Genomic DNA, 115,343 nt, shown 5'->3' with positions numbered 1-115,343 from the left:
TATTACCAATCGTATAGATAAAGGTAATACCTAGTCCAATACTTAAAATAAGACCTAATAAGGCACCGCCTACTACACTAGACGTTCCTTTAACATCCTTAACTTTACGTGTCATCGTTGTTAAGGTCATGATAATTAATAAGACCTCGATACCTTCACGTAGGAAAATAATCATTACATCTACAAATGAATACTCACCTTGTCCGACCGTATCTTTGATTTCTGAATTTAATTCTTGTAACCCTTTTTTCACACGGTCTTTATTAGATTGATCTAAAATACTTTGGTAGTAAGGAATTTTATCTTCTATTTTAGTATATAAACTACTATTTTTAGTTTGAATTTTACCTTCGACATATGGCCAGATTTTAACAAATTGCGATAATGATGCATCTGCTTTATCTAAATCATTGTCATTGATACCAGCAATCGCTTTATCTAATTCTTCATTGAGTTGAGTAACTTTATACTTATCTGAGTCTGAATCAGATTGCTTTTGATCAACGGTATCAATACTGTTCTTAAACGTTGACCATGCTGATTTAACTTTGTCAGTATCTAGTGGCTCTTTTTGAATGGCAACTCTTAATTGCATTAAATTAACTTCAATTTGGCCATATTTACCATCATCATAATTTCGAATGACTGTTTCATTACTTGTCCATATCGAATTTAAATCATTATTTAATGATTGTAATTCTGTATGATTTTTATCTTACATGGCTTTTTTCATTGGTGCGTCTTTAGCATCAACTGCTTGTTGTAACTCTTTAATCTTTCCTGAAGCGTCTTTAGAAGATTGTTGGTTTTCATAAGCAATAAGCGCTTTAGTCAGTTCACCAAGTTTGTCCGCTTTAGCATCGTCTGATGAAGCATGTTCTACTTCTTTCAACTTGCTATTAACTTGTTTGCCTTCTTTGCTATCATTATTAATCTTTAACGCTTTAATTTCTTTTTTAACGTCTTTTAATGCTTTAGCTTTATCAGATTGGCTTTTATCTTTATCTGCAATTGTCGATTTCGCATCAGTAATCGCAACATATGTTTCGCTCATTGAGGCTGATTCGGCGTGTGCAGGTGTAAATCTAAAAATAGATAGCCCAATCATTAATATCACTACTATTTTAATTAAATAGTGTTTCACCTAGGTAGCCTCCCTTTTGTACGCCTGGCAATACGATAAATGTAGCAGTACCTCTATGCGTAATATATTCATTCAATTTGTCTTTATGACCTAGATGATTCTGTATATCAATAAATTGTTGTGGTGATTTTTGGAAACTAATAAATAATAATCCTGTTTCTAAATTGCCAGTTTTTTCGTTAGTACCTGCAGTATAATTATACGCACGTCTTTTAATTGAAGTTTTCGCTTCTCTTGCCAATCGTGCATGGGCGTCTTCTGGAATGACATATTCTCCTCTACTATCTTTAGCTTTTAAATCCAACTCATCAAATTCTTTTTTACCTGTTAACGGTGCACCTGAACTTCTTTTTCTACCGAAAGTAGCTTCTTGTTCTTCTAATGCAGTACGATATCATGTTTCGATGTGAATTTGAATACGTCGAATGATACAATATGTGCCATTTTTAGCCCAACCGTTATTAATAAAGACATAATCTTTGTATTCATTCGTTTTACGCGGATTAACTGTACCATCCTTAAACGCCATTAGATTTCTTGGTGTTTCTTTACCTTTGACTGATACAAATCCGTTTTGTGACCATTTTACTTTGACTAAATCTCTAAACGGACGAATTAAGTTATGTACAGCATGAAATGTTACTTGCTCATCATTAGAACAAGCTTGAATCATGATGTCACCATCACTATAGTCTTCGTCTATTTGATCATTTGGAAAATGTGGTAAATCTTTATAGTCTTTTCGGATTTTGTCGGAAAGGCCTAACTTTTTCATAAATGATTTACTCACACCAAATGTGAGTGTTAATTTACTAGCGCCTAAACCGATAGCTTCGCCAGTATCAACGGGTGGTAACAAAGGATTCTTACTATCCTTTTCTACCGCATCGCCGTCAGTCATATTTGCTGCCATTTTAGTCCATTGCTTAAACATATCCTTAATGGCACTTTTATCTTTAGATTTAAGTTCTAACGATACGACATTACATGTTTTCTGTGTTGGTGTTGTAATGCCTGCTTGTACTTTGCCATAAAATTCATATGCATCTTTTTCTTCATCTTCTGGCGTATCAAACATTGACTTAAATGAAAATACACTACCTGCTCCACTTGCACCAATGACTACGCCAGCTCCACCAATACCCATCATTTTTAAAAATGAGCGTCTTGAAACAGAAGACGATGATTGATTATCTACTTTACTCATTCTGTAACCACAGCCATCTTACTTAGTGGTTCTCCTAAAGAATTCACTGCATCTGAAAGTGCTTTTCTATCTTTCTTAGTTACATCATTATAAGATTTGTATCCGTCTCCGTCTTTATATTTATCAAGTAATTCATTCACATTATCAAAGTTCTTTTGAATATCAGCACTTAATTTTTTATCTTTTTTCTCTAATGTTGGTTTGAATAATTCATAAATCTTTTGTGCACCTTCGATATTAGCTTTGAAGTCATATAAATCTGTGTGAGAATAAATTTCTTCTTCACCAGTAATTTTAGACGTTGATACTTCGTTTAATAAATCTACTGACCCCTGTAACATTAACTTAGGTGTAATATCTAAAGTTTCAGCCTTAGCATGTAGCTCTTTAGCATCTTTTAATAATTGTTGAGCATCTTTCTTTGTTGTATCGTCTATAGTGTTATCCTGAAATAATTGTTTCTCTATTTTGTGATAACCTGACCATTCTTTTTCTTTCTTTTCTTCTTTCATATCTGCCAAACGTGCATCAATTTTTGGATCTAAATCACCAAATGCTTCTGCAACAGGTTCTGAACGTTCGTAGTACATACGTACTTTAGGATACAATTCTTTTGCTTTATCCATATCATTATTGTCGATTGCATCGACAAACTGTTGAGTCCCTTTTAAGAATTCATCTAATTGTTTATCAGTATATTTTTCATATTTTTTAGTAGCTTCTTTTAATTCAGCTTTGTTTTCACTATTATTACTACTCTTATTAGCATTATCTTTACCGCCATCACTATTGTTACCACATGCTGCTAAAAGTAATGACGACGTTAATAAAATTACTGGTAATTTCTTCATTCCTACACCTCTTCAAAATTTTTCACGTTGATTTGTCGCGCTATATATACAGAATATTTTTATCTATGTAATATCAATTGATAATCATTATCAAAATAATTATATGTGTCCATTTTAAATGTGTCAACAACAATTCTTTTCAATTTTTATGAGACAGATTTTTTAACATTTTAATTTCTAAAACTTTATGCAATTTCACTTCGTTTTATATTAAAATAACCATGGCATTATTTTGCTAAATATAAATAAGGAAAGTAGAAATCATTTTAATAAGTAAATGAACAAATTATAATGAAGGTCAATAATATTGAAGGAGTGAACATGTTTTGGCAGAAGAATTTAAAGCTTATGTCGTAGATAGAGATACTGAAGGAAAGGTCTCTGCAGATTTTAAGCAACTTACAATAAATGATTTACCTGAAGGTGATGTCCTTATTAAAGTACATTACTCAAGTATTAACTATAAAGATGCATTAGCTACACAAGATCGTAATGCAATTGTTAAACAATATCCTATGGTACCAGGAATAGATTTATCAGGTGAAATTGTAGAATCTAATGCACCAGGTCACTATGTAGGAGATAAAGTCATTGTAACAAGCTATGATTTGGGCGTGAGTCAATTTGGTGGTTTCAGTGAATATGCTCGTGTGAATAGCGAATGGATTATCGATCTACCCGAAGATTTAACTTTAGAAGAAGCTATGATTTATGGTACTGCTGGTTACACAGCTGGTTTAGCTATTGAGCGATTAGAAACAGAAGGATTAACAATAGAAAAGGATAATGTATTAGTTAGAGGCGCTTCTGGTGGCGTTGGTATGCTATCAGTCCTTATGTTAGATAAATTAGGTTATGACGTTGTTGCTAGTACTGGGCGTAAAGATGCAACTGACAAATTGAAAACATTAGGCGCTAAGGATGTTATTGATCGCTTACCTGAATATGATGGTAAAGCATTAGGTTCAAGAACTTGGCAGGCTGCTATAGATCCAGTTGGCGGCGAAAGTTTAGCTAATATCGTCAATAAGCTTGATAATAATGGCAGTATAGCCGTTATTGGAATGACTGGTGGCACTCAATTCGAAAGTTCTGTCTTTCCACTTATTTTAAGAGGAATCAGTATATTAGGCGTTGATTCTGTCTTCACTCCAATTAAACTACGCAAACTCGTCTGGCGTCGTCTTGCCAAAGATTTAAAACCAAAACAATTACATGATATTAAAGAAGTCATTGCATTTGATGACTTACCAAATGGTATTGATCGTGTAATGAATCATCAGCACATGGGTCGAATCGTTGTCGACTTTGGTGTTAAATAACATAAGAGCTTACAACAAAAAGGCGTCCTCGTTACATTGTCGAGGACTCCTTTTGAATATGTTTAAAATAAAATATACATCCCCATTGAATGTGGCTCTGTAGATTGAAAACCAAATTTTTCATACAATTTATCTGCGGGATAATCAGCCATTAAACTCACATAAGTACCTTTTACCGCATTTTCATGAACGTATTGCATAATGTGTTCCATAATTGTACGACCATATCCTTGTCCTTGATAATCTGGATGAACAGCAATATCGACAATTTGAAGTGCTGTTCCCTCATCTCCAACGATTCTACCCATACCTATTAATGACGACTCATAATATAAAGTGACATTAAAACAAGCATTAGGCAATCCTCTTTTAGCCGCTTCAGTGGACTTTGCACTTAGTCCCGCATCTAATCTTAATTTTAAATAATCTTCTACGGACGGCGCTATATGTTTGATAACTACCATTATGGCTCCTCCAAATTTTTCTTTTTAAAATAAATATTGGTTTATAATTTCTTTATTAGACTCTTTGAAGATATCATTATGACTTGACACATAGCCTTCTGTTGGAGCATCAGGTTGAATATACGTTTTAGCAAGGTTAGCTGCGTTACCTGCATCACTAAAGGCACTCGCAATCAAGTGAACTTTTGCTTCATGATGTACAATATCACCACATGCAAAGATACCTGGAATATTAGTAGTTGTATTTCCAAAACCTTTAACTCGATATTCATCATATAATTCAAATTGTGATGTACAATCCTTTAATAGCGGATTTTCATGATCAAAGCCATGGCTAATGATGACGTCATCAAATGACGCTATAGTCATTTCTCCTGTCTCTATGTTTTCTAATTTAACTTGGTGAATATACGTATCTTCTTCGTTACCTATGAGTTCACTAATTTGTGTATGTGGTATCAATGTTACATTTAAATCTTCTAGAACTTTAGTCATTGCTTCATATCCAGACACTTCTGGTTTTCTAAATATAACTGTCACACTGTTCGCAATTTGAGCAATATCACGCGCCCAATCTAACGCAGTATTGCCGCCACCAGAAATAAGTACATCTTTCCCCTTAAATCTACCAAATGATTGCACGACATAATGCAAGTTCGTCAGTTGATATCTTTCAGCCCCTTTGATATTTAATGGTTTAGGATTTATAATCCCACCACCGATTGCAAAAATAACCGATTTAGAATGGAAGATATGGCCTTTTTCAGTTTCAACTTCAAAGTGTCTTTCATCTATTTTTCTTATATCTATGACACGTTCATTTAAATTCACTTTAGGATTAAAGTGTAACCCTTGTTGAATCATATCTTCAATTACTTGGTAACAAGGTTTAGGTGCTACGCCACCTATATCCCATATAATTTTTTCTGGATAAACTTGCATCTTTCCACCCAATTTATCTTGAACGTCTATGATTCTCACAGACATCCCTCTTAGACCTGAGTAAAAGCTTGCAAATAAACCTGCTGGCCCGCCACCTATAATTGTAACGTCTTCCATTTTGCTTCCCCCTATAATAACACTGTAAAAAACATATATTTATACTTTAACTGAAAATTATTATCATTTAATACTTTTTCATTATACTATACGATATTTGACTTATGAAGCAAATCACTTCACAAAAAACTGCTTGAGACATTGACTATGAAACTGGACAAATAAAGATTCAATTAATGCATCTGTTTTGGGGTTTACTCTAAAACGATTAATAGTTTTATATGAGGGTGTTTAATTTTGTGATAACCAAATCATTCTAATGATATCATTAAGCAAGTTTTCTATTTTTCGACCTTAGAAAATTGGTAGTGTAAGTTGAGTCATGTTATAAACTTTATACATAAGGCACCTCGTTAATTTAGTTTAGTGGCATTTATTAAATTATATTAAAGTTCCTTATTTTCCAAAGTAAAATTACACGTTAATACGGAGTATTGGTGACGAGACTCCTGAGGGAGCAGTGCCAGTCGAAGACCGTGGCTGAGACGGCACCCTAGGAAAGCGAAGTCAGTCAATACGAAGTATTGAATATAACTAAAGCACAAAGATGATTTAAAATTTCAAATCATCTTTGTGCTATTATTTTTGGCATTTATATCTTAGACTCTTCGTTTTAATCTCTTGGTTCTTTGATGATCGCCTGTCTTAATAAGAAAAACAGTATTAATAATGCGGCTAACATAGCCGTATGTCCCATACCTGCAAAACCAGGGAAAGATGCTGGAACAGTTTTACCTATAACTTGATATGTACCTTTGACTGTCATCATACCAATTGTAACTAATAAACCAATATGATAAATCACGAAAAACCAATTAAATAAATAATAGCTACTTAATTTAAAAACTTTTTCTAAAGGTAGTAATAATAAAAACATGAACATACCTAAAATTAATGTATGTGTATGAACTAATGATAATTGTGTATCACCCGTAAAATCGTGCATTTTCGTCAATTCTCTATAATAAAAACCACTAAATAATCCAATAATCATATAAATTAAAAATGAGTATAATAATCTACGCATGATGTTTCCTCCCTCACCTCTATATTATAGAACATATTTATCATTATGAAAGTGACAATACAACAACATCATTACTATTTTAAAAATTGAGTTATATAAAAAGAGACAGAGCCATAACGTTGTATGATGTCGCTATTCAAAATAGCAATGCTTCAAGCGTTATATAACTCTATCTCTAATTCAAATGATTATTTACGTGCTTTCTTAAAAATTGCAATTAGTGAAAGTAAAATTGCGACAATAGATACTATCCATAGTGCAATTGTACTACCACTTGTAGTTGATGATTGATCACTATGTGAGCCATTTGGATTAGCACCTTTTTTCACAGTTGTAATTGGTGCAGGATGTTCACTATCTTCTTTTCCGTTCCATTTTACGACGTCACCGTTATCATACGTTTGAACGGCTTTCCATTTGAAACTACCATCTTTATCAGGATTAGCCGCTACAATTGGAAATTCTATAAATTCATTTGGACCGATACCTTTACCAGTGGCCTTCCATGTTACTTTTGTGATGTTCCCTTTTTTATCTTTTTCGAAAGAATGCCTAAAACCGTCAACTGGTGCTACATTTTCAAGATTCACACCTTTTGGTACTGTTAACTCTACTTTTATTGTGTTGTCATTTTGTTCTACTGGAACACGTACATCATATTTATCATATGATTTGGGCTCGCTCTCATTAGGATTTAATGTGACATGTGCATCGGCAACTTTAAATAGTCCTAATGCAATAAATAAAATAAAACTCATCGATATTAATTTTTTAAACATCATTTTGCTCCTTATCCTGGAATATTAATTTGACTCATCATCACACCTATAAAAATAAGTATGACTCCCATTACCAATTCTGTAATCAATGTTATGCGATTGACTTGTTGACGTTTACCAAGTGATTTTGAAGTTTGATAAAATCCTAATCCCATCATAAGTATCGTACCTATGATTTTAACTAACATTAGTGTAGTCCATGTTTGCATATTTGACCAAATCGCCAAAATATTGGTTTCATCAATTGCCATTAATACACCTGAAACGATAATCATCGTAACCGCAATCACATTTACTTTAAATAGCATTGAGCGAACTGTCTTCACTTGATCTAATGATTTCTTAATCATTGCATACCATACGAGATATACAAGTGCACCGATCCATAGTGTCATGCCTGATATATGTATCGTCCTAATCACAATGGACCAAATCGGAAATGTTTGTGACCACGCATGACCTGACATCGCTATTGTTAAAACCATTACAATTGAAACAAGTACATACCATATGCGATCCATATTTCTAATTACGATTAACGCATATAATAATATCATTGCAATTGAGCTTAAAATAAATGGAAATTGCATCAAAACATCAATATCAAGCGACAAAATATCATCTACTACGTCAGAAGTTAATGTCATCATGTAAAGCAATAATGCCATTACATATGACATCATCAACATCAATGCAATACCAAACTGTTTTGGAAATAGATCAAACGACTTCAATTGCTTTCGTTGGGCTATACGATTCAACCAAAAGAAACCAACTAATATAATCGTAGCGCCTTCCGCAATATATCGCATAACACCAAACCAGAAACTTGGTTCTTCATAAAAGGCATTAGATGTATCTATATCTTTCGCAGTAACTTTACCAACTGAAAATTCAAATTGGTCTCCAACTTCATGTCCATCGGCCGAAATAGCTTGCCATTTAATTGTATGTGTACCTTTGCCGACTTTGTCAGTTGAAAATGCTAACGTTTTAGACCATCCAGACGTCGATGGTTTCACTTTACCTAATTCTTTTCCTTTATCATTGTATAATGTGATATTGGAATACTTAGAGTTAACAGGTTCATTAAACTCTAATTCAATCTCATTAGGCATGTGTTTTACAACGCCATCTTGTTTAGGATTCGTCTTTTCCAAAGTTGCATGAGCTGAAGCTTCATTCATCAGTGATGGCATCAACGAAAGAAAACAAATCATTATTAAAGCAATAACGATTTTTGGGTACCTTTGAATATGTACCATCGAATCCCCCTATCTTTATTACTTCAACTTTCTTTCCACATTACATCATAACGATTACCAGTATCATTCACAATAATATTAAAAATTGTTCACGAATTAGACAAAAAAGGTCGAGACAAAGCGATTAATCATGCTTTGGGGACACCGTTAATCGGTTTCCCAAATCACAATAATTTTATGTCTCAACCTCCAATTGAATGCTAATGATTATTCTTCTAATAATGCTTCTTTATCAACAGTTAGTTTATTTCTTAATAAATAAACGATTAACATTGCTGCTAAAGCACATAATGTCTCAGCAATTAATAATGACCATACTACGCCTGTTAAACCAAACAAACTATTCATAACGAATAAAACTGGAATAATGATTGTGCCTTGTAAAATAGCCATTATCGTTGCACCACGTCCTTGACCAGTTGCTTGTAGCATACCAGTAAATAAGAATCCGATACCATTTAATAGTAATGATGTCATTGTAACTTGTAGCATAAATGTTGCTAAGCTAACAATATGCGGATCTGTACTAAATAACTGAATAATTTGGTGTCCAAAGATGAACACAATTACCATACTTACTGCAAAGATTGCAAAGATAGATATTATAACTGCTTTAATTGTATCTTTCATTCTTGATTGATTAGCAACAAAGTTATAAGCAATTAATGGTACAACCCCTTCACTTAATCCCATAATAATTAATTCTGGGAATTGTACTAATCTAAATTGAATACCATAACTTGCAATCGCATAGTTACCATAATGAGCTAAGAATAAGTTCAATACTAGTCCATGTACTCCCATAAGTACTACCATTAAGAAAGCAGGAATACCTATTTTGAAAATTTCTGCCATCATATCTTTTTTAGGTTTAGCAAATTTAATATTTAATGATAATGAATCAATTTTTTTCACAAAATAAATGATAAAGAAGATCGCAGCCGCTAAGTTTGAAATAGCTGTTCCTAAAGCTGCTCCAACTACATTCAAATCAAATCCAAAAATTAATATTGGATCTAGAATCATATTTAATACAACACTTGCTAACATACCGGCCATAGATACAAATGGTGCGCCTACCGCACGCGCAAATTGTTCTAAAATAAAGAACAAAATAACAAATGGCGCACTTAAGAACATAATTCTTAAATATTCACTTGTGAAATGTATTGTTTCACCATGTGCACCTAATATTTGTGCAATTTGATCTGTAAACGGTATTGTAATTAATGCAATAATTATACCAAATAATAATCCACCATATATTGAGAAACTACTTACGTATTTACTTTTACTATAATCTTTAGCACCCAGTAGTCGTGAAATATATGTTCCACCACCAACTCCAAATAAATTACCAAACCCCATTAAAGCTGCAAAGATTGGCAATGTTAATGAGATAGCTGAAATCATATGACTATCATCTAAAAATCCTATGAAATATACATTTAAAATCCCATAAATAACACTTAATAAAGTCCCTATCATCATTGGCAATGAGAAATGCATCATCGCTTTAAAGATAGGTGCTTTTTCAAAAAAATACAATTGTTCGTCTTTCATTATTCTTACTCCCTTTTTCGTTAGATGGCTAATAGTTAGATATCTAAATATATATCAAAAAATAATGTGGTTATTATTATTAGCAATAACCACGTATTATTCTAAGTTTTTCATCATCTGTTCCAAATTTTCTTTTAATCTTATTTTTTCTTCATCTGAAAAATTTAATAACATTCGTTCTTCAATTTCATCAAACACTTTTGTAAATGATTCAACTAACGACACACCTTCATCTGTTAGTTTTAATATTTTACTACGTGTATCTTGTGGGTTTACTTTACGAAAAACTAATCCCTGTGTCTCCAAATTTTTTAGTATGTTACTAACTGTAGATCCTTTTCTATCAAAAAAATGCATCAAATCTTTTTGAGATATACCCTTATCTTGATGCCGATAAATGTAACCTAATGTATGGCTCTGTTCTTGAGTAATTCCAAAATCATCTAACCTTCGATCTGCATAGTTTTTCATTTGGTGCGCTAAGCTTCTTAATAAAAATTGATACGTTAATTCCATCGCTTCACCTCATTTAGTTAGATATCTAAGTAATATAATAACATGCTTTTTCAAATTTACAACCGATATATTAAAGTTCTAATTTTCTGATTATTAAACAGGTACATAGACCTATAAATAATAAAAAAGCTAACTCAAAAATGAGCTAGCTTTATAAATCTTCATTATTATAATGCAGTATAACCACCATCAACAGTAATGACTGATCCTGTAACGAATGATGATGCATCTGAAGCTAAGTAAAGTGCAGCACCTTGTAATTCTTCAGGAACACCTGGACGATTCATTGGTGTCATGTTCATCCAAGTATCAATCATGTCGCCGCCTTTAGCGAAATAATCTTTTGTTAATTCTGTTTTCATGTATCCTGGTGCAATAGTGTTGACACGGATATTATGTTTAGCCCATTCGTTAGCTAAACTTTTAGTTAACATGATAACAGCTGCTTTTGATGTATTATATGCAGCTTGTGGTTGTGGTGTGTTAACAATAACACCTGACATTGAAGATGTATTTACGATCACACCGCTTTGTTGTTTACGGAATACTTCTCCTACTGCGTTCGTTACTAATACCATACTATTTAAGTTAACATCCATCGTTTTTTTCCAACGTTCATACGGCATATCTTCAAAGTTAACATGCTCATTAATACCTGCATTGTTAAATAAAATATCGATATGACCGAATGTATCCATTGTTTCTTTTACCATAGCGTTAACTTGATCAATATTTGTAACATCTACTTCACATGCAATTGCTTTGTTGCCTGTCTCTTCTTCGAATTCTTTAGCTGTTTGTTGACCAACTTCTAAATTCATATCAGCAATCACAAGATTGGCACCCGCTTCAGCTAATGCTTTCCCCATGGCTTTACCTAAACCAGATGCACCACCTGTTACAATCGCAACTTTATTTTCTAATTTAAATTTATCTAATACTGACATTCAATCCATCTCCTTATGTTTGTATATATGCTCATTTTAAAATAAATCAATCTAAATTCATAGTGCAAACGCTTACTTTTATAGATAAATATTTTTCATATTACACTTATAAGATAAAATTAATTATAGATTTGCACAAATGAACACTCATATATACTCAAAAAATTTCCATAGATACATTACTTTATTTAAAACTTTCCATTTACATAATCTTAATATTCACAAAACAATGACTTAAAAAATAATTACTACCCTTTAACAAGACATAAATATACTTATAGAAAACTTAGTATAGATACGTCGCTTGTAATCTCGCTTTACAAATACATAACATCTAGAAGGATCATATGGTTATTTCAAAAAAACTTGCTTCAGCTACATTAGGTGTTCTTATTATTGTTTTATGTGTTGCAACGTTTTTAGATCAATCGATTTCTAAACATTTAATGGATCAAAACTCGTTATTCGGCACTATTTTCCAAAATTACGGACTCTTCCCACCCACAATTGTACTAATAATATCTATGATTATTTTTAACTATTATGTGTTTAAGACATTTAAGAGTAGATTGGCTCAAACTATCATTTTGATAGTATCTTTTGTTTATACATTAATTAAGACTAATGCATTGGTATCTGAAACTGTACAATACATGATGTCTACATCAGAAAACATTAAAAAGCATAAACCTATGGGCATGGCAAATAACGAAGGAAACACTGGTGAAGCTTTATCTATTGGATTGAGTTTCTTAATTTCATTTATTATCTTAATCGTTATAGCATTCATTTGTTATCAATTTTGGCTAAAACGTATAGATATGTCAGAATTAGAAAGACTATTCAAAGTCTCTATGATTAGCTTTATGATATTACTCATCGGATTAGAACTCGTTGACAATATGAAAGAACTTTGGGGTCGTGTCAGACCATATGAAATTGAAGATAAAGCAGGTCATTTTACCAATTGGCTAACAATTAATGGTAATACAGGGCATAGTTCCTTCCCTTCTGGACATACTGGAAACGGCGCTTTCTTCATGTTCTTTGCATTTTACTTTAAAAAACTATCAACGAGACAGTGGATGTTTATTATAGGATTAATCTATAGTGTATTGATGGCTCTTAGTAGAATAAGAATTGGCGCTCACTTTACGAGTGATGTCACTATGAGCTTAATTATCATGTTTAGTTTAATGTTAATTGCTGATTTCCTTATCAAAAAATTAACAACTCACCACTCAACGCCACACTACGAATAAAAGTTTTATCATACTGATAGTAGCCTGAGACACGTAATTGATGTCTCAGGCTACTATTTTTACTTCCTATAAATCGACTTTGCCATTTCTAAAAATGCATATGCACCTTTGGACAAATGATTGAGTTTATCATATTTATAAGCTAACACAACGTGATTAGCATATTTAGAAGCATCGAGTTTGATAAAATGTCCTTTAAACTGAGACATACTATTTTTAACACTCTCAGGAACATAAGTCATACCTAATCCTTCATTTACTAATCTTAATGCATTATCAACACTCATTGTCTCCATTGCAATTTGTGGCGTGATATCATGATTTTCTAGAATTTGATCTGTAAGATGTCTTAACGCCATATTGGGTTTCAATAATATAAATCGTTCATTTCTTATATCATCATGTATGTCTTCCGCATTTTTTCCTCACTTTGTTGACTTAAGAGTAATGCGTAATCAGGAGGTAATGCTAAATAAATCGCTTCTGAATATAAAACATCATATTTAAAAGTCCCTTGATAAAACGGTAATATCGTTAATGCGATATCTATTTTATTATCTATCAGAAGCTGCTCTATTCGATGAGACGGCTCTTCAATTAACTTTAATTCGATACCGGGATACGCTTTTATAAATTCAGGCAATATATCGTATAACGTATGAGCTGCTAATATGGGATTCACACCTATTACTAATCTTCCCTTTTTTAATTCTGAAATATTCTGTAATTCTTGCTTCATTTCTTTATATGTATAGTTAATTTGGTTCATATAATCTAAATAGCGTTCACCAGCATACGTTAATGTGATAGGGTTACTTTCTCTATTTATGAAAGTAACACCTAATTCAGTTTCTATGTCCTTAATAAACATACTCAAATATGGTTGAGAAATATATAAATGTTTGGCTGCTCGAGATATACTACCAAAACGTCCTACCGCTTCTAAATATTGGACCGAATTTGTGTTAATCATTAACTCACCACTTTCTCCTTATAACTATTTAGTTATGACTTTTATATCTTAATACGTCTTTTACAAATCACGATTTCAGGTAGATAATAATCATTGTCAACAAATCGACAAAAATTAAAACTTAATATAATTAAATAGTTATATCTCATGAAATCTAATTTGTATGGCTTCTATAGAATTGATTTTTCAACAATTAAGTTAGTCGTATCCATTATTATAACTACTTTTACAATTTATTTACTATTAAAACACTATTCGAACCATTTTAGGTCATAATTCAAGCTTAGGAGGAATCATATATGAATAGAAATGTTATCGTAACAGGATCAGGTCAAGGTATTGGCTATGCTATCGCACAAGCGTTTGATCAACAAGGTGATCGTGTATTCATTTTTGATATGAGCAAAGACGCTGCTGAAGCAGCAGCTCAGTCATTAGAGAAAGGTGTTGCATATCAAGTAGATGTTACAGATGAAACGACGGTTAAAAATGCTATCAAAGATGTAACTAATCAATACGGTGCCATCGATGTTTTAGTTAACAATGCTGGCATTCAATATATATCTAAAATTGAAGACTTCCCATTAGACAAATGGAACCAAGTTATTGGTGTTATTCAAACAGGCACATTCTTAATGACTAAACATGTATTACCAAGCATGAAACAACAACAACAAGGCCGTATTATCACTATTTCATCAGCACATGGTGAAATGGCTGATCCATTCAAATCAGCGTATGTAGCATCTAAATTCGCACAAATTGGTTTCACAAAAACAATTGCACTTGAAACAGTCGATGATGGTATTACTGCAAACGCTGTATTACCTGGACCTGTTCGTACAAAATTAATCGAAAACCAACTTGCAAAATTAGCAGAACAAGATGGTACTACTGAACAAGAAGCAATGGAAAAACATATTACAAGTAAATCACCAATGAATCGCTTATTAGAACCTTCTGAAATAGCTGATACTGTTGTTTTCTTAGCATCAGATGGTGCATCTGCGATCACAGGTGAAACAATCAGTGTTTCTGGCGGTTCAAACGCATAATTCATAATTAATATTTAAGAAAGAAGGCATTTTAATATGAGTCAATTACAAGAACAATTAATCGGTACATGGTCATTAGTAAGTTATCAAGATGAAGATGAAAATGGCCAAATTTTCTATCCATTAGGCAAAGATGCAACTGGGTTTATTATGTATAATCCAGATGGTTATATGTCAGCTCAATTGATGCAACAAGGTCGTCCTGCTTATGCATCTGGTGATCTTCACACTGGTACTAAAGATGAAATGGCGAAAGCTGCACATGGCTATTTAGCTTATGCTGGTAAATATGAATTAGATGAAGAAAACCAAACCGTTTATCATACGATGAACGTTAGTATGAATCCAACATGGTTAGGTGATACACAACCACGTATATTCAAACTTGAAGGTCATACACTTAGCATTGAAAATGGAAACAATCCCAATCAAAAACTCGTTTGGCAACGCGTTAATCATTAATTATTCATAACATAAAGAGCAATCCCCGTCAGAAGGGATTGCTCTTTTTTGTATACATCAAAACACTGCCGATAAGTTATGATATCTTATCGACAGTGTATATTAAAAAGCTTGATTTTATGATGGTACTTCAGTACGTTTTGTACTATGTTTTCTAATAGCTGCTGCTAATAAACTAGATACAGCACCAAAAATCATAAATCCAATAAGCATCCACATTGTTGAATTCAACTCAATATGGTGGTTCATATAAATGATTTCTTTTAAGCTTGTAGCATAATGTACGAATGGATTCCAATCTACAATATAACGTTGATAGAACTTAGGTAACATTTGCTTTGGTAACATTACCATTTGCATACTAAAGAACATTGCAATGAAGAAGATTGGCACAGATTTCATACCTAACCAAGTCATTGTTCCTAATATTAAACCAACAAATCCCATAATCGCTAACGCTACAAACGTTGCAACACGGTTTGGATGATCGAAGTCAAATCCTAGTGCGCCTCCCATAAAGTACACATATGCAAAGCTACCAAGAAATGCTGCAATCACTGTAAAGATAATTTGTCCTACAGAAGCTATTAAACGATGTGCAATTTTAATATTACCACTTGTTCTAAATGCGAAGAATAGTAGAACAGAAATAACAATTGATCCCATCCAAATTGGCATAAACATTAAGAATGGTGCGTTACCGCCACCTTGATGGTCTTTTACTTTATTGATTTTTTCATTATCCACTTTAACAGGGTTAGTTACAGAATCAATATCTTTAGCATCAACTTTAACATTTTGTTTTTCTAATGTTTGAAGACTTTGTTTAGTAATTTGTTTGTTAATATTGTCACCCATACCTGACAATACATTTGTAGCCATTTGAGAACCTTGTAAACTTGATCCTTGGCTTACAATTGTTTTTAATTGTGCTTGTTTGACATCAACACTTTGATTACCCATTTTTTTAGCCATCATTTGTGCTTGTTGCGCTGGCACTTCACCAGATTCAACTTTCTCTTTCATTTCAGCTTTTTTGCTGTCCATGACTACTTTTTGAGTTTTACTCATCGCATGTTTAGAAAAATCTTTTTCAAATATAGCAGCGCCATAATATTTTTCATCTTCCATGCCTTGTTTAGCATCTTTTTCGCTATCTACTTTGACCCATTTGATTGCTTTAGAATCACTATCTAATAATTTATCTTCTAGTTTGTCACCAATATTCATCTTTTTACCTTGAATAGAAGTACCTTCATCGTGATTTACAATTGCGATTGGCATATCTTTAGGTTTAGGATTAAACGCTGGATAAAATGCAATTGCAAAAATCATTAATATTAAAATGATTGCGATTGGTGTCAACCATAGTAATTTGCTTTTAAATATATTCATAACTTTTCCTCCCTTGAAGCAATTCAACATTGTGTTGAATATTTATCACTTTTCCAATTATAATGAGTTTAAATAAATAAACAACAATCAATTAATAGAAAAACGTCCGTTATTGAACACAATGATGAATATTGTCTATTAACTAAGGGAGGTTTTACATTTTTGAAAGAAGATAGACGCGTTCGCAAAACTAAATCTGCAATTAAGTATGCTTTCATACAATTATTGAAAGAACGAAGCCTTGAAAATATTACAGTTCAAGATATTGCAGATAAAGCTGACATCAATCGAGGTACTTTTTATTTACATTATGAAGATAAATATTTACTCCTCACTGATATGGAAGATGAGTGTATAGAACAAATTTCTAAATTCACTCAATTCTCAGAGATTCAAGGCGATAATGTAGAAATGATAGCAACATTATTTATTGATAAAGTGTTGCGTAACATTATTCAACATGTGTATGATAATCTAGACTTTTACAATACGATTTTGAGTTTAGAAAGAAAAAGTCGCTTAGAAGAAAAAATAAGCGATTTGATACAATATAATATGAAACATCAAGTCAGTGTCGATAACAAAATTGAAGGCATCCCTGAAATGTATTTTCATAGTTACGTATCTGGTGCTACAATATCTATCATTAGGTATTGGGTATTAGACTCAAACCGTATCTCTGTTGACGAATTAGTGACACACATTTTTAAAATTATTTATTACGGTCCACTAAGGATTATGGCCGAACAGAGATATAACCATATGAATTAAACACATTGCTCGATAAACATAGTGATGCGTTTGAAAAAAAGCTTTGAAAGGACTTTAACAAATGATCACTGCATATAAACATTCAAATCAAATTAATAATGAAATTATTGAAACACCAATAGATCAACAAGCATTATGGATTAATGTTGTTGAACCTGATAGAGAAGAAATCGAATATTTAATGGATCACTATCATTTACCTGAAGATTTTATACGAGATCCATTAGATTCAGAAGAAAGCGCACGTATCGAATATGATGAAGACACTGGATACTCTCTCATTATTATCGATTTACCATTAATCAATTCTACTAATCGTAGTGTTTTATCATTTATTACGATTCCGCTGGGTATCGTCATTGGAAATGGTATTGTTATGACAATTTGTGATGCTGAAAATGAGTTCTTAGAGAATTTTTCAAGACAAGATAATATTAATCTCAAATTTCATAGTCGATTCGCTTTAGAAATATTAACTACTATTGCGAACCATTATAATAGAAACTTAAGATTGCTTAATAAATCAAGAATTCGTATTGAAAGAGAATTAAAGAATAACATTACAAATAAACAACTTTTCAAATTAATGGAAGTTGAAAAAAGTTTAGTCTACTTTTTAGCCGCATTAAAAGGTAACGATACCATTATTAAAAAATTATTCCGTTTGCCTGCTATTAAACGATTTGAAGATGACGAAGAGTTACTGGAAGATTTAATTATTGAAAATAACCAAGCGATAGAAACTACTGAGTTACATCAGCGCATTTTAGAAAGTATTACAACATCCTATGCATCACTATTATCTAATGATATGAACACCATTATGAAAACTTTAACAATGTTTACGGTGTTACTAACCCTTCCAACACTCGTATTTAGTTTCTTTGGTATGAATGTTCCATTACCATTAGATGATCATAGTTATATTTCTTGGATTATCGTTGTTGGTATCTCACTGATACTTGTTGCGATTGTCAGTGTATACTTATGGCGAAAACAGAAGTTATAACCAGTTTTAAATATAAAAAGATGGACAGTACTAGAGTTCAATGTACTCTAACTGTCCATCTTTTTATTTTATTGAACTTCTTTATATTTTTTTCTTTTAGATAAGACAAACGTTACAATCACAGATACTACAAATGCAATGACCATACCGATTAGATAATGTAACCAACCACCATGGTTAGGATTGATTGAAATAAATCCTGGTATACCTGCAGTCCCCAATGCAATAGCTTTGACTTTAAAGAATGAAATATAGGCTGCTCCTAAACCAGAGCCAACGATGGCGCCAATAAATGGATATCGTAGTTTCAAGTTAACACCAAACATGGCTGGCTCTGTGATACCTAAAACTGCTGAAATACCTGCTGCTGAAGCAACACCTTTTAATTTTTTATTATTTTTTATAATAAAGAATGATGCTAAGGCTGCCCCACCTTGTGCCATATTAGACATCGTAGCAATTGGGAATATAAATGAACCGCCCGTTTTAGCTTGATCTGCAATCAGCGTTGTTTCCACTGCAATAAAGCTGTGATGCATACCTGTAATGACAATAGGTGCATATAATAAACCGAAAATTAATCCTCCAATAGCACCACCGAATTCATATAACCAAGTTAATCCATCAGATAACCAATAACCTAGTTGTCTTGTAATTGGGCCAACAAATAAAAATGTTAAAAACGCTGTGATAAAGATAGATAACAATGGTGTTAATAAATTGTCCAATACAGTTGGAACTACTTTACGCAACCACTTTTCAATTGTGGCTAATATATAAGCTGCCACAAGCATAGGCAATACTTGTCCTTGATAACCCACTTGGTTAATATGTAATCCAAATACATCCCAATGTGGAATCGCTTTACCTGCTTCTACTGCTTTTGGAAAATCATAGGCACTCATTAAACTTGGATGTACTAAAATCATACCGAGTGCAGCCCCTAAAAACGGATTGCCCCCAAACCTTTTAGCAGCACTAAAACCAATTAAAATAGGTAACAATGTAAATGGCGCATTCGCAAATATATTAATCATATCTGCTAGTCCTGCGAATTGGCTGTGTACCTCAATTAAAGATTTACCTGCATAAAATAAGTCTTTAGCTGTTAATAGATTGTTTAAACCCATTAATAAACCACCAGCTACGATTGCCGGAATAATTGGTACAAAAATATCAGATAGCATTTTGACAAATCGTTGTAATGGATTCATATTTTTAGTCGATTTGTCTTTCACTTCAGAAGTCGTAGACGCTTCTTTACCAGTGATATGTTCCATTTCGTTAAATACTTTATTAACAGTTCCAGACCCTATAATAATTTGATATTGTCCACCAGTTGAAAATGTTCCTTTAACAACATCCATTTTAGATAAGGCTTCTTCATCAACTTTACTCTCATCATTCAATATTAATCTAAGTCTGGTTGCACAATGGGCCATTGAATCTAAGTTCTCTTCGCCACCAATGGCATTAAGTATCTCTTCTGCAGATTGTTTATAGTTCATTTGTCTAATCCCTCCCATTTTTAGAACCGGTTCCAAAATAACTACTTTAATTGTAACCGGTTCCAATAATTAAATCAACACCACCTTTTTACTTTTTGATTAAATTTAAAAGTATTAGCTTTATCAATGTCATTGAACAGTTATGAATACGGGTATATATGAATACTATACGCATAGGGGGCTACAACTTGAAAGAACGTGGACACATCGAACAATTATGGCGAGAAGAAAAATATCGTGTTTTACTGCATAGTCAAAAACAATATGATGCTATTCGAGAAAAACTAAAATCGCAAGTTTCTTACGAGGAAATTCGTATGATGATTGAACATGCTATCACTATTGAACCCAGTCAAGGAAGTGTCATCAATGCTTATGATCATATGTGGGGATACTTTAAAAAATGGGCTACTGACGAAGAAAAGCAAAGTGCTCAAAAATTAAAGAAACTATTTATTAACCATGACGTATCCATTCATGATTTAATGTCATTTTTAAGTATATTAGCTGATAAATATAACGTGCAGTATATACAACAAAGTACAGTATTAAATGAATAAAAAAGAGGTCGTGACAAAAGCGTTAAGGATTTGTGCAGAACCAAACGATGATAAAGAACTACTTCCTTATTCATAGGTTAGTAGTTCTTACAAACTCAATAGTTGAGTTTGTTCATTTGAATTGTTTTCCAAATTTTGTCGAATCGTGAGTGTTTGCCCAACTTGCATTGTTTGCAGAAATTGGAATACCAATTTCTCTATGTTGGGTCCCTTCTGCCGATAATCCTGCTTTTGGGACGCCGTTAATCGGTTTCCCAGAGCAAAAAGCTTTATATCTCAACCTCTTAATTTTGTGTCAAAAAGGTAGTCACCTTTAATCCACATTAAATGTACATTATGTTAAATTCTAAAGAAAGATTAATTCTAAGATGTATCACAAAATAATAATAAACAATAAATAGAACTTAATGCTATAACATCCAGTGAAAGTTATTGTCATGCTTCATTTAATTTGTTATCACTTCGGGGGGAGTATTTCAAATTAATGATTATAAAAATCGCTACTTAAAAATTGATGCTTCATCATACTTTAATTTTCAGAAGATGTGATTTCTCAGGATGCCACCCTATTTCTATATTGGTCAAAATCAGCTGCATGTTCTAGTTGATATATCTTAAAGATTTCAAACCAATGTCATTATGCCTTTACACATAGAGTTTATGTGTGATGAAGAAATAAGGATTGTATGCGTTAAATCTCGATGTTTATTCTTATTTTAAGTTGATTATTTATTCACTAAATATGGCGTATGTGATTCTGTGTTGTCTCTCTCTTTTGTTGTTATATCTAAGATGTGAATATAACGTACATTTAAAACCACAGATTAACAATCCAAGATTTAAATGTTTTAAATTTCTTTTGGATTGAAATCTATTATTATTATCCACTAAATATTTCATTCTCACTCTATTGAAAATTTCCAAATACTCTTTACTACATTTCTAAATTTCCATTTGTATTGCAAACAACACAAAATTGACTACGTTTTCACAAAAATTGCTATAATAACTTTTATTTTTAACTATTACTATTTGAATGAAAATCTATTATAATAACTATTATTATTCAATCGCATATTAAATGACTTAGACTATGAATATTCTCATATATATTCAATTTGAACAATTTATAAGTGATTATTATATTTTAATACTAAAAAACTAAGAGGAGTCACATCACATAACATGTCATGCCATTTATCCCTATTCACTCAACATCAAACGCAGCCATGTCGTAATATTAATCAAATCATCATATTATTTTCATTAAGTCATGAATTAAGGATTAAAATTAACGGTGAACTTAAAGATTTAGATGCTCATATTGCAATTATTAATCATGGTGATATATATGAAATAAAAAATGCGACACATTTAGTTCAATTAAATATACCTATTTTTTATTTCTACATAGAAGATACGTCGTTTTTTGAATGTTACTTTGATAGACATTTATTGCAATCAAGTGATTACATCAAAACGCTATTACTTCAATTATTACAACAAGATTCAAAAGATCATAAAGACCAACAAGTCTGCTCTAAAATCATACAAACCTTATATAAAGAAGCAGTAATAAAATTAGAAGGCAATTATATACCTAACATTGCAGTAAATTCTCCTTTATTTGCAAATTGTCTTCAATTTCTAGATGAACAATTGACTCAGCCAATTTCTTTAAAGGATGTTGCTCATAATAGTAGTATTTCTGAATCTTATTGTTCTAATTTATTTAATCGATATTTGAATATGAATTTTAAAGACTACTTTACAAGTCTAAAATTATGTCATTCTATTAATCTACTTATGACCTCTCATTTATCAATCAACGCTATATCCGAAACATCTGGTTTTACTAGTCATACCAATTTTACTAATCAATTTAAAAACTATTTACAATTTAGCCCTAAACAATATCGTACTTATATCAATCAAATTGATACTATGCCACATTTAAACATTGTTGATTACGATAATGAGGCATTTTTACCACTCATAGAAAACTTTAATTTTAATGATCAAATAACTACAGAAATTACGAAAATTGACTTAGAACATTTTGATCCTAAAGATCATTCAAAAGCTTCCAAAGCATTTATCCGACTTGATAATTTCAATGAATTATTTCACTTCACCTTCAATGACTATTTCGATATAGACTTTTCATTTTTACCTGAACCGGTCATACTTATCAACGATATAAAGGATTTAACAACGAATCAAATCAATTATCATTTATTATATAGATGCTTTGATAAATTATTCGAACGACATATCGGCTTGGCAATGACCATTAAATCCAAAGAGGATTTTAAGGCAGTTAATCATTTCGTCTTGATGTTTTTACAAGGTCATACAGACTATCAATTAAATAAAAAGACAGTCAAACTGATGCTCATTTTTGATTCAGCAACAATGACCATACATGATATTCATCTATGTCATTTAAAAATTAGAAATAAAAATAGAGATATCAAATATGGTGTGACTATAGATGGATTATTGCATCAAGAACAAACGTTAGATAAAACATATGATATTTTAAGAAGACTCAATTTTGATTATTATTTAATAGATATTGAAAATATAGAAACGACATTATCCTTGATTAACAAAAGGAAAACATATAATCATACAACCACTCATTTTGATAATTATAAGCAATTTATCATGGATTCTGGTATAGACTCCACACGCTTTGTGTATGATTATTTATCATTAAAATGTTTCAAATATACTAACAACGGTACACATCCATTACAACTCGCCGACTTAGTGTGTCATATTATTGCGCTATTACGCTATGGTGGTGGCATTAGTTACCAATTGATTGCAACGGGGTCAATTTATATTTCTCTATTTAATGAATTCGGTAATGCACTTCCCCTCATTCATATTTATAAAATGGCACATGCATTTGTGAATGAACCTATTCAAATTTCTAATAATTACATCATGAGCCGAAAAGATGGTAATTATCATTTTATTTTATTTAATAAAATCAATGATCGATATTTATCTGATACACAACTAGAATTCATATTTAAAAATCATTTAAAAGCAAATTCATTAATTACTATTCAAACGTTGAATAATGAACATGGCACTATTGATAATTTATTACCGAAGAGTAGACAACAACTGTTTCTTGATAAGGAGATGGTTGAACAACTAGAACGTTCGAATCACCCAAAAACTGAATTGTCACTCCTAGAACACGATAATCAAGATATCAAGTTGATTTTAAAACACGATGAAGTGAAGTATGTTTGTATTAAACCTAATTAATGATTTAAATATAGCTAAAGTTTAACAATGGTCATTTAAGGATATAGTTGTCACTAAGGAGATGATTATATTGGATAATCAAAAAGCAACAGAAGCGATTGAAAAAGTATTAGATCATTCTAAAGTCGGTGTATTATCTACTGCTTTTAATAATAAACCTAATAGTAGATATATGGTGTTTTATAATGATGAATTAACGCTTTATACTAAGACAAATATCAACTCAATTAAAGTTGAAGAGATTGAAGATAATCCTTATGCCTATATTTTATTAGGTTATAATGAGACTACTAATCATAGCTTTGTTGAAATTGATGCAACGATTGAAGTTGTTAAAGATCAAAAAGTCATTGATTGGTTATGGGAAACACAGGACAAATCATTCTTTGATTCTAATAAAGACCCTGAATTATGTGTGTTAAAAGTTATTCCTAAGTCTATCAAACTAATGAATGACAAAGATTTAGATACACCTTTCACAATTGAATTATAATGATATAGCGAGTATAGAACACAACTCCAAAATCATAGCACAAAGGCGATTAAAAAATATAAATCATCTTTGTGCTTTTTTATATTTAATATCACATTTACACATGTAATTGAATAAATGCCACTTAACTAAATGATAGAGGAGCTTATGTATAAAAACATTTACGTGACTCAACTTGTACGACCAATGGATCGTCCAATACTAATCCGTAAAATTAATCCTTTCAGATATATTTTTTGTTAATTAATGACAAATGCGTATATTTTATGAATTTTCCAATTAATAATAAACACTTATATTTTGAATTTAATTGCAAATTACTCTAATTTTCTGTATAAATGAAATAGAAAACAACAATACTAAAGGAGAATATATAATGAAGAGTAAAAAAGGACTAGGTTTTGGTCTTATCGCAATTATGCTTATTGTATGTATTGTTTTAGTTGTCGCAATGATGGCTGGCGGCAAAAAAGAAACATACTATGGTGTTATGAAAAATGATACTACAATAGATAAAATGATTAGTGAAAAAGACGAAAAAATTGAAAAGAACATTAAACTTCCATCAGATGCAAAAGTATCTGTTAAAAAAGAAGATTTTGTTATGATTACTAAGAACGAAAAAACTGGCAAAATTGCTAAAGTGAAAAAAGTAGATCATGACGATGTACCACATGGATTAATGACTCAAATCCATGATATGGGACATATGCATATGTAATATAAAAAGGAAGCAAGTCATCAATGGCTTGCTTCCTTTTTATTTGTATATATTGCTCGTATTCACATAATTCCAACCATTAAAAATGGAAGTACTTTTAAGGGTCACAGTAGCTTTCGCTACTGCGTAAGAGGGTGAAGAACAGAAATTTTATATTTCGTCGTTCTTCACCGGCACAAGATGACTAGGTTTGTTACAAGCATCGCGTAGTAACTTACCAGTCATCCACTGCCTCTAACCATTAAAAATGGAAGTGCTTTTAAGGTTCACAGTAGCTTTCGCTACTGCGTAAGAAGTACTAACCATTAAAAATGGAAGTACTTCTTTAAATGCATAAGAGTCCCTAATCGCTAATGCGATTTTCTCCTCTTCGGTTCGCCTTAGCTTGCGCTAATGCATAAGAGCCCCTAATCGCTAAAGCGATAAGGGGCTCTAAAAATGTCAGATTTATTATTTTATAGTGATTTTAAATACTCTTGGCCTTGTTTCTTATCATATAAGTTTTCCCATTTTGCGATAACTACAGTTGATAAAGCGTTACCCATAACGTTAACGACTGTACGTACCATGTCTAATAAACGGTCAACTCCTATAATTAATGCAAGTCCTTGAGCTGGTAATCCCATTGCACCTAATGTTGTTAATAAAACAACGATTGAAGTACCTGGAACTGCTGCCATACCTTTTGATGTAAGCATTAATGTTAACATTAACACAATTTGTTCTGTTAACGTTAAATGCATACCATACATTTGTGCGACGAATAAAGCAGCGATTGATTGGTACAATGCTGAACCGTCTAGGTTAAATGTATATCCAATTGGTATAACAAATGATGTAATTTCTTTTGGTGAACCAAATTTTTCCATCTTTTTCATCATTACTGGTAATACAGCTTCTGAGCTTGATGTTGAGAAAGCTAAAAGAATTTCACTTTTTAGTATTTTCATAATAGAGAAAATACTTATGCCACACATTCTTGCTACAATTCCTAATACTACAACTACAAAGAATACCATCGCGAAGACGACAACTAATACAAGTTTAAGTAGAGGAAGTAAAGCTGATGCACCAAATGTAATAATGGTTGTACAAATAAATGCAAAGACACCTAATGGTGCTAATTTTAAAATTTTGTTAATCATCCAGAATACTGCTTCTAATGTACCACTTAAGAAAGATTTAACAGGTTCTGCTTTTTCACCGATGGCAGCTAAGCCTAAACCGAAGAATACAGCAAAGAAGATAATTGGTAATAATTCTCCTTTAGTTAAAGCTTCAAAAAAGTTTGTAGGTACAATGTTTACAATGGTATCAATAAAATGATTACCGTATGTAGATTGTTCTGCAGCGTGTGCAGATGATTGATATTTAGAAATATCGCCCTTTGGTAGTTTGGATGGATCAAGTCCAGAACCTGGTTTGAACAAGTTACCAAAAATAATCCCAAGACCAATAGCGATTGTTGTTATAATCTCAAAGTAAAGTATTGTTTTCCATCCATAGCGACCTACAGTTTTCGACTCCCCTACGTTCGAAATAGATAACGCTAAAGAACAGAACACAACTGGAATAACGATCATTTTAATTAAGTTTAAAAAGACGTCTCCAAATGGCTTTATGTAGTTAGCCGCTTCTTCATTTCCATATAATATAAGTCCAACGACAACACCTAGAACCAACGCAATTAATACTTGCACTGGAAGACTAATTTTTCTCTTGAATAGAGCCATATTGCAAACTCCCCTTCATCTGACATCACTTAATTATATCAGATAACTTAAAAATAGCTATAATTTTTTAAATAACAAATACAAATAATTGTGTTGAAATTTCTAAATATTTGTGAAACCAGAGTATTTTACTACGGTTACTTTTACCATTTTTATTGTTTTAATCACAATTCTAACTACATATTAAACTTACACAATAAGAAAAAAAGGTTACCGATTTTTTAAATCGATAACCTAAAAATATTTTGACTAATTTGAGGGCTTATAATTTTTATTAAAGTAATTATGTTTAGCACTCTTTAGACTTTTCTTAGTTTCAGTATCAAAACCTTCTGCAAAGATACCTTTATTTGTACTTATAGGTTGTATCACGTAAGTTACTTTAGGCTCATCTTTAAAAATAACTTCCTTATAATACACACCTTTTTTAGCACTATATAATGTTTCTTCTTTTTTTATCTTATCTTTTAGATGATGTTCTTTAAAATAACTATCGACCATTTCAATATTTTTATGGCCTTGATATGTTTTAAGTGCGAAGAAAAATGCAAATGCTAAAACTAACGAAATGATTAATATAATAATAATTCTAATTAATTTCTGTTTCCTACTCATTTTATAGACTCCTTTTGCCTTATCTTAATTAGTATGAACGAAAAGCATACATTTTTAAAGTCTTATAAAACTTTTGTAACAAAATATTCTTATCTGAATTTTGTACTTAAACGCTTGTCTATACGTTATTATAAATATTGTCTAACATCATCAAGTGGCAAACGTACTGATTCATGCGCTTCTTGCGCCTCTTTACCTACTGCAATAGCTACAACAGGTACAAAACGATCACTATCTAAACCTAAAACGTCTGCAATATTAGCTTTATCAAATCCACCGATTGGATTCGTATCATAGCCATGAGATTTAGCTACAAGCATAAATTGCATCGCCATTAAACTACTATCAATATTTACGATATCTTTCATGCCTTCTCTTGATAGCCCTTTATAATGAGGAAGCACCCAACTTAACATTTTATCTTTAATCTCTTCAGTCATATGTTTTTTACTTACTGCATCACCATAAATTTGTTCAGCTTTTTCATAATTTTTTAAATCACCAAAAACAATAATCATCGCAGAAGATGTGTTCACTTGTCTTGAGTTCATCCCAAATGATGGTAAGATTTTCTCTTTACCTTCTTCAGAATCCACTACCATTAATCTCCATGGTTGCATATTTACGGATGATGGTGCTTTCGTTGCTTTTTGAATCATTTCATCCATTTCTTCGTGACTAATTATATATTCGGTATCAAATACTTTTACAGATTTTCTGCCTTTTAATACATCATCAAATTTTGAGATTCTTTCCATAAAGTTCTCCTCTTTCTAAATAAGTCGTTTGATATTACAAAACAATTAAGTTTTATTATAATTTTGTAATTTTTAAATGAAAAGCAATTTGCCTATATCACTTAGAACGGCACTTGACAAGTCATACACTTCATAATATTGTTAGCTTAACAAGGAGTGATTTAATGTATGTAGAAAATAGTTATTTAAGCAAACAATTATGCTTTTTATTCTATGTTTCATCTAAAGAAATTATCAAAAAGTATTCTAGTTATTTAAAGGAATACGAACTCACGTACACTGGTTATATAGTGCTAATGGCGATTGAAGAAGATGAGAAACTTAACATCAAAACTTTAGGTGATAGAGTTTTCTTAGATTCAGGCACTTTAACACCATTACTAAAAAAATTAGAAAAGAAAAATTACGTCGTTCGAACTCGTGAAGAAAAAGATGAAAGAAACCTTCAAATTTCACTGACTGATCATGGTAAAAGTATTAAAAAACCATTATCTGAAGTGTCACTAAAAGTATTTGGCGAATTTGATATCGACGTTAACGAAGCAAAAGAATTAATCAACCATCTTCAAATGTTTGTTTCTAAAAACTTTGATAAATCCACAGAAAAGTAATACTTCTATAGAGAAAAAGACAAAAGTAAACTTTCCCTCAACATTCATATCTTTCTTTTATACATGTAAATCCAAGTTATGTGAACAAATGTTTCATATTGTAAGCTTTTGTCTGTATTCTCTAGAACTAATAATCACTCCATAAATCCTTTTTACTTTACCTCACCCTAAACAGTACATATAATGAATCTACAATTAAATATGATTCAAATTTAGTTAATTAAAAGGAGCGAATCGTATGCCTAGTAATGACTTCTTTAACAATGCATTTTTAAAAAATGACCCTACTGATATGTTTAGAGATTTAGGTAAGCAAGTGTTTAATCAGTTTTCCTCACAAGCATTTCCCGCCAACCTATATAATGAAAGTGATCATTATTTAATAGAAGCTGAACTTGCAGGCGTAAAAAAGGAAAATATATCATTAACTTTTGATCATCATACATTAACGATTAAAGCTAATAAGTTTCTAGAACCTCATCATGGACAAGCGCAATTGAATGAACGTTCTAACGGAGAACTTGTCCGTCGATTTGAATTTGAGGATGTAGATAAAGATTTAATCAAAGCAACATTTGAGGATGGCGTCTTAAATATACGCTTACCTAAACAACAACACGATTCTGAAGACGCAACAACTATATCTATATTATAAATCAAAAAATAACACCCTCGTCACGGTATAACCAAGATGAGGGTGTTATATATTTATGCTTCTTTTTTATTTAAATGAACCATTGTGATTAATGCGATGAGTCCGAAAATAGCTAAAAAGATAAATGCTAAATGACTTGAACCTGTTACCCCTGTAACATAAGTGATTACTAATGGTGGGAAAAAGCCGCCTAGTCCCCCCATCATTGATACAATACCATTCGCTGATCCAGCTTCTTTCGCGAAATATGATGGTACTAATTTAAAAATAAGACCATTACCAATACCTGCACACACACTTATCATTAAACATCCTATGGTAAATAATGCGATGTGATTAGAGAAACCTAAAATCAATGCACCTGTAATCATAATGATAAAATCTACCATTAGAACCTTAACTGCATTTAGTTTATCACCTAATATGCCTCCGACTGGTCTCAGGAAGGTCGCTAAAGCAATAAATATACCTGAACGAATGCCTGCATCAACTTTATCTATACCAAAATGTTGCACCAGATAGTTTGGCAAAAATAGTCCAAAAGCTACAAACGCACCAAATGTAATAAAGTACCAAAGACTTGTATAGTATAGTTTATAATTTTTAAATAAGATTTTCATTTGAGATATTAGCGGTACTTTTACTTTAGGCTCATGGTTATCTCCAAATATAAACATTAATACTGCAAATATAGCAATAATAATTAAATAACTTCTAACTGTTGTTTGCCAACCAATAATCCCTGCAATTGGCGGTGCTAAAAATGATGAAATCGCTGTCCCAATGTTTCCCATACCATAAATACCCTTCGCTAATCCTACTTTATCTTTTGGGAAATATTTTGGAATTGATGTAACACCTACTGAGAATATAGCACCACCCACACCAAGAAAGAATCCAGATAACATCATCATTTTTGGTGATTGTGCTTGCCCTAAAAAGTAAATGGGAAATAAAAGCACTATAAAACTACAGAAAAATACCCATTTGGCTCCAATAATATTAGTTAAATATCCAAAAGGAACACGTAATATTGATCCCAAAATGACTGGTATTGCTAAAATAATGGATAGTTGTCCAGCTGAAATTTTAATGTCTTGAGAAATAAATGGCATTAATGGAGAAATAATGCTCCATGCCATAAAACCAACTACTAAGCTAAGTGTTTGTAATGTGAGCTGAAATCCACCTTTTGTCTTGTCCATATTTTCACCCTCGTCGAATTCATTTATTTATTAGTACTATGCGGGTTTGACCTTCAATAACTCTATTAATGAACATAGAACTAATCTTAATTTGATTTTATCGACTTTGTGAAAAGTTGAACATTAGGATAATCCCTTATTCGACTATGTAATTCCCCTATTAAAAAGGATCACAGTAGCTTTCGCTACTGCGTAAGAAGTACTAACCATTGAAAATGGAAGTACTTCTTTAAATGCATAAGAGCCCCTAATCGCTAAAGCGATTTTTCTCTTCGGTTCGCCTTAGCTTGCGCTAATGCATAAGAGCCCCTAATCGCTAATGCGATAAGGGGCTTTAAAATTCTAGGAGTTTCTTTTTCATGGCGTATTCTACGAGTTCTGGTTTTGATTTTAATTCTAGTTTGTTCATAATGTGTGTTTTATGTGCTTCTACTGTTTTAACTGATACAAATAGTTTTTCTGCTATTTCTTTATTGCCATAGCCTTTTGCTATTAATGGCAATATCTCTAATTCTCGTTTGGATAACACTTTGAATGGATCTGATGTATCTGTATATTCCTGATTACTACTATTCACAAATTCATTCACTAATGAGGTGGTCAATTTCATATCAACATATGTCTCACCATTATAAACTGTTCTAATAGCAAGCAATAGTTGTTCATCAGGTGCGTTTTTCAAAATATAACCTTTCGCACCGTTCCTCAATACATGAAATAAATACTCTTCATCATCATACATTGTTAAGATTAAAATCTTTGTTTCAGGAAAACTTTCATGAATTTTACTCGTTGCGATAAGCCCTGATTCACCTGGTGGCATACTTAAATCCATTAATAGTACATCAGGTTTAAACTCCAAAACTTTTTGATAGGCCTCTACACCATCAGCAGCGGTAGCAACTACTTCCATATCCTCTTGATAGTTCAATATCATAGAGAAACCGGTTCTAACAACTGCATGATCATCGGCAATAACTATTTTCAACATTATTCCCCCAAAAATTAATTTACAGTGGTACTTCTAAAGTAATAATCGTTCCTTTACCTATATGCGTCTCAATATTTAAATTCCCTCCAACAAGTTCGGATCGCTCTTTCATTCCATATAACCCTAGTCCAGATCCTCTCGGTTTGGAAGACGGATCAAATCCTTGTCCTCTATCAATAATTTCAGCGATTAACGTCAGTTCATTTTGTTGAATAGTGACTTCTACTTCACTAACACCAGCATATTTTAAAGCATTATAAACAGCCTCTTGCACAACTCGATACACGACGGTTTCCACCTCGCTATCAAAGCGATGATTAACGATATTAGAAACATAATTAATTTGCATACCATAATTTTCTTCGAATTGTTTAAAATAAGATTTAAATGCTGCCTCTAATCCTAAATCATCTAAAGATGCAGGACGCAATTCAACTGATAGATGTCTGACATCGTCAACGAGTTGTGACATTAAACCTTCAATATTTTTAACATCATTCAATATTTTCTCTTTATCTTGTTGATATTTTAACAAACGTAATTGAACATCAATATTCAACATTTCTTGAATAACACTATCATGTAGTTCTCTAGATATACGCTTACGTTCATTTTCTTGCGCGGATATTGTTTTTCTCATCATTCGGCGTTGATTCATTTTTTCTTGTCGTTCAATTTGAGGTGCAACATCTTGCAATGTAAATGCATTAATACCTTTAACCGGATCTATGGTTTGATAAGAAGCTGTAAATGGTGCGATTTTTCTGTTTTTTGTTTTCATAAATACTTGGAATTGTGAATGATGAGGTTGTGCTACATCTAAAAAGCAATCTCTACATGACTGTACGTCATACTCATTCGTGTAACCTTCGCATCGTCTACAAATCGCATTCGTCATTGCACTATAATTTTCTTCTTCCGAAATAACTTCTTTAGCTGCTTCATTCATTGCTATAATCTTTCCGCTATTATTCACAAAAACAATCTTTTCATTTGTGCTTTCAAAGTAACGTCTTAGCAACACTTCAAGTTGTTCATTATTAACCGTCAAGTTAATCACCTAAATTTCTTCATTAAATATGCCTAATTGTTTATAAATATCTATATCATACACATTAATTGGTAATGGCTTATGATTTCTTTGGCCAAACAACATAACCCCATACACCTGTTGTTGATACCAAAGTGGAATAGCTATGACCGCCGTTAAATTTTCACTTAATAATATAGGAAACTTCACCTTTTCATCAGGTGTTAAGGCCATATCTACATTAGCAATGATCATTCTCTTTCCCGTTTTCATCACATTACCAGCTAGACCTCGACCTTTACGTAATATAATCAATTTATATCTATCATTATTGTTACCTGATACATATTGCCATTTTATAGGTGAATAGGTGCTCGCTGATTCATAAAAAGCTAACGCCGCAAAATCAAAACCTTGTTCTAATCTAATTCTATCAATATTTTCTTGAAAACTTTGGCTTTCGAACATTGAATCTGGCATCATACTATTTCCACCTTTGAATTACTATAGTTTATTTTTTCGATAAATAATGTACCTTCTACTTGTATACGATAATGGTACACTCCATACATGAACTAAACGCGTAAATGGCCAACATGCAAAAATGGTAAACCCTAATACCATATGTAATTTAAATTGCAATGGTACATTGGCCATCAAATCTGCGTGCGGTTTAAACATAAAGAGTTGTCTAAACCATACTGAAATGGTTTCACGATAATTAAAGTCGATATGCATGATATTCGTAACTATTGTAGAGTAACATCCCATGAAGATAATAATTAATAAAAGAATATTTACAAAAATATCCGAAAATGAACTTAAACGCCTTACATTTTTAATTGTAATTCTTCTAGCAGTAAGTAACAACATACCTATTAACGTCATTATACCAAAAATACTACCAATATAGACTGCTCCAAAATGGTACATATGCTCATCAATCCCTAATGAGTCCATCCAATATTTCGGTATAACAAGACCAACTACATGTCCAAAGAAAACTGGAATTACGCCTAAATGAAATAGCAAGCTTCCCCATTTCAGTCTCTTTTTCTCAATTAATTCGCTAGACTTTGCAGTCCAAGAAAACTGGTCATACTTATATCTTGCAATGTGTCCTATGATAAATATAGCTAAACATAAGTATGGATAAATGACCCATAAAAATTGATTAATCATGTTGAGCCACCCCTTCTGGTACTTCTAAACATAATTTCAAAGTCTTTCTTAATGCTTGTATTACGTACCCATATGGATGATTTTGTTTTCCAAGTTCATTTGCCATTACAAATGTTCCATCTTCAATAATCATGATGACTAATTGAATATTTTCTTCTGCCCTTTCATCGCCACGCCATTCTATTGTCTGTAAAAATTGTAGCATCAATGGTAGATAATCTGACAATTCATTATCTACCATTTTTAATCCAAACATTTCGTACAAAACTTTGAGTTTTGCTAACATTTGGCCTCTCTCTTTTTGAGTGTCGAATTGATTATAGGTCATATATAATGGTGCTTTTTTGCTAAAATCAAAGGTATCTGTATATATATTTGTTGAATTTCAGATAACGTATATTGCATCATCTGTTCTCTAAATGCTATTAGGTCTTCATACCCCGGATGACTAGGATCGATGACTTCGTTAAATATATTTTCATTAAATGTCTTTTTCTCAGGGAAGCATAATTGCATTGCGATATATCCTAAACTGTCTTGATATCGATATAAATTGTCAAAGTTAATCACGGAAAATCCCTCCATAAAACCGCTCGTTATAAATGTCTTGACCTGATTTGTCCGTAGCAACAGCGACGCCGCATCCTTCACAATTAACGCCGAAGTTTTCACCACCATAACCTTGCGAACCTTGAGCGTGATAAGTATCTAAATAAGTTTCTTTATGTGTCGTCGGTATCACAAATCGTTCTTCATATTTGGCTAAACCTAATAATCGATACATATCTTTCGTTTGACGTTCAGTAAGTCCTAGTTGCGTTAAACGTTCAACATCGAAATCTTTTTGAGTCACTTGTGCTCTCATATAACTTCTCATCATAGCCATTTTCTGTAGTGCTTGTTTGACCGGTTTTGTAGCACCGGCTGTAAACATGTTCGCCAAATATTCTATCGGTAAGCGCATTTCTTCTATGGCAGGGAAAATCATATCCGGATCTTGTTCTGAATTTTTACCTTCAAAATAACTCATAATTGGGCTTAATGGTGGGCAATACCACACCATTGGCATAGTTCTATACTCTGGATGCAATGGGAATGCTAATTTATATTCAATTGCTAATTTATAAATCGGTGACTGTTGTGCCGCTTCAATCCATTCATGATTGACACCATCTTTTTCAGCTTGCGCAATGACTTCTTCATCAAATGGATCTAAAAATAATTCCAATTGTTTTTCATATAAATCTTGTTCATTTTCAGTCGACGCCATTTCTTCCACTCTGTCAGCATCATATAATAATACGCCTAAATATCTCATACGACCTGTACAGGTTTCTAAGCAGACTGTAGGCATGCCTGCTTCAATTCTAGGGAAGCAAAATGTACATTTTTCGGCCTTATTCGTTTTCCAGTTAAAATAAACTTTTTTATAAGGGCATCCAGTCATACAATAACGCCATCCACGACATGCATCTTGGTCGACCAAAACAATACCATCTTCATCTCTTTTATACATAGCTCCTGATGGACAAGATGCAACACAACTTGGATTAAGACAATGTTCACACAATCTTGGTAGGTACATCATAAAGGTTTCATCAAATTGAAACTTGATATCTTCTTCTATCTTTTGAATATTTGGATCTTTAGGTCCAGTCACATGACCACCAGCTAAATCATCTTCCCAGTTAGGTCCCCATTCAATATCCATCTTTTCTCCAGAAATAACAGAGTAAGCTCTTGCTACTGGTGAGTGTTGACCTGCCTTAGCTGTTGTTAAATGCTCATAGTTATAATTCCATGGCTCATAATAATCTTGAATTAATGGCATATCAGGATTATAGAAGATTTTTCCAAGGGCTATTTTAGACCACTTGCTACCAGATTTAAGTTGTAATCTGCCTTTTCGATTCAATACCCAACCGCCTTTATAGTGCTCTTGATCCTCCCAACGTTTGGGATATCCTGTACCAGGCTTTGTTTCAACATTATTAAACCACATATATTCTGCCCCAGGTCGATTTGTCCATGTGTTTTTGCAAGTAACGCTACAAGTATGACAACCTATACATTTATCTAAATTCAACACCATTGCTATTTGCGCTTTAATCTTCAAGCCAATTGACCTCCTTCATCTTTCTTACTGCTACATATACATCTCTTTGATTACCAATTGGTCCATAATAATTGAAATGATAACTAATTTGAGCATAGCCACCTATTAACTGTGTTGGTTTCAAATGAATTCGTGTTGGTGCGTTATGTGATCCACCTCTAGTATCTGTAATTTCAGAACCTGGCGTTTGAATATGTTTATCTTGTGCATGATACATAAACATGGTACCTTTAGGCATTCTGTGTGAAATAACAGCTCTCGCAGTAACGACACCATTTCGGTTATATACTTCTAACCAATCGTTATCCTGAATGTTGTGTTCTTTAGCATCTTCATCAGAAATCCAAACTGTTGGACCACCTCTAAATAGCGTTAACATATGTTTATTATCTTGATACATAGAGTGAATATTCCATTTACCATGTGGTGTAAGATAACGCAGAATTAAAGTATCAGTGCCACCTTTAATTTGTTTATCCTTAGTACCAAATACCATTGGCGGTAACGCAGGTTTGTAAATCGGTAAACTTTCTCCAAATTGTTGGAAAACCTCATGATCAATATAGTAACTTTGACGACCAGTTAACGTTCTAAAAGGAACGAGTCGTTCAATATTAGTTGTAAATGGTGAATAACGTCGTCCATTTTTATTTGATCCAGGGAACACTGCAGTTGGTATAACTTCTCTAGGTTGAGAACCAATATTTAAAAATGTTATTTTTTCAGACGCACGTTCACTTGAAATATCTGTTAACGTCATACCTGTTTGTTTTTCTAAGTCTTGATAAGATTTTTGTGATAATTTACCATTTGTAGCAGATGAAATATTCAACATTGCATCTGCTACATTTCGAGCAGAGTGAATTCTTGGTTTATCATTTTTGATAGAATTAGGGTCTTTATCATTCCAAGTCCCTAGCATACTTTTTAATTCTTCGTATTGTTCCTTCACGCTAAAACTAACGCCATGTGCCCCTACATTATCTGTCTCTAATTTCGGTCCAACAGAAACATATTTATCGTAAATTAACGTGTAGTCACGTTCTACGATTGTAAAGTTAGGCATGGTTTTACCGGGTATGGCATCTATCTCTCCTTTAGACCAATCTTTTACGATACCTAATGGTGTTGCTATTTCTTGTTTGGAATCATGACCTAACGGTGTTGTTACGACATCTTTATATGTACCTGGTAGATAATCCTTCGCCATTTCTGACACTGCTTTAGCGAGTGTTTTATAAATATCCCAATCTGATCGAGACTCCCACAATGGATCTATGGCTGGATTAAATGGATGAACATAAGGATGCATATCAGTAGAAGAAAGATCATGTTTTTCATACCAAGTTGCTGCTGGTAAAACAATATCCGAATATAATGGCGTCGCTGTCATTCTAAAATCGAGTGATACGAGTAAATCTAATTTACCTGTTGTTTCTTCTCGCCATTGAATTTCATCAGGTTTATCATCTTCGTTTGGTGATGCTAATAATCCTGATTTTGTACCTAATAAATGTTTCATAAAATATTCTTGTCCTTTAGCAGAACTAGAGATTAAATTAGAACGCCATACGAATAATGTTTTAGGATGGTTTTTTCTTAAATCCGGATCTTCTACTGCAAATTTTGTTTGTTTCGTTTTCACTTCATTAATCGCACGTTTTAATATGGCTTCATTTGAATCATCACCATTTTCTTTAGCTTCTTCTGCGAATAACAAACTATTCTTATTAAACTGAGGATACGATGGTAACCAACCTAATTTAGCAGCTGTAACATTGTAATCAGCTGGATGTTGATGTTTAATATGTTTCGCTAAAGGTGATTTCAATTTATCGACATTTGATTCTTCATATTTCCATTGATCTGTCGCGAAATAGAACCAACTTGTACCATTTTGTAAACGAGGTGGTCCTTGCCAATCTTTAGCAAATGCAATCGTATTCCAACCTTCAATAGGTCGACATTTTTCTTGTCCAACATAGTGTGCCCAACCGCCACCATTTACTCCTTGACAGCCACATAACATAATTAAATTTAAAATCGAACGATAAATTGTATCGGAATTAAACCAGTGGTTGATACCAGCACCCATAATGATCATTGAACGCCCTTCTGTGTCTATAGCGTTTTGGGCAAATTCTTTTGCAACTTGAACAACTAAACTAGATTTTATACCTGTAATGTCTTCCTGCCATGCAGGTGTATATTTAGAATGCGAATCATCATATCCCGTCGCTTCTAATTCATGATTAAAACGTTTGATACCATATTGACTAACCATCAAATCATATACAGTAGTAATATATCTTTCATCACCATTAGCTAATTTAATCTTCTTAGTAGGTATAGGGCGTTCAAAGACACCATCACCATTGCTATCAAAATATGGAAATTGAATTTGTTGTAATTCAAAATCGCTTTCATCCATGGATAAACTAGGTTGAATAACATTGCCATCTTCATCTTCTAATTTAAGATTCCATTGTTTACCATCTTCCCAACGTTGTCCCATCGTGCCATTTGGAACAACTAGTTGATTTGATAAGTTATCAAATAACACAGGCTTCCATTCTCCGTTTGTTGTATCTTGTCCAAGATCACTTGCTCTTAAAAATCGGCCTGCTTTCAAACCATTGTCATCTTGATCTAACATTAATACAAAAGGCATATCTGTATATTGTTTAGCATAATTAATAAATCGTGAATTAGGATTGTTGATATAATATTCTTGTAAAATAACATGTGTCATTGCTTGAGCAACTGCAGCATCAGTACCTGGGTTAGGTGCTAACCAATTATCAGCAAATTTTACATTTTCAGCATAATCCGGCGCGATAGAAACGACTTTAGTCCCTTTATATCTCACTTCTGTCATAAAGTGCGCATCTGGTTTTCGTGTTAATGGCACGTTTGAACCCCACATAATCAAGTAAGCAGCGTTATACCAATCACTTGATTCAGGAACATCTGTCTGTTCTCCCCAAATTTGAGGTGATGCTGGTGGTAAATCAGCATACCAATCATAAAAACTTAACATTTCTCCGCCTAATAAATTAATGAATCGTGCGCCAGCTGCATAGCTCACCATAGACATCGCTGGAATAGGTGTGAATCCAGCTATTCTATCTGGACCGTCCTTTTTGATGGTATATAATAATTGAGCAGCAATAATATCAGTTACATCTTTCCAATTTGATCTTACATGACCACCCATACCACGTGCTTGTTTATAACGTTTTGCTTTTTCTTCATCTTCTACAATAGATGCCCATGCAGCTATTTTGTTTCCATGATTTTCTTCAAGTGCTTCTTGCCATAATTCTAAAAGTTGACCTCTGATATAGGGATATTTAACTCTTAATGGACTATATTCATACCATGAAAATGATGCACCTCTAGGACATCCTCTTGGTTCATATTCCGGCATTTCTGGACCACAACTAAGATAATCTGTTTGTTGATTTTCCCAAGTAATGACGCCATTCTTAACAAAAACTTTCCATGAACATGATCCAGTGCAATTCACGCCGTGTGTTGTTCTCACTTCTTTGTCGTGACTCCATCGTTCACGGTACATTTTTTCCCATTCTCTGCTTTTACTTTCAAGTACTGACCAATTACCATTAAACTTTTCAGTTGGCTTAAAAAAATTTAATCCAAATTTCCCCATAAGTATCCTCCTAGACCTTTACTTCATATATGCGTTCCTAACTTTTCAATTAGATTGTACATTTTTTCACAATATTTATATATTAGGGAATGTCCTAATTGCACTTATAAATTTCCTACAAAAAAGCAGTGCCTATTCTAGATAGACACTGCGTTATAGTTAATATTCATTGTGGATTTATATTTCAATAAATTGATGTGCATACTGCTTTAGTACTGATTTGTATAATGCTTGTTGAGAATAATGATACGTCTCATCTACTTCAATCATGGATCCATAACCTTGTTCATATAATAATTCACATTTTTCCAATGCGTGATTTCTATTCCCTTTTACAATATATATGATTTCTGTATGCTTAGCCTTATTTTGAGGTAGTGAATAGTTGATGATATCTCCAATGATACAAATACCTGGTAATCCTTCTACATTATATTGGGTTAACTTTTGCTCAATATTACTGATATTTCCAGTCAATATTTTCTCATCAAAAAGTGATGCACGAAAGACAATAGCAATTGGGTAATCATAAGATGTATATTGTCTGATTTGCTTAATAATTCTAGGTAATCGTTTAACCCCCATATAAACTGCTAGCGTTCCTTTATTTAATAATGTACTAATATCAATGTCATTATCTTTTGAATCTTTAAAATGACCTGTTGAAAAAGTGACGTTTTTAGCTATACTCCTCATCGTTAGACCTAAGTTCATGGATTGCGCTGCTGCACTTGCCGATGTTACACCAGGCACAATTTCAAAGTCGATATTCAGCTTATTTAATGCTTCAACTTCTTCTTGGACTCGTCCAAATATAGCGGGATCGCCACCTTTAAGTCTAACCACATGATGATGTTTACTTGCAGCTTCAATCGTTTTTTGATTAATGCTTTCTTGTTGAATATGCTTAGTATATGGTTTCTTACCAACATCAACAATTTCTATTTCTGGCTTAGCATATTGTAAGATAAAGGGATTAACCAATCTGTCATATAATATGATATCAGCATTTTCAATGAGCCGTTGTGCTCTTTTAGTTAATAAGCTAGGGTTACCTGGACCTGCACCTACTAAGTAGACAGTTCCGTATTCATTTATAGACATATAAATATATCTCCATCTATGATTTCTACTGGATATGTTTTTACACAACCAGTATCTGGCTCCTGCACATTACCTGTCTTAAGGTCAATTTTTTGATCATGTAATGGACAATAAACATAACTTCCACTTACAGTACCTTCTGACAAAGGGCCTTCCTTATGGGGACAAATATTATTAACTGCAAATATCTCACCCTCATTTGTTAAAAACAAACCAATCTCTTTATCGTTTACGAATACTTTTTTACCAATTAGTGGTGTTAACTCATCTATACGAGACACTTTAATTTTCTGCATATTTTTCATGATTAAACCCTCTCAACTTCAAAGATTTTTTGTGATGCTTTATCATTTACGATTGCTTGCCAAGGTTCATCTTGAATCGCTTGTTTCGCTTCCATCACTCTATCGAAAAGTGCTTGTTGACGTTCGGGATCTAACAATACTTCTTTCACATTTTCAAAGCCAAGACGTTCTAACCATGGCGCAGTTCTTTCAGAATAGATTCCAGTTTCACGATAATATTGCATCAATGCGCCACAAATACGAATCACTTCATCTTCTGTTTCTACAGTTGTTAGTAATTGTCCTTTTGTTACTTCAGTACCGCCATTGCCACCGATATAGAGTTGAAAACCGTTTTCTACAGATATTACACCAAAATCTTTAACACCAGATTCTACACAGCTTCTAGGGCAACCTGACACCCCCATTTTGAATTTATGAGGTGTATCAATATATTCAAATGTCTTCTCTAATCTAATACCAAGTTGAGTAGTATATTGTGTTCCAAATCTACAGAATTCTTTACCTACACAACTTTTAACTGAACGTGTTTTTTTACCATATGCCGAAGCTGAACGCATGCCTAAGTCTTCCCATACGCTTGGAAGTTCTTCTTTTTTCAATCCATATAATCCCACACGTTGAGAGCCAGTCACTTTGACAAGTGGTACATTATATTTTTTAGCGACTTCTCCCAATCTAATAAGTTGATCTGCATCTGTAACACCACCGCGCATTTGAGGAATAACGGAAAATGTACCGTCATTTTGAATATTTGCATGATAGCGTTCATTTGCGAATCGTGATTCCTTTTCATCTTTATGCTCATATGGATAAATCATGTTCAAATAATAGTTGATAGCTGGGCGACATTTCGGGCAACCATTTTTATCTTTGAAGTTGAGTACATGTCTCACTTCTTTAGATGTTTTGAGTCCTTTGGCTCTAATTTGAGTAACAATTTGATCACGTGATAAATCTGTACAAGCGCATATACCAGTTGGTTTGGATGCTACAAAATCATCGCCTAAAGCATATTGTAGAATATCTGCGATTTGCCCTTTACATTTCCCACACGAATTTCCTGCTTTAGTCATTTTTGTTACTTCAGCAACAGATGTTAGTCCATTTTTAGTAATTGCTTCTACAATTGTGCCTTTATTAACACCATTACAGCCACATATTGTTTCATCATCTGCCATATCCTCAATGGATACATTGGCATCTTCTCCACCTTTTGTTAATAAAGAGACTAACGTATAGTCTTCGATAGATTCATGTTTTTTCATCATATTATAGAATCGAGAGCCATCATCTGTATTACCATATAGCACTACACCGACAACTTCACCGTCTTTTAAAAATACTTTTTTATAATGATTATCGATACTATTAAATATTTCTATACCATGAATATCTTCAGTTTCTTCAATGGTACCTGCACTATATAAATCACATCCTGATACCTTTAAAGATGTAAATGTAGTGGAGCCATGGTAACCATTAGTTTCTTTTTGTGTTAAATAATCTGCTAGAACGATACCTTGCTCATATAATGGTGCCACTAAACCATATACTTTACCTTCACATTCTGCGCATTCACCCACAGCAAAGATATTTGGATCACTTGTTTGCATATATGCATTAACGATAATACCTCTATTGACCTCTAATCCTGCTGCTTTAGCTACCTCAGTATAAGGTCTAATACCTACTGCCATAACTACTAAATCAGCTTCTAGCACACGTCCATCTGCTAATCTAACAGCTTCAACATCTTTATCACCAAGAATTTCTTGCGTATTCGCTTGTAATTCAAAGCGCATGCCTTGTTGTTCTAAATCATTTTTTAGCATTTGACCTGCTTTTCGATCCAGTTGCATTTCCATAAGCCATTCTGCTAAATGTATCACGGTTACTTCCATGCCTTGGTCTAATAATCCTCTAGCACATTCTAATCCTAAAAGGCCCCCGCCTATAACAATCGCTTTTTGTTTAGTTTGAGCTATCTCCATCATGCGTTTAGTATCATCAATTGTTCGCCATCCAATAACACTCGGTAAATCAGACCCTGGAATAGGTAATACGAATGCCTTTGAACCTGTTGCAATTATACATTGATCATACTCAAATGATTGCCCACTCTCAGTTATAACGGTCTTATTTGCTCTATCTAATATCGTCACTGGATCGTTATTAATCAATTTAATATCATGTTCTGCGTACCAGTCATATGAATTCATGATGGTTTCTTCCACAGTCATTTTATTTTGTAAAATATTAGATAACATGATTCTATTATAATTTGGGTAGTCTTCTTTACCTATAATGGTAATTTCAAAACGTTGCGGATCTCTATCCAAAATTTCTTCGATTGTTCTCAAACCAGCCATGCCATTTCCGATCATCACTAATTTGTTCTTAGTCATATATATGCCCCTTTATCACTTAAGATAAGTTATTTAAAGGATTGGATATAAAGGCACATGTCTTAATTTTTAAAATCGGAGTGCTTCTAGACGTTCTCGAATAATGAGTCTCAATGTGTCATCAAAATTGATTGACGGTGTGATGTGTAATATACAATGAATAGCCATGTCATCAATGAGTCGTTTTACTTTATTGACCAATCTTCCATCAAATAAAAAGAGTGGCACGATGATTAATTCATCATATTGTTTTGATATCTCATCTAAATCATTTCTAAATGTTAAATCGCCGTATAAGGCTCTTGCATAAACAGGTCGATCCGAATCAATTGTTTTCACAAATGCTTTAAGTTCATCATGTGCTTTTGTAAAACGGCCACTTCTATTACCGTGTGCAATGATAACTGTTGCTGTTTTGGATGATTGATCGACTAGCTGCACATCGTCAATTCTTCTTTCTACTAGTGATTTCATATAAGGATGTGTGCCTAATGGTTCACTCATTTGACTTGAAATATGCGGATACTTTTCTTTCATCTCTGATAATATGTTTGGAATATCGCCAATATAATGCATCGCTCTAAAAATTAGCAACGGTACGATTCTAAATTGTGTGATTCCTTTTTCGATCATCTTTTTCATTGTAATTTCCAAACTCTGCGTGTCACTCTCTAAAAATGCTAATTCATAATGGTACTCTTCATCTTTAAGCAAGGTTGTAATGAATTCTTCTAAGGCTTTATTTTGATTTCCTTTTCTCATTCCATGTGCCACTAAAATGTTGCCTACCATAATACCAATCCTTTCAACTTGAATTGTAAACTAATTCATATTACTTTTGTGATTAAATTCACATTTTTAGCGAAAATTAGGGAATCCCCTTATAAAGGTTCTATGAACTAAATATATAAATATTTAACTTTACAAAAAGAGATGTATAAAGATTTAAATTACATGTAATAAGATATATAATTAAAATATTGGTGGTTAATATATGTACTACTTCAATCAGCACCTATTTCAAATACATAACGATGCAATGCGTACATGCCTTATTAACGACTTAGTAAATTTTCATGATTAGAAAACAGAGAGGAGTCAATGACATGAAAAGATTTACTATTCTGATAATTATAGTATCTTTTATTTTAGCAAGTTGTAGCAATAATGCAACAAATAAAAAAAATACGCTTAATGTTGAAATTCCATTAAAAACAACATCAATTGCGCCGTATGAAACGGATGTGCCTGTGAAAATCGGTGCATTAGAGTCATTATTCAAAATGTCTAAAGATGGTAAAGTGAAACCACTATTGGTTAAATCATTCAAGCAAAAATCTGATGATACCCTTACCCTTAAAATTAAAGATGACATTCATTTCCAAAATGGTCACAAATTAACTGGTGATGCTGTCAAACGTAGTCTAGAACAAGGTGTAAAAAAGAGTGACTTATTAAGTGGGTCTCTTCCTATTGATAAAATCACTGCAAAAGGTCAAGACGTGACCGTCAAAACGAAGGAACCTTATCCTGAATTAAAATCTGAATTAGCGAGTCCATTCGCAGCTATTTATGACACTCAAGCGAAAGGCAAAGTTTCGGATCAACCAGTTGGCACTGGTCCCTATAAAATTGACAAATATCAACGTTCACAAAAAATACAACTATCAAAATATAAAGATTATTGGCAAGGTACACCTAAATTAAGCAAAATCAATGTCACTTATCATGAAGATGGCAATACTCGTGTTAACCACTTATTATCTGGCAAATCAGATCTAACTACAGATGTACCTATCGATCAAATTAATGATATTAAGAAATCTAACAAAGCAAATATTCAAAGTACATCTGGTTTCAGAACACATTTATTGCTATATAATCATGACAGTAAAAAAATGAACAAAAATGTTCGAGAAGCATTTGATGTAGTCATTAATCGTAAAGAGATTGCTAAAAATGTTTCCAAAAATTATGCCAAACCCGCTTCTGGCCCATTTAATGACCGATTGAAACATATTAAAGATGGCAAGGTTCAACCACAAGATATTAACAAAGCGAGAAAACTATTAGCCAAAGAAGGCTACACTAAAGATCACCCTTTAAAAATCAATATAGTTACTTATGACGGTAGACCTGAATTACCTAAAATTGGACAAGTCATCCAATCTGAAGCTAAAAAAGCAAATATTGATGTGAAATTAAGAAATGTAGATGACATCGAAGGATACTTGAAAGATAAAGATGCATGGGATGCATCAATGTACAGTTACTTAACTGTTCCTAGAGGAGATACAGGTTATTTCTTTAATACTGCATACTTACCAAAAGGCGCAAATAACAAAGGTAACTATAATAATAAAGAGGTTACGCAACAAATCAAACAACTCAACCAAACATTCGGTCAACCAGAACGCGAGCAACTAACTAATCAAATATTGAAAACGTCTGACAAAGACATTCCAAATAGTTATATAACGTACAATGACCAAATTGACGGTGTAAGTAAAAATGTGAAAAACTTCAATGTAACACCTGAATCTATTTATTTAATTGATTACAAAGTAGACAAAAAATAATAGAATTAAAATAGCCAGTAAATGAATGATCCAACTCATTTACTGGCTATTTTTTAACTCTATGTGATTACTTTTAAAATGGGGGTTGTCCTAGAATCTTTTCTTCAAAGCGTTCAGGAATTAATATTTTCCTCATAATCACACCTAAATCACCGTCATCGTTTTCATGTTCAGCATATATTTCATATCCTCTTTTTTCATAAATACTTAATAACCAAGGATGTAATCGCGCGGATGTGCCTAATGTGACTGCTGAGGCCTTTAATGTATCTCTTAAAAAGTCTTCTTCTACATATTTTAACAATTGACTACCATAACCTTGTCCATCAAATTCTGGTTGTGTTGCAAACCACCAAACGAACGGATAACCTGAAATACTTCTGACACTCCCCCAAGGATATCTTACTGTAATTGTTGAGATGATTGTGTCGTTTAATTCTAATACAAATGTAGTATTATGTTTGATATTGTCTGCTACCATTTCCTCTGTGGCATTCACTGATGGCCAGTCGATACCTAGCTCTCTTAATGGCGTAAAAGCTTCATACATAAGTCGATGAATCGATAAAACATCACTTTGATCTGCAATTCTTATATTCACGTTACTCATTCTCTTCACGTCCTTCATTTTCTCTATTCATGACATTAAGCGTAAAAAGAAAAACGACAAGAGTCAATCAACTTGTTTGATAGGTATCTACAAAAAAGTAAGGGGGTGGGATAGAAATAATAAAGAACCACTAATCATTTATGATGTAGTGGTTCTTACGCATTAGCCACAGCTAATGTGTACTTTAAAATCTGTAGATTTTCTTTTCGAAATTCTCTATGTTTTGGGCCCGTCACCCCGGCAATGTTAACTAGAAATGAAAAAGCTTGGTACATTAGACCTTCTTTGTAATTTATTACTTAGACGATTTTATGCATGAACTTTAGTTCATGTATACCTCTAAAGCTTAATTTGAACACATGAGTCAATACGCATGTGTAAGTCAACTACTGCCTATATATGAATGTAACTTGAAATATATTTATGTCCCAACCTGTTACACACATATTATTATTTTAATTGTGAACGTTGCCCATTTAAGTATGCATAAACTAATCCAACAAAGATACCGCCACCAATGTAATTACCTATTAAAGCAAATACAATATTTTTTAACACACCTAAACCGGACATTCCATCAATATTGAAAAAAAGCATACCTGAGAATAACCCTGCATTAAATACAACGTGTTCATAACCCATGAAGACAAACACAACTACTCCACAAGCAATAAAGAAAGCCTTTGTTAATCCTTCTTTAAATTGCATAGAAACAAAGATACCTATATTAATAAAGAAATTACAGAAAATACCTTTTACTAATATATTTAACCACGTTGATGCTTCCGTTTTCTTTTGTACGGTTTCAGTTAGTGCATCAGTCATTTCTGGTGTCATCACATGTGCATATTTCATTAAGAAAAATAAGATAATTCCACCAAGTACATTACCGATAAAGCAAAATATAAATATCCATATCACTTTATTCAAACGTATCGCTTTATAATACCAACCTACTGTTAGATACATAAAATTACTTGTTAATAATTCTGAATTCGTTAATACAATTAATACTAAGGCTAAACTAAATGCGATGGCACCAAGTAAATTTATTAAACCATCAATTTGTGTAGAAGCAAATTGTGTTTTAATAGCTAGCATAAATACTGTGACAATAGATAACAAGAATCCTGCCATCATTGCTTTTAACGCATAACGCATAGGTGTTCTGTCAGCCATGACTTCTTTCATTTGTGCTTGGCTTACTACCGCTTCCATAATAGACTTAGTTGCGTATGTATCTTCGGTAGTTTTTCGATTTTCCATCATATTCTCAATTACTCCCATCTTTTTAAAATAATTTATTTCATATTCATTATATGAAGAAATAAAGATGATGAATAGTGGTAATTTTTTAACAAATGATAAAATGCTTTTTAAGTTATTTATAAATATTTGATAGAATTGGTTTTACATTTCAATTTAATGATTGTCTCATCTAACATTTGAGACAACTGAATAATCAAACCAATATAAAAGAGAAAAACTGAGATAGAGACATAATAATTGTCCCCATCCCAGTCCATATTTAAATATTAGCGATCCCATTATTTTCGTTTTAATTTTGAAAAATAATGTAATCCTGATGCAAAAATACTATACCCTAGTAGCGTTCTTAATATAAAACGCACATATTGGTTAGCAAAACATTTGGAGTTAATGACAACCGCCGAAATTAAATGTGTAAATGAGTATAATCCTAATACAATTAGATATCGTTTTTTCATCAAATCAACCTCTTTTTTTAATAAGATTTCAATTCAATGATACACCCATATGAACTTCCACGATTGGCACAATTTATTTACAATTATGATTTTAATAGTTTTTCTAATTGGTCTAATGTTGAATTCATACCTTCTTCGACCCCCATATCAAGCGCTTGTTGTGCAGCCTCTTTTGAAGGTAAAACGGATGTTGACGTCACTGTAGTTTGATTAGGTTGCTTTTCCTCAAATTCAATTGTGATATGCATGCCAGGCATGTTAGGATCTTTGTCACCTTCAGGTGTAGCGAAAAAGTCTAAGTATTCAATGTAATTAGGTTTTTCAATTTTTTTATATTCTGAACGCGTGTAACTTGTCATATCAGGTGTGTGAATAGCAAAGAACGCATGTCCACCTTCTTCAACATTGAATTCAAATACTTCTGTAGAAGCACCTTCTGGGTGAAACCATTGTTTAAACAAATCTTCTTGTGTATATGCGTTAAATAGTTCATGAATCGTTCCTGTAAATGTTCTTGAAAAGATAATTTTATTTTTCTCTACTTTAATAGTCATTTATATTCTCCTAAGTTTTGATTATTAAAATCAATTTTATCATAGCAAAATAGATTAGAAGTTACTAAAAATTGAATCATAAAAACACCTCATCATGCTAGAATCAAATTCTAACATCTGAGGTGTTACTGTTTATCTCATATTAATTAGTGTTCATGCTCGTGTTCATGCTCTTCATCTTTTACTTTAATTTTACTATCTAAAGCTTTTTTAATGTTTTTAATGTTTTCTTTCATTAATGATTGATATGAAAGACCTTTTTTATTTTGTTGTTCTTTAGTTACAGATTCCATATTGTTGAATTTTAATGGTTTCGCGTCTGTTTCTTTTCTAATTGTGTCAGTGATCTTATTGGATACATTTTCTTCATATAAAATGTATTCTACTTTATTCTTTTTAATTTCTTTCACAATGTTTGTAAGATCTTTTTGTGATGGATCTTCTGCACTCATATTTTGAACACCTATTTGTTCGAATCCATAACGATTAGAAAGATAACCAAAAGATTCATGAGAGATAAATACTGCATTACCTTTTTTACCTTTAGTCGCATCTTTCATATCTTTATCAATATTCTCTAGATCTTTGTTTAATTTTTTATAGTTCTTTTCATAATATTTCTTATGATCTGGATCTTTTTTCACAAGTTGATCTTTAATCTCTTTAGCGAATGTTTGGTCCATCTTAGGATCTAACCAAACGTGCGGATCATATTTACCATGATGGTGATGTTCTTCTTCGCCATGATGTTCTTCTTCACCTTCATGATGATGGTGATCAGCTAATAAATCATTTTTGCTAATTTTATCTTGTAGAGATAGTTTTTTATCATCTTTTTTAATAGTTGAAGCCACTTTTTTAGCTACTGGGTCTAAATCGTCACCAGTGTAAATGAATAAATCAGATTTTGCTGCACTCATCATATCTTTTTGAGTAGGTTCATAACTATGTAAGTCTGCGCCCGCTGGATAAATTGATTTAACATCTACATATTTACCACCAATTTGTTCTGTAAATGATTTCAATGGATATACTGTTGTATTGACTTTTAACTTATCTCCTTTTTTATGATCATCACCGTTGCCACATGCAGCAAGTGCTAATATCATAAGAGGAATAAGTAGCAATAAACTTAATTTTCTTTTCATATCGTTCCTCCTAAATAGTAATTATTACGATTAAAAATTATATACCTTACTTTCACAAAAAACAAGCCTATCCATACAACTTTTTGTATCAATCTTATCTTTTAAATATTCAAAATAATTTAAACTTTATATGACCATACCCAGTATCACCATTACCTAGCTAGTTATCCATCATCTTAATTAAATTTTTACAATATCAATAAAAGGTCGAGATATAATGCTACTGCAAATTGGAAACGATTCCTCGTCGTCCAAAATACAGGCATAAATCCCGACCTCATTATATAAATGATTTATTTTGATTGAAGTAATTTATCATATTCTTTAAAGTGATATGGATCTTCCACTTTTTTGCCATTGATAAAAACTGTTGGCGCTGTCTCAATATGATGTGCTTTTGTATCTTTCTTATCTTTATTTGCAGCTTTCCATGCGGCACTATTTTTAGTTTTATATTCTGACTTTATTTTTTCTTTTTGATCTGCAGAAATATTCAAATGATCAATCTGTTGGTCAACTACTTTTTCAGTAATCCACGCTTTCTTTTCATCTTGTTGATGCTCGAACATTAATTTTTGAAATTGTAAATAAGAACGAGGTGCAATATTTTGAACTGCATGACCTGCTCTTGACCCTATAATTGAATCTTTACCTAAAAATGCCATATTAACGTATTTAATTTCCGCTTTATGGTTGCTTAAATATTTCTCTTTAAGTTTAGGCATCACATTCTTTTCAACCTTTTTACAATATGGACATTTAAAATCACCATAAATAACAATAAGTGGTTTACCATCTTTAGTGGCTTGAGGTGATTTCACCTCTTCTTTACCACAACCACTTACTAACACGATGATTAAACTTATACATATCATACCGATTAATTTTTTCATTGTTGCTCCTTATCACTTATAGCAGGCTAGCGCATATTTTCTTCTTTGTAATCCGGATCATGTTCTTGATAATAACCTTTTGAGTTAAAGTTTTCTTTATATTTAGCTTTTTTACCATTAAACTCATAAGTATAATAACGGACTTCTTCATCATCACTTAAAGGTTTATATGCTAAGATAACGTATTTACCTTTATCATAAACATAGATATTAGCATCCTTTTTATCAAAGTGCTTCACTTCATCGCCAGCATCTCTTTTGGCTATTTTAGTTTGTTTCTTTTCTTGTAGCTTAACCGCTTTATCAATTTTATCTGTATACTTTCCACTACTACATCCAACTAGTATTAGCGTTAATATACTAATCATCACTACGAATCTCTTCAATATGTTCACTCCCGATAATATGACTCATATGAAATGAAATCTTATTTTAAATCATGTCATCTTTCACTCTAAATTTTATCATAGAATGCAGAGCATAACAGTATCAATTAATACAAAAAACACAATTTTAAATTAATTTTAAAAATAAATAGAATGTATGATTTTATCACATCATACAAAAGTATGACGCTATTTTTTATGTTATGATGTGTAATGATAGTAGTATTTTGATAATATAATTATTGACGATTTATTCATTAGTTTTTATTTCTAGAGGGGAAGATATATATTGAAATTCGTAAACTTAACATCCGAAGAATTCGGTAAATTTACTTCAGAACATTTTTCACATTACACACAATCAAGCATTCATTATGATAATCGACATGAAATGCGAGGAGACGTTCATCTTGTCGGTGTTAAAAATGATAAAGATGAGGTCATTGCAGCTTGTCTTTTAACTGAAGCACGTACATTAAAATTCTTTAAATATTTTTATACACATCGCGGTCCAGTCATGGACTATAATAACTTATCACTAGTACATTTCTTCTTTAAATCTTTAACTTCATACTTGAAGAAACATCATTGTTTATATGTACTTGTTGATCCTTACATTCTCGAAAATTTAAGAAATGCTGATGGTGAAATTTTAAAATCATTCGATAACCGTGCTGTTATCAAAACAATGGAAGATTTAGGCTATAAACACCAAGGTTATACAGTTGGATATGATATGATGAGCCAAATTCGTTGGCTTTCTGTCCTAGATTTAAAAGGTAAATCAGAAGATCAATTAATGAAAGAAATGGACTATCAAACACGTCGTAATATTAAAAAAACATATGAAATGGGCGTGAAAGTACGTACGTTATCTATAGATGAAACGGGTACATTCTTTGATTTATTTAGAATGGCAGAAGAAAAACATGGTTTCAAATTCCGTGACCAACCCTACTTTGAAGAGTTACAAAAAACATATGGCGACAATGCTATGCTTAAATTAGCCTATATCGATTTACAAGAATATCTCACTACTCTAGAAGATAAACACAAGGATTTATCAAAACAACTTCATGATGTAGAAACATCTCTACAAGAGAATCCAAATTCTAAGAAAAATAAAACAAAGCATACGCAAATTAAACAACAATACGATAGCAACGAACGTAAGATTAGCCAAACTAAAGATGAAATTGCAAAAGAAGGTCAAGTATTGAACTTAGCCGCTGCAATATATATTTATAACGACCATGAAGTATATTACTTATCTAGTGGTTCTAATCCAAGATATAACCCTTATATGGGAGCATACCGTTTGCAATGGGAAATGATTAAATTTGCCAAAGCACATCATATTGACCGTTACAACTTCTATGGTATTACTGGCGACTTTAGTGAAGATGCTGAAGATTATGGTGTTCAACGCTTTAAAGAAGGCTTTAACGCTAATGTATATGAATATATCGGAGACTTTGTTAAACCGATTAAACCATTGTTCTACCATGTAAAAGAATTAATTGATAACAGAAAAAAATAAGTATACTAAAAAATCCCAGTGAAACTGAATTCACTGGGATTTCTTTTTCTTATAAATACTATTGAATAACATTTAAGAAACGTTTAAGTTCATCTGTTTGTGGACGGTAAAAAATATCGTCGGGTGTACCCTGCTCGCCTATTTTACCTTCATGAATAAATACAATTTGGTTGGATACTTCTTTAGCAAATCGCATTTCATGTGTAACGATGACCATCGTCATACCTTCTTGTGCTAAATCTTTAATCACTTTCAATACGTCATTAACAAGTTCAGGATCAAGTGCAGATGTTGGTTCATCAAATAGCATGACTTTAGGATTCATAGCTAAAGCTCTAGCAATCGCTACACGTTGTTGTTGACCACCGGATAATGCATGTGGGCGTTGATCTTTCACATGTGTTAAGCCTACTTTTTCTAGTAGCTCTAGTGCTTTTGTTTTAGCTTCTGATTTACTTTGCTTCTTAACAGTCACTAAACCTTCCATGACATTCTCTAGCGCAGTCTTGTGTGGGAATAAATTATAACTTTGGAACACCATCCCGGACTGTTTACGTACTTCAATCTGTGATTTTTTGTCCTTTGCAGTATATGTTTTACCATTAACAAAAACTGTACCTTCAGTCGGTATTTCTAAAGCATTCATCATACGTAAGAGTGTTGTTTTACCTGAACCGGAACGTCCAACTAAAGTCACAACTTCGCCCTTATCCACTTTTAAATCGATACCTTTAATCACTTCTGTTTGATTAAATGATTTATGAATATTCGATAATTCGATCATGAGCGATACCCTCTTTCAATGTATGATTCATAAAAGCTTTGAATAACTGAAATGATGAAACAAACAACCCAATACATTAATGCAACTAAAAGATAAATCGTTAAATATTCATAAGAAGTTGAAGCAACTTCTTGTGCTTTACGGAACATTTCAGCCACTAAGATAAATCCTAATAAAGATGTATCTTTAATAAGACCTAAGAAGGTATTACCTAATGCTGGAATTGATACACGAATCGCTTGTGGCAGAATAATACGTTGAACAGTTTGGCGATAATTCATTCCGATTGAATAAGCCGCTTCTGTCTGTCCTTTTGGTATAGAAATGATACCACCACGAATAATTTCAGATGCGTACGCACCCACATTAAGTGATAACCCTATAATAGCTGCGATAACTGGTGCTAATGTCCATTGGTTATCAGCATCGTTTGTTAAGAGTCTTCCTAATTCTGGAATACCATAAAATATAATAAATAATTGAACAATCATTGGTGTACCACGAATGATTGATACGTATACACGCGCAATACCTTTTAATACTTTACTTGTAGAAATACGCATTAGTGCTGTAAATAAGGCAATGATTAAGCCTAATACAAATGTTACAAGTGTGATTGGGATAGAATATTTCACTATTCCTTCTAACATAGGTCCAAATGCTTGCTTTGCAGCGTCTAAAGCATGAAGTTGTTCACTATTCAGGTTTAGAAACATCTTGACCAAACCATTTCTTACCTATTTTTTTAAGTTCGCCACTCTCTTCAATTTTCTTCAATCCGTCATTGAATTTTTGTACAGTTTTATCATCAACTTTTTTAGAGAAAGCGAATGCTGATTTGTTTTTCTCAGCGTCACCTTTAATTGCCTTGATTTTAGCGTTAGGTTTTTGCTTTTTATAATCTAAATATGAGAGGCTATCGTTAAATGTAGCATCTACACGATTAGATAATAATAAGTCCATTGATTGGTTAAATCCATCAACTTTTGTGATTTTAGCGCCTTTATCTTTAGCTAATTGACCATAGTTAGAAGTAAATGTTTGTGCTAACTTTTTACCTTTAACATCATTGAATGATTTAATATTTTTTTCATTTTCACGTACGACTAATACCGCACTTGAATAAGTATAAGGATTAGAGAATTTGTATTTTTTCTCTCTATCTTTATTAATACCTACTTGGTTGGCAATCACATCAAAACGACCTGCATCTAGTCCTGCAAACATTGAGTCCCAAGATGTTTCGTTAAATTTCAATTTAAGGCCTTCTTCTTTCGCTACTGCTTTAATAACATCAATATCGTAACCAGTTAACTTGTCTTGCTTATTGTGGAATGTGAAAGGTGCGTATGTACCTTCCGTACCCACTCGGATTGTATTGTCATCTTTACTACTTGATTTACTATCTTTGCTTGAATTGTTACCACATGCTGCTAATACAAATACTAATGCAATGACACAAAATAAAAGTCTTTTCATTAAACTATTCCCCCTTAATCTTATTATTCTAATCGGAATAAAAACATTTTAATCCTTAATGGGTGGTAAGTCAATAACTAGTTACTGGCTTTTGACTGTCATCACAACTCTGATGAGCTATTGTTCTTCTGTCGATTTTGTATTTTTCTTTAACATAAATGAGCATAAGAAGCTCACAACTGTAATTATAACTGCAAATAAGAAACCAGCATGATAACCATGTAATAATGTATCTATTTTAATTTGTCCTAACATTTCGCTACGTTTCATACCATCATAATTACTCATATCTGGTGAATAGTGCTTACTTGCCTGCGTTAGAATAGTAATTAAAATAGCTGTACCAATTGATCCGGCAATTTGTTGTACTGTGTTAGTCATAGATGAACCATGTGCATTCATTTCATATGTTAATTGGTTCATTGTATGTGTCATCACAGGCATTAAACCTAAAGCAATACCAATCATACGTATGCCATAAACGGTAGCTAACATCACTGAACTTGTATTTTCATCCATAATGACAAAATAACCTGTGGTAATAATTACAATCATCATACCGATAAGCGCTAAAGGTTTGGCACCGAATTTTTCATAAAGTCCACCTGAAGCGAATGACATAATCGCCATAACAATGGCACCAGGTAATAAAATCAATCCAGAGTCTAAAGGCGTACGGTTTAATAGATTTTGAACAAACATAGGTAATACTGTTTCAGAACCAATCATAGAAACCATTGTGACTGCCATAATTAATATACCGATAGTAAATTGAGTATTTTTAAACACACTAAAGTTTAATAATGGTGTTTCAAGTTTAGATTGTCTCCAGATAAATAAGGCAACAAGTATCACACCGCCAATAATAGTAGTTAGAACGATAGGATCATTCCAACCGTCGTGAGAAATTGAACTTGTTCCATATAACAAACCACCAAATCCTAAGACAGATAAAATGATAGACATGATATCAATAGGTACTTTGATTGTTTCGCCCACATTTTTCACTGTAAATAGTGCAATGATAAATGTGATTGCAGCAATAGGAGCAACTACATGGAATAGTGATCTCCAATTTAAATACTCAACTAAATAGCCTGATAATGTTGGTCCAATAGCTGGCGCAAGTCCAATAACTAAACCAAACATCCCCATATATTTACCACGTTCATGTGGCTCAAATATATTCAATATGGTTGTCATCATGAGGGGCATCATGATACCTGAACCTAATGCTTGAATAATTCTAGCTATTAATAAAATAGTAAAATTAGGACTAAATCCACCTAACATTGTTCCTAAGAAGAATATAAAAATACCAACTAAAAAAACCTGTCTTGTCGTATAACGTTGGATAAATAATGCTGATAATGGAATCACTACCCCATTAGTTAATAAAAAGGCTGTTGTCAGCCATTGTACTTGTGAATATTCAATGTTGAAATCTTTCATAATACTAGGTAAAGCTGTTGTTAGTAATGTTTCATTTAACAAACCAAAGAAACCGCCTAATAACATCGTAATCATCATTACTAATTTTGCTCTAAGCGTCACTGATACTCCTCCCTACTTTCCTTTTTCATTTATCTGGTCATTATACAGTTATTGAATGTAATATGCATTTTTTAAGTTCAAAAAGTCCCAATTCTACAAATCGTAATAATTACTATTTACATTTTAGAATCTTTACGCCATAATATAAACAGATAAAGGAGGTCATATTATGAAAACAGATGTACAAACTGCACGCCGTAATTTGCACAGTCCCAATATTAAAACAAGAAAACGTGCTTTAAAAATTATCAAACAACATAAAAGAGCAAAGTAATACTTTCCTATTTCTATATATACATTTACAAGAGATATGATACTTTCATTTGATGCAAATCATCATATTGCTAGACATCATTAATCCACATTAATATTACTCCACAAAAAGGTCACCTATTGATGCAACCATCAACAAGTGACCTTTTATTTTTTGATTATAAATAGTATTTGTCTTTAACTTCTAATTCATCTGTTAATTCATAGACTAATGGCGCCCCTGTTTTAATTTCATAACCGATAATATCTTCATCTGATACATTTTCTAAGTACTTAATTAATGCTCGGATTGAATTACCATGTGCTGAAACTAATACCGTTTTATCATCTAATAAATGTTGAGGAATTTGGTCAGTCCAAATTGGAACTACACGTTCTAATGTATCTTTCAAGCTTTCAGAGTATGGCATCATTCGATGATCTAAATGACGATATCTTCTATTTTTCAAATATTCATTACGTTGTTCTTCACTTTCTGCAGGTGGTTGAATATCGTAAGAACGGCGCCATTGATGAACTTGTTCTTCACCAAATTGTTGTCTTGCATCATCTTTATTTAATCCTTGCAACGCACCATAGTGACGTTCATTTAAGCGCCAGCTTTTATATACTGGTATCCATTGTTGTTTTGATTGTGCTAAGATATACTGCGTTGTTTCCAATGCGCGTGTTAATAATGAAGTAAAGGCAACATCTATTTCTAACTGATTTTCTAATACTTTCTTACCTGCTGCAGTTGCTTCTTCAATACCTTGCTCAGATAAGTTAACATCTGCCCATCCTGTAAATAAATTTTTCGCATTCCATTCACTTTGACCGTGACGACATAAAATTAATTTTGGCATCATTTAACACCTTCCTATTTATATAACAAACTATCTTGAAGGATAGTTGATATGTATATTCAAATAAAAACTCGTTTAATAAATCGATTTATTAAATTTATATCTTCATTATAGAACTACCATATAGAATTTCAATCATTTACATTTGCTCTTATGTTGTAATTTTTTGACATATTTTTATTTTTATTGCAATGAATGTATTCTCACTAACATGTGTGTCATCATCTTTTTATTTTCATGTAACCTACGCAATCAATTGAGATGTTATAGTATGCAATACATCTTTAGAACATCATCCGTTTTAACAATACATTCAGACTCATATCCTTGGGAGATATCACTTTAAGTCGAATGATTTACACTAACTAAAGGAGTTAACTATAATGAAAAAATCTATTTTAGCAATTATCGCTACAATTTCTATAGGTGCTACAGGCATGGAAGCACATCAAGCTCATGCAGCTGAAAACAACCAATCATCACAACAAAATTATTCAGAAAGTAATGAATCTACAAATAGTGTTTATCAAGAATTCATAGATGCAGGCGGTACTAAAGCATTGTGGGATAGCATTGTTATGCCAGAATCAGGTGGTAATCCTAATGCATCAAATGGACAATATCATGGTTTAGGTCAAACGAACCAATCTTGGGGTTATGGTTCCGTTGAAAACCAAACTAAAGGTATGATTAATTATGCCAAAGAACGTTACGGCTCAATCGATAAAGCTATTTCATTCAGAGAAGCTAACGGCTATTGGTAAGATGTAAATATTAAAAAAGCGTCGAATAGAATCTTTATCGATTCTATTCGACGCTTTTACTATATTATTCTATTGATTTGATTGATGTATTTCATTTTCAATAGCTTCATCTATTTTCGGTTCAGGATGTACATATACAGATGATATTCCCTTCTCGTGAAGATGTGATTCAACTTTATCACAAATTAAATGTGCTTCATTAATAGATAAATTAGGTTCAACTACAATGGTCACATCTAAAAAGATACTACTGCCATGATAACGTCCTTTAATACTTCGAACGTCAAGCACGTCATCCACTTCTAAAATATCATTTCGATATTCTTCTAAATCCTTCTCATTAAAACCATCACTTAATGTAAAGATGGATTCTTTAAATATTCCAAAGCCTGTGTAAATGATTAATAAACCTAGTATTGTCGCTAAAACAATATCAATAATAGGAAATCCGATTTGTGTAAATACCAAACCTACTGCAGTACCGATACTAACTAAGCTATCTGACAGGTTATCTTTAGCTGCAGATTTTAAAGAACTACTATTTGTTTTTTTGGCTAATCTATGATTAATGACATAAACACCAAGCATTATGAGACCACTAATAATACTAACTAGAATAGTAACAGGACTTGGCACATGTTTATCATGGGTTAATAATCGAGGTGCATTTTCAATGACAACTTGTATACCCACAAACATAATAATAAATGATACTAATAATGTTGAGATATTTTCAGACTTTAAATGACCATACGGATGATTTTTATCTGCTGGTTTAATAGAAATTTTCAGCCCAACAATCACAGCAATAGAAACCACAATATCCGTCATATTGTTCAATGCATCCGCTCTAACTGCTGCCGAATTATATATGAATCCTGTCACGTATTTAGCTACTGAAAGGATGACATAAACAACTAAACTTAAATATGCCCCACGTTGTGCGATTTTCAAATTTTCATTTTGAGACATGACAATAGACCACCTTGATTTCCTTTAGTAATCATAGTATGAATCATAAAAAATGTTTTTACAACGTTTTTTAATTTCTATATTTTTTATATAATTAAGCTAATTATTTTTTTAGATTTGCCTAAAAAATAACCTGCTTATCGCTAAGAATAAAAGTACTTTTGCAATTCAATTCTTCATATTATATTTGAACATATGAAAAAGTCTCGCAAACGATCATCACTGTTCATCTGCGAGATTACAATATTATACCTGCTTTATATAATGAAGATGACTCAAACGTCAATCTTTTAAAATCCATTTTGACAATATGAATGTGACCGGTATTGTAATGATCAAGCCAGCGAAAGGTGCAATTTCTGAAGGTATATTTAACCACTGCACAAATACGTATAACAATACGGTCTGCATTCCCATATTAACAACTTGTGTTAAAGGGAAACTAATAAATTTACGTAGTGTAGGTTTCACTTTATAAACAAAGTAACAATTCAAATAGTAAGAAATAATAAAGCTAACTAAAAAGCCAGTAATATGACTAACTAAATAATTTACATTTAAAAGTTTTAGTAAAAGTAAATACACCACATAATAATTAAATGTATTCACCCCACCTACGATAATAAATTTAATTATCTCATAGTGTGTTTGAGTCAATTTCATACTTAATCTCCTTCAAGTTTTGCCATGTTTGAACCATACGGTACAATTTTTAATTTAATATTCTGTGGTATATCATAATATATTTTAAATAAATTGTGTTGTATATCATCGCTAGGTGTTACTTTATTAAGCATATTTTCAAATGGTAACTTCTCCAGTACAACCACATGTTTAATATGTTGTGTATCTAATTGATGTTCAATCGAATGTAACCGTTGTATATGAGTAAAATATATCATACCAAAGGTTACTATGAATATCATAGATAATCCTAATGCTAGCGTTCTTAATCCAATAAGTATTGATTTCATATTTACACTGCATTGAGTCATTAATAATAGTAAATACAATACCCATAACACATAATTAGTATAGAAGTTACCTGGCGTTATTGGAGATACTAATAACAATGGCACTGTGACTAATAATATAGATCCAAGTGTATAATAACCTAACATTCTCACCAACTGTGTTTTAAAAATCACATAAGTTGCGATAAACAACGCAATGTAGAACCATCCACAAATCATAAAATTTAATAAAGCGACACTTAGTGATCCTTTTAATTTATAAAATTGAAGAAAATCATATATAAAGAATTTATAGAAAGGCAAAATAGCGATACTAATGACTAAAACCACTTTCCAACGTAATATCCAATGGTTGAAAAAGGCATTTTTAAACAATAAATAAATCATTATCAATGCAATCAAGGTTAATATTAAATATTGATTAAAGAAAATATATTCCGGTAATTCCTTAAATATTGTATGTAATATCTTATGTTTCAAACCTTGATTATCTGAGAAGCGTAAATATTCGTTCCCACCTCTATATATACTAATATATATTGGATTGATAAACATGAGCATACCACCTATTAAGCTCAGCATAAAGCCCATAATTAAATAATAATTGATATGTCGATGTTTAATGCAAAAGATGACATTCCCAATAATCAAAATTAGCATATTATAAAGTGTTAAATTCTCAACAAATAATTGACCTAACAGCGTGGATATTAAAAATAAACTTAACCACGTAGCATTAAGTTCTTCCCATTTGTATATTGATACTACAACTACAAATAATATTAATATCGATAACATTGTACTAGGCACATTACTAAAGAAACCTGCGAAGTTACCATATGTATCTCTATAAATGATTCTTGGCATCATTAATATGAGAATAAACGCAATGACGATATAAATTCTACGTTGATATTTGCCTGTCATCATTGTTAATAAATAAATCATGCCCAAAGATACACCAGCATAGATTAGATATCGTAACACACTCATTTTCATTGCTATTAACTCTAATAAGTTATCTAAATATCTACCATTTGTGTATTCAATCAACCCTTTATATACCGTTAAATTATGTGCGATTGCCCATTTGAAATCATTAACTGCTAAAGGCGTTAGAATACTAATTAATAAATAAAAAAGAAAAATGAAGGTACACCATACGTAGAATTCATTAAATTTAAAGTTGATCTTGTTGTTCATGTCTAAGTTGTTCACCTTACCTATATAAATATTACGCTATATTATTATACTATTATAAAATATATTTTCCATAATTAATGTTGTATCTTTCATCCTTGATGAATATGCCACTGAAAATGTTTTGCCTTTTGTTTTCAAGTCGTCTCTTTTACAATAAAGATAATCAAATCGATGAGGAAGTGTCGACCAATGAAAATAGTCATCGCACCAGATTCATTTAAAGAAAGCATGTCAGCTCGAGAAGCAGCAGAAGCGATACAAGAAGGATTTTCCAAAATATTACCCTCAACTGTTGAATATGATTTAATTCCTATGGCTGATGGTGGCGAAGGTACAACTGAAGCCTTAATGGAGGCATTAAATGCTAAGACAATAGCTACAACCGTAAAAGATCCGCTATACCGAGACATTACCGCAAAATATGCTTACGCATCATCTCAAAAGATAGCAATAATAGAAATGGCCGCTGCATCTGGTCTTGATTTATTAACTAAGGAAGAACGAAATCCGTTGAAAACCACTACTTTCGGCACTGGCCAACTTATTAATCATGCTTTAGAGCTAGGTGCCCAAAAAATTATACTTGGTATTGGCGGTAGTGCTATGAATGATGGCGGTGTAGGCATGTTACAAGCATTAGGCGTAAAGTTTTTAGATAGCAATGGTCACTCTATTGAACCTGGTGGATTACATCTACTTGATATACAAACTATTGATACCACTCAGTTAAATTCAAAATTTAAAAACATCGATATGAGCGTAGCTTGTGATGTGACTAATCCATTATTAGGAGATAATGGTGCAACCATGATATATGGCCCACAAAAAGGCGCCACAGCAAAGATGATACCAAAGTTGGATACCGCGCTTTGCCATTATCATGATAAGATAAAATTACAACTAGATAAAGATGTTAAAGATATACCTGGTGCTGGCGCAGCTGGTGGCATGGGCACCGCTTTATTAGCTTTCTTAGATGCCCAGTTATCTAAAGGTATTGATGTCGTTTTAGAAGAAACACATTTCCAATCTAGAATTATAGATGCAGATTTAGTCATAACAGGTGAAGGCAAATTAGATTCCCAAACGATTTACGGTAAAACGCCAATTGGTGTTGCACAAGTAGCTAAACAATTCAACTTACCTGTCATAGCCATAGGTGGTAGTTTGGGTGAACAATACGAAACGGTTTATGATTATGGTATAGATAGCGTGTTTAGTATCATGAATCAACCTACAGATTTGCAATATGCACTAGATAATGGTCCTACCCTTTTAAGCCAAACTGCACACAATATTGCCCGTTTACTAAGATTAAACATGTCTTTTGATTCATAAATAGGCTAACCCAATAATGATGAGGTGAATGAAATGAAGAGAACGGATAAGTATAAAGAATCATATCGTTACGATAATCAATATCAAAATCATCGTAGTCAAAGTGAAGAACGTGAATATAGAAATCAAAGCCAATATCGCGATCAAAATGAATTTAACGATCCAGAGCAACACCCTGAACGCTATTACAATGGTAGAGATTATAGAAGAGAGCAAGAATTACAAGAAGAAAACCAAAAAACACGTAAATCTAAAAAATGGCTAATCGCTATTATCGTTATATTATTAATTATCGTAGCTATTTTCGTAACAAGAGCAGTGTTAAATCATAATAATAACAAAGTAAATAACGACCCTAACGTCTCTCAAAACTATAAAAAAGAAGTCGAAAATCAAAACGACGATATTAATAAACAAGTGGATACAGCTAAAAACGAAATTAAACAAAATAAAAATAGTCAAACTCAAATTAATCAATTGCAACAACAAATCAATAACTTAAAACAAAAAGAAGAAACTAATGCAGATTCAAAACTTACTCAATTTTATCAAGACCAAATCGATAAATTAAAAAATGCAAATAACGAACAACAAAACAATGAGAACCAAAACAAAGTAGATAGCATGCTACAAGATATTAATACTAAATTTGATAGTATTAAATCTAAAATTGATGAACTCATTAATGGTTCCGGTAACTCTAATAATCAACAACAATAGTAATCAACTACATTACATTACTTTTATTTTTCATATGCATTCTCTAAGTTAGGCTCTATGCCTCTCTTATGGGAATGCTTTTTATTTATTAAAATCACTTATTTCATGAAGTAATTTTAATAGTAATAATGCCATTTTTCTTCTAAGATAGTACTTTATGCAAATACATAAAAATTTAAATTACTACATACAAATATGGTCAAAACATATATAATTTGTTCTATAACTTCTTTAAAAGGAGAATGATTATGCAAAATACAAGTGCCATGCACTTCCCTTTCATATTAATTATCATTTTCGGTGTAATGACCACTTTTGGTCCTTTATCGATTGATATGTATTCACCATCGTTACCGGATGTGCAACATGCATTTAGTTCAACTACATCTGAAATTCAATTAACTATTTCCTTTGCAATGATTGGCTTAGCACTTGGACAATTTTTCTTTGGTCCTTTATCTGATGCATTTGGTCGAAAAAAAATTGCTTTAACGATTCTAGTGATATACATGCTTGCATCCTTGATTGCAGTATTTACGACGGATTTATACTTCTTTCTATTTTTAAGATTGATTCAAGGTTTAACTGCAGGTGGGTCAATTGTTATCGCGAAAGCATCTATTGGTGATAAATTTAGCGGTGACGAAATGGCTAAGTTTTTAACTTCTCTAATGGTAGTCAATGGAATCATTACGATTATAGCGCCATTACTCGGTGGATTTGCTTTAACCATATCTACTTGGAGAAGCATCTTTGTCATTTTGACAATAATTACAATCATCGTCATTATCGGTGTATTGATGAAAATGCCATCAACAAATCACGCCGATCGAACAACATTAAACTATGGACGTATATTTAAAGATTTTGGTCAGTTGTTGAAGAAACCGTCATTTGTGATTCCAATGTTGTTACAAGGATTAACTTATGTCATGCTATTTAGTTATTCAGCTGCGTCACCTTTTATAACACAAAAAATTTATAGCTTATCACCACAGCAATTTAGTGTGATTTTAGCAGTCAATGGAATCGGCTTAATTCTAATAAGCCAAATCGTAGCATTATTAGTGGAAAAGTTGAGTAGATATACATTATTAATCTATTTAACACTAATCCAAATCATTGGGGTACTATTGATTATTTTAACGTTAACAATGCATTGGCCTATTTGGATGTTAATCATCGCCTTCTTCTTAAATATAAGCCCGGTTACGTCTATCGGACCGTTAGGCTTTGCACTCGCTATGGAAGAACGAACTGGTGGTAGTGGCAATGCTTCAAGTTTATTGGGCTTATTCCAATTTATTTTAGGCGGTGTGATTTCACCATTAGTTGGTCTTAAAGGACAGTTTGACGCTTCACCATACCTAGTTATCATTTCAATAACGGCCATACTATTAGTCATATTACAAGTCATTTATTTCAAACTTAATCCAACTAAATATCGTTCATAACATATAAAACGCAAGTGAGATGATGACAGGCTATTCAGTCTGAAAGCATCTAACACTTGCGCTTTTTTATGATTTATTTTGTTCTATGGGTAACCAAATTTCAGTAATATAATTGTCGTCTTGCGTATCGCCTTCAGGATACAATTCGAAAAACGGTGCACGCTTTAACTGAATATTCTCAGTTGGAATCAATTCCTGATGAATTTGACGCATCGCTTGTCTAATGGATTGAGGTACTTTCCCTTTCGCATTGACCACAAGATAATCATTATCCTCTAGTTGATACGTTTCTAAACCGTCGTTTGGATTAGTCTCACAAGACACCCCAATCATATAATTCATTTTGCCATCTTGCTGTGGTAAACAGAGGCCAAGCAATCCATTAAGTGCTAGGTCACTTTTTTCTGCAAGTCTACAGTCTAATCCCATAGACGTCACATCTTCCCAAAAATCGGGAATATTACTTTGAGCATGACCGCCACTTTTAAATTGGCGTGTCACGCCAATAATATGTGTCGCTTTCATACTTTTAATTTGATAATCCATCTTTGACTCCCCTTAAAAATTTCTACTCCCATTTATTTATAACCTATCTTGGGATTGAATAACACTAAAATGATTATTTCTAAACATATCATTATCCAAAAAATGGTGCACGGTATATAATATTGAATATTATTTAAAGTGTATTTAAGTCGAAGGAGATTAACGATGAACCAAACTATTTTACCTGTTAAACCGATGAGTCAGTTATTTCCAATACCAATGATTATGGGCTGTGAAGGCGTATCAGCGTCTATGATGCTTCACTATAATGAACAACCTGTTAAAGCTACAGACATTATGAAAAATTGGCCCACCCACCCAAACAATCCATATAAAGGTTATGTTGGTCATCATTTACTTGTTAAATTTGGCTATCACCAAACCATTTTCCCAGAAGCCTATGTTCCGTTTTTACAAAAATACAACTCACATATCATTGACGGCACAGGTACTAGCTTGGCTGAATTAGAAAAGATCATTGATAAACAACAACCTATTGTGATTTATCATACGAGTTTAGGTGCTCGACCAATGCGTCGTAGCTTCAAATTTGATGGTCGTAAAATTCGTCTTGTTTCGAATATCCATGTCACATTACTAATTGGCTATGATGATCAACACTATTATTATATAGACCCACTATGGAGTCATATAAAGAAAGGTATTATTTTCCCAGCTATCTTCCTTAATCAAAAACAAATCATTAAAATTAAGAAATCTAAAATGGAACGCAGTTTTAATGCCCCAGGGCGCATGTGTTTATACGTTAATCCTGAATAACTGATATCAAAAATTATCGCTAACACTCGCTATTATTATGAGTGTTAGCGATTTTTAAATTGTAAAGTCCATAAGTGCATGGTTTATTTCCTGAGAAATATTATCTGTACGCCATTGTCTTTGATATCCTAGACATGGGCATAGATAGTGTACACTTTTCTCCGTCAAAGTTTTTCTGAAATGAACGTGACCCATAATACTGTATTGAATGTTATAGCTATCATATATATAATTGAAATCTTTGGTTCCAATATAAGCATTAAAGAAATCAAAAATACGATGTGGTGTTGGCACTACGAAAGCTGGATGCGTAACAATATGTGTGACTAAAATCATCTTGCGTGTTCCAACTCGTTCTATATCCGCTTCCACTTGTTGCGCCGCTTGTAACGATAGTGCCTTATCTGTCATATCACAATCCATTCTCACTTTATCTTGCCATGTTGCACCATAATGTTTACCTCGTTCTAATTTTTCTAATGAAAATTTGCCATTAGCAAAGGCGTAATCATACCATCCTGTGTGCCCCACAATAGCCCATTCATCGTCAATAATATAAGGTTGTTTAATCAAACATGCATCTTGTTGTGTATAAATGTCGAAAATTTCTTGTGAACTTTTATCTGTACCATCAGACCATAAATCATGATTCCCAGGTACAAATAATATAGGTATATTTAACTTTTCTTTTAAGTCATTGATAAATTGAATCACTTGTCGATAATCATTTGAAATGTCACCCGCAATGACGAGTAATTCTATCTCTCTTTTGATTACCACATCAACTAAAGTATCCAAATAATGTTGTGCATTTAATTTGGGATGTCGATCGATATGTAAATCAGAAATCGCCCCTATTTTCATTTTACATTCCTTCTTCACGTATCATTTATCATTGCTAATCATTATTACACATCTCTTTTTCAATTCAAAAAATTATGATTGATAATCATTATCACCATATCATTTCAAAAATTATTCTTTTATCTTTATAATAGTTATGTTTTCGAAATTAATTACTATTGAAAGTACCCCTATTTAACAGAATTATGCGATTATTCAAAAAAGTCATAAGTAATATTTATCATACAAAGCCTAATAAATGTATTTACTTATATTTTGAAAATTAATTGCTTTATTACAACTATTTCTATAGTATTAATAAAAAGAAAACGCTTTCACAAAAAATGTTTATTTTGCTTTCCTGAGGAGGAAGATTATGGCAAGACAACTACATAGAGAGTTGAATAACAGACATATCCAATTAATTGCAATTGGGGGTGCAATTGGTACGGGGCTATTCTTAGGTTCTGGACAGACGATTTCACTTACAGGACCTTCACTGTTATTCACATATATGATTATCGGAATGATACTTTTTGCTTTTATGCGTGCTTTAGGGGAATTATTATTAAGTAATACGAAATTCAATTCATTTGTTGATATAGCCAATGAATACATCGGACCTTTTGGCGGTTTCGTGATAGGTTGGACATATTGGATTTGTTGGATTGTTTCAAGTATGTCTGACTTAACAGCAATGGGACAATATTTCGCTTTTTGGTATCCACAAGTCCCACACTGGTTAACAGTGTTATTCATTGTATTAATTTTAATTTCGTTTAACTTACTAGGTGCAAGACTATTTGGAGAGTTAGAGTTTTGGTTCTCAATTATTAAAGTAGTCACAATTGTTGCGATGGTTATTGTAGGTTTAGTATTGATATTCTTTTCTTTTAAAACACATTACGGGCATGCATCATTTACTAACCTCGTTAAACATGGTGGTATGTTCCCACATGGTGCATTTGGGTTCTTAATGTCATTCCAAATTGCTGTGTACTCATTCATAGGTATAGAATTAATTGGGGTTACAGCTGGGGAAACAAAAGATCCTCAGAAAACGATTCCTAAAGCAATTAATAATGTGCCTATTCGTATTTTATTATTCTATATTGGTGGGCTACTCGTTATCATATCTGTCATTCCATGGAATGGTATAGATCCTGATAGCAGTCCATTCGTGAAGTTGTTTACATTGATTGGTATCCCATTTGCCGCTGGTATCGTTAACTTCGTGGTATTAACAGCTGCTGCTTCTGCGACAAATAGTGGGATTTATTCAAACAGTCGTATTTTATTCGGCTTATCTAAACAAGGTCTAGGGCCAAAAGTGTTAAGTAAAACTAATTCAAATGGTGTCCCTTACCTATCAATGTTTGTGTCATCATTTACTTTATTAGTTGCAGCATTACTTAACTTTATCTTTCCGGATGCCATTCAATTATTTATATATGTCACTACGCTATCTACAGTATTGTTCTTAGTTGTATGGGCAATGATTATTGTGTCTTATATCATTTATGTTAAAAAGAATCCTCAAGAACATAAAGATAATAAGTTTAAATTGATTGGAGGACAAGCTACAGCATACGTTGTATTAGCATTCTTTGCATTTGTATTCATATTATTATTCTTTAGTGATGATACTAGAGCCGCTATCTTTATTTCACCATTCTGGTTCATCTTCTTATACTTCTATTATAAAAAGTATAAAAATAATGCTAAAGACCTAGCTGATAAACAACGTTTATCTGATCAAAAACACGTAGAAAACACATAATAATTATATTATTATAAGGTATAATCGAACTTGTCGATTATACCTTTTTTTGTCTAATTTGTTTAAATTGTAAATATGAAAATATAAGGTAGAATAATATATATCATTCTCACAAGGAGATTTCTATGGAATTATTAGAAGCTTTTATTATATTTATAATTGCAGTAGTGATTAGTTCGATTATACATAATCGATTCCCTAAAATCCCTACAGCTTTTATACAAATCGCGCTAGGTGTAGCTATCTTCACCTTACCGATTCCCATACATTTTGATTTCGATTCTGAGGTCTTCATGATGGCAGTCATTGCACCTTTACTATTCGTCGAAGGTACGCATGTTTCAAGGACCAAATTACTTGAATATAAAAAACCAATTATTCTAATGGCTATGGCTTTAGTATTTACTACTGTTATTGGTGTAGGTTTCTTTATTCACTGGATCTGGCCTGATTTACCAATGCCAGCTGCCTTTGCTATTGCAGCAATTCTATGCCCAACAGATGCTGTTGCAGTATCTGCAATCACAAAAGGGAAGATTTTACCTAAAGGATCCATGTCCATTCTTGAAGGTGAATCCCTTTTAAATGATGCTGGCCGGTATTATTTCATTTAAAATTGCCGTTACAGCTTTAGTTACAGGTGCATTTTCAGCTGTAAATGCGATAGAGCAATTTATCGTATCTACGATTATTGGTATTTTAATTGGAATTATTGTAGGCTCAGTTGTTGTCAGATTACGTATTTATCTGACTGCTAATAAAGGTATGAAAGATAATAATACGTTAACTTTCATTCAAATACTCACTCCATTTGCTGTTTACTTTATTGCAGAGTTGTTCCATGCATCTGGCATTATCGCAGTAGTTGTTGCAGGTCTTATTCATGGTTGGGAGCGCGACCGACTCATTCGTGCACAGACTGAACTTCAAATGAGCTTCTCACAAATTTGGAATACGTTGAGTTATGCCTTAAACGGATTCGTATTCGTAGTATTAGGGTTCATCGTTCCTGAAGTGGTCATCCAAATCATCAAAGTGGAACCAGATAATATTAAATTCTTAATATTAATTAGTTTGCTCATTGCATTAGCTATTTATGTTGTTCGATTTATCTGGGTGTTCTTATTATACAAAGATTTCTATTATCCAAATCACTTACAACGTTATTTGGAAGACACGGATATTGCAGAAGAACAGCCACCAAGTCGTATACGTTATGCATTTATTATGACTATGTGTGGTATACACGGAACGATTTCTTTATCAATGGCTTTAACATTGCCAACGATTATCAATAATCACCAAACCTTCGAGTATCGTAATGATTTATTATTTATAGCTTCATTGATGGTACTCATCAGTTTAATATTGGCACAAGTGGTATTACCTTTTATTACTGAATCTGAACAATTAACAGATGACGAAGGTATGACCTATCAATCAGCAAAAATTTTCATTATGCAAGCAGTTATAACTCGTCTTAAAGAACTATCTGAAAAGAATAAAGACATTGATTATAGACCTGTTTTGACACAATATTACGGGGAAATGTCATTCTTAATTAATGCAGAGCCAGATAATCAAAATACTAAAGAATTACATCGTTTAGCAGAAATTGCTGAAGAAGAAGAAACAGCTACATTAGAAAGACTTATCAATAAAGGTAAGATCAATTCGCAAGAGTTGAATAACTATAGAAATGTTAAAGAACTTACTAATTCGTATAAAGAAGCTTCATTTGTAAAGAAAATTTCCCGCTTCTTTAGAATGTTCTACCTTCGTTTCAAAGCAAGAAAGAATTTACGCAAACAAGAGTATGATCGATTTAAAAAGGAACATGCTTATAAAGATCATGTATCAACTAGCAAATCAAACCAAACTGAAGAAGCACAACTTGACCGTGCAGAAATGTTAAAAGTTTATCAAAATGATTTGAAAAAGGTGCAACAAATTTTACGTATCATTAATCACCACATTATTTTACGTATGCAAAAAGAGCAGAATCCTTCAAACGTATTAGAAGTAAGTTTAGTCATTGATCAATATCACAACTTATCTCGTGCCTTACGTAACCGACGTAAAGGTAATAGAAATAAAGATAAATCAAATCAAAATGCTAAAGAATTAACAACTGAAGCGCAGCAAAATATCCACCTTCAAGCCATTTACGCTGAACGTGAATATTTAGATGCTTTAATTAAACGTAATCAACTATCGCCTAAAGTAGCAAGTCAATTACGTGAAAATATCAACTAAAATGAAATTATATTTGCAGAAAAATATTAGTTATATACCTTAAACTAAAAAGCCGTCACACTCATCTATCTTTAATGAGTGCGACGGCTTTTCAATTTATTTTTTAAGTTTAAATGGAATAGTACATAGTATCACGTTCTTTTGATAAATTAAATGCATTTTTAATCGTAAACTTGTTTGGTTGTGTAATAAATGATGCCAAGGCTTCTTAGGAATAAATTCTGGAACAACCACCGTGATTAAATAATTTTGATCTTCGGCTTTGCGATGAATTTTATCAATAAATCGTGATATCGGTCTGATAATACTTCTATATTCTGAATGTAAAATAATGAGTCTTACATCAGGAAAGTGTTGCTTCCATTTTTCTTGGAATCCTTTTTCGTCTTCATCACCAAATGATACGTGCACTGCAATCACGTCATTATTCGCTAACATCTGTGCATAATAAATTGATTTATCAACGACAGTCGTAATACTCATAATCGGTACAATAGCTAAACTACGATCTACTACTGGTACGTCATGCACGTCTAAATCAGAACGTAATTGCTCTGCAACATTACGATAATGAATTTTAATTCTTACAAATACAGATACAAAGAATGGTAAGAATAATAAAATTGGCCAAACATGACTGAATTTAGTAATCAAGAATATCATAAATACCACAAATGTAATCGTACCACCTAATGTATTTACTGCTAATTTAGCCTGCCAACCTTTTGGTCGTTCTCTATACCATTTTAATACCATACCAAATTGCGCTAAAGTAAATGGAATGAAAACACCTACTGCATATAATGGTATTAAATTTTCAGTTTTACCTTTAAACAAGATAATTAATATAATCGCAAAAATACCTAACACAAGAATTGAGTTAGAATAACCTAATCTGTCACCTCTAACCGTAAACATTCTAGGCATGTATTTATCTTTAGACATAGATGCCGCTAACATTGGAAATGCTGTAAAACCAGTATTTGCTGCTAATACTAATATCAATACTGTTGTAGCTTGTACAAAATAGAATGCAACGTTGTCACCAAAGATTTGTGTTGCTAACTGTGATAGAACCGTAGTCTCAGTCTGTGGCATAATGCCATATACATAAGCCAATCCTACAATACCTACTAATAGAAATGCTAAAATACTACCCATTGTGACTAACGTTTTTACTGCATTTTTAGGTGCCGGGTCTTTAAAGTTAGTCACCGCATTGGATATAGCCTCTACCCCTGTTAAAGAAGAAGCCCCTGAAGAAAATGCTTTTAATAGTAAAAAGAGTGTCACACCGTGTACTGCTGTCCCTACTGAAGATTGCATATGTGGTTGAATGTCACCAGTTGCAACACGCCATGTTCCCACTACAATTAATGCAACCAATCCAATGATGAATAAGTACACTGGATAAGATAACACAGTTGCCGATTCAGTTAGACCTCTTAAATTTAATATCAAAATGACTAATACTAATAAGCATGCTATGAGTACTTTGTAATCATATAAATTTGGAAATGCAGCTACAAACGCATCTGCACCGGAGGATATACTAACTGCAACGGTTAAAATATAATCGACCAATAACGAACCACCAGCAAGAAGTCCCCACTTCTCTCCTAAGTTCGTTTTCGATACCATATATGCCCCGCCCCCTTTAGGGTAAGCATATATCACTTGGCGATATGATAATATAAGTGCAGCTAATAAAATCAGAACGCCTGCAGCAATAGGTAATGTATACCAAGACGCAACTGCACCTACAACAGATAATGTAATTAATATCTGTTCTGGACCATAAGCTACTGAGGATAATGCATCTGAAGATAAAATTGCTAACGCTTTAAATTTAGTAATTTTTTCGTTTTTCAAGTCCCTATTCTTTTTGGGACGCCCAATTAAAAGTCTTTTAATTTGATTAAACATAACACTACTACCTCTTTGTATGTTGATGGATAAACTATACTCCCAACATTCAAAATTGTATATATTAACACCATATCTTTTCACTAACTAATCACTCTTTTAGAGTATTATAACACTTTTTATTCATTTCTCTTTCTAATCATTTATTATTCATAAAATAAATCCTTTAATTCGCTAAAATATTTCGAAAACTGCTATAATAAATTACACACAATTAACAACGACACATTATTAAATATTAGAGGATTAGAATCATGAAAAAGAAACCATTTATTATCACTATCATAATGGTAATTGCCATACTCATTACTGTGATCATTACGAAACATTTTTGGGCATATAATAAAAATGAAACATTACTCACTCAATCTTCACAGAATTATATCGACACAATCGTGAAATCAGATATGAAATCTGGCGATATACCTGGCGCTTCGATATTAATCATAAAAGATAACAAAGTCTTTTTAAATAAAGGTTATGGTTATGCAAATGTCGAGAAGAAAATTAAAGCAAAGCCTACAACAAGATACGAAATTGCATCAAATACTAAAGCATTTACAGGATATGCCATTTTAGAATTAGCTAAAAATGGCAAACTAAGCCTTAATGATCATATATCTAAATACATTCCAGGCTTTTACATGAAATATGATGATAAAAAACAAGATATCACGATTAAACAATTACTTGGTCAGAAAAGTGTTATACCCGCAGATATTACAAGCGAGGATCAAACTGAAGTATACGGCGACTCTATTAAAAATTTAGTCCAAAGTATCAAAGGCAAGGAACTGAATCATAAACCTGGAGACACATTTGAATATTCCAATATGAATTACGATATATTAGGTCTCATTATCCAAAACGTATCTAAAGAATCTTATAACACGTATATCAAAGATCATATTTTAGAGCCACTAGATATGGAACACACAACATTTAAAAAGACCAACTCTAAAAATAATCACGAAGCCGTTGGTTATGAACAATCAGGTGGCGCAATTAAAAAAAGTGCACCTTCATTTAATATTGGAGATACACCTTCAGCCTTTTTAATGTCTAATACGAGAGATTTAGAGCACTGGGTTAAAATGCAATTAGCACCATCATCTAAAACAAAAGATATTGTTAAAGCATCTCAAAAAACAATTAATGAATCACAGGGTGAAGATGATGCTAATGGTTATGCTGCTGGATGGTTTACTAATGCTCACGCAGATTATATATATCATACAGGAACACTTGATAACTATTCCTCTGTTATATTGCTCAATCCGAAGAAATCTTATGGTATCGTCGTATTAGCAAATATGAATTCTAATAAAGTGACGCAACTCGCAGACCATTTAAATGCTCAAGTCATGAACCACAAACACTATACGACAATCGAGACCAAAATTGATCAAGCTCACAATATAAACGTGATTATCTTCTATCATTTCTATGATAGGCGTTGTTATCAGTCTCTACTTTATCTTACGTCGCTTATTTGCCATCAAACACGGTAAATATAAGGTACAAAGAAGCAAAGATTCACTATATGCCTTTATTTTGGTCATGGTAGCATTTGTTTTAATTAGTGTCGCTATGTATTTATTACCATACTTCGTCTTAGGCAATAATAGTTGGTCATTTGTAATGACCTGGTTACCATCACATGCTAAATGGGCTTTATTTAGCTTTTATAGTTGTATCATCTTAATTACCATATTACTTGTAATCATCATTTTAAGTCAGAAACGCACACGTCATTCTAACTAACGGTTACGTTAAAAAAATAAACAGTTAAGAATAAGTGTCATAACTATGTACTAAGTTTGTTATATTAGATTAAAATTGTATGTGATGATTGATTTCATACCTTAAAACAAAGATATTTCATATGAAAAGGAAGTCAATAATGGCCAAACGAATTTCTCTATTACTAATCACTGTTTTATGTTTATCAGGATGTGATTATTCAAAATCTGATAATCGTACAGGATTATTTTATAATACATTTGTGCAACCTATGGATCGGTTATTACATTTATTTGGCCGATTGTTTAATGATAACTACGGATTAGCTATAATAGCTATTGTCTTAATTGTACGTTTTATTTTATTACCATTTATGCTTATTCAAGTAAAAAATATGCATATTATGCGCGAAAAAACGAAAGTCGTTCAACCACAAATTGATAAAATTAGAGAGAAGATTAAAGAAGCAGATTCTCAAGAGGAACGAAACGCAGCAAATCAACTATTGATGAATAAATATAAGCAATATGGTATCAATCCATTTAAAAATATCATCGGTTGTTTACCTGTCATCATACAAATACCTATCCTTATGGGTTTATATATGAGTTTAAAATATCCAAGTAGTGATGGTATTACAAAATATCCACGTTTTTTATGGTTTAATTTAACCGAACCGAATATTATGATGACGCTAATAGCAGCACTCATGTATTTTATTCAACCTTTAGTGAATTCAATTCATTATCCTAAAGATGAACGTAAAACGTATTATGTCATGATGATTTTATCACCTATCTTCATCACTTATGCATCTTTACATTCCGCTTCAGCTTTAGGCCTTTATTGGTCGGTTAGCGCCGCATTTCTAATCATCCAAATGCATTTTGCACATCGACACTATGCCAAAGTTGGCCGATCAGAAGCCCAACAACTAAGACAATCACTAGAGCAACATAAAGAACAACGTTAAAACTCATTCATAGTAAAAAGCACGACTTAAACCATTAGGCTAAGTCGTGCTTTTTCATATACGCTATTTAATTGGGTTCATACCATCTTTCCAAGTTGAATAAATTAATTGACCACCTTGTGCTTTGAACTTATCGTTAGTAATACCACGTTCAAATGGTTGTGCAGGTTGAATATTTATTTCTGGATCAACATTTAATTGTTGTTTATACTATTCTGCAAAATCTGAACCTTTAACAGGCTCGTCATCTGCTACATTATAAATACCATTATCAAAGTTTAAAGCTTGAATTGACATTTCGACTGCATCATCTAGATGTATAAATGATGTAACGCCATCTGATAATGTAACCTTACCGTCTACAAATTGATTGTAAATCATACCATCTTTGCCGTACCAAGTACCAGGTCCGTATAACCAACCAAATCTTAATACAACATATTCATCCATACGAGATGTTTCTTCTTCAAGTCCAATAACACCATCAACCGTTACTTTACGGTCACCACTTGAATCTAAATCTAATGGTGTTTCTTCTGTAGCAAGGCCTTCCCCTGCTTCGTACATAAAGCCAATACTTTGTGCGATGACTTTTTTAACATTGTATTTTTGAGCTGCATCGATTAAGTTTTTAGAACCTTCGACACGTACTTTAGTATTTGCTGCCATATCTACATTTTTTAAATCTGTAATTTGATTAATAATGATTTCTGGTTGGAAATCTGCAATAGCTGCTTCAATCGTATCGTATTTTAAAATATCTCCGATATATGCTTTTACATTAGCTGATTCTAATTTATTTTTACCATTTTCAGATGTTGTAAAGCCAGCTACATCGTGACCTTCTTCTAATAATCTTTTTGTTAATTTGGTGCCGATTAAACCAGTTGCACCAGTTACAAATATTTTACTCATTATCTCACCTTTTCTCTATTTATATATGGGGAATTATTTACTTGCTAGACGAGTGTACAAAATCTATCGTATTCATCCAAATAATATGCCCAAGTAATTCTGAAAATCTTTCTTCTTTAGGTAAATCTTCTACTTTAGGTGTTAATGCTAAATGAGGAAGTAAGTATTCATGAAAGGCAATATTTACTAAGACACCAAAAGCACTTCCTCTTAATACTTTTACTTGCGGAAATTTTTCTGCAAGTAGTGCATAACCGAATGCATTTGCTATAGAAAATCCATAATGAACACCCATAATTGTGAGTGGAATCTCATTACCATTATAATGATAACGCGCATGTTTAACATTTTCAGGTAAACCTAATTGATTAAGCATCGTCATTGGTGGTGGTTCTTCATCACGTTCTGGCGTTCTAGGTGGCAATAATGCTTCCCACCCCATTTTAACGGCGCCACCTAAGAAGCCACCAACCAAACCAGTCATAATCACTTTCTTGTATGATACAGACATACAAACATCTCCTTAAACTTATCTTTCCTTTTATCATTACCCTTTCAAATTAGCATAAGACACATTTTATAAATCCTTTTTGAGTATTTTCATATCTATGAGTAATTTTCCGTTATCATAAATAGGCTGTTCATATTGGCTAATAAAGAAGTTTTGTCTAATATCATAGTCTTTAAATCCTAATCGATAATAAAATTTGAGCGTGCTTTCAGTGTCACTAGTACCAACATACATCGTCATGTTTTGATACTTAGCAAAAAGCCATGTCATTAGGTAAGTACCCAGTCCTTTTCTGCGATATAAAGGATGAACGGCTATGTTCTTCAACTCTACCTCCGTATCAGATAATGTTTCTACTGCTGCTATAGCTAGGGATTGGGATTGATGTTCATCACTTAGTAAATAGACATGACATTGATTAATATATTGTTCTATTGCCTGTTTTTCTGGATCTGCTAATAATAGCAAATTCATATATTGTTTGACGACTGCTTTTTCTAGTTCATTAACAATCATATACTCACCTCAAATATTAGAATGTCGCACGTCATTTTTCAGTTTAAAAAAGCTTATAAGCAATTCGTGGGTTTTGCTTATAAGCTTAATAAAAGGTTTCTTATATTTATTGTGCATCTAATTGTTGTTCTTTAGCATGAATCATATTAGCTACGAAATGATTGACTGGTGCGTCAATATGATGTTCCGCGCCTAAGCGAGCAACCGCACCATTGATATAGTCAATTTCAGTTTTACGATGATTATTAATTAAATCTTGGTACATCGAAGGATAATGTGGACCTACTTTATCATTTAAGTCGATGAGGTACTCAAACACTTCATCTAAATTCAGATGCACATCATCAATCGTTGCTACATGCACAATTTCCTGGGTTATTTTATAAATAAGATTTTTAGCATCATCGCTTTGATTTAATGTTGCTAAATTACACTCTAAAATCGTACATAATGCATTGGCTGTCCCATTCACACAAATTTTCTTCCATATAGATTGATGTAAATCATTACTCAATACACCATTTAGCTCTGCTCGATTCAAAATGTCTACGACTGTTTTTACATTAGCAGTACCATCTGTGACCAATGCACCTACCTCAACCGGTCCACTACCCATTAGATGCGTACAACCAGGACTTTCAATTCCTGCAGTCCATGTTGTCACACCTCTCACAATTTGTGGTAATTCGACATATTGCTCAATCAAACGCTCATGTTTTAGACCATTCATCGTACATACTACGATAGTTGATTGAGTTATATGTGGTTGTATATAATCTAACACCTCTTTAAGTTGCATTGATTTAGGAAATAAAAATACAACATCATATAATACATCTTCAGGTATTTCTCTAGAATCATACATTGGTATTTCTAAATGACAATGTTCACCATTAATATCTATGTGTAATCCATTCGTTTGAATTGCCTTAACATGCGATTCCCAACTGTCTATTAGCGTTACATCATATCCATTTTGGAATAATTTAGCACCAAATCCACTTCCTAATGCACCTGAACCTGCAATAGCTATCTTCATTCCAATCCCTCATTCCTCGGTAAAGTTACCTTTAAAATACTATTTAAGACTAACATCGTCAATGAACATAACTTAATTTTCGTAATTTTCTAACATTTAAAATTAATGCTATAAAAAAGGCCGAAACTTTTTCGTTTCGACCTTTCACTAGTAATTATAAATTTCTTGCTTTCTTTGGAACTAATAATAAAATGGCGAAGAATGCAATGATGGCAATGACCGCGTTTAAGATTACACCCATAAAACCACCCAACTCCATATTCATTTGTGATGCAAACACACCATATATCGTTCCAGAAATAGCGACACCAAATGCATTACCTAAAGATGATGCCATTTTATAAACACCTGAAGCAACACCCACTTTTTCGTCAGGTGCTTGTGCTACAGCTGTATCCGTAGATGGTGTAGCATAGATACCTAAACCAGTACCAAACAATAAATAACCAATAACACTAGATGTAATGTACCAAGGTTCTGGTAAAAACGTTAAAGACAATAATACTAAACCAAGTGCAGTAATACCGCTACCCATTAATAGCGGACGTTTCGGACCAAGTGCTTGTAGTATCTTTTCACCTACACGAATCATAATTAATACTGCTATCAAATAAGTTAATGAAATCATACCTGTTTGTGATTCATTAAAATCTAATTGTTGTTGGTAGTAGGTATTAACAACAATGAGTGTCCCACCTGCAACACCGTTCAACATAAAGTTTGAAACCGTTGCACCACTATATCCTTTATTTGAAAACAAACTAAAATCTACTAAAGGATATTTAATTTTATTTTCATACATAATAAAGCCGATAAGTGAAACAATGAATACCACGATGAGACTTAAAATAATGGGTGAGAATAATCCTAGTTTAGATGTTTGCGTAATAATCACGTTGATACTTAACATACAAATAATCAAGATCATTAAGCCAACAATATCGAATTTCTTTTTCTCACCATTTTCAGTAATAATTGGTTCAGCTTTTGTTTCAGGTGTATGTTTAATTAAATACATTGATAATAATGTTAATACAATAGAAACGATGAAGATGGTTCTCCAACCAAAGTGCGTTGACATTAAGCCACCAAAGAGTGTACAAATACCACTACCACCCCATGATCCAATTGACCAATAACTTAGCGCTCTTTGTCTCGCTGTACCTATATAATATTGATTAATAATGGCTAATGTTGCTGGCATAATACACGCAGCAGACAATCCTTGAAATATTCTTCCAGCAATTAAAAACGGTGTTAATGGTGTGATAATGATTAACAAAGAACCAATAATATTTAATACCAGTCCTATGTATGTGACTTTCACACGACCAAATTTATCTGCAAAGTCACCGGCACCTACAATAAATAATCCTGACATTAAAGCGGTAAGACTGACTGCGATGTTAATCGTCCCGATATCACTTTGATATGTAGATTGCAAAGGTACAACTAAATTCACAAGTGATTGTGCAAATAACCAAAAGGTGATTACACCTAAAATGATACCTAGAAGGAGCCTATTATCTCCTTCAAATTCTCTTGAAGCTTTGTTCATAAAATATCAATTCCTCCTACAAAAAACACTTTCCAACTTTTACTTACTTGGTTTTAAATCGACTGAAAACTACAACCTTTGATTTACTAACAATTGCTATCCTTCTATTTGTCTAAATTTTAATCTGTACTTTTAAATCGATTTAATACTTCTTTACCTTTACCCTTTAATTTCTTTTAATATTTAGAATATTTGTATATATAAATCTATATTTTACACCAATTACTTTTATTTTTCCATAACGTCTTGAACTATACAAATGATAGTATTATCGTTAAAAATAGGTAAGCGTTTTCGATTTGATAATACGAGGATTTGTTAAATTGATAACGATGATCCCTATTAATTATTTTGAAAATTGTCACTGAAATGACGAATTCAATATGCAAAATAATATGAAATATATTGTATAATAACTTGTGAATTACTTCACAAAAGATTCGTTTGAAATTTGCAATTTAAGCTTTATTTATTTTTTTAAAACCTAATAACAAGTCAGTCGCTTTTTTTGTTTTAAATGAGTAAGTGAGTCGTATTTTTGACAAATCCAAACGTTCTTACCAAATCATTTTACACAAATAGAACAGGAGGAATGTATGTTATGGCTAACTCACCTTCTCAAAGTGAACGAGTTCAACATACATCTGGAAGAGTGTATCATTTCTTCCAACAGGCTTTAACACTTGCAGTTATTTTATTTATTTCCAAAATCATTGAAGCAATCATGCCTATCCCAATGCCCGCTTCAGTAATCGGTTTAGTTTTATTATTTATAGCTTTATGTACTGGCATTGTTAAATTGGAACAAGTTGAATCCGTAGGAACTGCTTTAACGAATAACATCAGTTTCTTATTCGTACCAGCTGGGATTTCAGTTATCAATTCATTACCGATTTTAAGTAAAAGTCCAATACTGATTATCTTACTTATTATTATTTCAACTATTTTCTTATTAGTTTGTACTGGTTATGCATCTCAATTACTTGTGACTAAATCACTATTCCCAAGTAAAGAGAAAAATGAAGAAACTAGTCGTATAGGAGGTTAATCATGGCGGACTATTTAGGTATTAATACACCCTATTTCGGTATTTTACTATCATTAATCCCATTTGTTATAGCTACATATTTCTATAAAAAAACAAATGGCTTTTTCTTACTTGCACCTTTATTTGTAAGTATGGTTGTAGGTATTGTTTTCTTAAAATTAACAGGTATTAGCTATCAAAGTTATAAAATCGGTGGCGACATCATATACTTCTTCTTAGAGCCAGCGACAATCAGTTTTGCTATACCTTTATATAAAAAACGTGATGTATTAAAAAAATATTGGTTACAAATATTCGGTGGTATCGCATTAGGTACAGTTGTAGCCTTAATATTAATTTACTTAGTTGCTTCATTATTCCAATTTGGTAATCAAATTGTTGCATCTATGTTACCTCAAGCTGCTACAACAGCGATTGCCTTACCAGTTTCTGAAGGTATCGGTGGTGTCAAAGAGTTAACATCATTAGCTGTTATACTTAATGCTGTAGTTATCTCTGCACTTGGTACTAAAATCGTACAATGGTTTAAAATTACCAATCCAATTGCACGTGGTTTAGCGTTAGGTTCTAGTGGTCATACACTAGGTGTTGCAGCCGCAAAAGATTTAGGTGAAACTGAGGAATCAATGGGTAGTATTGCCGTTGTTATCGTCGGTGTCATCGTCGTCGCAATTGTCCCAATATTAGCACCTATTTTATTAGGTTAAATCATTTAATATAAGATAAGAGGCCTGAACAAAAATCATAGTTCAGACCTCTTTTTTATATTTTATTTGATTTGTTGTGGTTGATGTTCAAATTTCTTTTTATTTTTACGTGTAGGATCTAATCGTTTTTCTAAAAATCTTAAACCTAAATCAATTAAAATGGCTATTAATGCAATAGGGATTGCCCCTGCAAGTATAAAAGTTGTACCGTCTGTTGAATTGGTACCTCGGATGATAATATCACCAAGCGTTGGCGCACCGATAAATGAACCAATTGCCACAATTCCAATTGCTACAACGAGCGCAATACGTATACCACCAATGATGACTGAAAGAGATAGTGGTAATTCAATCATACGTAAAACTTGGTTTCTCGTCATACCCATGCCTTTACCAGCATCTTTAATATTCTCATCTACATCTACAATGCCCGTGTACGTATTCTTAATAATTGGTAATAATGAATATAAGAATACAGTAACAACTACTGTCGTTGGGCCAAGTCCCATCGCTAACATTAAAATGGCTAACATGGCAATAGCTGGAACAGTTTGAATGATATTAGCAATCGTGATGATTGGCCATGCTAATTTTTTATATCGTGCAATGACAATGCCAATCGGTATCCCAATGATACATGCAAAGAGCACACCATATACTGACATAAGTAAATGTTTAAAAAATAATTCCATTAGGTAGCCAAAGTTTAATGAGTAATATTCAATAATAGATTGGAATAAATTACCTTTCATGATTATTGACCACCTTTCTTACTATTTTTGTCGTTTTCGAAATAGTTATGTTTTTTCAAGTATTCTTCAGCAATGATAGCTGGTTCTTTACCTTTACCATCTGCTTCGTAATTTAATTTCTGCATTTCTTTAGTTGACACTTTACCTTCTAACTTTTTCAAGGCTGTATCTATTTTCGGATTATCTTTAATCACTTTTTCAGTCGCTAGTGGACTACCATCATACGGTGGGAAGAATTTACGATCGTCTTTTAAGATTTTTAAATCATATGCTGCAATACGACCATCAGTAGAATATCCTACAGCAACATCTAATTTTTTATTTTTCAGTGCATCATATACTAGTCCAATTTGCATTGGTCGTGCACTGGCAAATTTGAATCCATAATCTTTAACGAATGCTGGATAGCCATCGCCTGCTCTATTCATCCATTGTGTATCCATACCTAATCGTAATTCATCTTTATGTTTTTCTAAGTCTGATACTTTTTCTAAGTGATATTTCTTAGCTGTTTCTTTTGTCACCATAAACGCATACGTATTCGCAAAACCTAATGAATCATAATACTTTTGATCATATTTTTTCTTAAATAGTCTTTGTGATTCTGCCATGGCTTTTTTAGGATCTTTCGTCGGTTTGGCATTCAATACACTTGTTAATTCGGTACCTGTGTATCTAACCGCAGACATATTAACGTCACCGCGCTGTAATGCGTTATGTTGAATAATACTAGAACCTAAGTTACCTATAATTGTAGGTTTAATTTTGCCTTTAGTTTCATGTTCAATCATTAATTTTTCCATATTAGCAATGATTTTAGTTTCACTCGTCTCAGTTGTTGTAATTTTTACATCATTCTTTGAATTGCCGTCCCCTAAACCTGGCAAACTACACCCAGATAATACTAAGAGGGACAACGCAATAAGAATCACTGTATATTTGATATGTTTCTTCATATTGATAAATCCTCCCTTTTCTTATCTAGATACTTTTAAACCTTTAGGTACTGCCCATTTTTCAACTAATGATAGTAAAAAGTCGACAATTAGCGCTAGTAACGTAACTAATATTGCTGCACTAATAATCATTGGTGGTTGATATAAATTCAATCCGTTAAATACTAAATCACCAAGACCACCTGCGCCGACATAACTCGCTAATGTAGCCCAACTAATAACGTATACACTTGAAAGGCGTATACCACTAATAATCATAGGTAACGCTAATGGCATTTGAACATCTTTCATTAATTGAAATTGTGTCATTCCCATACTTTGTCCAGCTTGTATTACGTTTTTATCGATGTTTTTCACGCCGAGTACCGTATTATTTAATATTGGTAATAACACATAGATAAATAACGCTACGATCGCTGGTGTCTTTCCTACGCCAAAGATAGGTATCATAATGGCTAATACTGCTAATGTTGGAATAGTTTGTAAAACACCCGCAATGGTTAGAACCACATTGGCCGTTTTCGTTGTTCTAGACAATAAGATACCTAGCGGAACGGCTACGACGATTGCAATCAGTAAAGCAATGATAGAAATATAGAAATGTTCAATCGTCTTAGATACGAGCTGACTTCCATATTCATTCAAGAATGCTTTCATTATCGCTCATCTCCCGTTTCATGCTTATTCGCCTCTTCTGTAACACTAGCATCATCTTGTTGATGAGCTTGATGTTCTGAATTCGCTATATCACTTTCAACAGATTTGTCAGAAGGTTGCGCTAACTGTGTGTCACTTGATTCACCCCAAATAGAGTCATAAACGATATCAACTAAGTTAGCACGTGTAATTAAACCTATAAGGATATTGTCATCATCAACAACTGGAATATTTCTAACATTACGTTTTAAAATCGTACGCACTGAGTCTTGTAATTTCGAATCGATATGTACTTTATAAATATCACGCTGCATTGTATCAATCAGTTCTTTTCTTGCACGGAGTCCTTGATTGATATCCTCTATGTCTAAAAATCCTAATAATTTGTGATGATTATTTACAACAAATATTGTATCTACACGTTTCTCTCTCATGATATTGACCGCATCGTTAAGTGAATCATCTGCGTGTACTGTGATCGGTTTAATCATTGCGCCTTCAACCGTTTTCATATTTGGTCTATCTTGAATCAATCGATTCTGACCAATAAAGTCTTTTACAAAGTCATTGGCAGGATTTCTTAAAATATTGTCAGGTGTATCGAATTGTACAACTTTACCTTTCGACATAATACAGATTTTATCCGCCAATTTAATGGCTTCGTCCATATCATGTGTCACAAAAATAAATGTTTTACCTAATTTTTGTTGAAGTTCTTTCACTAAATCTTGCAGTGTATCTCGTGTAATTGGATCAAGTGCACCAAATGGTTCATCCATTAAGATAATATCTTGTTCAGCAGCAAGGGCTCTTACTACACCAATACGTTGCTGTTGACCACCAGATAGTTCTGCCGGATAACGGTCTAAATATTCTACTGGTAGGTCTACAAGTTTAATGAGTTCTTCCGCCTTTTGATCTTTCTTTTCTTTCGACCATTTTAGTAATTTTGGTACAAGTACAATATTTTCTCTAATAGTCATATGAGGCATCAAACCGATTTGTTGAATGACGTAACCAATACTTCTTCTTAATTCAACTGGGTTCATATTACGTACATCTTTGCCATTCATTTGAATTTGGCCATCTGTGGCTTCAATCATTCGGTTAATCATTCTTAAAGCAGTGGTTTTACCACTACCACTCGTCCCAATAAAGGCGATAAATTCACCTGATTCAATATCAAGCGTTAAATTATCTACTGCCTTTTTATTCCCAGAGTAAATCTTGGTTAAATTTTTAATGCTTAACATGATTGTTTTCCCCTTCCATATTGTAAAAATGACGAATTAATGCAATGACAATTAAAAAAGGCCCACAGAGCAGTTGTTAACAAAATAAAAATATTAGTTGAACAAGAGCACGAAGGCCTTTGCTTTTAAAAATTATAAACTCAAATAATGCGAATCACGCTTCATAAATGTTGTGCTCCCACCACATCATGATTTTTAATTGCTCGCATATTCGACAACGATATAAATATATACCCTATATAATTTTAGTAAACCTATTGCATTTTTACAAAATTAAACTATTCACCCTTAACATTTTTATATAGTTCTTTTTACATTTGATTAATTATATAAAAGGATAAATATGCTTAGTATTTTATAACCTTATGAATTATGAAAATTATTTTAAGAAATATTGACAATACATTGAATTATACTTTTATGTTACACATTTATAATTTTTTATTTCTTTTTTGTGCTATGTTGACCTTGTAATCAAAATATATACAAAGAAGGGTTTTATATGAGTCAAGAAAGCAAAGTAGCAGTTGTAACAGGTGGTGCACAAGGCATTGGGTATCAAATCGTTAAACGTTTATTTGATGATGGATTCAAAGTAGCCATTGTGGATTTCAACGGAGAAGGCGCAATTCAAGCGGCACAATCTTTAACACAAGATGACTCAAAAGTTTTAGCAATTAAAGCTGACGTAGCCAATCGTGATGATGTATTTAATGCTTTAAATCAAACAGTTGAACATTTTGGTGATTTTCACGTTTTAGTGAGCAATGCTGGTTTAGGACCAATGACACCCATTGATTCTATTACACCAGAAGACTTCGACAAAGTATATGGCGTCAATGTCAAAGGTGTTTTATGGGGCATTCAAGCCGCACATGCACAATTCAAACAATTAGGTCATGGCGGAAAAATTATTAATGCTACGTCTCAAGCTGGCGTAGAAGGTAATGCAGGCTTATCACTTTATAGTAGTAGTAAATTTGCTGTGCGAGGTTTAACTCAAGTTGCTGCACGTGATCTAGCACATGAATCTATTACAGTAAATGCATTTGCGCCTGGTATTGTTCAAACACCAATGATGGAAGGTATTGCTAAGAAAACTGCTGAAGAAGCTGGACAACCTGAATCTTGGGGTTGGAAACAATTTACTGATCAAATTGCCTTAGGTAAACTTTCACAACCTGAAGATGTATCAAATGTTGTTAGTTTCTTAGCTGGCAAAGATTCAGATTATATTACTGGCCAAACGATTATTGTTGATGGTGGAATGAGATTCCATTAATCCTCTTTATTAAATGCTTAAACACTCATAAAAATAAGAAGAGGGACAGAAATATATATTTCAAGTTACATTCATATTTAGGCAGTAGTCGACTGTAAAGTCATTCTATTTCTTTAGAAATTAGTATTTCTTATGCATGAGTTTCACTCATGCATTCCTAGTTTAAAGTACACATTAGCTGTGGCTAATGCGTAAGAACCACTACATCATAAATGATTAGTGGTTCTTTATTATTTCTGTCCACTCCCTCTTGCTATTTATCATGCATATCTTTTCCTTCTAAGATGTGATTAATATATTTGTCCACTCTTTTTTGTCTGGTATCTGCACGTTTGGCATCACCAATATGATGCAAGTATTGACGTTGTCTTCCAGGTGTTAATTGATCGAACGCTTTTTTTAATTCTGGCATCGCATCGAATTGTTGTTGTAATTCCTCTGGCACCTCAAAATCTTCTGTTTTCTTTAATTCAACTTGTTTACCAGGCTTTTCAATGTCAATAGCTTGTGTCACATAATCAACAATTTCTGCTTTACGTGATTGAATTTCCTCTAAAGTTGTAAATCGTAGCTGTCTTGCAGCTTGTACATTTTTAGTTTGTCTAATTAAAGTATTTTTAGAATCTTCAATAAGTGCACCTTTAAAGAATAAAAGTGCTACATACGTTTTAAAACCATGAATAAGAACCACATTTTTATTATTAATCGTGTAACAAGGGTGCATCCATTTATAATCTTCGTCCAACTCGTCAAAATCCACTATAAGTTCTCTTAAATAATTATATTCTTCTTTCCATTGGCTATCTTTTTTCAAAAATTTTTCTACTTCCAAATTGTTATTTTTCTCTACCATGTCATTGCCCTACTTTCTACTGATTCTGCCATTTATCCACTATTATAAACTAAAATATTAAAAAAACTAATTTTATACATTTAAATAAAAATTACAATATACACATTTGACTAATATTTTAACTAGCGTATAATAATGGCGTAGTATTTTCAGAATATAAAAGAATGAGGAGTCAATATGGCAAATAAAAATGAAACAGAATCGAATAACAGTAAGATTAATCTGCCCCAGTTAGTGTTACTCGGATTAGGGTCATTAATTGGTTCAGGCTGGTTATTTGGTGCTTGGGAAGCATCGTCAATTGCAGGACCAGCAGCTATCATTTCTTGGATTATTGGATTCGTCGTTATAGGAACCATCGCCTATAACTACATTGAAATTGGAACTATGTTCCCACAATCTGGTGGTATGAGTAACTATGCTCAATATACACATGGTTCATTACTCGGATTCATAGCCGCTTGGGCAAACTGGGTATCACTCGTAACAATTATACCTATTGAAGCAGTTTCAGCTGTTCAATATATGAGTTCTTGGCCTTGGGATTGGGCTAAACCGATGGGTAGTTTAATGAAAGATGGTTCAATCAGTACAACAGGTTTAATCGCCGTTTATGCTATTATTATTATCTTCTCTTTATTAAATTACTGGTCAGTTAAATTATTAACTTCATTTACTAGTTTAATTTCTTTCTTCAAACTTGGTGTTCCATTATTAACAATTATTATGTTAATGGTTTCAGGATTTGATACAGGAAATTATGGTCACTCAACTGGCACATTCATGCCGTACGGTAGTGCACCAATCTTCGCAGCAACAACAATGTCAGGTATTATTTTCTCATTTAATGCATTCCAAACAATCATTAATATGGGATCAGAAATTAAAAGCCCTGAAAAGAACATTGCGCGTGGTATTGCTATTTCACTTACAATTAGTGCTGTACTTTATATCGTGTTACAAAGTACATTCATCACTTCTATGCCACAGTCAATGATTCATGAACATGGTTGGAGCGGTATTAACTTCAACTCACCATTTGCTGACATGGCCATTTTATTAGGTTTAAATTGGTTAGCTATTTTACTTTATATTGAAGCCGTAGTGTCACCATTTGGTACTGGTGTATCATTTGTTGCTGTAACTGGTCGTGTATTACGCGCCATGGAGAAAAATGGGCACATTCCTAAATTCTTAGGTAAAATGAATGAAAAATATAAAATTCCTCGTGTTGCAATTGTGTTTAACGCAATCATCAGTATGGTAATGGTTACACTATTCCGTGACTGGGGTACGTTAGCAGCAGTTATTTCAACTGCAACATTAGTTGCTTATCTAACTGGTCCAACTACAGTTATTGCATTACGTAAAATGGGTCCTAAGATGACACGTCCATTTAGAGCTAAAATTTTAAAATTCATGGCCCCATTATCATTCGTTCTTGCGTCACTAGCTATTTATTGGGCAATGTGGCCAACAACAGCAGAAGTTATATTAATCATCATTTTAGGTTTACCAATTTACTTCTTCTATGAATATAAAATGAATTGGAAAAACACTAAAAAACAAATCGGCGGAAGCTTATGGATTATTGTTTATCTCGTCGTACTTTCATTCCTATCATTTATTGGTAGTAAAGAATTCAAAGGTTTAAACTGGATACATTATCCATGGGATTTCTTAGTTATCATCATTGTTGCCCTTATTTTCTATCAATTAGGTGCAATTAGTTCATTCGAAAGTGTCTACTTCAGACGTGCTAAGAAAATGAATAGCAATATGGGTGATAAACTTAAGAAACGTAAACGTCGTGAGAAGCGCGAAAAAATTGCTGAAAAACGACAAGAACAACAAGATAAAGAAGAAAAACGCCAAAACAAAGAACACTAAACTCATAAATCAAATTAAAACTGCTAACGATTATAAACATCGTTAGCAGTTTTTTTATACATATAGCTGACTTTAGTCATTTATTATATAGTGTTATTAAAGATGACTTTGAAAGGACGAATGACTATGGTGGTTAACATAACTTTAAATAACCGTATCGTTAAAGGTATTTATAGTAATGAAAATGATATTGACGCATTCCTTGGTATTCGCTATGCCCATCTCATGCATGGTCGATTTAAACATTCTGAATTGATTACTTCATTGCCTAAATCAATTGACGCAACCTTTATCAATCATATCCCCCCACAACCGTATAACCAACTTGAAGATTTTTTCTCAAGTGATGTTTCCTTTCATTTCAATCAATTTACACAAGATGAAGACTGTCTATATTTAAATATATGGCGACGTCATCACTCTCAGAATAAACACCGACCTGTCATCATCTATTTTTATGGTGGCGGATTTGTCAATGGTCATGGTAGCGCTGAACTATATCAACCTCAATCTGTAGTTAAACAGGAAGATGTGATTGTTGTCACATTTAACTATCGATTAGGCGCTTGGGGATTTTTAGATTGGTCCTTTTTTAAATCAAATTATGATTGTAATAATGGGCTCTCCGATCAAATCAATGCTATCAAATGGGTACACCAACATATTAAAGATTTCGGTGGCGATCCTAATAACATTACACTAATGGGTCAATCTGCAGGGAGTATGAGTATCATGGCTTTGATGCAATTACCAGAGACAGAACCCTATTTCCATAAAGTGATGTTACTAAGTGGTACATTGCGCTTAGACAATCAGAAAATAGGTCATGAAAAAGCGCAAAGATTTAGTGAAATCATAGCGGAACAATATCCTAACTCAACCATAACATCGTTAACTACAGAAAATATCAAGGATATCATGAATTTAGACCAATCCTCTCGTGGTAAGTCCAAAGGTTTAGAATTAATTTATGCACCTATTCAAATATCATCAATGACTATGGATAATCCTAATTTCTCAAAGTCAATCTTTGTTTCTTATACGCAACATGAAGGTGACATTTATATAAAAAATGAATCTCGAAAATTATCACCTGAGCGCTTTGTTAAAGCTATGGCTTTTAATGGTGTAGAAATAGAAGTCAGTGATGCCATTAGTGCGCAACAACAATCTAAATGTATCACTGACTATATATTTCAACAACCCGCACATAATTTTTTGAAAAGCATCAGTCATAATCCCAACAGATGGCTAGCTTCCTTTCAATGGCACCAACCAAACAGTACCAATTATCACTCTGCTTATCACATTTTAGATATGATCTTTTGGTTCGGTCATTTGTACATTTTAAAAGCTAATGGTTTAGATGTCACGACTCACGAACGTGAATTAAGTATGGAAATGATTCACGACCTTGCATACTTTGCAAGATTTAGTAGGATGCCATGGCTGCCATATCAAGTGGGTCATACAACACCACATATTTATGAATAAAAAAGGGAGTGGGACAACGAAATCAATTTTAAGAAAATGTTATTTCTGTCCCACTCCCTTTCATTATGCTTCTTTTTTAGCAAAGTGAATATTCTTTAATGTAAGGGTAACGACTAATCCTAGAAAGCCAATCAATGCACTTGTGTAAGTCACTGCATGTACTGATAGGTGTGATACAACTAAACCACCGATTATGCCACCCATTCCGATCCCTGCGTTTAAGCTAGACATATCCCAACTCATCACCTGGCTTGTATCTCCTTCAACATGTTCAATGAGACCACTCTGTACTGCTGGATTCGTACTCCATTGCATAATATTCCAAACAAATAATCCAATTAATAGCATGATAGTACCGGATAATATGAAATTTAAAACAAGCATCATAACAATAAATATCGTAATAGAGATAATTAACCAACGCTTACTTGTCCATTTATCTGCAAAGATACCTCCCAATGATGTACCTATCACACCTGCAACACCATTAATTAATAGCGCTAGTGATACAAATGACATTTCATGTCCGTTTGATAGTATCAGTGGATTAATATATACAAATGTGACTGAGTTCGCTACTAAAATTAAAAATGTAATTATAATAAATTTAGCTACTTCAGCTGGACGTAACACTTTAGATGTAACCTGATTAGAATGGTCAGCATCTGCATGATTTGCATGACTCAATTCATGTTCTTTAGGTAAATACATTATCATTAGTATACCTACAATGACACTGACAGCGACAATAAATATAAAAGTAAAACGCCAACCTACCCAATCGCCTATTAATGTTCCAATAGGTACACCAAACACGTTGGCACCACTAAATCCTGAATAGACAACACCAATCATCTTACCTCGATTCTTAGGTGAAGTTAACATGGCAGTCAACGCAAGTACCTTAACAATAATGAGTGATGCTGCTGCAGATGACAAAATACGTCCTATCACTAAAATAGTGAAATTAGGCGCTATTGCTATAATTAAATTCCCTATAATAAAAGTTACTAATGTCCAAAGTAATACCGATTTAGCTTTAAAACGTTGCGTCACTTTAACCAGAATCGGTCCACAAATGGCAAATGTTAAAGCATATAACGTAACAAGTTGGCCAATGACGGCTTCAGATACATGTAAATCTTGGCTCATTAAATTCATAATACCTGCTACCATCATCTCGACCATACCAACGATAAACACACTAAAAATGAAAGTAACGATACGCATCATCGACATTTTTCATATCCCCCTTTCATAAATTTTTCAATGTTTATAGCATAAAAAAACAGCTACAAACCCATTTAACTAAGATAAGTAACTGTTTCATTATATAATATTTTTTCATTATTTTGTTTGTCAGGAAATCAAAAGTTTAAAACTTTTCTTCATTAATCACATGGTTAATAAACTCAAGTGCAATGATAATAATAATTGCTCCAAAGACACCCCCATTTACAAAATATGAATTATGTAAGAGTGTCTCCATCCCAAAATCAACATTTAATGTATTTTCTATTAATACCATAATAAATCTAAATATGTTGTATATAAATAATATTAACAATATAAAGGATAGTATATATCCTATAACTTTCATTTCTGACACCCTCTACTATAATTTATTTTGGTATCCTTCTTTTTCTTTCTTTCTTCTACAAAATATAATAATGTAGCACACGTCGAACCACCTAAGATTGTGCTAGGATATTCTAAAATCATACTTAAGAAAGCTATTTGATTGTATATTGCTATACTACGCACAGTATATAAAAATAATGTAGCGATGATAAAAAAGCATGACATTTTAAATACTAATTTCATCAAACCATCTCCTTAACTTATATCTAACTTTATTTTATTTAATCATCATAAATCAGTATTTATTTATAGTTTAAATTTTCCTTAAATCTTAAAAAGATAATAGTTTAACTATTTAAAAAGGATTAAAATGAATCCAAGAGGTGTAAAAAATGAGTAGCCAAATTTTGATTATTGAAGATGATAAAGATATACAAGAATTAATTAAATTATCTTTAACAACTAAAGGACTATCATCTATAGACACTGCAGATGATATAAATGAAGGACAGCGTCTTATTAACCAAAATCATTACCATGTCATACTATTAGATTTAAACTTAAAATCGGAAGATGGTTACGAATTAATGAAATTTGTGGACCTATCACAAACATCCGTTATTGTGGTGACTGCTAAAGAAGAAAATTTGGAGTTATACAGAGGTTTTGAAAAAGGCGTTGTAGATTATATCAAAAAACCTTTCGATCCCATGGAACTATACTATAGAGTATCTCTTCATTTAAAAGACGACTCAAATGATTTTTATCAACTTGGAAATCTAAAGGTCAATTTTAAAAGCGGAGACGTTTTTGTTAATCATAAACCAGTTTCACTTACGGCTAGAGAACTAGATTTACTATATTTTTTTATTAGTAACAAAAATCAAATTCTATCTAAAGAACAAATTTATTCAAAAGTATGGGGCTATGAAACATTCGTAGATGATAATACATTAATGGTTCACATTAGAACATTACGACGTAAAATTGAAGAAAATCCTAATCAACCAAAGTTTATCAAAACAATGCGTGGCAAAGGTTACATATTTAAGGGTGAGAATCATGAATAGACGATTTTTACTAAAATTCTTCAAATATTTAGCTGTATACTTATCTTTGACAATCATCATTGCAATGATAACAGTTACAGCAATAATAAATGTAACGATTAAAGACATTTATAATGATCTAAATAGTATTGAACCAGATTTTTTTATTTTTAACGAACCCATAGATAAACCATCACAACATATCAAAGACTTAGCTAAAAAAGACCATGCCAATATATATTACACGGATAAATATGGTCATATTTTATATCCAAATAAGCTAAAACATAAAAATATTAAACCTATTATCTTAGACAATATTAACTATGCTAATGCTGTCCCAACATATAAAGATGAAAGAACCTATTTCGTTTTTATTTATAAAAATCACAGTAGTATAAATATAGCAAATAAGAATCAAATCCAATCACGCAAACTACTACAAAGTGTGACCACCCATGATTATAATAAGTATGATTACAATTATCATAATAATAAATTAAGTTTTCGACTAAACCATAATAAGCGTCCTATTTTAAATAAAGATCAAATCAATGATGATCCAACAGATAATTTAAAAGAAGTTCCCTTAATACTATTAATCACTATAATTATAGATGTCTTTTTAGCACTGATTACATCTTATTTAGTATCAAAGCGTTTAACAAAACCATTAAGTTATTATATTGACTGGATTAGTAATTTGTCTCACGAAAAATTGCACCAACCAACAACTAAAGGTAATATCAAAAAATATAGTAAGACTTTCCCAGAATTACACACATCTCTATCTACGTTAAATCAACAATTGTTGCAAGATAAAATCTATCAAAATCAGATTCATTATTATAAATCAAAATGGATTTCTCAAATATCTCATGATTTAAAATCTCCACTGACATCTATTTATGGTTATTCTAAAATTATTGAGGTCAATCAATCAAATCAGAAATATGTAGCGCTTATATCTGAAAAAGCTAAGTATATGGAAGAATTAATACAATCATTAAACAAAGACTTTGATAATGAAACAAATCAAATGAAAAATGATAAAGAGAGTTTTCCAATTCAAAGTACTGTTGAAAAATTTGTACAAACACTTGGTTATGAAAACATTGATTTAACCTTCCTATTTGATTATGACGAATTATTTTATGGTAATAAATTATACTTTGAAAGAACTTTGATTAATCTTATTGAAAATAGTATTGAACATAATAATCGTAATCCAAAAATAGATATATTATTCGATAAAATTGAAAATACCCTTTTAATCGACTATAAAGATGATGGTAAAGGCATTTCAAATATTAATGATGATATATTCAAATCAGGTTATAGTACAAAAGAAACTCAAACAGAAAATCATGGTTTAGGATTAACTATAGTTAAAGAAGCTGTTGAATATCATAATGGAACAATTCATATTATTCCTTCTCAAAACGGTGTACACTTTAAAATCAAATTTATTTCCACGATATAAAAATAGCCAATCAATGAAAAGTCGTCTTATCATTGATTGGCTATTTATTTTGTATGTTTCATTAACTTGTCTTGATGTCTGTATTTCTTGCGATTAATTGGTGTCTCGCATTGAAGAATTGGCCGTAACTCATGTATGTGGCAATGAGTGCTGACATAATCGTAGCTGTTGTATGGATGAATACCACTAACAATTGGAATTTAATAGCTTGTAATGGCGGCACCCCACCAATAATCAATCCTGTCATCATACCTGGTATAGAGACAAGCCCATATGTTTTAACGGAATCAATTGTTGGCACGATAGCTAATCTAATACTTTCTCTAATTGATGATTTAGACGCAAGTTTGGGTGTTGCAGCTAACGTTAATTTAGATTCTATTTCGGAAACATCTTGTACAAATGCACGATCTAAATTTTGATAGGCTAAATTAATCGCAATTAAACCATTATTGGCTAACATCCCACCTATTGGTATCACTTCATTAGCTGTAAAATCAATGGCCCCTGTTGCAATCGTACCTGCTAATGGTAATGCCGTACCTACAAATATTGCAACAAATGAAATCCAAAACACATGATGCATTACTGGGGATGCACGTTGAATGGTATTCCAAGATGCATTGATGATAATCACTAACACGCATAAGATGAGTAACCATTTATCATTTATTTTAAAAATATAATGCAGTAAGAAGCCAAGAATGAGCAATTGAATGGTCGCTCTTATCGTTGCTACCACTAAATCTTTAATAATATGTAAGCCTTCCTTATAAGAGATGAGGATAGGGATAAACAATAACAACGCTGTTAAACATAATGCTATATTACTCATGTTGATTCAACTCCTCAATCTTATCAATTTCACCATCAATAATCGTCATTCTCTTTTGAAAATGTCTCATACTTTGGTCATCACTATGTGTAATCCATAAAATGGCAATGCCTTCTTTTGCCATTTTAAAAATAATATCTTCTACGCGTTCTTTATTATGTGTATCTAAAGCACTTGTCGATTCATCTAGTAATAAGACTTCGGGGTCAAACATTAATTGTCGTGCAATCGTGATGCGTTGTTTTTCTCCTCCTGACATATGTTCAGTTTCTGCAGATAAATCATAGTCACCTAGCCCTACTTTTTTTAAAAGGTTAAGGGCTTTATCTTTATCAAATACTTGGTCTCTCGCTTCTGAAGGAAACTTCATATTATCTTCAATCGTTGTACCTATCATCTCACTTTGTTGCATTAAGTAACTTACTTTCATACGAATACTTTCAGGTGCGTAGTCATGATAAGGTTTACCGTTTAAATACAATGTGCCCGATGTAGGTTCAATCAAATGATTAAGTTGCTTTAAAAGTGTGCTCTTTCCACTTCCGGAAGGTCCAATAATCGCTATAGTGTCACCTTTATCCACCTTGAAATTAATATCCTTTAAAATTGTTCGGTGATCCGCTTCATAAGTTAAATGTTCAATTTCTAATAACATGTTACACGCTCCTTTAAATCCCATTACACTACTCATTCCCATTTTACTACGTTAAATAACAATATAATTAATTTTTATGATAATTTAAATTACAAAAAAAGAGAATGTGCTTTTATACACATCCTCTCACTATTTATTTTTAACAATTTATAGAGTAAATAAAATCACTATAAAAGAAATCGCGTTGTTAATCATATGAAGGGCAATCGAAGCTGCTAAATTACGTTTCGTAAGGTGATAAGCAGCCACAAAACCACTTGCCATAATTACATAAGGTCCTAATTCAAATGGAGATTGTGCTTCTGTCACATGTACCCCTGCAAACAATAGAATTGAAACCACATACATCAGGCCATATGTTAGTTTCTTACCTAACTCGTGAATCAATAAATGCCTGAACAATAGTTCCTCTACTATAGGTGTCACAATGACAATATCTAGAAACAGTACCGGCCACATCCATGCAGAAGTAAACATTTTTTCTAACATTTTATTATTTTCTGTATCACTAAACTGATATTTCTCTGGTAAAAATTCAACCATTATACCATACAACATATTCAATAAGTACATGATAACGATAATAATAATTAAAGTTACAATGTATTTTTTAAGGTCCTTCACTCTTTGGATAGCTAGTGGAATGAGTGTCTTTTGATGCATTAAATAAAATAATAATAGGACTAAGCACATACCAACGAAACCAAATACAGTAGCAAAATTAATACCAATCTCATTAACCCTACTATCAGATTTGATTTCCAGTGATATCGCAACGATGGCACCAATCATCATACCAATCATTGGAAATACGAATTGTCCCACAATAAGGTAAGCCACTATCAGCCAAAAATCTCTTTTAACTATCTTCTTAGATGCAAATTCATTTTGTTGTTGATGCGAATCTATGGGTTGTTGTGTAGATTGGTTTTCCATAAATGACTCCTTTTCACTCTAAAATTAGTTTTACATGATTAACATTTTGAATACCATGATGATAAATAACACGCATTGTATACCTGCTTGATAAAGATATGCCGCAGCTAAATTCATACCTGATTTAATATAAATCACTGTTGAACCTAATGCCATTATTAAAAATGGCAACATTTCCCACACACTCATCATATCGTACACATGAACCATAGTCTCAATCATAATAGAAAGTATGATTGTTACAGCGGTAGGCCATTTCTTACTTAATTCATGTATGATGATGTGTTTATAAATAATAACCTCAACCATCGGACGTAAGATAACCATTGATATCATGGTAAAACATAGTGCTGATGGATAATGAAATAATCCCTCAACTCTTCTTTCATATTGTGTTGGCCCTATACCAAACATGTTAAAAAGCCATCTCAATAGGCACATTACTATAACGACGCCGATAATGGTTAACAATATATGTAAGGTCTTGTTTCGAGCATAGTGTAACTGCCTTTTCATGACTTGAGCAATATCAAATTTATGCATCGCGAAAAAGATAAATAATACTAAAAATTGGGCTAATACAAATCCAATACTTAAAGATAAGTTATATAAAAACTGGGCTGGTGGTTTTTGAGTGATCATGGCTGTTAATCCTAGTGTTCCAAACACAATTATGATAGGTACCACCATTTGAAATAATATGTATATCGGTATGATTAAAAAATCTTTTTTCATGATTTGTGGTTGGTTCCATATGTCACGTTGTCTTTGCTGTTGACTCATGTGTCACCTCCTCAATCGTATTCTATCATAATTACTTTATCATTTTATGATTCATATTAATACATTATTTAACTTAACTTTCCTAATATAAATATTTCATAAATTTATACAATTAAAATTCTACAATATAAATTTAACCGGTTTCATTGTAAAACATAAAGAAAAGTGTATCATAGTGTTGGAGTAATGATTAAGGGGGGCATTTTAATGAGTGTACTGACTACAATGCAGTTTATCGTCAACATCATTATTATGATTTTTTTATTGGGGGCATTATTGCTAGGTATCATCTGGCTAATCAAAGATAAAAGACAAACACAACATAGTGTATTAAGAAACTATCCACTATTAGCTCGTATTAGATACCTTTCTGAAAAAATGGGACCAGAACTTAGACAATATTTATTCTCTGGTGATAATGAAGGTAAACCATTCTCTCGTACAGATTATAAAAATATTGTACTAGCAGGAAAATACAATTCAAGAATGACAAGTTTTGGGACAATGTCAGATTATGAAGATGGTTTTTACATACAAAATACTATGTTTCCACTACAAGCGAGTGAATTAAAAGTTGATAATACGACACTACTTTCAACTTTTATTTACCAAATCGAGAATGAACGCTTATTTAGTCGTGATGAACATCGTAAAAGTAAGCAAGTGGATCCATTCTTTTTAACTGATGACAATGCGGTAGTTCTTGGTGAACATCTAGAACATCCTTATAAGATTAAACGTTTAGTTGGCCAATCAGGTATGAGTTACGGTGCTTTAGGTAAAAATGCTATTTCAGCTTTATCTAAAGGTTTATCTAAAGCCGGTACATGGATGAATACAGGTGAAGGTGGTCTATCAGAATATCATCTTAAAGGTGATGGCGATATCATTTTCCAAATTGGGCCAGGGCTATTCGGTGTCAGAGACAAAGCGGGTAATTTCAGTAAAGAACAATTTAAAACAGTGGCTGAACGTAAGAATGTACGTGCTTTCGAGTTAAAATTAGCGCAAGGTGCCAAAACACGTGGTGGACATATGGAAGGAAATAAAGTGAATGAAGAAATCGCTAAAATCCGTAATGTAGAACCATTTAAAACGATTAACTCACCGAACCGCTTCGAATTTATTCATAATGCTACAGACTTGCTCAATTGGGTAGACGAAATACAACAACTAGGCCAAAAGCCAGTTGGATTTAAAATTGTTGTCAGTCGTGTTGAAGACATCGAGACACTAGTCAAAACCATGGTGAAACTAAATAAATATCCAAGTTTCATCACTGTGGATGGTGGCGAAGGTGGTACTGGTGCAACATTCCAAGAGCTTCAAGATGGTGTTGGATTACCTTTACTAACTGCCCTACCTATCGTGTCTGGCATGTTAGAGAAATATGGTGTACGAGATCGTGTGAAAATTTTCGCATCAGGTAAACTGATCACACCAGACAAAATTGCTATTGCTCTTGGTTTAGGTGCCGATTTAGTTAATATCGCGCGTGGCATGATGATTATTGTAGGTTGTATCATGAGTCAACAATGTCATATGAATACATGTCCTGTTGGTGTTGCTACAACAGACCCAAAGAAAGAAAAAGGATTAATTGTTGATGAAAAGCAATACCGAGTAACCAACTATGTCACAAGTTTACATGAAGGTTTATTTAATATTGCTGCAGCTGTAGGCGTATCAAGTCCAACAGAAATCACTGCAGACCATATCATTTACCGAAAATTAGACGGCGGTACACAAACCATCCACGATTACAAATTAAAATTACTATCATAATAAGGTGTACATACAAGGCGATTACTTTACAAGTGGTCGCCTTTTTCTGTGCTTTTATCATAGACACTCATCTATATAGATGATAATCTATATATGTTTTGGAGGTAATTATGTCATATCAACAATTAGCATCTATATTAAAAGTATTATCCGATGAAAATCGATTGGAAATTTTAGATATTTTATCATGTGGTGAACTATGTGCGTATGATTTACTACAACATTTTGAAATTTCCCAACCTACATTAAGTCACCACATGAAAGTTTTAGTTACATATCAATTTGTCACAACTAGAAAGGTAGGCAATAAACGCTTTTATCAATTAAATCATGAATTTTACACACAAATCATTGATAATTTAAACCTTATTAATACAACACATGATCAGTGTGTATGTCAGTCAGTGAAACGAGGTGATCATTCATGTTGACAACCCTTGCTATCGTCATATTCCTTATCACACTCGTCTTTGTAATTTGGCAACCGAAAGGATTAGATATTGGTATTACTGCTGTCATTGGTGCCATCATCGCAATCATTACAGGTGTTGTTAGCCTTTCAGATGTAGTTGAAGTGACTCAAATTGTTTGGAATGCCACACTCACCTTTGTCGCAATTATATTGATATCGTTAATTCTAGACCAAATCGGCTTTTTCGAGTGGGCAGCATTACACATGGTCCGAGCATCTAAAGGTAATGGTCTCATCATGTTTGTTTTAATCATGATTCTTGGTGCGATTGTCGCTGCTTTCTTTGCCAACGACGGTGCTGCATTAATCTTAACCCCTATTGTTTTAGCTATGGTCCGTCATTTAGGATTCAATGAGAAAATGGTCTTTCCATTTATTATTGCAAGCGGGTTTATCGCAGATACGACGTCGCTACCAATGATTATTAGTAATTTGGTTAATATTGTCTCAGCCGATTACTTCGGCATAGGTTTTGGTGAATATATGAGTCGTATGATAATACCTAATCTATTCTCATTAATCGCTAGTATCGTTGTTTTATGGATTTATTTCAGAAAATCAATTCCGAAACGTGTCGATACCACTCATATCAATCATCCATCATCTGCCTTAAAAGATTTACGTCTATTCCGAATCTCATGGATTGTCCTTGTAGTATTGATGATTGGCTATTTCGTAAGTGAATGGCTTCAAATACCTGTTTCATTGATTGCAGGTGCCATTGCCATCATTTTTATTTTACTCGCACGACAATCCAAAGCCGTTCATACGAAACAAGTCATTAAAGGGGCACCATGGAATATTGTTATCTTTTCAATTGGTATGTATCTAGTCGTTTTTGGCTTGAAAAATGCCGGTATCACAACTATATTAGCTGATACACTATCACATATTTCCGTTCATGGTTTATTCGCAAGTATTATGAGTATGGGCTTTATCTCAGCTATTCTCTCTTCAATGATGAACAATATGCCAACTGTCTTAATTGATGCGATTGCGATTGGTCAGTCAGGCGTATCTCATTCACTTAAAGAAGGTATGATCTATAGTAATGTGATTGGTTCAGATCTAGGTCCTAAAATCACACCGATTGGTTCACTAGCGACATTATTATGGTTACATGTATTAGCACAAAAAGGTGTCAAAATTTCATGGGGAACATATTTTAAAACAGGTATTGTGATTACTATTCCAGTCCTATTCTTCACATTACTAGGCTTATATTTAACGTTAATTATTTTTTAATAAGGAGTTCTAAACATGACAAAGAAAATCATTTATTTCATTTGTACTGGCAATTCATGTCGTAGTCAAATGGCTCATGGCTTTGCTGAAAATATTTTAGATTCAAGTTGGGAGGTATATTCAGGCGGTATTGAAACACATGGTGTAAATCCAAAGGCTATCGAAGCTATGAAAGAAGTTAATATCGATATTTCACAACATACATCAGATTTAATACAACAAGATATTCTAAATCGTGCTGACTTAGTCGTTACATTGTGTAGTCATGCTGATCAACACTGTCCTACTATACCACCATCAGTAAAGAAAGAACATTGGGGCTTCGACGACCCAGCCGGTAAAGATTGGTCAGAATTCCAACGTGTTAGAGATGAAATTAAAGTAGCTATCGAAAACTTTAATCAACAACAATAAAACACATAAAATAAAAAGCCAGTACATGCGATAGCAATTGCATGTACTGGCTTTTATTATTAATCGTCATGGTCGGTCATATTACTTTTTTCTTTTAAACCATTACGTTTCATTTGGCTAACTGTTTTATCTAAACTTACTTTATTATTTTTACCTTTGACTGATACAAAGCCTAATTTTTTCTTCAATTGATCGATATCAGCTTTTTCGTAATCGATGTCTATATGTTCCACAGCTTTATCATCTTTGTAATCAATTTTGAATGATACACCTTTGTCACCTTTAAATGCCTTCTCATCTTTCTTTAACATATCTTTGGCTTGTGCTTTATCAATACCTAAATCATCATATTTCAAAGTACCTATTGTAGATTGTTTCAATACTTCGTCACCTTTATATGTAATCGACGTAATAATCTGTTTACCATTAACGTCACCCTCGAACGTTTTCGTTTGCTCTTTACTACAAGCAGCTAGTGTAATCGCACTTAATGCGATAACTACTAGAAGTGAAACTAGTTTTTTCATATGATCGCCTTCTCTCACTTGTTTATTGGGGCAATGGTACCATTACCTGATTTATTATTGATATTAATATACCCTTATTCCTTAAACATTTCCATCAATACATACCATTAAATGTCCTATGTTAAACTATATGTAACTAATGATTGGGAGGATGATGGTATGACTGAGTCTATACAATTACTTAAAGAACTGACTGCTACCAATGGTATTGCAGGTCGAGAAATGCAAGTGAAGTCTATAATGAAACATTATTTATCACCAATAAGTGATGCAATCGTAGAAGATAATTTGGGTGGCATATTCGGTAAAAAGACCGCCACAAATGGTTCTAAATCTATTTTAATATCAGGACATATGGATGAAGTGGGTTTCTTAGTAACTAAAATTGATAAAGATGGTTATTTATCATTTAATCCAATTGGTGGTTGGTGGAACCAAGTCATGCTTTCACAAAAAGTGACTGTCACAACAGATGATGGTAAAGCATTAAGAGGTATTATCGGTTCTAAACCACCACATGTACTATCTCCTGAAGAACGTAAGAAAACCGTAGACATTAAAAATATGTATATCGATATTGGTGTGAATAGTAAGGAAGAAGCTGAGCAAGCCGGCGTGTCAGTTGGCAATATGGTCACACCATACAGTGAATTCGAAACACTAGCGAATGATAAATATATGACTGCTAAGGCATTTGATAATCGTTATGGTTGTGCATTAGCTATCGACGTTCTCAATGAACTAAAAGATGAAACGATAGATATTAACTTATATTCAGGTGCCACAGTACAAGAAGAAGTTGGATTACGTGGTGCGAAAGTGGCTGCACAAACCATTCAACCTGACTTAGCCATTGCAGTAGACGTGGCAGTCGCATTTGATACGCCAGGAATGTCTGGTCAAACAAGTGACAGTTATTTAGGTGGGGGCCCTGTTGTCATTATGATGGATGCTTCAAGTATCGCACACGAAGGATTACGTCAACATGTCAAAGAAGTCGCAAAACAACATCATATTGATGTTCAATGGGATACTACACCTGGTGGCGGTACAGATGCAGGTAGTATTCATGTTGCGAATGAAGGTATTCCTACAATTACATTGGGTGTCGCCCTTCGTTATATGCACTCTAATGTATCGGTCATTCATAAAGATGATTATGATCGTTCAGTACGTCTTGTTGCTGAAATTGTGCGCTCATTAAATGATCATACGTATAACAATATCAAATGGTAAGCTAATCCTTTGGGAGGTGACTTTATGATACTATTTGGCCCATTAAAATGTTCTCATTGTCAACGTGAACTTAAAGAAGATGAGCCTATCTATATTAAAGTTAAAGGAAAAGATCTTCATGGATATACTCACTTAGGCGGTTGGGCCGACCAACAATATAAGTTATGTGAAGCATGTGCAAAGCAACTCAAATAGATTTAAAGCCAAGATGTCACTTATTTCCTGGGACATCTTGGCTTTATTACTTATATATGATTATTTGATTGATTTCTTCCAACTATCATCACTTAACATTTCACCTGGCCATGTATATGCCATCACGCCACCATCAATACGAATCGTTTCACCTGTAATAAATGAACTATCGTCAGACGCTAAGAATGTTACTAATTTACCTACTTCATCTGGTGTACCTAAGCGTCCTAATGGCGTCACCCATTTTTGATTTTCACGGAATGTTTGCCCCGCTTCATCTTGAGCCGTACCAGCTAAATTATCTACTAATGGTGTTTCTATCGTGCCCGGTGCAATGGCATTAGCACGGATATTGTCACGACCATATTCAATAGCAATGGATTTCGTAAAGTTAATCACTGCACCTTTAGCAGCATTATAACCAGAACGATAAAGATCTGCTGCTTGCCCAGAGAATGAAGCCGTATTAATGATTGAACCACCATTATCCATCATTAACGGTAAAAGGAATTTCGTTACTAAGAATGTACCTCTCATATCTACACCCATAATTTTATCAAATACTTCAACTGGGTATTCATGAATACGTCCTGCACCATTATCAACACCCGCATTGTTAAATAATATATCTACATGCCCAAATTCCGATTTAATTTGGTTTGCAAAGGTTTGAACTTGTTGCTCATCAGAAATATCTACTTGAAATGCTGTCGCTTGTCCACCTTGTTGTTTAATATCTTCAACTGTTTGATTTAATTGATCAGAAATGTCTAAAGCCAAGACGTGTGCACCTTCTTGGGCTAATACATTGGCAGAAGCTTGACCAATACCTGTACTTGCACCTGTCACAACTGCTACTTTATTCTCTAAACGTTTCATATAACGTCACTCTCCTCAATATTTTCCTAAAATGAAATCTTAGTATTGTTGTTCCACTTTCATAATAGGACTAAACGCCGTAATGACAATGATAACGCTTTAATTCAAAATAAATACTTCAGATCTTGATCACACATATTGAATTTACATTTACTAACGAATCATATATACTTCTTTTTAAATTTCAGAAAATTCTTATCATTATATGTAATATTTGCTATACTTTTAGATAATTTAACTAAGGAGTGGTTCATGAATGGCAACAAACTCAAAGCAAAAACCATCAATCGTTAGTAAATTTTTAAATGGGGTCGAATGGGTAGGTAATAAATTACCTGATCCAACGGTACTCTTCTTCTTAATGTGTGTCGGACTTGCCATTATTACTTGGTTTGTTTCTCTATTCAATGTTTCCGTCAAACATCCAGGTAACGGCGAAACTATTCATATCAAAAGTATTCTAAGCCATGATGGCTTTGCCATGATTATGAATGATGCTATTAAGAACTTTTCTGAATTCCCTGCCCTTGGGCTTGTACTAGGCGTCATGATTGGTATTGGTGCCGCTGAAAAATCAGGTTATTTCGATAAACTCATGATTTCAGTGGTCAATCGAGCACCAAAGAAGTTAATCGTCCCTACCATCATTTTGATTGGTATCGTTGGTAGTACAGCTGGTGATGCAGCAACGATTATCTTACCACCTTTAGCAGCAATGCTATTTATCAAGATTGGTTATCACCCTATCGCAGGTCTAGCAATGGCGTATGCATCTGCTGTTGGTGGATTTGCTGCCAATTTAGTCGTAGGTATGCAAGATGCGTTAGTCTATTCATTTACAGAACCAGCTACAAGAATTGTATCTGAAAAGATTAAAACCAATGTAGCTATGAACTGGTATTTCATTGCAGCCAGTGTAGTTGTGTTATTACCTACCATTCACTTAGTGACAACAAAGTTAATTATTCCTAGACTTGGTAAGTATGACGATTCAGATGCACACGATGATATGGAAGAGACGTCTTCTCATATCACACCTGTTGAGAAAAAGGCATTATTTTGGGCTAATATGAGTTTCATCGTCTTACTTGTGTTACTCATCATTTGTGCCATTCCAGAGCATAGCTTTTTAAGAAATGCTAAAACAGGCAGTCTACTTGATGATGCACCTTTAATTAATGGTGTCGGTCTCATTATCTTAGTCATCTTCTTAGTACCGGGTGTGATATACGGTGTCTTAAGTCATGAAATTAAAAACACTAAAGATTTAGGACAAATGATTACTGATTCAATGTCATCTATGGGCTCGTTCATTGTCATTGTATTCTTTGCAGCACAACTCCTCGCCTTCCTAGAATGGAGTAACCTTGGTGTAATTACAGCAGTTAAAGGTGCCAAATTACTACAACATCAAAATGGTATTGTACTGATTATTGGTGTCATCTTCCTAAGTGCACTCGTCAATATGCTAGTGGGTAGTGCCTCTGCTAAATGGGGTATTTTAGCACCAATCTTTGTGCCAATGCTTATTTTAGTCGGCTTTCACCCTGCCTTTACTCAGGCTATATATCGAGTAGGCGATTCCATTACTAATCCAATCACACCAATGATGCCTTACCTACCGTTGTTGTTATCTTATGCTCAAAAGTATGATGAAAACATGAAACTCGGCACCCTACTTTCAAGTCTAATGCCATATTCAATCGCCTTAACGATTGTATGGACACTATTCACACTCATTTGGTTCTTACTAGGTATTCCAGTCGGACCCGGTGGACCACTACATGTAAAATAAATAGATTGCATCATCTTTAAGCCACTTCCAACAGACATGGAAGTGGCTTATTTTCAAGTACAATTAAGAAAGAAAACATGTTGAACTTAGACAATCTTTTTTGATTTACAAAAAGATGAAATTTTCTTAGAAAAATACCTTAAAATTCTTTTCATTTTATATAACTCATGTAAAATGAAATTAAATAGGGGTATGACAATTGTTCCCATAAAACATAGGAGGCAGTGATGGAAGAACGTATTGGTTTAATAGATATTGGTTCAAATACCATTCGTCTTGTTATTTTTGGATTTGATAAAGACACAGGTCTAAACGAAATCCTTAATATTAAGACGCCCGCACGTCTAAGTCAGTATTTAACTAAAGATAACGATATGAATGACGAAGGGATTCAAGTACTTACAGACGCGTTAAGTAGCTTTAATAAAGTAGCAACGACATTTAAAGTAGACGAATTACATCCAATTGCAACTGCAGCAATTCGTCAATCAAATAATCAACAAGATATTATCAAAAAAGTAAAAAAAGACACAGGTGTAGAGATTAAAATCGTTCCTGAAGAGGATGAAGCATTTTACGGCTATTATGCCATTTCACATACAACTGATATTGAAGATGGTGTCTCAGTTGATATTGGTGGCGGATCTACAGAGGTCACTTTATTTAAAGATAAAAAATTAAAGGCTGCACACAGTTTTCCATTTGGTGTTGTATCGCTCAAACGTCAATTCTTTGGTGACAAAGATCATAATGATAAATCAGCGATTAAAAGTATGGAGAAATTCTTATCAGAGCAATTCGGTCAACTTGACTGGCTTAATGATCAAGATGTCGCACTTGTTGGTGTAGGTGGCTCAGCACGAAATGTAGCTCGAATACACCAGTCAGAGCATTCTTATCCTATTGGTGGTGTTCATAACTACACGATGTCAGATAGAGATATCGAAGAAGTATATGACTTAATTCGTAAAAGTTCAAGAGACGACTTAACTAACCTAGACGGATTAAGTCGCGACCGTGTAGACATTATCTTACCTGCCGTTTCAGTCTTTAAAACACTATATAAGAAAGTGGATGCGACTCAGTTTACTTTCTCAAGAAAAGGTATTCGTGAAGGTTATGTAATGAATCTCATTCGTCAACGTTATCCAGAAGAATTTTCAAAAGATAATGTAAGACAAGATGCTTTACGCCATTTAGCAAACGAATATCACATTGAAGCAAGCAGTGCTAATCGTCGTCTTAAACTAGCAGAATCACTATTATCGCAACTATTAAAACGTTCAGATTTGAAATTAAGCGACAAAGATAAAGAGCTCTTCGTTGAAGGTGCCTATCTTTATTATTTAGGTAGTTTTATCGATTCTGATTCAAGTTCACCACATACCTACTATCTAATTGCTAACTCAATGATCAACGGCTTTTCACATAAAGATCGTGTTAAGTTAGCATTACTTGCAAGTTTTAAAAATAAATCACTACTTAAGTTCTACTGCAAAGAAACACATTGGTTCGGTAGTAAAGAGACCGAAACGATTCAAGCCTTAGGTGGTATTATCAAATTTGTGAATGCACTCAATATTTCTCATACAAGCTTTGTTGAAGAAGTTGAACTCAAAGCGAAGAAAGACGATAAATATGAGCTTCACGTGTTCTACAAAGGGGAACCCATCGCCGAAGAATATCAAGCAAATCGTCAAAAAAAACATATTGAAAAGATATTAAAAGGTAAAGTCACGATCGTCTTTACAAAATCTTAATAATTGTATGGTACTTTTAAACTACATGAGTATATAAAAAACGATGAGGTGTTTTAAGCGTATGCAAACTCAATTGGGAGAAAAGGATATTAATTTACCGCAATACTATAACAACCGGGAGTTAAGTTGGTTAGACTTTAACTATAGAGTTTTAGAAGAAGCCTATGATTTTAGTAATCCACTACTCGAGAAATTAAATTTCGTATCAATTTTTAGTTCGAATTTAGACGAATTTTTCATGGTGCGTGTTGCAGGACTTAAAGATCAGGTCAAAATGGGCTATGATAAACCTGAAAACAAAGCACAAATGACACCTCAAGAGCAATTAGAAGCTATAAAAAAGAAAAATACAGAGTACGTTAACATTCAATACAATCGCTACAATGAATTAATTGAAGAGTTACGTAACTATGAAATTGAAATGGCTCAACCTGAGGACTTATCAGAATCACTATTAAATAGACTAGATCATGAATTTAAAACGAAAATTTTACCTACATTAACGCCATTAGGTATAGATGCCTATCATCCATTTCCAAAATTGAATAATAAAAGTTTAAATATCTTTGTAGATATCGATACAGAAGATGCAATTAATTCAGCAATTGTTCAGATTCCATCATTAATACCTAGATTTTTAACTTTAAACGAGGGGTATAAGCAATATGTGTTAATGGTAGAAGATGTTGTTACATTCTTTATTAATCAACTGTTCGTTGGTTACGAAGTATTAAATACATTTGCTTTCCGAATCACAAGAAATGCAGATTTAACCATTCACGAAGACGGTGCAGAAGACTTATTAATTGAAATCGAACGCTTCTTAAAAGAACGTAAAAGTGGCTCAGCCGTACGTTTAGAAGTGGATGGTCGTACTGCTGTACGTGAAGATATTGGTTGGATTATGGATCAACTTGAAGTTAAAGATGACGACGTCTATTTTGTAGACGGTCCTTTAGATTTAACTTTCTTATTTGGTTTAGTTGATCACTTATCTCATAAGTTAAGTTATTTAACTTACGATAAATACACACCACAAGTGCCTCGTTCACTTGGCTATAACAACATTTATCAATTAGCTTTGGAACGTGACATTTTCTTCCACCATCCATATGAATCATTCGAACCTATTGTCGATTTTATTAGAGAAGCTGCCGAAGATCCAAATACCATTGCAATCAAACAAACGTTATATCGTGTAAGTAAAGATTCCCCTATTATCAAGAGCTTGAAAGAAGCTGCCGAAAAAGGTAAACAAGTAACGGTCCTTGTCGAATTAAAAGCACGTTTCGACGAAGAAAATAACGTTCATTGGGCACGTATGTTAGAAGATGCGGGTTGTCACGTCATTTACGGTATGACACACCTGAAAACACATAGTAAAATCGCACTAGTCGTGAAGAAAATAGCTGGTGAATTAACATCATTTGTACATCTTGGTACAGGAAACTATAACGACAAAACTGCTAAATTGTATACAGATATGGGTATTATTACGACAAATAACGAAATTGCTGAAGATGCGATTAACTTCTTTAATTATTTAAGTGGCTATTCAGTTAAACCACAATATAACAAGTTGATTGTGGCACCGTTTGATATACGAGATGTCTTTATTGATCGCATTGATAAAGAGATTAGTAGTCACTTAGAACATGGTAATGGGAAAATCATGATGAAGATGAACTCATTAACAGATAAAGCAATTATTGAAAAATTATTTGAAGCATCACAAGCTGGTGTAAAAATCCAATTAATTATTCGTGGTATTTGTTGTTTAAAACCAGGCATCCCTGGTATCAGTGAAAATATTGAAGTTGTAAGTATTGTTGGTAGATTACTTGAACATTCTCGAATTTATTACTTCCATAATAATGGAGACGAACGTATCTACCTATCATCAGCCGATGTAATGACACGTAATATGATCAAACGTGTAGAAATCTTATTCCCTGTAGAAGATAAAAACATTGCCGCACGTTTATTAGACTTTATGAACTTACAACTATCTGATAACCAAAAAGGTCGTTATCAAGATCAATATGGTAATTATCATTATATCGAAAACAATTCGTCACCTTTAAATTCTCAAGCCTACTTGATGCAAGTTGCACTTAAATATGGTCAAGAATTAAAACGACAAAGCGCGCAACCATCCGGACGTGCCGTGCGTTCTAAACGAGGTGGCAGTTGGGTTAGTCGCTTACGCGATACGCTCAAACGTTAATTTAATCAATCAAGGGCTGGAACGTTGTCGTTCCAGCCCTTTTACTTATTTTTCAGGATATTGATACCAATGTTTTAAAAATTGATATAGCACATCGCTATATTTTTTAAGTTCTTCTTTTTGTATTTTTTCATTAACGCTATGCGCCTCTTCTAGGCTGCCCGGTCCATATAAGATGGTTGGAATATCAAAATGGGCAATCCAACCACCATCAGTCACTGTCGTACTCATACCATATTTTAATGGAGTTTGATGTACCGTTTGATGTGCTTGTTGTAATTGATGAAAACCAGGGTGGTCTACAGGCACTGTAAAACTTGGGAATATTTCTCCCTTATCTTCAATCATAGATGTACCGCCCCACTCAAATTCAAGTGGATTGTCCTTTAGCCACACATCAGCTTGTGCCACACGATTTAAATAATCTTCGATCTCTGTTACTACATCTTCGTATGACTCATTTGGTAAATAATGTACTGTAATCCATAATCGACATTCATCAGCAATAAATGCTGGGTGTCTGCCACCTTCAATTACTGCAGGATTAATGGTATTGGCCCCTGCTGGCATATCTGGATAATGCTTCATTACAGCCCAATGCCGTTCGAGTTCATTCAATGCTTGGATGATTTTAGTCATTTTTTCAATGGCACTCGCACCAAATAATCCACCACCTGCGTGAATCGTTTGATGACGGGCACCATCATGTATTGTGTTCTTACTTTTAACTGTAATCCAACCTGTAATGACACCGCCCTGTCCTAGCGCTTGATTTTCACTTGTATCTAATACAAGCGCTAAATCACCTTTAGGTCCTACTTCACAAGCACGTTTAGTACCTGCTTCTCCAACTTCTTCACCAACCACTGACTGAACAATGATGTCACCTTTAGGTCGATGTCCTTCTTGATGCAATCGTTCTAATACATAAAATAATGATGACATCCCACCTTTCATATCACTGACACCTCTACCATATAACCAATCTTGGTGCTCCGTAAGTTGAAATGGTGGATATATCCAGTATTGATCATCTTCTACAGAGGCAACATCGATATGACCGTTTAAGATCAATTTAGGCGCTTGTGCATCTATACCTTTGAGTGTACCAATGACCACACTATCATTCTCATACATTGTTTCACGCTGTATGCTAAAGCCAAGTTGTTTTAACAACTGTACGATATCATCTTGTAATGGATCGGTGTTCCGACCTGGTGGACTTTCCGTTTGATAACTGACTAACCATTCTAATAACTCAAATTGACGTTGATTCAATTTACATCCCGTCCTTCATGTAAAATGATTTTATTAAAACGTTTACAATTTAAGTCTATCATGGTTATGATTTGAATTAAATATTATACAGGTCTTACTGTTACTTCATTAACATTCACATGACTAGGTTGTGTTAATGCATAAATGGCAGCATCAGCAATATTTTGTGCTTCTAGCTTTTTACGACCATTAAAGTCGTAATGCTCTGTTAATGGTGTTTCAACCATACCTGGTGAAATGCTAGTGACTTTGACACCTGTTTTGGCTAATTCTTTTTCTAATCCTTGAGTAATCGTATGCACTGCTGCTTTCGTGGCACTGTAGATCGCACTACCTTTCGTTACTTCAAATCCTGAAATAGATGCGATATTAATAATATGACCACTTGATTGTTCTAATAACTTTGGTAATGCAGCTTGCACTGTATACAATGTTCCTTTAACGTTCACATCAATCATTGAATCCCAATCTTCTACTTTATAGTCTGTGATTTTAGATGATTTCATTTGACCTGCACTATTAACAACGATGTCTAATCCACCAAAACTTGTTTTAGCAGTATCAATTAATGATTCTACCTCACGTTGTTTCGTTACATCTGTAGCTACCACTTTAACTTGATCGCTATCAAATTTTGTAGCAACTGCATTGAGTTTATCTGTATTTCTTCCAGCTAAAACAACTTTAACACCTTGTTCTCCTAGAGTAGTTGCGATTGCTTCACCAATACCGCTTCCTGCACCTGTTACGACTGCGACTTTATCTTTTAATTGATTCATCTTCAAAACTCCTTTTTATTTATCATTATTTTATAATTACCAATGACACTACTAAGTTAAACGTTTGTGAATACAATCTATTTAATAGTAAGTTTCAAACATTTGAAACTCATGATTGTAAAATTCATTTATAAGTTATAAAGTTAATGTGTAACTATCATACATGTTTTGGAATTATAGGGGGCAAATAATGACTTTTCATGATCGTATATTAAAATTAAGAGAACACAATCACCGCACGGCATTTGAATTTCGTTTCGAAGACTTATTTACTAAAGAGGAATGGTTAGAGATGTCTATCGCTGATCAAAAAGCTGCAGAAAAGCAATTCCAACGTGACATTAATCAAATGAGTGATGTCAGAATGCCATTCGCTAGTGTAGATAAAGCAAAAAACAAAATGTTCAATCTTATCTATGCCTATAACGGTATTAAAAAGAACTTTAAAGTCGTAGAAGACCAACAACATTCAAGATAATTCAAAAAAGACCGTACCTCATTTGAGATACGGTCTTTATAAACATTTCCAGAATTATACGGGGGGTATAATAATGATGCCTTCAATTGCTCACCAATGAAGGCAAGTTGTTAATTTACGATTAGGAGTCAAAATGAATTAGTTTGTCACTAATGTTTTTCGTTCTAAGCCATAGTAGTATAGTCTTTCAGCATCGATATAGGGGATTGAATCGATAGTTAAATAGCCATCTTTAATGTCGCCAATAATACCTTGGTTCACACCGGTATTGACATAGATTTCATAGCTACTTACATCAGAGAAAACAAGCTCTTCAATTACTTTTCTCACTTTTATCACTCCAACATGTCTTATTCCTTACAATTCATATACTACACTATTTTTCAGAAAATAAAAGGTGTTTGTGATTGTTTTCACAAAAATATCACTTTTTAAAGATTGTAAAAATAATGTTAACTTTCATATATAGAACTACATGATAATCTGAATTAATATTTTAATTAAGATATTAAAGCGCACATCTACTTAAAATAAAGCAACTTTAAGCTAGATGTGCGATATATTTTATATTGATTCCTTTGGTTTAATCTATAAAATCAACAGATATGGATTTTCGATATATTTGGCTAATACTTTTAGGAATTCTGCTGCGCCTGCACCGTCTAATATTTGATGGTCGAATGTTAAACTTAGTGGAATTCGAGACACTTGTTTAACATTGCCGTTATCCATAACAACCTCTTGTGATAATGCGCCTATACCTAAAATACCTGTTTCACCAACATTTAATATTGGTGTGAAGTATTCAATTTCACTTGCCCCCATATTCGTAATCGTAAACGTAGCCCC

General features: G+C 32.8%; 103 protein-coding genes and 8 pseudogenes (2 of these 111 only partly in view). 41 read left to right on the top strand and 70 right to left on the bottom strand.

What is annotated here, in order from left to right; genetic code table 11:
- The 3 genes and pseudogenes from JX000_RS02395 to efeO form a co-directional block, all read right to left on the bottom strand.
- Positions 1-1,144: pseudogene (locus JX000_RS02395) on the bottom strand (FTR1 family protein) (it extends 569 nt beyond the left edge of the window).
- A pseudogene (efeB, locus tag JX000_RS02390) lies at positions 1,125-2,351 on the bottom strand (iron uptake transporter deferrochelatase/peroxidase subunit). The pseudogenes JX000_RS02395 and efeB overlap by 20 nt, the downstream one beginning before the upstream one ends.
- The gene (efeO, locus tag JX000_RS02385; RefSeq protein ID WP_145505559.1) at positions 2,348-3,202 is read right to left on the bottom strand and encodes an iron uptake system protein EfeO; all 855 of its coding nucleotides are present in this window, start codon (positions 3,200-3,202) and stop codon (positions 2,348-2,350) included. The pseudogene efeB and the gene efeO overlap by 4 nt, the downstream one beginning before the upstream one ends.
- A 326-nt stretch (positions 3,203-3,528) precedes the next feature.
- Between efeO and JX000_RS02380 the strand changes: the two genes are divergently transcribed.
- Positions 3,529-4,524, top strand: coding sequence for an acrylyl-CoA reductase family protein (locus JX000_RS02380; RefSeq protein ID WP_002452420.1), 996 nt, complete (start codon positions 3,529-3,531; stop codon positions 4,522-4,524).
- Positions 4,525-4,586: 62 nt separating this feature from the next.
- On the opposite strand, the gene JX000_RS02375 is transcribed toward JX000_RS02380, so the two are convergent.
- The 9 genes and pseudogenes from JX000_RS02375 to JX000_RS02335 all read right to left on the bottom strand — a co-directional run bounded on the left by JX000_RS02375 (position 4,587) and on the right by JX000_RS02335 (position 12,144).
- Positions 4,587-4,988 carry a GNAT family N-acetyltransferase gene (locus JX000_RS02375; protein WP_002452421.1) on the bottom strand — a complete coding sequence of 134 codons (402 nt, stop codon included), beginning with the start codon at positions 4,986-4,988 and terminating at the stop codon, positions 4,587-4,589.
- Positions 4,989-5,012: 24 nt separating this feature from the next.
- Positions 5,013-6,047: an NAD(P)/FAD-dependent oxidoreductase gene (locus tag JX000_RS02370; protein ID WP_002452422.1), complete on the bottom strand. Its 1,035-nt coding sequence runs from the start codon at positions 6,045-6,047 to the stop codon at positions 5,013-5,015.
- 129 nt (positions 6,048-6,176) lie between these two features.
- Positions 6,177-6,341 (bottom strand): annotated as a pseudogene (locus tag JX000_RS12295) (IS5/IS1182 family transposase); the annotation flags it as partial.
- A 319-nt stretch (positions 6,342-6,660) separates the two neighbouring features.
- Entirely contained in the window at positions 6,661-7,074 is a 414-nt protein-coding gene (locus JX000_RS02360) for a DUF2871 domain-containing protein (protein WP_002452423.1), read from the bottom strand.
- Positions 7,075-7,262: 188 nt separating this feature from the next.
- Positions 7,263-7,853: a YcnI family protein gene (locus tag JX000_RS02355; RefSeq protein ID WP_206140835.1), complete on the bottom strand. Its 591-nt coding sequence runs from the start codon at positions 7,851-7,853 to the stop codon at positions 7,263-7,265.
- 11 nt (positions 7,854-7,864) lie between these two features.
- Complete coding sequence (locus JX000_RS02350; protein WP_145505565.1) at positions 7,865-9,118, bottom strand: copper resistance CopC/CopD family protein; 1,254 nt, start codon at positions 9,116-9,118, stop codon at positions 7,865-7,867.
- 207 nt (positions 9,119-9,325) lie between these two features.
- Complete coding sequence (locus JX000_RS02345) at positions 9,326-10,681, bottom strand: MATE family efflux transporter (RefSeq protein ID WP_206140834.1); 1,356 nt, start codon at positions 10,679-10,681, stop codon at positions 9,326-9,328.
- Between the two features lie 96 nt (positions 10,682-10,777).
- Entirely contained in the window at positions 10,778-11,197 is a 420-nt protein-coding gene (locus JX000_RS02340; protein WP_002452428.1) for a MarR family winged helix-turn-helix transcriptional regulator, read from the bottom strand.
- A gap of 167 nt (positions 11,198-11,364) precedes the next feature.
- Entirely contained in the window at positions 11,365-12,144 is a 780-nt protein-coding gene (locus JX000_RS02335) for an SDR family NAD(P)-dependent oxidoreductase (protein WP_002452429.1), read from the bottom strand.
- Positions 12,145-12,491: 347 nt separating this feature from the next.
- Between JX000_RS02335 and JX000_RS02330 the strand changes: the two genes are divergently transcribed.
- The gene (locus JX000_RS02330) at positions 12,492-13,406 is read left to right on the top strand and encodes a phosphatase PAP2 family protein (RefSeq protein WP_002452430.1); all 915 of its coding nucleotides are present in this window, start codon (positions 12,492-12,494) and stop codon (positions 13,404-13,406) included.
- A gap of 59 nt (positions 13,407-13,465) precedes the next feature.
- Here JX000_RS02330 and JX000_RS12240 read toward each other — a convergent pair whose 3' ends face one another.
- Both JX000_RS12240 and JX000_RS12235 read right to left on the bottom strand, forming a co-directional pair.
- Complete coding sequence (locus JX000_RS12240; protein WP_277395364.1) at positions 13,466-13,765, bottom strand: LysR family transcriptional regulator substrate-binding protein; 300 nt, start codon at positions 13,763-13,765, stop codon at positions 13,466-13,468.
- 32 nt (positions 13,766-13,797) lie between these two features.
- Positions 13,798-14,379, bottom strand: coding sequence for a LysR family transcriptional regulator (locus tag JX000_RS12235; protein WP_277395363.1), 582 nt, complete (start codon positions 14,377-14,379; stop codon positions 13,798-13,800).
- Positions 14,380-14,678: 299 nt separating this feature from the next.
- On the opposite strand from JX000_RS12235, the gene JX000_RS02320 reads away from it, so the two are divergent.
- Together JX000_RS02320 and JX000_RS02315 are read left to right on the top strand one after the other, a co-directional pair.
- Positions 14,679-15,434: an SDR family NAD(P)-dependent oxidoreductase gene (locus JX000_RS02320; protein WP_075778142.1), complete on the top strand. Its 756-nt coding sequence runs from the start codon at positions 14,679-14,681 to the stop codon at positions 15,432-15,434.
- 36 nt (positions 15,435-15,470) lie between these two features.
- Entirely contained in the window at positions 15,471-15,896 is a 426-nt protein-coding gene (locus JX000_RS02315) for a lipocalin-like domain-containing protein (RefSeq protein ID WP_049424211.1), read from the top strand.
- Between the two features lie 117 nt (positions 15,897-16,013).
- On the opposite strand, the gene JX000_RS02310 is transcribed toward JX000_RS02315, so the two are convergent.
- Positions 16,014-17,291 (bottom strand): YhgE/Pip domain-containing protein, encoded by a 1,278-nt coding sequence (locus JX000_RS02310; protein WP_049424209.1) that lies wholly within the window; start codon positions 17,289-17,291, stop codon positions 16,014-16,016.
- 162 nt (positions 17,292-17,453) lie between these two features.
- Between JX000_RS02310 and JX000_RS02305 the strand changes: the two genes are divergently transcribed.
- Together JX000_RS02305 and JX000_RS02300 are read left to right on the top strand one after the other, a co-directional pair.
- The gene (locus JX000_RS02305) at positions 17,454-18,062 is read left to right on the top strand and encodes a TetR/AcrR family transcriptional regulator (RefSeq protein WP_002452436.1); all 609 of its coding nucleotides are present in this window, start codon (positions 17,454-17,456) and stop codon (positions 18,060-18,062) included.
- A gap of 61 nt (positions 18,063-18,123) precedes the next feature.
- The gene (locus tag JX000_RS02300) at positions 18,124-19,071 is read left to right on the top strand and encodes a magnesium transporter CorA family protein (RefSeq protein ID WP_002452437.1); all 948 of its coding nucleotides are present in this window, start codon (positions 18,124-18,126) and stop codon (positions 19,069-19,071) included.
- Between the two features lie 68 nt (positions 19,072-19,139).
- Here JX000_RS02300 and JX000_RS02295 read toward each other — a convergent pair whose 3' ends face one another.
- Complete coding sequence (locus JX000_RS02295; RefSeq protein WP_049424208.1) at positions 19,140-20,579, bottom strand: sucrose-specific PTS transporter subunit IIBC; 1,440 nt, start codon at positions 20,577-20,579, stop codon at positions 19,140-19,142.
- Positions 20,580-20,767: 188 nt separating this feature from the next.
- Here JX000_RS02295 and JX000_RS02290 point away from each other — a divergent pair, with 188 nt between their 5' ends.
- From JX000_RS02290 to JX000_RS02275, 4 genes are all read left to right on the top strand, one after another.
- Entirely contained in the window at positions 20,768-21,139 is a 372-nt protein-coding gene (locus JX000_RS02290) for a YbgA family protein (protein ID WP_002452439.1), read from the top strand.
- A gap of 1,185 nt (positions 21,140-22,324) precedes the next feature.
- Positions 22,325-24,427, top strand: a complete 2,103-nt coding sequence (gene rsp, locus JX000_RS02285; RefSeq protein ID WP_206140833.1) for an AraC family transcriptional regulator Rsp — start codon at positions 22,325-22,327, stop codon at positions 24,425-24,427.
- A 70-nt stretch (positions 24,428-24,497) separates the two neighbouring features.
- Positions 24,498-24,920, top strand: coding sequence for a pyridoxamine 5'-phosphate oxidase family protein (locus tag JX000_RS02280; protein WP_002452442.1), 423 nt, complete (start codon positions 24,498-24,500; stop codon positions 24,918-24,920).
- A gap of 376 nt (positions 24,921-25,296) precedes the next feature.
- Positions 25,297-25,641: a DUF4889 domain-containing protein gene (locus tag JX000_RS02275; protein WP_002452443.1), complete on the top strand. Its 345-nt coding sequence runs from the start codon at positions 25,297-25,299 to the stop codon at positions 25,639-25,641.
- A 455-nt stretch (positions 25,642-26,096) separates the two neighbouring features.
- Here JX000_RS02275 and JX000_RS02270 read toward each other — a convergent pair whose 3' ends face one another.
- From JX000_RS02270 to JX000_RS02260, 3 genes are all read right to left on the bottom strand, one after another.
- The gene (locus JX000_RS02270; RefSeq protein ID WP_002452444.1) at positions 26,097-27,374 is read right to left on the bottom strand and encodes a cation:dicarboxylate symporter family transporter; all 1,278 of its coding nucleotides are present in this window, start codon (positions 27,372-27,374) and stop codon (positions 26,097-26,099) included.
- 249 nt (positions 27,375-27,623) lie between these two features.
- Positions 27,624-27,989, bottom strand: a complete 366-nt coding sequence (locus JX000_RS02265) for a DUF3139 domain-containing protein (RefSeq protein WP_002450326.1) — start codon at positions 27,987-27,989, stop codon at positions 27,624-27,626.
- Between the two features lie 128 nt (positions 27,990-28,117).
- Positions 28,118-28,747 carry a nitroreductase family protein gene (locus tag JX000_RS02260; RefSeq protein WP_206140832.1) on the bottom strand — a complete coding sequence of 210 codons (630 nt, stop codon included), beginning with the start codon at positions 28,745-28,747 and terminating at the stop codon, positions 28,118-28,120.
- 164 nt (positions 28,748-28,911) lie between these two features.
- Here JX000_RS02260 and JX000_RS02255 point away from each other — a divergent pair, with 164 nt between their 5' ends.
- Both JX000_RS02255 and JX000_RS02250 read left to right on the top strand, forming a co-directional pair.
- Positions 28,912-29,358 (top strand): MarR family winged helix-turn-helix transcriptional regulator, encoded by a 447-nt coding sequence (locus JX000_RS02255; RefSeq protein WP_002450328.1) that lies wholly within the window; start codon positions 28,912-28,914, stop codon positions 29,356-29,358.
- A 238-nt stretch (positions 29,359-29,596) separates the two neighbouring features.
- The gene (locus tag JX000_RS02250; RefSeq protein ID WP_002450329.1) at positions 29,597-30,013 is read left to right on the top strand and encodes an Hsp20/alpha crystallin family protein; all 417 of its coding nucleotides are present in this window, start codon (positions 29,597-29,599) and stop codon (positions 30,011-30,013) included.
- 53 nt (positions 30,014-30,066) lie between these two features.
- On the opposite strand, the gene JX000_RS02245 is transcribed toward JX000_RS02250, so the two are convergent.
- From JX000_RS02245 to JX000_RS02190, 12 genes and pseudogenes are all read right to left on the bottom strand, one after another.
- Complete coding sequence (locus JX000_RS02245; protein WP_206140831.1) at positions 30,067-31,218, bottom strand: nitrate/nitrite transporter; 1,152 nt, start codon at positions 31,216-31,218, stop codon at positions 30,067-30,069.
- A gap of 334 nt (positions 31,219-31,552) precedes the next feature.
- Positions 31,553-32,206: a nitrate respiration regulation response regulator NreC gene (gene nreC, locus JX000_RS02240; protein ID WP_041613696.1), complete on the bottom strand. Its 654-nt coding sequence runs from the start codon at positions 32,204-32,206 to the stop codon at positions 31,553-31,555.
- Between the two features lie 22 nt (positions 32,207-32,228).
- On the bottom strand, positions 32,229-33,260 hold the full coding sequence (nreB, locus tag JX000_RS02235; protein ID WP_049425531.1) for a nitrate respiration regulation sensor histidine kinase NreB: 1,032 nt from the start codon (positions 33,258-33,260) through the stop codon (positions 32,229-32,231).
- 9 nt (positions 33,261-33,269) lie between these two features.
- Positions 33,270-33,722: a nitrate respiration regulation accessory nitrate sensor NreA gene (nreA, locus tag JX000_RS02230; protein WP_002450334.1), complete on the bottom strand. Its 453-nt coding sequence runs from the start codon at positions 33,720-33,722 to the stop codon at positions 33,270-33,272.
- A 21-nt stretch (positions 33,723-33,743) separates the two neighbouring features.
- A complete protein-coding gene (narI, locus tag JX000_RS02225; protein ID WP_049425529.1) occupies positions 33,744-34,421 on the bottom strand; it encodes a respiratory nitrate reductase subunit gamma in 678 nt (225 codons plus the stop codon).
- Positions 34,414-34,991, bottom strand: a pseudogene (gene narJ / locus JX000_RS02220) (nitrate reductase molybdenum cofactor assembly chaperone). The gene narI and the pseudogene narJ overlap by 8 nt, the downstream one beginning before the upstream one ends.
- A complete protein-coding gene (gene narH / locus JX000_RS02215) occupies positions 34,984-36,537 on the bottom strand; it encodes a nitrate reductase subunit beta (RefSeq protein WP_206140830.1) in 1,554 nt (517 codons plus the stop codon). The pseudogene narJ and the gene narH overlap by 8 nt, the downstream one beginning before the upstream one ends.
- Entirely contained in the window at positions 36,527-40,210 is a 3,684-nt protein-coding gene (locus JX000_RS02210) for a nitrate reductase subunit alpha (protein ID WP_206140829.1), read from the bottom strand. The genes narH and JX000_RS02210 overlap by 11 nt, the downstream gene beginning before the upstream one ends.
- Before the next feature lie 177 nt (positions 40,211-40,387).
- Positions 40,388-41,314, bottom strand: a complete 927-nt coding sequence (gene cobA / locus JX000_RS02205) for a uroporphyrinogen-III C-methyltransferase (RefSeq protein ID WP_002450339.1) — start codon at positions 41,312-41,314, stop codon at positions 40,388-40,390.
- A complete protein-coding gene (gene nirD / locus JX000_RS02200) occupies positions 41,305-41,619 on the bottom strand; it encodes a nitrite reductase small subunit NirD (RefSeq protein WP_002450340.1) in 315 nt (104 codons plus the stop codon). The genes cobA and nirD overlap by 10 nt, the downstream gene beginning before the upstream one ends.
- 2 nt (positions 41,620-41,621) lie before the next feature.
- Positions 41,622-44,027, bottom strand: a complete 2,406-nt coding sequence (gene nirB, locus JX000_RS02195) for a nitrite reductase large subunit NirB (protein ID WP_145505592.1) — start codon at positions 44,025-44,027, stop codon at positions 41,622-41,624.
- A 69-nt stretch (positions 44,028-44,096) separates the two neighbouring features.
- The gene (locus JX000_RS02190; protein ID WP_206140828.1) at positions 44,097-44,819 is read right to left on the bottom strand and encodes a sirohydrochlorin chelatase; all 723 of its coding nucleotides are present in this window, start codon (positions 44,817-44,819) and stop codon (positions 44,097-44,099) included.
- A 314-nt stretch (positions 44,820-45,133) separates the two neighbouring features.
- Between JX000_RS02190 and nikA the strand changes: the two genes are divergently transcribed.
- A complete protein-coding gene (nikA, locus tag JX000_RS02185; RefSeq protein WP_206140827.1) occupies positions 45,134-46,606 on the top strand; it encodes a nickel ABC transporter substrate-binding protein in 1,473 nt (490 codons plus the stop codon).
- A 73-nt stretch (positions 46,607-46,679) separates the two neighbouring features.
- On the opposite strand, the gene JX000_RS02180 is transcribed toward nikA, so the two are convergent.
- From JX000_RS02180 to JX000_RS02155, 7 genes are all read right to left on the bottom strand, one after another.
- Positions 46,680-47,216 carry a GNAT family N-acetyltransferase gene (locus JX000_RS02180; protein ID WP_002450344.1) on the bottom strand — a complete coding sequence of 179 codons (537 nt, stop codon included), beginning with the start codon at positions 47,214-47,216 and terminating at the stop codon, positions 46,680-46,682.
- Positions 47,217-47,666: 450 nt separating this feature from the next.
- Positions 47,667-48,485 (bottom strand): formate/nitrite transporter family protein, encoded by an 819-nt coding sequence (locus JX000_RS02175; RefSeq protein WP_206140826.1) that lies wholly within the window; start codon positions 48,483-48,485, stop codon positions 47,667-47,669.
- Positions 48,486-48,763: 278 nt separating this feature from the next.
- On the bottom strand, positions 48,764-48,943 hold the full coding sequence (locus tag JX000_RS12090; protein WP_075778128.1) for a hypothetical protein: 180 nt from the start codon (positions 48,941-48,943) through the stop codon (positions 48,764-48,766).
- A gap of 83 nt (positions 48,944-49,026) precedes the next feature.
- Positions 49,027-49,497 (bottom strand): SRPBCC family protein, encoded by a 471-nt coding sequence (locus tag JX000_RS02170; protein ID WP_049424556.1) that lies wholly within the window; start codon positions 49,495-49,497, stop codon positions 49,027-49,029.
- 146 nt (positions 49,498-49,643) lie between these two features.
- Positions 49,644-50,645 carry a metal ABC transporter solute-binding protein, Zn/Mn family gene (locus JX000_RS02165; RefSeq protein WP_145505601.1) on the bottom strand — a complete coding sequence of 334 codons (1,002 nt, stop codon included), beginning with the start codon at positions 50,643-50,645 and terminating at the stop codon, positions 49,644-49,646.
- Positions 50,646-50,938: 293 nt separating this feature from the next.
- A complete protein-coding gene (locus JX000_RS02160) occupies positions 50,939-51,538 on the bottom strand; it encodes a thioredoxin domain-containing protein (protein ID WP_002450348.1) in 600 nt (199 codons plus the stop codon).
- A gap of 26 nt (positions 51,539-51,564) precedes the next feature.
- On the bottom strand, positions 51,565-51,906 hold the full coding sequence (locus JX000_RS02155; protein WP_228077266.1) for a DUF4467 domain-containing protein: 342 nt from the start codon (positions 51,904-51,906) through the stop codon (positions 51,565-51,567).
- 307 nt (positions 51,907-52,213) lie between these two features.
- Here JX000_RS02155 and JX000_RS02150 point away from each other — a divergent pair, with 307 nt between their 5' ends.
- Entirely contained in the window at positions 52,214-53,464 is a 1,251-nt protein-coding gene (locus JX000_RS02150; RefSeq protein WP_145505604.1) for an aminoacyltransferase, read from the top strand.
- A 58-nt stretch (positions 53,465-53,522) separates the two neighbouring features.
- Here the strand turns inward: JX000_RS02150 and JX000_RS02145 are convergent, their stop codons facing one another.
- The 4 genes from JX000_RS02145 to JX000_RS02130 form a co-directional block, all read right to left on the bottom strand.
- Positions 53,523-54,248: an amino acid ABC transporter ATP-binding protein gene (locus tag JX000_RS02145; RefSeq protein ID WP_145505607.1), complete on the bottom strand. Its 726-nt coding sequence runs from the start codon at positions 54,246-54,248 to the stop codon at positions 53,523-53,525.
- Complete coding sequence (locus JX000_RS02140) at positions 54,245-54,964, bottom strand: amino acid ABC transporter permease (protein WP_206140825.1); 720 nt, start codon at positions 54,962-54,964, stop codon at positions 54,245-54,247. The genes JX000_RS02145 and JX000_RS02140 overlap by 4 nt, the downstream gene beginning before the upstream one ends.
- A complete protein-coding gene (locus tag JX000_RS02135; protein WP_002450353.1) occupies positions 54,945-55,727 on the bottom strand; it encodes a transporter substrate-binding domain-containing protein in 783 nt (260 codons plus the stop codon). Before JX000_RS02135 ends, JX000_RS02140 begins: the two co-directional genes overlap by 20 nt.
- Positions 55,728-55,844: 117 nt before the next feature.
- Positions 55,845-57,281 carry an MDR family MFS transporter gene (locus JX000_RS02130; protein ID WP_145505610.1) on the bottom strand — a complete coding sequence of 479 codons (1,437 nt, stop codon included), beginning with the start codon at positions 57,279-57,281 and terminating at the stop codon, positions 55,845-55,847.
- 169 nt (positions 57,282-57,450) lie between these two features.
- Between JX000_RS02130 and JX000_RS02125 the strand changes: the two genes are divergently transcribed.
- Entirely contained in the window at positions 57,451-57,555 is a 105-nt protein-coding gene (locus JX000_RS02125) for a putative metal homeostasis protein (RefSeq protein ID WP_100066962.1), read from the top strand.
- Between the two features lie 157 nt (positions 57,556-57,712).
- Here JX000_RS02125 and JX000_RS02120 read toward each other — a convergent pair whose 3' ends face one another.
- The gene (locus JX000_RS02120) at positions 57,713-58,399 is read right to left on the bottom strand and encodes a 2,3-diphosphoglycerate-dependent phosphoglycerate mutase (RefSeq protein WP_145505613.1); all 687 of its coding nucleotides are present in this window, start codon (positions 58,397-58,399) and stop codon (positions 57,713-57,715) included.
- A 383-nt stretch (positions 58,400-58,782) separates the two neighbouring features.
- Here JX000_RS02120 and JX000_RS02115 point away from each other — a divergent pair, with 383 nt between their 5' ends.
- Positions 58,783-59,163 carry an aggregation-promoting factor C-terminal-like domain-containing protein gene (locus tag JX000_RS02115; protein ID WP_049424572.1) on the top strand — a complete coding sequence of 127 codons (381 nt, stop codon included), beginning with the start codon at positions 58,783-58,785 and terminating at the stop codon, positions 59,161-59,163.
- Between the two features lie 69 nt (positions 59,164-59,232).
- On the opposite strand, the gene JX000_RS02110 is transcribed toward JX000_RS02115, so the two are convergent.
- From JX000_RS02110 to JX000_RS02100, 3 genes are all read right to left on the bottom strand, one after another.
- Entirely contained in the window at positions 59,233-60,135 is a 903-nt protein-coding gene (locus tag JX000_RS02110) for a cation diffusion facilitator family transporter (RefSeq protein ID WP_002450357.1), read from the bottom strand.
- 282 nt (positions 60,136-60,417) lie between these two features.
- Positions 60,418-60,798 carry a GtrA family protein gene (locus JX000_RS02105; RefSeq protein WP_049424575.1) on the bottom strand — a complete coding sequence of 127 codons (381 nt, stop codon included), beginning with the start codon at positions 60,796-60,798 and terminating at the stop codon, positions 60,418-60,420.
- Positions 60,799-60,800: 2 nt separating this feature from the next.
- Positions 60,801-62,312, bottom strand: coding sequence for a hypothetical protein (locus tag JX000_RS02100; protein WP_002450359.1), 1,512 nt, complete (start codon positions 62,310-62,312; stop codon positions 60,801-60,803).
- Positions 62,313-62,501: 189 nt separating this feature from the next.
- Between JX000_RS02100 and JX000_RS02095 the strand changes: the two genes are divergently transcribed.
- The 3 genes from JX000_RS02095 (at position 62,502) to JX000_RS02085 (ending at position 65,824) form a co-directional block, all read left to right on the top strand.
- Positions 62,502-63,650 carry a glycerate kinase gene (locus JX000_RS02095; RefSeq protein ID WP_206140824.1) on the top strand — a complete coding sequence of 383 codons (1,149 nt, stop codon included), beginning with the start codon at positions 62,502-62,504 and terminating at the stop codon, positions 63,648-63,650.
- A gap of 33 nt (positions 63,651-63,683) precedes the next feature.
- On the top strand, positions 63,684-64,370 hold the full coding sequence (locus JX000_RS02090; protein ID WP_206140823.1) for a hypothetical protein: 687 nt from the start codon (positions 63,684-63,686) through the stop codon (positions 64,368-64,370).
- Positions 64,371-64,618: 248 nt separating this feature from the next.
- Entirely contained in the window at positions 64,619-65,824 is a 1,206-nt protein-coding gene (locus JX000_RS02085; RefSeq protein WP_206140822.1) for a putative multidrug effflux MFS transporter TcaB, read from the top strand.
- A 66-nt stretch (positions 65,825-65,890) separates the two neighbouring features.
- On the opposite strand, the gene JX000_RS02080 is transcribed toward JX000_RS02085, so the two are convergent.
- On the bottom strand, positions 65,891-66,370 hold the full coding sequence (locus JX000_RS02080; protein WP_002450363.1) for a GyrI-like domain-containing protein: 480 nt from the start codon (positions 66,368-66,370) through the stop codon (positions 65,891-65,893).
- Between the two features lie 165 nt (positions 66,371-66,535).
- Between JX000_RS02080 and JX000_RS02075 the strand changes: the two genes are divergently transcribed.
- Positions 66,536-67,150, top strand: coding sequence for a C39 family peptidase (locus tag JX000_RS02075; protein WP_002450364.1), 615 nt, complete (start codon positions 66,536-66,538; stop codon positions 67,148-67,150).
- A 54-nt stretch (positions 67,151-67,204) separates the two neighbouring features.
- Here JX000_RS02075 and JX000_RS02070 read toward each other — a convergent pair whose 3' ends face one another.
- The gene (locus tag JX000_RS02070; RefSeq protein ID WP_002450365.1) at positions 67,205-68,014 is read right to left on the bottom strand and encodes a metallophosphoesterase; all 810 of its coding nucleotides are present in this window, start codon (positions 68,012-68,014) and stop codon (positions 67,205-67,207) included.
- 355 nt (positions 68,015-68,369) lie between these two features.
- Here JX000_RS02070 and JX000_RS02065 point away from each other — a divergent pair, with 355 nt between their 5' ends.
- Both JX000_RS02065 and JX000_RS02060 read left to right on the top strand, forming a co-directional pair.
- On the top strand, positions 68,370-69,773 hold the full coding sequence (locus tag JX000_RS02065) for an amino acid permease (protein ID WP_206140821.1): 1,404 nt from the start codon (positions 68,370-68,372) through the stop codon (positions 69,771-69,773).
- A 125-nt stretch (positions 69,774-69,898) separates the two neighbouring features.
- Positions 69,899-72,029, top strand: a pseudogene (locus JX000_RS02060) (cation:proton antiporter).
- Positions 72,030-72,125: 96 nt separating this feature from the next.
- Here the strand turns inward: JX000_RS02060 and JX000_RS02055 are convergent.
- Positions 72,126-73,955, bottom strand: a complete 1,830-nt coding sequence (locus JX000_RS02055; RefSeq protein WP_002450368.1) for an APC family permease — start codon at positions 73,953-73,955, stop codon at positions 72,126-72,128.
- Between the two features lie 254 nt (positions 73,956-74,209).
- Between JX000_RS02055 and JX000_RS02050 the strand changes: the two are divergent.
- A pseudogene (locus tag JX000_RS02050) lies at positions 74,210-75,719 on the top strand (serine hydrolase domain-containing protein).
- Positions 75,720-75,858: 139 nt separating this feature from the next.
- Positions 75,859-76,671: a membrane protein insertase YidC gene (gene yidC / locus JX000_RS02045; RefSeq protein WP_002450370.1), complete on the top strand. Its 813-nt coding sequence runs from the start codon at positions 75,859-75,861 to the stop codon at positions 76,669-76,671.
- Positions 76,672-76,734: 63 nt separating this feature from the next.
- Here the strand turns inward: yidC and JX000_RS02040 are convergent.
- The 5 genes and pseudogenes from JX000_RS02040 to JX000_RS02020 form a co-directional block, all read right to left on the bottom strand.
- A pseudogene (locus tag JX000_RS02040) lies at positions 76,735-77,586 on the bottom strand (NAD-dependent epimerase/dehydratase family protein).
- A gap of 37 nt (positions 77,587-77,623) precedes the next feature.
- Positions 77,624-78,097, bottom strand: coding sequence for a DUF1440 domain-containing protein (locus JX000_RS02035; RefSeq protein ID WP_049424604.1), 474 nt, complete (start codon positions 78,095-78,097; stop codon positions 77,624-77,626).
- Positions 78,098-78,163: 66 nt separating this feature from the next.
- Positions 78,164-78,613, bottom strand: a complete 450-nt coding sequence (locus JX000_RS02030) for a GNAT family N-acetyltransferase (RefSeq protein ID WP_107532696.1) — start codon at positions 78,611-78,613, stop codon at positions 78,164-78,166.
- A 106-nt stretch (positions 78,614-78,719) separates the two neighbouring features.
- Positions 78,720-79,652: a 2-dehydropantoate 2-reductase gene (locus JX000_RS02025; RefSeq protein ID WP_002450374.1), complete on the bottom strand. Its 933-nt coding sequence runs from the start codon at positions 79,650-79,652 to the stop codon at positions 78,720-78,722.
- A 154-nt stretch (positions 79,653-79,806) separates the two neighbouring features.
- Positions 79,807-81,210 (bottom strand): MFS transporter, encoded by a 1,404-nt coding sequence (locus tag JX000_RS02020; protein WP_002450375.1) that lies wholly within the window; start codon positions 81,208-81,210, stop codon positions 79,807-79,809.
- Positions 81,211-81,811: 601 nt separating this feature from the next.
- Here JX000_RS02020 and lrgA point away from each other — a divergent pair.
- The gene (gene lrgA, locus JX000_RS02015) at positions 81,812-82,258 is read left to right on the top strand and encodes an antiholin-like murein hydrolase modulator LrgA (RefSeq protein WP_002450376.1); all 447 of its coding nucleotides are present in this window, start codon (positions 81,812-81,814) and stop codon (positions 82,256-82,258) included.
- 2 nt (positions 82,259-82,260) lie between these two features.
- Positions 82,261-82,965: an antiholin-like protein LrgB gene (lrgB, locus tag JX000_RS02010; RefSeq protein WP_002450377.1), complete on the top strand. Its 705-nt coding sequence runs from the start codon at positions 82,261-82,263 to the stop codon at positions 82,963-82,965.
- A gap of 62 nt (positions 82,966-83,027) precedes the next feature.
- Here the strand turns inward: lrgB and JX000_RS02005 are convergent, their stop codons facing one another.
- From JX000_RS02005 to JX000_RS01990, 4 genes are read right to left on the bottom strand one after another with little or no spacing between them, the layout of a single operon-like run.
- Positions 83,028-83,717: an ABC transporter permease gene (locus JX000_RS02005; RefSeq protein WP_002450378.1), complete on the bottom strand. Its 690-nt coding sequence runs from the start codon at positions 83,715-83,717 to the stop codon at positions 83,028-83,030.
- Positions 83,718-83,719: 2 nt separating this feature from the next.
- Complete coding sequence (locus JX000_RS02000) at positions 83,720-84,673, bottom strand: osmoprotectant ABC transporter substrate-binding protein (RefSeq protein ID WP_002450379.1); 954 nt, start codon at positions 84,671-84,673, stop codon at positions 83,720-83,722.
- Positions 84,674-84,694: 21 nt separating this feature from the next.
- Complete coding sequence (locus JX000_RS01995; RefSeq protein ID WP_002450380.1) at positions 84,695-85,330, bottom strand: ABC transporter permease; 636 nt, start codon at positions 85,328-85,330, stop codon at positions 84,695-84,697.
- Positions 85,330-86,583: a betaine/proline/choline family ABC transporter ATP-binding protein gene (locus JX000_RS01990; RefSeq protein ID WP_002450381.1), complete on the bottom strand. Its 1,254-nt coding sequence runs from the start codon at positions 86,581-86,583 to the stop codon at positions 85,330-85,332. The genes JX000_RS01995 and JX000_RS01990 overlap by 1 nt, the downstream gene beginning before the upstream one ends.
- 502 nt (positions 86,584-87,085) lie before the next feature.
- Here JX000_RS01990 and JX000_RS01985 point away from each other — a divergent pair.
- A complete protein-coding gene (locus tag JX000_RS01985) occupies positions 87,086-87,865 on the top strand; it encodes a (S)-acetoin forming diacetyl reductase (RefSeq protein ID WP_002450382.1) in 780 nt (259 codons plus the stop codon).
- A 253-nt stretch (positions 87,866-88,118) separates the two neighbouring features.
- Here JX000_RS01985 and JX000_RS01980 read toward each other — a convergent pair whose 3' ends face one another.
- Complete coding sequence (locus JX000_RS01980) at positions 88,119-88,718, bottom strand: YdeI/OmpD-associated family protein (RefSeq protein ID WP_206140820.1); 600 nt, start codon at positions 88,716-88,718, stop codon at positions 88,119-88,121.
- A gap of 177 nt (positions 88,719-88,895) precedes the next feature.
- Here JX000_RS01980 and JX000_RS01975 point away from each other — a divergent pair, with 177 nt between their 5' ends.
- Both JX000_RS01975 and JX000_RS01970 read left to right on the top strand, forming a co-directional pair.
- Complete coding sequence (locus JX000_RS01975) at positions 88,896-90,608, top strand: APC family permease (RefSeq protein WP_002450384.1); 1,713 nt, start codon at positions 88,896-88,898, stop codon at positions 90,606-90,608.
- A gap of 129 nt (positions 90,609-90,737) precedes the next feature.
- On the top strand, positions 90,738-92,102 hold the full coding sequence (locus tag JX000_RS01970; protein WP_185291334.1) for a carboxylesterase family protein: 1,365 nt from the start codon (positions 90,738-90,740) through the stop codon (positions 92,100-92,102).
- A gap of 63 nt (positions 92,103-92,165) precedes the next feature.
- On the opposite strand, the gene JX000_RS01965 is transcribed toward JX000_RS01970, so the two are convergent.
- A complete protein-coding gene (locus JX000_RS01965) occupies positions 92,166-93,341 on the bottom strand; it encodes an MFS transporter (RefSeq protein WP_206140819.1) in 1,176 nt (391 codons plus the stop codon).
- A gap of 734 nt (positions 93,342-94,075) precedes the next feature.
- Here JX000_RS01965 and JX000_RS01960 point away from each other — a divergent pair.
- Entirely contained in the window at positions 94,076-94,753 is a 678-nt protein-coding gene (locus JX000_RS01960; protein ID WP_002450388.1) for a response regulator transcription factor, read from the top strand.
- Positions 94,746-96,215: a HAMP domain-containing sensor histidine kinase gene (locus tag JX000_RS01955; RefSeq protein ID WP_002450389.1), complete on the top strand. Its 1,470-nt coding sequence runs from the start codon at positions 94,746-94,748 to the stop codon at positions 96,213-96,215. The genes JX000_RS01960 and JX000_RS01955 overlap by 8 nt, the downstream gene beginning before the upstream one ends.
- A 61-nt stretch (positions 96,216-96,276) precedes the next feature.
- Here JX000_RS01955 and JX000_RS01950 read toward each other — a convergent pair whose 3' ends face one another.
- The 4 genes from JX000_RS01950 to lnsB form a co-directional block, all read right to left on the bottom strand.
- Positions 96,277-97,050 (bottom strand): ABC transporter permease, encoded by a 774-nt coding sequence (locus tag JX000_RS01950; protein WP_206140818.1) that lies wholly within the window; start codon positions 97,048-97,050, stop codon positions 96,277-96,279.
- A complete protein-coding gene (locus JX000_RS01945; protein ID WP_002450391.1) occupies positions 97,043-97,705 on the bottom strand; it encodes an ABC transporter ATP-binding protein in 663 nt (220 codons plus the stop codon). The genes JX000_RS01950 and JX000_RS01945 overlap by 8 nt, the downstream gene beginning before the upstream one ends.
- 147 nt (positions 97,706-97,852) lie before the next feature.
- Positions 97,853-98,641, bottom strand: coding sequence for a CPBP family intramembrane glutamic endopeptidase (locus tag JX000_RS01940; RefSeq protein WP_002450392.1), 789 nt, complete (start codon positions 98,639-98,641; stop codon positions 97,853-97,855).
- A 30-nt stretch (positions 98,642-98,671) separates the two neighbouring features.
- Positions 98,672-99,424 carry a CPBP family lipoprotein N-acylation protein LnsB gene (gene lnsB / locus JX000_RS01935; protein WP_002450393.1) on the bottom strand — a complete coding sequence of 251 codons (753 nt, stop codon included), beginning with the start codon at positions 99,422-99,424 and terminating at the stop codon, positions 98,672-98,674.
- A 207-nt stretch (positions 99,425-99,631) separates the two neighbouring features.
- Between lnsB and JX000_RS01930 the strand changes: the two genes are divergently transcribed.
- The 4 genes from JX000_RS01930 to arsC all read left to right on the top strand — a co-directional run bounded on the left by JX000_RS01930 (position 99,632) and on the right by arsC (position 103,340).
- Positions 99,632-101,209, top strand: coding sequence for an FMN-binding glutamate synthase family protein (locus tag JX000_RS01930; RefSeq protein WP_206140817.1), 1,578 nt, complete (start codon positions 99,632-99,634; stop codon positions 101,207-101,209).
- A 110-nt stretch (positions 101,210-101,319) separates the two neighbouring features.
- The gene (locus JX000_RS01925) at positions 101,320-101,640 is read left to right on the top strand and encodes an ArsR/SmtB family transcription factor (RefSeq protein ID WP_002450395.1); all 321 of its coding nucleotides are present in this window, start codon (positions 101,320-101,322) and stop codon (positions 101,638-101,640) included.
- The gene (gene arsB / locus JX000_RS01920) at positions 101,634-102,926 is read left to right on the top strand and encodes an arsenite efflux transporter membrane subunit ArsB (protein WP_002450396.1); all 1,293 of its coding nucleotides are present in this window, start codon (positions 101,634-101,636) and stop codon (positions 102,924-102,926) included. The genes JX000_RS01925 and arsB overlap by 7 nt, the downstream gene beginning before the upstream one ends.
- A 15-nt stretch (positions 102,927-102,941) precedes the next feature.
- Complete coding sequence (gene arsC, locus JX000_RS01915; protein ID WP_107546615.1) at positions 102,942-103,340, top strand: arsenate reductase (thioredoxin); 399 nt, start codon at positions 102,942-102,944, stop codon at positions 103,338-103,340.
- 59 nt (positions 103,341-103,399) lie between these two features.
- On the opposite strand, the gene JX000_RS01910 is transcribed toward arsC, so the two are convergent.
- The gene (locus tag JX000_RS01910; protein ID WP_124227973.1) at positions 103,400-103,867 is read right to left on the bottom strand and encodes a YehR family lipoprotein; all 468 of its coding nucleotides are present in this window, start codon (positions 103,865-103,867) and stop codon (positions 103,400-103,402) included.
- Positions 103,868-104,026: 159 nt separating this feature from the next.
- Here JX000_RS01910 and JX000_RS01905 point away from each other — a divergent pair, with 159 nt between their 5' ends.
- Positions 104,027-105,103 carry a M42 family metallopeptidase gene (locus tag JX000_RS01905; protein WP_206140816.1) on the top strand — a complete coding sequence of 359 codons (1,077 nt, stop codon included), beginning with the start codon at positions 104,027-104,029 and terminating at the stop codon, positions 105,101-105,103.
- 24 nt (positions 105,104-105,127) lie between these two features.
- Entirely contained in the window at positions 105,128-105,298 is a 171-nt protein-coding gene (locus tag JX000_RS01900) for a hypothetical protein (RefSeq protein ID WP_002450400.1), read from the top strand.
- 60 nt (positions 105,299-105,358) lie between these two features.
- On the opposite strand, the gene JX000_RS01895 is transcribed toward JX000_RS01900, so the two are convergent.
- Positions 105,359-106,177, bottom strand: a complete 819-nt coding sequence (locus JX000_RS01895) for an SDR family oxidoreductase (protein WP_075778558.1) — start codon at positions 106,175-106,177, stop codon at positions 105,359-105,361.
- Positions 106,178-106,433: 256 nt separating this feature from the next.
- On the opposite strand from JX000_RS01895, the gene JX000_RS01890 reads away from it, so the two are divergent.
- The 3 genes from JX000_RS01890 to JX000_RS01880 all read left to right on the top strand — a co-directional run bounded on the left by JX000_RS01890 (position 106,434) and on the right by JX000_RS01880 (position 111,959).
- Positions 106,434-107,972, top strand: coding sequence for an AbgT family transporter (locus JX000_RS01890; protein ID WP_206140815.1), 1,539 nt, complete (start codon positions 106,434-106,436; stop codon positions 107,970-107,972).
- Between the two features lie 227 nt (positions 107,973-108,199).
- Positions 108,200-109,732, top strand: a complete 1,533-nt coding sequence (gene ppx / locus JX000_RS01885) for an exopolyphosphatase (protein WP_002450403.1) — start codon at positions 108,200-108,202, stop codon at positions 109,730-109,732.
- Between the two features lie 61 nt (positions 109,733-109,793).
- The gene (locus JX000_RS01880) at positions 109,794-111,959 is read left to right on the top strand and encodes an RNA degradosome polyphosphate kinase (RefSeq protein ID WP_002450404.1); all 2,166 of its coding nucleotides are present in this window, start codon (positions 109,794-109,796) and stop codon (positions 111,957-111,959) included.
- 45 nt (positions 111,960-112,004) lie between these two features.
- Here the strand turns inward: JX000_RS01880 and JX000_RS01875 are convergent, their stop codons facing one another.
- Both JX000_RS01875 and JX000_RS01870 read right to left on the bottom strand, forming a co-directional pair.
- The gene (locus JX000_RS01875; RefSeq protein WP_002450405.1) at positions 112,005-113,237 is read right to left on the bottom strand and encodes an acetylornithine deacetylase; all 1,233 of its coding nucleotides are present in this window, start codon (positions 113,235-113,237) and stop codon (positions 112,005-112,007) included.
- An 83-nt stretch (positions 113,238-113,320) separates the two neighbouring features.
- Complete coding sequence (locus tag JX000_RS01870) at positions 113,321-114,016, bottom strand: SDR family oxidoreductase (protein WP_002450406.1); 696 nt, start codon at positions 114,014-114,016, stop codon at positions 113,321-113,323.
- Positions 114,017-114,206: 190 nt separating this feature from the next.
- On the opposite strand from JX000_RS01870, the gene JX000_RS01865 reads away from it, so the two are divergent.
- The gene (locus JX000_RS01865; RefSeq protein WP_002450407.1) at positions 114,207-114,494 is read left to right on the top strand and encodes a DUF1413 domain-containing protein; all 288 of its coding nucleotides are present in this window, start codon (positions 114,207-114,209) and stop codon (positions 114,492-114,494) included.
- Positions 114,495-114,632: 138 nt separating this feature from the next.
- Here JX000_RS01865 and JX000_RS01860 read toward each other — a convergent pair whose 3' ends face one another.
- Positions 114,633-114,824, bottom strand: a complete 192-nt coding sequence (locus JX000_RS01860; protein ID WP_002450408.1) for a hypothetical protein — start codon at positions 114,822-114,824, stop codon at positions 114,633-114,635.
- Positions 114,825-115,082: 258 nt separating this feature from the next.
- Positions 115,083-115,343: pseudogene (locus JX000_RS12290) on the bottom strand (dihydrolipoamide acetyltransferase family protein) (its annotated part continues 402 nt past the right edge of the window); the annotation flags it as partial.

Origin of the sequence: Staphylococcus sp. SB1-57 (assembly GCF_017086425.1) — a bacterium.
Lineage (GTDB): Bacteria > Bacillota > Bacilli > Staphylococcales > Staphylococcaceae > Staphylococcus > Staphylococcus warneri_A.
Note: the sequence above shows the minus strand (reverse complement) of the source record. Positions and strands in the feature narration are given on the sequence as shown.

Bases quoted from the DNA above. Each gene is read 5' to 3' on its own strand.
- efeO (WP_145505559.1), bottom strand. From the start codon at position 3,202: ATGAAGAAATTACCAGTAATTTTATTAACGTCGTCATTACTTTTAGCA.
- JX000_RS02375 (WP_002452421.1), bottom strand. From the start codon at position 4,988: ATGGTAGTTATCAAACATATAGCGCCGTCCGTAGAAGATTATTTAAAA.
- JX000_RS02370 (WP_002452422.1), bottom strand. From the start codon at position 6,047: ATGGAAGACGTTACAATTATAGGTGGCGGGCCAGCAGGTTTATTTGCA.
- JX000_RS02360 (WP_002452423.1), bottom strand. From the start codon at position 7,074: ATGCGTAGATTATTATACTCATTTTTAATTTATATGATTATTGGATTA.
- JX000_RS02355 (WP_206140835.1), bottom strand. From the start codon at position 7,853: ATGTTTAAAAAATTAATATCGATGAGTTTTATTTTATTTATTGCATTA.
- JX000_RS02350 (WP_145505565.1), bottom strand. From the start codon at position 9,118: ATGGTACATATTCAAAGGTACCCAAAAATCGTTATTGCTTTAATAATG.
- JX000_RS02345 (WP_206140834.1), bottom strand. From the start codon at position 10,681: ATGAAAGACGAACAATTGTATTTTTTTGAAAAAGCACCTATCTTTAAA.
- JX000_RS02340 (WP_002452428.1), bottom strand. From the start codon at position 11,197: ATGGAATTAACGTATCAATTTTTATTAAGAAGCTTAGCGCACCAAATG.
- JX000_RS02335 (WP_002452429.1), bottom strand. From the start codon at position 12,144: ATGTCAGTATTAGATAAATTTAAATTAGAAAATAAAGTTGCGATTGTA.
- JX000_RS02330 (WP_002452430.1), top strand. From the start codon at position 12,492: ATGGTTATTTCAAAAAAACTTGCTTCAGCTACATTAGGTGTTCTTATT.
- JX000_RS12240 (WP_277395364.1), bottom strand. From the start codon at position 13,765: ATGGCGTTAAGACATCTTACAGATCAAATTCTAGAAAATCATGATATC.
- JX000_RS12235 (WP_277395363.1), bottom strand. From the start codon at position 14,379: ATGATTAACACAAATTCGGTCCAATATTTAGAAGCGGTAGGACGTTTT.
- JX000_RS02320 (WP_075778142.1), top strand. From the start codon at position 14,679: ATGAATAGAAATGTTATCGTAACAGGATCAGGTCAAGGTATTGGCTAT.
- JX000_RS02315 (WP_049424211.1), top strand. From the start codon at position 15,471: ATGAGTCAATTACAAGAACAATTAATCGGTACATGGTCATTAGTAAGT.
- JX000_RS02310 (WP_049424209.1), bottom strand. From the start codon at position 17,291: ATGAATATATTTAAAAGCAAATTACTATGGTTGACACCAATCGCAATC.
- JX000_RS02300 (WP_002452437.1), top strand. From the start codon at position 18,124: ATGATCACTGCATATAAACATTCAAATCAAATTAATAATGAAATTATT.
- JX000_RS02295 (WP_049424208.1), bottom strand. From the start codon at position 20,579: ATGAACTATAAACAATCTGCAGAAGAGATACTTAATGCCATTGGTGGC.
- rsp (WP_206140833.1), top strand. From the start codon at position 22,325: ATGTCATGCCATTTATCCCTATTCACTCAACATCAAACGCAGCCATGT.
- JX000_RS02275 (WP_002452443.1), top strand. From the start codon at position 25,297: ATGAAGAGTAAAAAAGGACTAGGTTTTGGTCTTATCGCAATTATGCTT.
- JX000_RS02270 (WP_002452444.1), bottom strand. From the start codon at position 27,374: ATGGCTCTATTCAAGAGAAAAATTAGTCTTCCAGTGCAAGTATTAATT.
- JX000_RS02265 (WP_002450326.1), bottom strand. From the start codon at position 27,989: ATGAGTAGGAAACAGAAATTAATTAGAATTATTATTATATTAATCATT.
- JX000_RS02260 (WP_206140832.1), bottom strand. From the start codon at position 28,747: ATGGAAAGAATCTCAAAATTTGATGATGTATTAAAAGGCAGAAAATCT.
- JX000_RS02255 (WP_002450328.1), top strand. From the start codon at position 28,912: ATGTATGTAGAAAATAGTTATTTAAGCAAACAATTATGCTTTTTATTC.
- JX000_RS02250 (WP_002450329.1), top strand. From the start codon at position 29,597: ATGCCTAGTAATGACTTCTTTAACAATGCATTTTTAAAAAATGACCCT.
- JX000_RS02245 (WP_206140831.1), bottom strand. From the start codon at position 31,218: ATGGACAAGACAAAAGGTGGATTTCAGCTCACATTACAAACACTTAGC.
- nreA (WP_002450334.1), bottom strand. From the start codon at position 33,722: ATGATGCCAGATTCAATGTTCGAAAGCCAAAGTTTTCAAGAAAATATT.
- narI (WP_049425529.1), bottom strand. From the start codon at position 34,421: ATGATTAATCAATTTTTATGGGTCATTTATCCATACTTATGTTTAGCT.
- JX000_RS02210 (WP_206140829.1), bottom strand. From the start codon at position 40,210: ATGGGGAAATTTGGATTAAATTTTTTTAAGCCAACTGAAAAGTTTAAT.
- cobA (WP_002450339.1), bottom strand. From the start codon at position 41,314: ATGTCTATAAATGAATACGGAACTGTCTACTTAGTAGGTGCAGGTCCA.
- nirD (WP_002450340.1), bottom strand. From the start codon at position 41,619: ATGAAAAATATGCAGAAAATTAAAGTGTCTCGTATAGATGAGTTAACA.
- nirB (WP_145505592.1), bottom strand. From the start codon at position 44,027: ATGACTAAGAACAAATTAGTGATGATCGGAAATGGCATGGCTGGTTTG.
- JX000_RS02190 (WP_206140828.1), bottom strand. From the start codon at position 44,819: ATGGTAGGCAACATTTTAGTGGCACATGGAATGAGAAAAGGAAATCAA.
- nikA (WP_206140827.1), top strand. From the start codon at position 45,134: ATGAAAAGATTTACTATTCTGATAATTATAGTATCTTTTATTTTAGCA.
- JX000_RS02180 (WP_002450344.1), bottom strand. From the start codon at position 47,216: ATGAGTAACGTGAATATAAGAATTGCAGATCAAAGTGATGTTTTATCG.
- JX000_RS02175 (WP_206140826.1), bottom strand. From the start codon at position 48,485: ATGATGGAAAATCGAAAAACTACCGAAGATACATACGCAACTAAGTCT.
- JX000_RS12090 (WP_075778128.1), bottom strand. From the start codon at position 48,943: ATGAAAAAACGATATCTAATTGTATTAGGATTATACTCATTTACACAT.
- JX000_RS02170 (WP_049424556.1), bottom strand. From the start codon at position 49,497: ATGACTATTAAAGTAGAGAAAAATAAAATTATCTTTTCAAGAACATTT.
- JX000_RS02165 (WP_145505601.1), bottom strand. From the start codon at position 50,645: ATGAAAAGAAAATTAAGTTTATTGCTACTTATTCCTCTTATGATATTA.
- JX000_RS02160 (WP_002450348.1), bottom strand. From the start codon at position 51,538: ATGAAAAAATTAATCGGTATGATATGTATAAGTTTAATCATCGTGTTA.
- JX000_RS02155 (WP_228077266.1), bottom strand. From the start codon at position 51,906: ATGATTAGTATATTAACGCTAATACTAGTTGGATGTAGTAGTGGAAAG.
- JX000_RS02145 (WP_145505607.1), bottom strand. From the start codon at position 54,248: ATGATCGAATTATCGAATATTCATAAATCATTTAATCAAACAGAAGTG.
- JX000_RS02140 (WP_206140825.1), bottom strand. From the start codon at position 54,964: ATGTTTCTAAACCTGAATAGTGAACAACTTCATGCTTTAGACGCTGCA.
- JX000_RS02135 (WP_002450353.1), bottom strand. From the start codon at position 55,727: ATGAAAAGACTTTTATTTTGTGTCATTGCATTAGTATTTGTATTAGCA.
- JX000_RS02125 (WP_100066962.1), top strand. From the start codon at position 57,451: ATGAAAACAGATGTACAAACTGCACGCCGTAATTTGCACAGTCCCAAT.
- JX000_RS02120 (WP_145505613.1), bottom strand. From the start codon at position 58,399: ATGCCAAAATTAATTTTATGTCGTCACGGTCAAAGTGAATGGAATGCG.
- JX000_RS02115 (WP_049424572.1), top strand. From the start codon at position 58,783: ATGAAAAAATCTATTTTAGCAATTATCGCTACAATTTCTATAGGTGCT.
- JX000_RS02110 (WP_002450357.1), bottom strand. From the start codon at position 60,135: ATGTCTCAAAATGAAAATTTGAAAATCGCACAACGTGGGGCATATTTA.
- JX000_RS02105 (WP_049424575.1), bottom strand. From the start codon at position 60,798: ATGAAATTGACTCAAACACACTATGAGATAATTAAATTTATTATCGTA.
- JX000_RS02100 (WP_002450359.1), bottom strand. From the start codon at position 62,312: ATGAACAACAAGATCAACTTTAAATTTAATGAATTCTACGTATGGTGT.
- JX000_RS02095 (WP_206140824.1), top strand. From the start codon at position 62,502: ATGAAAATAGTCATCGCACCAGATTCATTTAAAGAAAGCATGTCAGCT.
- JX000_RS02090 (WP_206140823.1), top strand. From the start codon at position 63,684: ATGAAGAGAACGGATAAGTATAAAGAATCATATCGTTACGATAATCAA.
- JX000_RS02085 (WP_206140822.1), top strand. From the start codon at position 64,619: ATGCAAAATACAAGTGCCATGCACTTCCCTTTCATATTAATTATCATT.
- JX000_RS02080 (WP_002450363.1), bottom strand. From the start codon at position 66,370: ATGGATTATCAAATTAAAAGTATGAAAGCGACACATATTATTGGCGTG.
- JX000_RS02075 (WP_002450364.1), top strand. From the start codon at position 66,536: ATGAACCAAACTATTTTACCTGTTAAACCGATGAGTCAGTTATTTCCA.
- JX000_RS02070 (WP_002450365.1), bottom strand. From the start codon at position 68,014: ATGAAAATAGGGGCGATTTCTGATTTACATATCGATCGACATCCCAAA.
- JX000_RS02065 (WP_206140821.1), top strand. From the start codon at position 68,370: ATGGCAAGACAACTACATAGAGAGTTGAATAACAGACATATCCAATTA.
- JX000_RS02055 (WP_002450368.1), bottom strand. From the start codon at position 73,955: ATGTTTAATCAAATTAAAAGACTTTTAATTGGGCGTCCCAAAAAGAAT.
- yidC (WP_002450370.1), top strand. From the start codon at position 75,859: ATGGCCAAACGAATTTCTCTATTACTAATCACTGTTTTATGTTTATCA.
- JX000_RS02035 (WP_049424604.1), bottom strand. From the start codon at position 78,097: ATGTCTGTATCATACAAGAAAGTGATTATGACTGGTTTGGTTGGTGGC.
- JX000_RS02030 (WP_107532696.1), bottom strand. From the start codon at position 78,613: ATGATTGTTAATGAACTAGAAAAAGCAGTCGTCAAACAATATATGAAT.
- JX000_RS02025 (WP_002450374.1), bottom strand. From the start codon at position 79,652: ATGAAGATAGCTATTGCAGGTTCAGGTGCATTAGGAAGTGGATTTGGT.
- JX000_RS02020 (WP_002450375.1), bottom strand. From the start codon at position 81,210: ATGAACAAAGCTTCAAGAGAATTTGAAGGAGATAATAGGCTCCTTCTA.
- lrgA (WP_002450376.1), top strand. From the start codon at position 81,812: ATGGCTAACTCACCTTCTCAAAGTGAACGAGTTCAACATACATCTGGA.
- lrgB (WP_002450377.1), top strand. From the start codon at position 82,261: ATGGCGGACTATTTAGGTATTAATACACCCTATTTCGGTATTTTACTA.
- JX000_RS02005 (WP_002450378.1), bottom strand. From the start codon at position 83,717: ATGAAAGGTAATTTATTCCAATCTATTATTGAATATTACTCATTAAAC.
- JX000_RS02000 (WP_002450379.1), bottom strand. From the start codon at position 84,673: ATGAAGAAACATATCAAATATACAGTGATTCTTATTGCGTTGTCCCTC.
- JX000_RS01995 (WP_002450380.1), bottom strand. From the start codon at position 85,330: ATGAAAGCATTCTTGAATGAATATGGAAGTCAGCTCGTATCTAAGACG.
- JX000_RS01990 (WP_002450381.1), bottom strand. From the start codon at position 86,583: ATGTTAAGCATTAAAAATTTAACCAAGATTTACTCTGGGAATAAAAAG.
- JX000_RS01985 (WP_002450382.1), top strand. From the start codon at position 87,086: ATGAGTCAAGAAAGCAAAGTAGCAGTTGTAACAGGTGGTGCACAAGGC.
- JX000_RS01980 (WP_206140820.1), bottom strand. From the start codon at position 88,718: ATGGTAGAGAAAAATAACAATTTGGAAGTAGAAAAATTTTTGAAAAAA.
- JX000_RS01975 (WP_002450384.1), top strand. From the start codon at position 88,896: ATGGCAAATAAAAATGAAACAGAATCGAATAACAGTAAGATTAATCTG.
- JX000_RS01965 (WP_206140819.1), bottom strand. From the start codon at position 93,341: ATGTCGATGATGCGTATCGTTACTTTCATTTTTAGTGTGTTTATCGTT.
- JX000_RS01960 (WP_002450388.1), top strand. From the start codon at position 94,076: ATGAGTAGCCAAATTTTGATTATTGAAGATGATAAAGATATACAAGAA.
- JX000_RS01955 (WP_002450389.1), top strand. From the start codon at position 94,746: ATGAATAGACGATTTTTACTAAAATTCTTCAAATATTTAGCTGTATAC.
- JX000_RS01950 (WP_206140818.1), bottom strand. From the start codon at position 97,050: ATGAGTAATATAGCATTATGTTTAACAGCGTTGTTATTGTTTATCCCT.
- JX000_RS01945 (WP_002450391.1), bottom strand. From the start codon at position 97,705: ATGTTATTAGAAATTGAACATTTAACTTATGAAGCGGATCACCGAACA.
- JX000_RS01940 (WP_002450392.1), bottom strand. From the start codon at position 98,641: ATGGAAAACCAATCTACACAACAACCCATAGATTCGCATCAACAACAA.
- lnsB (WP_002450393.1), bottom strand. From the start codon at position 99,424: ATGAGTCAACAGCAAAGACAACGTGACATATGGAACCAACCACAAATC.
- JX000_RS01930 (WP_206140817.1), top strand. From the start codon at position 99,632: ATGAGTGTACTGACTACAATGCAGTTTATCGTCAACATCATTATTATG.
- JX000_RS01925 (WP_002450395.1), top strand. From the start codon at position 101,320: ATGTCATATCAACAATTAGCATCTATATTAAAAGTATTATCCGATGAA.
- arsB (WP_002450396.1), top strand. From the start codon at position 101,634: ATGTTGACAACCCTTGCTATCGTCATATTCCTTATCACACTCGTCTTT.
- arsC (WP_107546615.1), top strand. From the start codon at position 102,942: ATGACAAAGAAAATCATTTATTTCATTTGTACTGGCAATTCATGTCGT.
- JX000_RS01910 (WP_124227973.1), bottom strand. From the start codon at position 103,867: ATGAAAAAACTAGTTTCACTTCTAGTAGTTATCGCATTAAGTGCGATT.
- JX000_RS01905 (WP_206140816.1), top strand. From the start codon at position 104,027: ATGACTGAGTCTATACAATTACTTAAAGAACTGACTGCTACCAATGGT.
- JX000_RS01900 (WP_002450400.1), top strand. From the start codon at position 105,128: ATGATACTATTTGGCCCATTAAAATGTTCTCATTGTCAACGTGAACTT.
- JX000_RS01895 (WP_075778558.1), bottom strand. From the start codon at position 106,177: ATGAAACGTTTAGAGAATAAAGTAGCAGTTGTGACAGGTGCAAGTACA.
- JX000_RS01890 (WP_206140815.1), top strand. From the start codon at position 106,434: ATGGCAACAAACTCAAAGCAAAAACCATCAATCGTTAGTAAATTTTTA.
- ppx (WP_002450403.1), top strand. From the start codon at position 108,200: ATGGAAGAACGTATTGGTTTAATAGATATTGGTTCAAATACCATTCGT.
- JX000_RS01880 (WP_002450404.1), top strand. From the start codon at position 109,794: ATGCAAACTCAATTGGGAGAAAAGGATATTAATTTACCGCAATACTAT.
- JX000_RS01870 (WP_002450406.1), bottom strand. From the start codon at position 114,016: ATGAATCAATTAAAAGATAAAGTCGCAGTCGTAACAGGTGCAGGAAGC.
- JX000_RS01865 (WP_002450407.1), top strand. From the start codon at position 114,207: ATGACTTTTCATGATCGTATATTAAAATTAAGAGAACACAATCACCGC.